Raw genomic sequence first — 108,328 nt, forward strand, 5'->3', positions numbered from 1 at the left:
GCGACGTGTGCTGGGGCGCCGACGACGTCAGCGGGCTGCCCACGGTGGAGGCAGCCCGCCTGGTCGCGGTGGCCGAGGGCGGCCAGGTGCTCTGCACCGACCTGGTGCGCCGCCTGGCCCAGGGCCGCAGCCGGCACGAGTTCAAGGACCTGGGCCGGCTGCCCGGCAAGGGCCTGCGGGAGCCGATGCACACCTACGAGCTCCACTGGCAGAGCGCCGACAACCAGCACGCCGGCGGGCTGGCGCCCTGGCTGGACAGCGGGCACGTGCTGCCGTTCGTCGGCCGGGACGAGGAGCTGCGGGCGCTGGAGGAGGAGCTGGGGGCGGCCGAGTTCGGCAGCGGGCTGGTGATCCTGCAAGGTGATCCGGGGGTCGGCAAGACGCGGCTGGCCTCGGTCGTGGCGCGGCGGGCGCTCAAGCGGCAGTTCACCGTGCTGGCGGGGCGGTGCACCGATCCGGCGCGGCAGGCGTACGAGCCGATCGCCGGGGCGGTCGAGCGGCTGGCCCGCACCTCGCCGGCGCTGTTGTTGCGGGCCGGCGTCGACCAGCAGTGCGGGCAGCTCGTCCGGCTGGCGCCCTCGCTGGCCGCTCCCCCGCTGTCGCTGGCCGTGCCGCCCGCCACCGAGCCGGTCTCCGAGCGCTACCACCTGATGGCCGCGGCCCGTACGCTCATCGAGCGCCTGGCCACCGTACGGCCGGTGCTGCTGGTGATCGACGACCTGCAGTGGGCGACGCTGGAGTCGCTGCAGATGCTGCACTCCCTGATGTGGGACGCCGACTCGCTGCCGCTGCTGATCCTGGCCACCTCGCGCCCGGTGCCCGTCGAGTCGGCGATGCCCGAGCTGCACAAGCTGACCGCCGACGGCCGCCTGGTGCAGGTCTCCTCCTTCGGCATGGACGAGGTCAGCCGGGCCCTGTCGGAGGTGCGCAGCGACGGCGACCCGGAGCTGCTGTACCGGATCACCGGCGGGAACGCGTTCCTGGTCACCGAGGTGGCCAGGGAGCTGGCCGCGGGCGCCGACCTCGACGCGCTGACCGTCCCCGACTCGGTCACCCGCATGGTCCGGGCGCGCCTGGCGCAGCTCCATCCCGACGCCCGCGACCTGGTCAGCCTGCTGGCCGTGGGCGAGCGCATGGAGTCGGCCGCGCTGCGCCTGGGCCTCGGCCTGGACGAGGCGCGCTTCGTGGCCGCCGTCGAGGAGGCCATGGGCGCGGGCCTGGTGACCATGGCCGACGGCGGCCAGTGCCAGTTCTCCCACGAGCTGACCCGCACCGCCCTGTACGCCACGCTGTCGGCCCCCCGCGCCGGGCTGCTGCACGGCCGGGTCGCCGACGCCCTGTGCCAGGCCGACCCGCAGGCCATGGAGTCGCGCCCGTACGTCGTGGCCACCCATCTGCTGGCCGCCGCCGAGCACGGCCGCGACCCGCGCCGGACGGCCGAGGCCGCCGAGGCGGGCGTGCAGGCGGCCCGCCACGCGCTGGCCGGGCTGGCCCACCGCGAGGCGGTCACCTGGTACCAGCGGGTGCTCGGCCTGCTGGCGGACTTCCCCGGCGCCTCCCCCGAACGGCGCGCCGAGCTGCTGATGGACTGCGGCCGGGCGATGTGGCTGGCCGGGCACCCCGAGGCGAGGGAGACCCTGCACCAGGCCGCCGAGCTGGCCAGGGAGTGCGGGCGCGACGACCTGATCGTGGTGGCCGCGCTCGGCGGCGACCGCGGCTTCTCCAGCATCTCCGCCGCCCCCGACCAGCGCCGTATCGCGCTGCTGACCGAGGCGCGCAAGCTGGTCGACTCGACCGACCTCAGCACCCGCGCGCTGCTGGCCGCCCTGCTCGCCTCCGAGCTGATCTGGGCGCCCGACGGCGAGCGCCGCTTCGCGCTGAGCGACGAGGCGGTCGCGCTGGCCCGCAAGTCGGGCGACCCGCGCACGCTGGCCAGCGTGCTCGGCATGCGCAGCCTGACGATCATCCCGGCCGACCCGCTGCACCAGCGCCACCGCGACGGCGACGAGATGCTGGAGGCGGCCCGCCGCACGGGCGACGACCTGGCGCTGTTCCACGCCTACGTCCAGCGCACCCCGCCGGTGCTGGACAGCGGTGACACAGCGCGCGCGGCGACGCTGCTCGACCAGGCCGACGAGCTGGCCCGCCGGCTGGCCCAGCCGCAGCTCAACTGGCTGATCGGCTACTCCAGGGCGGGCCTGACGCTCATGCAGGGCGACCTGGCCCAGGCCGAGACCGAGGCGCTGTCGGCCATGCGGCTCGGCACCGAGATCGGCCGCCGCCTGGAGGCCGTGGCCATCTACTCCGAGCAGATCTCCGAGATCCGCCGTCTGCAGGGGCGGCTGTGGGAGCTGCGCGACCGGCTGCGCCGCGCCGCCCAGGCGCCCCGCGTCGACCCGGTGCACGCCGTGCTGCGCTACCTGTGCGAGATGGGCGACGAGGAGGCCGGGCCGCTGCTCGACCGCATCCTGGCCGACCGCGGCGGCGTGCCGCCGCGCAACATGGCCCACCGGCCCGCCCTGGACAACCTGGCCGTGGCCGCCGCGCATCTGCGCCGTCCCGAGCTGGCCGAACGGCTGTACGCGTCGCTGGCCGCCGACGGCGAGACGTTCGGCCACGGCACGGTCGCCCACCACTGCGGCCACCACTACCTGGCCCACCTGTGCGTGACGATGGGCGACCCGGCGCGGGCGAGCGAGCACTTCGAGGCCGCCGCCGAGGTGCACGAACGCAGCGGGGTGCCGCTCATGCTGGCCGAGTCGCTGCTCGACTGGGCCGACCTGCTCGACACCGCCGACGTCGGCGGCCCCCGGCCGGCCGCGCTGCGCGAGTGGTGCGCCTCCCTGCTGCCGGGCCGCGGCGCCCTCCTGCTCGACCGCCGGCTGCCCGCGCACCCCGTTTAACCTGCGGTGACATCGGGCAACCCGGCACGGGGGGCGCGATGAAGAGGTACGGGGTGCACGGATGGCCGGGGGATTTCCACCGATCGGGGCGTACGCGTTCCTGTCGGACTGTCACACGGCGGCACTGGTCGCGCCCGGCGGGGCGGTGGAGTGGATGTGCGCGCCGCGCTTCGACGGCCCGAGCGTGTTCGCGCGCATCCTCGACCGGCGGCTCGGCGGGGCGTGGGAGTTCGACGTGGCGGGCGCGCGGGTCGAGGGGCGCGGCTACGTCGATGAGACGCTGGTGCTGCGTACCCGCTGGGTCGGCCGCGACTGCGAGGTCGTGGTGCACGACTTCTTCGCCACGTCGCCGCCGGGGACGGGCGGCAGCGGCGTGGTGCCCGTCCGGCTGCTGGTGCGGTGGGCCAGGTGTGAGCGGGGGCGGGCGGTCGTGCGCTCGCGGGTGCTGGCCAGGCCCGACTACGCCACCCGCGAGGCCCGCTGGACGCCGCGCGACGGCGTGCTGGCCGAGGAGTCCGGCCTGCTGCTGACCGGCATGAACGGGCAGCTCGACGGGCAGATCGACGGGCAGATCGACGGGCCGGCGGCACGGCCGCTGGCCGAGACCACGCTCGGCGAGGGCGAGTCGTGGGCGGTCGCGCTCGACTACGCGGGTCAGGGGCACGCGCCCGTCAGCGACCCCGAGCGGTTGCTGGCGGACACCGTGCGGTCGTGGCGTTCGTGGTCGTCGCGCTCGGCCTACGACGGGGTGGGGGCGCGGCAGGTGCGGCACAGCGCGGTCGTGCTGCGCGGGCTGCTGTTCGACGAGAGCGGCGGGCTGCTCGCGGCGCCCACGACGTCGCTGCCGGAGTGGCTCGGCGGGCAGCGCAACTGGGACTACCGCTACGTGTGGCACCGCGACGCCGCGCTCATGGTGCTCGCGCTGCTGCGGCTCGGCCATCGTGAGGAGGCGGGCCGCTACCTGACGTTCCTGCTCGGCCAGTGCGCGATCCACGAGGGGGACCTGCCGCCGGTGTTCGGCGTCGGCGGCGGGCCGGTCGCCGGCGAGACCGTCCTCGGCCACCTGGAGGGGTACGCGGGCTCGCGTCCGGTGCGGATCGGCAACGGCGCCGCCGGTCAGCACCAGCTCGACGGCTACGGCCACGTCCTGGACGCGGCCATGGCCTACCACGGCGTGACCGGCGAGCTGAGCGGCGGCCCGGCGCTGTGGCGGCTGGTGGAGCGGGCCCGCGAGCGGTGGCGGGAGCCGGACGCCGGCATCTGGGAGGTGCGCGACGGCGAACGCCACTGGACCTACTCCAAGCTGTACGCCTGGGTCTGCTTCGACCGCGCGGTCCGGCTGGCCGAGGCCACCGGCGAGCACGGCCTGCCCCTGGCGGAGTGGCGGGCCGAGCGCGAGGCCGTCCGCGCCGAGCTGCTCGAGCGCGGCTACAACGCCGACGTCGGCGCCTTCACCCAGTCCTACGGCTCCGACCAGGCCGACGGCTCGCTGCTGCGGCTGCCGCTGCTCGGCTTCCTGGACGGCGACGACCCCCGCGTGCTCGGCACCCTCGACCACATCCAGGCCCGCCTGGGCGAGGGCGGCGCCCTCGTGCACCGCTACGACCCCGAGACCACCCGCGACGGCGTGGACGGGCCGGAGGGGGCGTTCCTGATGTGCTCGTTCGAGATGGTCTCGGCGCTGGTGCTGGCCGGGCGGACGGCCGAGGCGCGCGACCGGTTCGAGACGCTGTGCGCGCGGGCCGAGCCGCTCGGGCTGTTCGCCGAGGAGATGACCGGCGACGGGCACATGGCGGGGAACTATCCGCAGGCGTTCACGCATCTGGCGCTGATCGAGGCGGCGCTCAACCTCGACGCCTCCGGCACCGTCGACGCCCTGCACGACTGGGCCGAGCACGGCGGCTGACCCGGGGGCTCCCGGGCCCCCGGGAGCCTTGCCGAGGGCGGCTGCTAGGGTGCGGCGGGTGAGCGGTCGCGCGGTACTCGTCACGGGAGCGTCCAGGGGCATCGGAAGGGCGGTGGCGATGGCGTTCGCCGCCCAGGGTGACCGGGTCGCGGTCCACCATCGCGACTCCGCGCTGGCGGCCGGGCGCGTGCTCGGCGAGCTGGCGGGCGCGGGGCACGTCGTCGTCCAGGCCGATCTGGCCGACCCCGAGGGCGTGCGGCGCATGGCCGACGAGGCGGCCGGGGCGCTGGGCGGGCTCGACGTCCTGGTCAACAACGCGGGCGTCTACCATCTCCACCCCATCACCACGACGTCGTACGAGGAGTGGCAGGCCGCCTGGCGCCAGGCGTTCGAGGTGAACCTGCTGGGCCCGGCCAACCTCGCCTGGTGCGCCCTGCGCCACATGCGCGCCGGCGGCCGCATCGTGAACGTCAGCTCCCGCGGCGCCTTCCGCGGCGAGCCCGACGCCCCCGGCTACGGGGCGAGCAAGGCGGGCCTGAACGCCATGAGCCAGTCGCTGGCCGTGGCCCTCGCCCCGCACGGCATCGCGGTCGCCTCCGTGGCCCCCGGCTTCGTGGCGACGGACATGACCACCGAACACCTCAAGCCGCCCGCGGGGGACGCGATCCGCGCGCAGAGCCCGTTCGGCCGGGTCGGGGAGGCGGACGAGATCGCCGCCGCCGTGCTCTACCTGGCCTCCCCGGCGGCCGAATGGGCCAGCGGCACCGTCCTCGACCTCAACGGCGCCTCCTACCTCCGCTGACGCCCGGCAAATGCCGCGAAACGCCTCATCTTTCGGCCTGGCCGGGTAGTTTGCCGCACGGACATTCCCGAAGACCGAGAGGACGACCGGTTCGATGAAAACGCGCAAGCACATCGCACGGCTCATCGTCGGCGCGGGCACCCTGGCGGCCGTGCTCGCCGTGCACAGCGGGGTGGCCCACGCCGCCGGGCCGTACCCGTACGCGGGGGCGGACGACGTCGGCCGCCGGCTGACGGTGTGCGCGGACGACCTGATGGTCCGCGACTTCGTCGGCACCCTCCACCGGGGCCAGAGCTTCACCGTCAAGGGCTTCGACGGCGCCTACAAGGAATGGGTGTACGGCTTCGCCTACGGCAACGTCAACGCCAACGGCTGGGTCGAGAACGGCTGGTTCTGCGACGCCTGACGGCACCCCCGTACACCACGGCCCGTGACCAGGAAAGCCCCGGTCACGGGCTTTTTTCGGCGCCGGCGGGTACCGCGCGGTAGCGCGCCACTACATCCGTCGTCGTAGACGCGGCCGGCATTTGATCCCGCTGGGGTAGCGGCAGATGAGTCCGCCGGTGGGACGCCACGGAGCCCCGGCCGGACGACGATTACCAGACATGAGAACCCGAGTCAGGTACCTCCATGGCGCCGCGTTGCTGGCGACCGGGCTGCTCGCGGGCGCGTTCGGATACGGTGCGGCCAACGTGGTGCCCACGTTCGGCGCCGTGCCGCTGGACGTGCGCCTGACCTTCCACACCACGATGATGAAGGTCAACGAGCCGGTCATGCAGAGCGCGATGGCCCTGGCCATCCTGACCACCTTCGGGCTGGCGCTCGCCGGCCGCGACCTGCCGCGCCGCCTGGCTTCCGGCGCCGGCGCGCTGGCGGTGGCCGCGCTGCTGATCACCGTGTTCGGCAACGTCCCGCTGCACGCCCGGTTCCGCGAGTGGGCCGCCGGCTCCGTGCCGGCCGGCCACGCGGAGGTCTTCCAGCGGTGGGAGCTGTTCCACACCCTGCGCACCCTGACCGCGCTGGCCGCCTTCGTGCTGGTCGTCGTCGCCGCGGTCGCCGCCCGTCCCTCGACCTCGTCCCGTTAGGAGAACCGTCATGTTCCTGCGTATCGCGCTCGCCGCGCAGACCGTCGCCCTGCTGCTGCAGGCCGTCACCGCCGGGCTGCTGCTCAGCTCGCCGGGCGGCCGGGCCGCCCACAGCGCCACGGCGCTGGCCGTCGCCGCCACCGTGCTGCTGTACCTGGTCGCCGCGGTGCTGACCAAGCAGCGGGCGGCCATCCTGGCCGCCGTGGGCATGCTGGTGGCGACGCTGGTCCAGATGGCGCTGGGCATGGCGCACGTGAAGGGCGTGCACGTGCCGCTCGGCGTGCTGATGTTCGGCGGCAGCATGGTGCAGACCGCGCGGGTCTGGTCCGCCGGCCGCCTCCGGGCGACGTCGGCATGACCGGCATGACCAGGCGGCAGGCGCTGCGGCTGCTCGGCGTGGGCGCGGCGCTGGGCGTCTCGGGCTGCTCGCTGCTGACCCGCACCCCGCTGCCCCAGCTCCTGACCAGCGGCGCGCCGCTGCCCACGCCGTACGCGGTGCCGCTCCCGCGGCCCACGGTGGCCGAACCGGCCAGGACGGACGCGGGCGCCGACTACTACGAACTCCTCCAGCGCCCGGCCGAGGTGGAGATCCTGCCGGGCCTGCGCACCCCCGTCTGGGGGTACGACGGGCAGTTCCCCGGCCCCACCATCCGGGCGCGCTCCGGCCGCCGGACCGTCGTGCGCGTCGGCAACCGCCTGCCCGCCCCGACGGTCACCCACCTGCACGGCGGGCACACCCCGCCGGAGTCCGACGGCTTCCCCACCGACCTGGTCCAGCCGGGCGCGCACCGCGACTACGTCTTCCCGCTGGAGCAGCGCGCGGCCACGCTGTGGTACCACGACCACCGCATGGACTTCACCGGGCCGCAGGTCTGGCGCGGGCTGGCCGGCTTCTTCATCGTCGACGACGACGAGCAGGACCGGCTGCCGCTCCCGTCGGGCGAGCGGGACGTGCCGCTGCTGATCTGCGACCGCTCCTTCCAGGCCGACGGGACGATGCCCTACCCGGCCAGGCCTGACGGCCCCGGCGCCCGCGAGGCGTTCATGGGCGGCGTGATGGGGGACGTCATCCTGGTCAACGGCGCGCCCTGGCCGCAGCTCGGCGTGGACCGCGCCCGCCACCGGCTGCGGCTGCTCAACGCCTCCAACGCCCGCACGTACGAGCTGGCCCTGTCGCCCGGCGGCACCCTGACCCAGATCGGCAGCGACGGCGGCCTGCTGGCGGCGCCGCGTCCCCTCCAGCGGATACGGCTGGCGCCCGGAGAGCGCGCGGACGTGATCGTGGACTTCGCCGCCTACCGGGTCGGCGACCACGTCGAGCTGCGCAACCTGCTCGGGGAAGGGCCGCAGGCCCGGGTGATGCGGTTCACCGTCGAGCGTGACGCCCGCGACGACTCGGCGATCCCCAAGGTGCTGTCCACCGTCGAACGCCTCGACCCGGCGTCGGCCGCGGTGACCCGGGACTTCGAGTTCAGCAGCGGCGACCTGCACGGCCACACCGGTTGGCTGATCAACGGCAAGCCCTTCGACGTGCGCCGCGTCGATGCCCGGCCCAAGCTCGGCCAGGTCGAGATCTGGCGGGTGACCAGCGACGTCGCCCACCCCGTGCACCTTCACCTGGCGCCCTTCCAGGTGCTCTCGGTCGGCGGCGAACGGCCGGACGGCCCGCCGGAGTGGAAGGACACCGTCGAGCTGCGGGAGGCGCAGACCGTGGAGATCATCACCCGTTTCACCGGCTACCGAGGGCGGTACGTCCTGCACTGCCACAACCTCGAACACGAGGACATGGCCATGATGAGCACCTTCGAGGTGGTCTGATCCCGGGCCGCCCCGATCGGGCTAGCGGGGGTTGCGGGCGCGCCAGGCGACGTAGTCGGCGACCGCCCCGGCCAGGTCGAAGGCCGGCTCGAAGCCGATGTCGCGGGTGAGCCGGGCGATGTCGAGGCAGGGGTCGTCCCCGTCGGCGCCGGACCGTCCGGGCAGGAGGTCGGGCCGGGAGCCGGGGACGGCCGCCCGTACGGCGTCGGCGAGGCCGCGGTTGGTGAACGGCCGGCCGCTGGAGACGTTGTAGACGGTGTGCGGCAGGGCTCGCGCGGTCATCAGCAGGGCGATCGCGCGCCCGGCGTCGGGCGCGTAGCAGGTGTCACCGCCGTCGCCGGCGTGCAGCGGCGGCGGCCGCTCGCCCCTGAGCGCCGCGCCGACGTACGGCGGGATGTGGTTGAACGGCGACTCCGGGTCCATCAGCGGCCCCCAGACGCTGCCGATCCGCAGCACGACCGGCTGGACCCCGCTGCCCAGGAGGCCGTTCGTGGTCAGGGGCTCGGCGGCCTTCTTGAGGGCGACGATCGGGTGCGGCAGGTCCGCGGCGGGCAGCGCCAGCTCCTCGTGCCACCGGGTCTCCGGCCGCCCGGCGTAGACGCCGAGGCTGCTCGCGACGGCGAACCTGCGCACGCCCCTGGCGCGGGCCACCTCCAGCGCGTTGAGCAGGCCGGTCGTGTCCGCGCGGAAGAAGCCCACCGGGTCCTCGCCCGGGATGCCGCCGGCCAGGTGGACGATGTCGCCGACGTCGTGGCGGGCGGCCAGGGCCAGGAAGGCGTCCCGGTCGGTGACGTCGAGCGGCTCCACGGTGACCCGGCCGGCCAGGAACGAGGGGACCTCGGCCCGGCGGTGCGCGGTGACGACGACCCGGCGTCCGAGGTCGGCGAGCGCGCGGGCGGTGTGCGCGCCGATCATGCCCAGCCCCCCGGTGACGAGGATCATCGGGCCACCTCGTAGCGCAGGTGGGTCACACCCGGCGCGGGGACGGCCTCGACCAGGCGCAAGCGTACGTGCTCAGGAAGCTCACGGAAGAACGGCCGGCCGCCGCCGAGCAGGACGGGCACCTGCTGCAGGACCACCTCGTCGACGAGGCCCGCCCGCAGCGCCTCGGTGACCACGCCGCCGCCCATGAGGCCGACGTCCTTGCCGCCGGCGGCCTCGCGGGCGGCGGCGATCGCGTCGTGGATGCCGGTGGTGACCAGCGTCTGGCGGTCGGTGATCTCCGGCGCCGGGCGGTGGCTGAGGACGACCAGCCGGGCGCCCGGGTGCGGGCTGCCGCCGCCGAAGTGGTCGGAGTCGTCGTAGGTGTGGCGTCCGGCGACGATCGCGCCGACGCGGGCGGCCAGGGCGTCGAAGACCCGGGCGCTGGGCCCGCTCAGCTTGAACCCGCCGAAGACCTGGCTGGGGGTGTCGCCGTCGAAGTACCAGTCGAACAGCATGGACGCGTCGCCGAGGCCGCGCCCGGCGCCGGGGTCGCGGCCGGTGATGAAGCCGTCGACCGACACCGCGTGGGCGCTGATGACCTTGCTCATGGGAGTGTTCCCTTCCGGAGTCGCCGGACTTCGAGACCCTTTTCCCCGGGGGGATCCGAAGGGATCACGAAGTCGCCGTCGCCGGAAAGTCTCCGCCGCGCCGCCGTCCGACCGGCAGATGCGGAAGTGGACGATCGGCGATGACGAACGTCATCGCCGATCGGGCGCACAGCCCCGCCCGCGCGGTCACTCCCCCGCCAGCACCTCCGCGCCGAACTTCACGAAATAGGCGGCGGTCTCGGCGTCGGCCGGGTAGTACGACTCGATCGAGATCTCCTCCAGCGTGATGTCCATCGGGGTGCCGAACGTGGTGGTGGTCGAGAACAGCCGCAGTTCGACGTCGCCGAACCGGAAGATCATCGGGACGGTGACCTCCGACTCGGCCGGCCGGCCCGCCTCCTCGAAGCCCGGCGCGAGCAGCTCCTCGTAGATCGCGTTGAGCTCGGCGTCGGGGGCGATGGCCAGCTGGCGCGAGATCCGGGCCCGCAGCACCGCGCGCACCTCGGGCAGGTTGACGATCCGGGGAGCGAGCCCGCGGTTCTCCAGCCCCAGCCGCACGATGTTGACCGGCGGACGCAGCAGGTCGGGCGCGACGTCCACGAGGAACGCGTCGATGGCGCGGTTGGACAGCACGATGTTCCACCGGCGGTCGAGGACCACCGCCGGGTACGGCTCGTGGGCGCGCAGCACCCGCGCGATCGCGTCCCCGGCCGTCGACAGCGCGTCCCCGGTGAGCGGACGTTCGGCGTACCGGGGGGCGAAGCCGGCGGCGAGCAGCAGCCGGTTGCGCTCCCGCAGCGGTACGTCGAGCTGGCCGGCCAGCCGCAGGATCATGTCGGCGCTCGGATGGGACTTACCGGTCTCCACCAGGCTCACGTGCCGGGCCGAGACGTCGGCGGCGAGCGCGAGATCGAGCTGGCTGAGCCGCCGGCGGTGCCGCCATTGCCGCAACATGTCCCCGACAGTCCGCATGGCCGCCGAGACTACTGGACGTCCGCCATGAAATCCCCTTTCATCGACATCCTTCGCGGGGCTGGCAAGAGTGTTCCCATGACGACCGACAACAAGGCCATCGTCCAGCGCGCGCTGACGGAACTGATCGGGACGGGCGACGTCGACGCGCTCGCGCCCCTGCTGAGCGACGGCTTCCGCCACCACCGGCCCGGTTCGGCGGCCTCGACCAAGACCGAATGGCTCGGCGCCGTGCGTGCCGCGCTCGTCCCGCTGGCCGGCATGCGCGTGGAGATCGACCACGTGCTGGCCGACGGCGACCACGTCGTGATGCACTCGCGCCGCCAGGCGCCGGACGGCGGCCCGGAGATCGTGGTCGTGGACATCTGGCGCCTGGACGGCGGCCGCATCGCCGAGGCGTGGGAGATCATCGAGCCGGTGTCCCAGGCCGCCGCCAACCTGACCTGGTGGGATCCGCCCGTCCGCTGACGTGCGCCTCGTACCGGCCGGTCAGCCGGTACGGCGGAGGGTGCGGCGCACGGCCAGGCCACCGAGAGCGGCGGACAGGAGCGCCAGGATCCCCGCCTCGGTCCACTGGAAGCGCCAGAACCGGGACGCCGAATGGTGGTACACCGCGTACCGGTAACCCTTGCCGAACAGGCACGCCTGCCACGCGTCGGCGTTCTTGCTGCTCTGCCCCACGTCGACCCGGCGCGGGCAGCCGCTGCCGGTCGGCTCGGCGACCTCCCTCCCGGACGGCTCCACCCAGGCGGCGCTCACCAGCCGGGCGTCGGGGTCGTCCAGCACCACGGTGCCGGACAGCTCGGCGCGCGCCGGCTCGGCGTAGAGGTCGCTCAGCTGGAACAGCGTGAACATCGTCACCGTCACCCCCGCCACGACCAGCGCCATCGCGGGCAGCGTACGGCGGAACAGGGTGCCGGCGGCGGTGCCGAGCGCGAACGCGTACAACCACCACGCCGCCGGCTCCACCCCGACCATGTTGAACACGCCGATGTTGCCGAACGTGGAGTCGACCCCCTCCCTGAACACCGGCCGCCACAGGCTCACCATGATCGACAGCAGCAGGCCGCCCGCCACGACCGCGCCGCCCAGGATCGACAGTTTGACCGCCAGCCACCGCCACACGGGCACGGCCTGGGTCCAGGCCAGGCGGTGGGTGCCGCGCTCGTACTCGCGGCCGAGCAGGGGCGCGCCCCAGAACGCCCCGATCAGCGCCGGCGCCACCAGGGGCATCCAGCCGAACACCGAGTACACCGCCTCGTAGCGCTGCCCGAGCGCCACCGCCAGCTCTCCGCAGGCCACGGCGGGCCCCGGGCAACCGGGCGGGGCGTGCTCGGCCACGTACCAGCCGGCCTCCACCGCCGAGCCCAGCAGCAGCAGCCCCAGCAAGGCCAGGAAGCCCGCCGTCACGAGGATCTGCGCCCGGTGCTGGCGCCACGTCACCCAGATCACGCGCCCACCTCCGTCGGGTGCGGCAGCGCCGCCGACTCGGGGCTGCGCAGGTAGCCCATGACGAGCTCGTCCAGCCCTGGGCGCCGCGCCTGCCAGCGCGGATCGAGCGGCGGCCCGCCTCTCACCAGCAGGCCGGCCTGTCTGCCGCTACGGCTCGCGGCCACCACCCGCATCCCCGCCGTCGACGCCTCCTGCGGCCCGGTGAGCACGAGATGCCCCTCCAGCAGTTCCTCGATGTCCCCGCTGACCTGCAGCCGGCCCCCGTTCAGCACGATCAGCCAGTCGCAGGTGTCCTCCAGGTCGGAGACGACGTGCGAGGACAGCAGCACGGTCAGCGCCCGTTCGGCGGCCTCGGCCATGATCGAGCGCATCACGTCGTGGCGGGCCAGGGGGTCGAGGTTGGCCAGCGGTTCGTCCAGCACGAGCAGGTCGGGCCGGCTCGCCAGCGCCAGGGTGACCGCCACCTGCGCCTACTGCCCGCCCGACAGCCCGCTCACCTTGCGCCGCAGCGGGACGCCCAGCCGGGTGAGCCGGTCGGCGGCGGCCGCGTCGTCCCAGCGGGTGTTCATGCGGCGGCCGAAGGCGAGCATCTCGGCGACGGTGAAGCTCTCGTACAGCGGCTTGTCCTGCGCCACGAACGCCGCCTCGCCCGCCACGCGGACGCTCCCCGCCGCGGGCCGCAGCAGGCCGACGGCCGCGTGCATGAGCGTGGTCTTGCCCGCGCCGTTGGGCCCGACGAGCGCCGCCACGCGCCCTGCGGGCACGGCCAGCGAAAGGTCACGCAACACCCAGGTACGGCGATGACGCACCCCCAGCCCGGTCACCTCCAACGCGGAACTCATGCCACCCCCTCCTTCGCGGTGTCGGCCAGGACCACGGTGAACAACGCCCGCAGGTCCTCCTGATCGAGCCCCACCGAACGGGCCTCCCGCACCCATGCCTCCAGACCGCGTCGCAACCTCGTGTGCTCGGCGAGCGTCGCACCCGCGACGCCCTGCCGGACGAACGTGCCCATCCCCGGCCGCCCCTCGACCAGCCCTTCGCGCTCCAGCTCCCGGTACGCCTTGAGCACGGTGTTGGGGTTGATGGCCAGGCTCTCGACCACCTCGCGGGCCGTCGGCAACTGGTCGCCGGGCCGCAACGTGCCCAGCCGGAGCGCCTGTCTGACCTGGTGAACGAGCTGAAGGTAGCGCGAGACCCCCGAGCCGCGGTCCAGGTTGAACTCGATCAACGGACCACCCTTTCACTAATTGAATAGCGAAAGGGTGGTGGCCGGAGACGCTCGTTGTCAACCTCACCCTCTTCGCTTCGGTAGGGGCATAAAGCCTGGAACACCTAGCCCCTGAGGGTGTATAGGTAGGATGTAACCCGCTGATAACCCCAAGCTGGAAGGGCGTCGTCATGCCGAAGATCAACGTGTACCTCCCCGACGAGCTGGCGGAGGCGGTCAAGGCCGCCGGCGTCCCGGTGTCGGCGATCTGCCAGCGCGCGCTGGAGCAGGCGGTGCGCAGGATCACCGCCATCCGCCAGACCGCCCTCGGCGAACTGGACGCCGGTGACCTGGCCGAACGGCTGCCGCGCTTCACCGACCGCGCCCGCACGGTCGTCAGGCTGGCCATCGACCGGGCGCGCGCCGACGCGGCGCCGACCGTCGGCACCGGGCACCTGCTGGCCGGGATGCTGGCCGAGGGGCAGAACCTGGCGCTGCACGTGCTCAGAGCGGTCGACATCGACCCCGCCCAGATCCAGCGCGACCTGGACCGGCAGGCGGCCGGCGAGGAAGGCGGGGCCGGCGGCGACTCGGTGGTCCACTTCAGCGACCCCGCCGCCGGCGCCCTCGAACTGACGGTCACCGAGGCGACCGCGATGGGACACAACTACGTCGGCTGCGAACACCTGCTCCTGGGACTGATCACCGAGCCCGACGGCACCGCCGGACAGGTCCTACGGGCGCTGGGCGCCGAAGCCCGCCTGGCACGCCGGGCCGTGACCGCGGCCCTGGCCGGCTACGTGCACCTGCGCGCCCAGACGTCGACCGCCGGCGACCCGGCCCAGGCGCTGGCCGTGGCGGTGCAGCAGCAGTTGCAACCGCTCATCGAGCGCATCGAACGGCTGGAGCAGAACCTGGGCTCCGCGTCCGGGCCCCGGTGACCAGGGCCGTGGACACGCCGATCCGCCGCCGGCGAGCCCCGTTACGCCTGGCCCGCACGCTGATCAGCTCCGTGGCCATCGCCGTCTTCTGGCTCCTGATCCTGCTGCCCCTCCTCCTCGACAGCCGGTGAAGCGGGCGCGCTAGTCCTGGAGCCGCATGAGCTGCCACTGCGCGAACGAACTGACCTCCTCGTCCCCCACCCTGGCGGCCAGGCGCAGCAGCGCCGGGTCGTCCTCGGCCATGCGCGTCGCGATCGCCGCGGCGAACAGGCGGGCCACGGGGTCGTCGCCCTCCAGCGCGGCGACGACCTCACCCGGGTCGGGGTCCTCGGTGTCGGAGGCGACCAGCCCGGCCGTGAGCCGGCCGACCTCGGGGTCGGCCAGCCGGGACAGCCCCGCCATGAGCTGTTCGGTCGAGGCCATCGCCAGGAGGTGCAGGACCTTCCACCGGATGCCGGTGTCGGAGGTCCGGCTCAGGGCGAGGGTCTGGGCGATGACGTCGGCGTGCCGCTCGTCCGCGGCGAGCAGCACGAACTCGACGGCGAAGAACCGCACCTGAGGCCGCGGATGGGCCAGCAGGCCGGGGACCTCGTCCAGCAGCGGCTCGGCCGGCTCGCCCAGCTCCGACAGCAGCCAGGCGCCGGTCTGCACGGCGTCGTCGTCGCCGCTGCGCAGCAGGACGCGCAGGTTCTCGACGGGATAGCCGTCGAACAGCTCGTTGAGCAGGTCGTTGGCGGCCTGGCCGCGGGCCTCGTCGTCGGCGGGGCGGGCGAGGATGCGCGCCATCAGGTCGTCGCCCGTCTGTGTCTGCATCTCGCGTTATTTCCCCTCGTTGGCCTTGCGCTCAAGGTCGTTCAGGAGCTTCTGCTCCTGCTCCAGCCGGGCGGCGTGCCCGGAGTCCTTGCCGAGCCGGGCCTCGTTCATCTTCCGCGTGAGGATGCTGTCCTTGACCTCGGCCGCCGCCTGCCTGGCCTGCTCCGGTGTCATCTTGCTGACGTCGTTGCTGTTGGGCAACCTGCCGTGCATGCGCTGCGCGGCGTTGTCGAAGCTCGCCGAGGCGTTCGGGTCGTAGCCGCCGCCCTTGCCGCCCTTGCCACCGCCGCCGCCCCCGCCGCGCCTGCGCCGGATCTGGAGCATGCCGTCGCGGGCGTGCGGCCGCTTCTCCATCTCCTTCATGATGCGGCGCATGGTGTCGGTCACCCGGCCGCTCAGCACCGGCGCCAGGCCCCTGGCGGTGCCCTCGGCGCCTTCGAGCGCCACCTTGCCCACGGCGTGGCGGGTCATCTGCATGCGCGCGAGGGCGAGCATGCCGCCCGCGGCGCCGCCGAACAGCAGCGCCTGGGTGGCGGCGGTCAGTCCGTACGCGGCCTGCGTGCCCACGGCCAGCTTGACCGCGCTGACCACGTTCGCGGTGCCGTCGAGGACGGCCGGCGCGACCTTCGCCGCGGAGGCGGCCTGGGAGATGTGGCCGCCGCCGTCGCCGACCTGGTTCCAGTGGCTCGCCAGGTACGTGGCCGAGTCGCCCTGGTAGGACTGCCGCGCGTTGCGGACCGACTCGTCGGCCGCGGTGCCCTGAGCCGACGACGCGGCGAGGACGACCCGCCAGTCGTTCGCCTCGAGGCGCCACTCGTCCTCGTTGTCGTTCGGCCAGGGGAAACCGATGAGGTTGAGGAAGCCCGCCACGTGCGGGTCGAGTGTCACCGCCATGCGGGGCCCCCGAAGCTCTCGACGGTGGCGCTCTCCGCCGCCTGGGTGTTCCTCGACACCATGCGCAGCCCTTCGCCGGTCTCGGCGATCTGGCCGCCGATCCCCGTCAGCGCGTCGAGCGAGGTCTGCAGGCATTCGTTGTAGGTGGCGATGATGGTGGCGAACAGCCCCTCGCCGCCGAAGGTCCGGGCGCCGCTCCCCCGCTGCCGCAGCCGCATGACCGCGGCGTCGTAGCTCGCCCCATGGCCGGTGACGTACGCGCCGTCACGACCCACCGCCCCCGTGGCGATCTCAAATCCCGTCATGCCCAGAAAGCATATCCAGTCAATTCCGGCACAGATGTTTACCTCTACACTGAACTTTCCCGTGACTGACTGTCGGAGGTCGACATGCGTTCACCTGCGCCGGAGGACGACGCCGAGTACCTGCACCAGTACGTCGCCCAGAGCCGCCGCGCGATCCGGGCGCTGCACGACGCCAGGGCGTCCATCGGCCGGGTGGAGGGCCGCGCGGAGAGCGACGACGGGCTGGTCGAGGCGTTCGCCGACGGCCACGGCGTCCCCACCCGCCTGCGCATCGACCCGCGCGCGCTGCGCCTGGACGAGGCCGCCCTCGGCAGGAAGACCGCCGAGGTGCTGCGGGCCGCACAGGACGACGCCGGGCGGCGGGCACGGGAGATCGCCGACGGCGTGCGGGACGCCACCGCCGCCGTGCCGGCACCGCTGGACGAGACCTTCGTACGCGCGCGGGTCGAGCAGGCGATCAACGACCTTTACTAGGAGGCGAAGCGTGTTCGGGCCGCAGATCGACCCCGCCAACATCAGCGAACGCGAGCTGGACGAGGCCGCCCGTCAAGGCGAGCGCATGCTGGCCTGGCTGGAGTCGGCACACGACGAGTTGCGGGCCGTCACCGGCACCGGCGAGGGCCCGTCGGGCCACGTGCGGGTGACCGTCGATGCCGACGGGCGCGTCCTCGACGTCCGCTACGGCCCGCGCGCCCTGCGGCTGGGCGGCCAGGACCTGGCCGAGGAGACGCTCGCGGCGGTACGGGCGGCGGCCGCCGACGTCCGGCGGCGCACCCACGACCTCATGCGCGAGGCCGTCCCCGGCTACGACCCGGACCGGACGCAGGCCGAGCTGGAACGGCTGCTCGGCGCCGAGTGGGCGTGAACCAGGCACGGGATGCGACCCGGCGTCATGATCGAGGCATGGGAGGACGAGCACGGCGCCGGCACGGCGACGCCCCGCGTCGCCCCAGCCGTACGGCCGTGCTGCTCTCCGGCGGCACCATGCTGTGCAGCATCGCCTCCAACTTCGGCCAGGCGCCCGAGCGCGCCCATCACATCGCCGCCGCCTCTTACCGCTAGGACCGAGACCATCAACGCGCCCGTCCCTGTCGAAAGGTCACGGTGAGGCGGTCCGGCCGCCGGCGCGTGAGCGCCAGAGCAGCCACACGAAGTACGGCGTGCCGAGCAGTGCGGTGACCAGCCCGGCCGGCACCTGGGCGGGCGCGATGACGGTACGCCCCAGCGTGTCGGCCAGGCTGACCAGCATCGCCCCGAGCACCGCCGCGGCGGGCAGGAGCCGCACGTGCCTGCCGCCGACGAGCGCGCGGGCGGCGTGCGGGGCGACGAGCCCGACGAACCCCACCACGCCGACGGCCGAGACCGCGGTGGACGTGAGCAGCACGGCGCCGCCCAGCGCGAGCAGCCGCACGGGCTCCAGCGGCACCCCGAGCACCCGGGGCGTGTCCTCGTCGAGCGCGAGCAGGTCGAGGTCGCGCCGCAGCCACAGAGCGAGCGGGAGGAAGAGCGCGAGCGCCACGGCCACCGGCAGGAGCTGGGCCGGAACCCGCCCGTAGGTGGAGCCGGAGAGCCAGGTGAGCGCCTTGGCGGTGTTCCACGGGTCGGACTTGACGATGATCAGCACGGTGACCGCGTTGAACAGCGCGTGCGCGCCGATGCCCATGAGCACGAGCCGGTCGGAGCTGAGCCCGCCACGCCAGGCCAGCAGGTGGACCAGGGCGAAGGCGGCGAGCGCGCCGAGCCCGGCCGCGCCGGACACCGCGGCGATCCCGGCCATGGGCACGAGGGTGAGCGTCGCGACGGCCGCCGCGCCGGCGCCCGCGGTGATGCCGAGCACGCCCGGCTCGGCCAGCGGGTTGCGGGAGACGGCCTGGAAGGCCGCGCCGGAGACGGCGAGCGCCGCACCGGCCAGGACCGCCGCGGCGACGCGCGGCCAGCGCTGGTCGAGCACGTACGTCAGGGCCCTGCCGGTCCTGCCCCGCAGCCAGTTGGCGACGTCGCCGAGCAGCAACCAGGTGTCGCCGCCGAGCAGGCCCAGCACGACGGCGACGATCAGCAGCGCCGTACCGGACAGCAGGATCACGGCGAAGGCGGCGCGGCCGGGGTCGGCGGTGCGGACGGTCGGCGGCCGCCGGGTCGGCCCGGCGTCGCGGTGCCGGCGGGCCAGCCACATGAGCACGCCCGCGCCCAGCATCGCGGTCACCACGCCCGGCGGCACGTCCACGCCGGCCTGCGCGCCCAGCACGAATCGCAGCGCGATGTCGGCGGCGAGCAGGACGACCACGCCGGCCAGCGCCGAGAGCGGCACCAGGACGCGGTGCCGGCCCAGCTCGGGCAGCCGCCGGGCCAGCAGGCGGACGACGACCGGCGCGCACAGGCCGACGAAGCCGATGGGCCCGGCCACGGTCACCGCGGCGGCCGAGAGCATGACGGCGAGCACGACGACGGTCAGCCGCAACCGCCGGACGTCGACGCCCAGCACCGAGGCGGTGTCGTCGCCCAGGCCGAGGATGTCGAGGCGGGAGCCGAGGGCCACGGCCGCCCCGATCGCCACCACGATGACCGGGGCCATCTGGCTGACGCCGCCGAGGTCGCTCTGCACGAGCGAGCCGCTCCCCCAGGCGAACAGGCCGGTGTTCTCCTCCTGGAAGAGGATCATGAGCAGGGTGGTCGTCGACTGCAGGGCCAGCGCGGTCGCGGAGCCGGCGAGGATCAGCCGGGTGGTGCCGGTCCTGCCGCCCGCCGACAGGGCGAGCACCAGGGCGGCGGCGGCCAGGCCGCCGAGGAAGGACAGGCCGCCGGACAGGAAGGCCGGCAGGCTCAGGCCGAAGGTGGCGGCCAGCACGACCGCCAGGTAGGCGCCGTTGCTGACGGCGAGGGTGTCGGGCGAGGCCAGCGGGTTGCGTGCGACCGACTGCAGCAGCGCGCCCGCCGCGCCGAGCGCGACGCCGACGCTGACCGCCGCCAGCAGCCGCGGCAGCCGGGAGGCGACCAGGACGTTCATCGCCTGCTCGTCGAGCGCGAAGAGGTCGGTGTCGGAGGTGCCCTGCGTCAGGTGGAGCGCGGCGAGCGCCGCGATGACGGCCAGGGTCACGAGGAAGGCCCCCGCGACGCCGAGCCTGCGCAGCGGCGTCGCGGGGGCCTCGACTGCGGTGATCACCCGGCGTAGGCCTTCACCAGGGCGTCGGCGTACTGCCGGCACGACAGGGGGCCGCCGAAGGTCCAGATGCCGTCGGGCAGTTTGGTGATCTGGTTCTGCCTGACGAAGCTCAGCGACTTCCACAGGGAGTTGCCCGCCAGGTCGGCGAAGACGTCGACGCCGTCGGAGGCGTTGTAGAAGAAGCGCAGGTTCTCGTCCTTGACCGCGGTCATGCCCTCGACGTCGGTGCTGCCGAGGCCCCACTGCTCGTCGACCTCGCCGGTCCAGGCGTTGGTGAGGCCGAGCCGCTCGGCCACGTCGGAGACCAGGGCGCCCTTGCCGAACGGGCGAATGGAGATCTTGCTGCCGTCCTTCCAGCCGTCGGCCATCATGAACTTCTGCCCGGCCGAGCCGGAGGCGGCGATCCTGGCCTTGCCGTCGGCCATCGCGGCGTCGAAGTCGGCCATCACCTTGGTCGCCTGCTCCGTCCTGCCGACGGCGGTGGCGAGCATGGTGAGGTCGGCGCGCATGCGGGTGAGGTTCGCGGCGGCGTCGCTGCCCTTGGCGACGATGACCGGGGCGATCTTCTCCAACTGGCCGATGAGGCCGGCGTCGTCGGACTCCATGACGACGAGGTCCGGCTGGAGGGCGGCGATGGAGTCGACGCTGGGCTCCTGGCGGGTGCCGACGTCCTTGACCGAGGGGTCGAGCGGGGCCGCGGTGACCCAGGTGCCGTATCCCTTGACGTCGGCCGCTCCGACCGGCTGGACCCCGAGTGCGACCAGCATCTCGACCTCACCCCATTCCAGGCCGACGACGCGGGTCGCGGGCCGGTCGAGGGTGACCTGCCTGCCGCGGGCGTCGGTCACGCTGATCGGGGCCGCGGCACCTGACGGCGCCTGGGTCGCGGGAGCCACGGGGGGCTCGGTGGTGCCGCAGGCGGTCAGCAGCAGCATGGCGGCCATGACCGCCGGGAGGGAACGCATGGGATCTTTCAGCCTTTCATCGCCAGGTGGCGGCCCAGCGGCCTGGTGCGGACCAGTCCGGTGAGGGAATCGATCGTGGCCTCGACGCGGATGCCGTAGGCCTCGGTGAGCAGGTCCTCGGTGAGCACCTCGGGCGGCGCGCCGTCGGCGCGGACCCGGCCGCCCTGGAGCAGCACGACCCGGTCCGCGATCTCGGCGGCCTGGTTCAGGTCGTGCAGGACGACGCCGACGGCCACACCGTGCCGGTCGGCCAGGTCGCGCACGAGTTCGAGCAGCTCGACCTGGTAGCGCAGGTCGAGGAAGGTGGTGGGCTCGTCGAGCAGCAGCACGCCGGCGTCCTGGGCGAGGCAGGTGGCCAGCCACACGCGCTGCATCTCGCCGCCGGACAGCTCGTCGACGGCGCGTCCGGCCATGGCGCGCACGCCGGTCAGCTCCATGGCGTGCTCGATCGCCGCCTCGCCGCCGGGGTCGCCCGCCCGCCAGCGGCCGCGGTGGGGGTGGCGGCCGTAGCCGACCACGTCCTTGACGCGTACGCCGGTCGGGGTGGGACGGCTCTGCGCCAGCAGCGTCACCCGGCGGGCGAAGTCGCGGGCGGACAGGGCCAGGGCGTCGGCGCCGCCGGCCAGCCGTACCTCGCCGGAGTCGGGGCGGTGCAGCCGGGCCAGGGCGCGCAGCAGGGTGGACTTGCCGCTGCCGTTCGGGCCGACCAGGGCGGTGACGGCGCCGGTGGCCAGGCTGATGCAGGCGCCGTCGACGACGGGGCGGCCCGCGTAGCCCAGGCACAGGTCGGTGCCGGTGAGCGCGGGGCCGGAGCAGCCCGGGAGCAGGGGGTCGGTCATGGCGGGCTCACGCGTCCTCGGAGCGGCCCTGGCGCCAGTAGCCCATGAAGGCCACGGCCTTGCGGTCCATGCCGCGTTCCGAGACCAGGTGGCGGCGCAGCCGCTTGATCACGGCCGCCTCGCCGGCCAGCCAGGCGTAGCAGGGGCCGTCGCCGTTCTCGGGGATCTCCCAGAGGATCTCGGCGTCGACGTCGATCTCCTCGGGCTCGGCGCCTGCCGCGCCCGCGGGAAGGAGCCTGGCGGCGGCCTCCGCGACGGCGGGCTCCAGGCGGGCGCCCCACGGAGCGTCGCCGCGGGCGAGCCAGGTGACCTTCACCCCCGACTCGCCGACGGCCGGGAGGAAGTCCTCCTCGTGCGGCACCTCCAGCAGGGCCTCGCCGGTGACATGGGCGGGCAGGCGCTCCAGGATGCCGACGATCGCCGGGACGGCGGTCTCGTCACCGGCGAGCAGCACGGTGCCGAAGCCGGCGGGCGGCCGGAACTCCAGGCCGCCGTGGAAGCCGTCGTAGCGGCCGTTCGGGCCGAAGATCGCCGCCTGGGAGCCGGGCTCGGCGGTGGCGATCCAGCGGGCGGCCGGCCCGGCGGGCCCGGCGGAGTCGTCGTGCAGGACGACGTCGATGTCGACCTCGGCGGCCTCGGGGCGGACCGCCCGGACGGTGTAGGTGCGCAGCGGGTTGCGCTGGTCGCCCTGGGCGTACCACTGCTTGAACCAGTCGGCGCCGCGCGGGAAGCGCGTCACGCCCGCGCCGGGGGTCGGCAGGACCAGCTTGACGCGCTGGTCGTACCCGTTGTCGGCGAACTCGTGCAGGTCATCCCCGGTGAAGGTCACGCGGAGGAACGACGGACTCAGCCGCCGTACGCCTCGAACCTGGACGTCGAAGGCACGAAAAGGGTCAACCACCACGGAGCTCCTTAGTTAGGTTAGGCTAACCTACATTGAAACCTCCGATCGGAAAACCCGCCGACAGGAGCCGACGCCTTTACAACGTAGATCACGTCCAGGTCGGAAAATTCTCGGCCGGAGTTGTCGGATCCGGGCCGCGTCGTTCGTAGCCAGGGTGAACAGTCGCCCCCGAGGGGCTGTCACGACCAGCTGTCACGACCGAGGGAGACGCCGACCGATGCAGCACCACCCGCAGGCCAGGATCCACCGCATGTTCGAGCTCGTCGAGCCGATCGCCACCGCCACCTTCTCCGAGGTGGCCAACGAGGCGTTCCTGGCCGTCGGCATGCGCAACTACTGGGACGGATACTTCGCCGGCCGGGCCGCACCGCTGGGCCTGGCACCGGCCGAGGTGGTCCACGCGGTGTTCTACAACTTCGCCGACGGCGAGGTGGCACGCCACATCCCCTGGGTGTGGGGAAAGATCACCCCGCAGGAGGCGATCACCGTGCGCGAGCAGGGCAGCGCCGCCGCCCTGCGGCAGATGATCGGGGAACTGGCCGACTCCCCCGGTCTGGTGCGGGCCGCCGACCTCGCCACCCGAGCGGCGGTCAGCGCGCCGGCCGAGGGCCGGCCACTGTACGCCGGGCTGCGGGCGCTCGACGTGCCCGAGGAGCCGGTCGCCAGGCTCTGGCACGCGGCGACGCTGCTGCGGGAGCACCGCGGGGACGGCCACAACGCCGCCCTGCTCGCCCATGGCATCGGCGGCACCGAGGCCCACGTCCTCATGGCCCTCTCCCTCGGGATGCGGGCGGAGGAGTTCGGCCGGATCCACCACCTGCCCAAAGCGCGGCTGACCGCCGTCGTCGACGGGATGCGCGCCCGCGGCCTCGTGGACACCGCCGGCGGGTTCACCGACGCCGGCCGGGAGACCAAGCAGCGGATCGAGGCGCTGACCGACGAGCTGGCCGCCCCGGCGTACGACGTGCTCAACGCGGACGAGCTCGACGAGCTGGCCGCGAAGCTCGAACCGATCGCCGCCGCGGCATCGGCCTCCGACAACTGAAAGGACCGGGCCATGGCGAGCACTGCCGACTACCGGACGACCGTGCGGGTGAAAGCCTCTCCTGACGCCCTCTTCGACGCACTCACCACCACTGCGGGGCTCGCGGCGTGGTGGAACCCGGCGACCGGGTCCGGCACGACCGGCGGCGAGCTGCGGTTCCTCATGAACGCCCCCGAGCCGCTCGTGATCCGCGTCGAGGAGGCGACCCGGCCGACGTCGGTGCGATGGACCGTCGTCGACTGCCCCTTCCTGCCCGACTGGATCGGCACGAGGCCCGCGTTCACCATCACCCCGGTCGGCGGCGGCACCTCCGAGCTCGTCTTCCACCACCAGGGCCTGAGCGGGGACCTGGAGTGCTTCGGCATGTGCAGCCGCAGCTGGCAGCACTACATGACGAGTCTGCGCGACCATCTGGAGGCCGGCGGTGGAAGCCCGTTCGGCAGCCCCGCGGACCGTGCCCGCCGGCGAGCACAGGCAGCCGGCCCGGCCTCAGGGGTTCTGGAAGGACACCTCCGGGTTGGCGGCGGACGGGCCGTTCAGCAGGGGCTGCCGCTCGCCACGGAGGTGCCGGCCGAAGAAGGCGCCGACGTACCCCGTGGTGATCTCGCCCGACCGCTTGCCCGACAGGGGCGCGGCGGGGTCGACGATCCCGACCTGCGCGCCCAGGATGGGCAGGTCGATGAAGGTGAAGTGGCCGGAGTCGGCGACGGTCAGCCAGCGCTTCCAGCCGTCCAGGCGCGGCCAGTCCCGCGCCCAGGTGGTGTCGGCGGAGCCGGGTGAGTGCTGGGCCTTGGTGCCGAGCATGAGGAACGGCCGCCCGCCGAGGCCGGAGGCCGCGACCGGGGCGAAGAACGAGCCGTCCATGTTCACCCCGGCGCGGACCCGCCGGTCGGCGGCCATGACGCTGGCCGCGGCGTTGCCGCCGAGCGAGTGGCCCGCGGCGCCGATCCGGCGCGGGTCGATCATCTGCCAGTGCTTCCAGGCGGGCGCGGACCGTACGGGGCGGGTCAGCCGGTCGATCACGAAGGACAGGTCGGCTGCCCGGTTGACCGCGGCCTTGGCCATCAGCGCCTTCTCCGCCTCGTCGGAGGGGGCGCTCTCCACCGTCTCGCAGGCGACGCAGGTCAGGGTACGGCCGCCGGGGAAGGTCGTGCCGAACGACTCGTAGGCGTGATCGACGAGGGCGACGACGTAGCCCTTGGAGGCGAGGTCCTCCGCGAGCGTGGTGAGGGTGGCCCGGTTCAGGGTGAACCCCGGCGAGAGCACCACCAAGGGGTGCCTGCCGCCGACGGGACGGGCGTTCAGGTGCGCGTTCGTACTGACGTCGGCGAGTTGCCCGGGCTTGAAGACGGTGTCGAGCTTCTGCCCCCTGAGGAGCAGCCGGGCCTCGTCGACGGTCATGTACGGCGCGGCGCTCCCGCCGGTGCGGGCCGGGAAGTACACCGACACCATCAGCTCGCGTGCGGCCGCGGGCATCCACGGGTCGCGGCGGCCGGCGTCGACGAGGTGCAGGGTGTCGCGCCCCACTTCGTACCGGCCGGTGGGCTGCGGGATCGCGACGCGTACGTCGGAGGTGCCCGCGGTGGAGGCGGCGGCGGGCGACGACGCCGCGACGGCCGCCGGGAGGGCCAGTGCCAGGGCGAGGAGGAGGGGGGCGGGGTTACGGCGAGTTCTGATCATGTACAGAACTGTAGAAATGACGCCACCACCCCCCACATGCCCGAAAGACAGGCTCGGACCCTTACTTTTGACAGGGGTCAGGGCTGAGGAGGCCGGTCAGCGAGCTTGGAGCGGGCCGTGCGCCTCGATCGAGAGGTCCTGCCAGTCGGCCCAGGTCCTGAGCCGGTCGGCGTAGGCCTGCTGGATCAGCGGGTGGAAGCCCTTGCCGAACAGCACCCGAACCGGCGGGTTGGCGGAGTCGACGAGCTTCAGAAGCGCCTGCGCCGCGGCGGCCGGGTCTCCTGCGGGCATCTTGCCCGCCATCGCGCCCAGGCGCCGGCGGAGACCGTCGTAGGCCGGGTCGGTCCTGGCCATGTGGCCGTTGGCGAGCGGGTCGGGGTTGTTGCCGTTCCGGGTGGCGAAGCCGCCGGGCTCGATGATGGTCACCTTGACGCCGAACTCGGCGACCTCGCCGGCGAGCGCCTCGTTCAGGCCCTCCAGGGCCCACTTGGAGGCGTGATAGGCGCCGCCGAGCGGCATGGCGATGACCCCGGCGGCCGAGGACAGCTGGACGATGTGCCCCGAGCGCTGCTCGCGCAGGTACGGCAGTGCGGCCTGGACCACCCACACCGCGCCGAACAGGTTGGTCTCCAGCTGGTCGCGCAGGTCCTGCTCGGTCAGCTCCTCGACCGCACCGACCTGGGCGTAGCCGGCGTTGTTCACGATGACGTCGAGCCGGCCGAAGTGCTCCTTGGCACGCCGCACGCTCGCGAAGACGGCGGCCCTGTCGGTCACGTCCATCTCCAGCGGGAGCACCGCGTCGCCGTAGGCGTCGGCCAGTTCCTCCAGGCCTGCGGTGCTCCGGGCGGTGGCGGCGACCCGGTCACCGCGCGACAGGGCGGCCTCCACGAAGTTGCGGCCCAGGCCGCGGGACGAGCCGGTGACGAACCAGACCTTCTGCATGCTGTGCTCCTTTCAGCTGTTACACCCCCTGGACGAGACAGCCCCGCACGGATGTGAGCCAGCGCGAGTGTGACCTGCGACACTTGTCGCCTTTGTCCAGCCATGGTGATACCAATGGTCGGCGTGACCCGCACCGAGGAGTTCCAGGCGCTACGGCCGCTGCTGTTCGCGATCGCCTACCGGATCCTGGGCAGTGTGAGCGAGGCCGAGGACGCCGTCCAGGAGACCTGGCTGCGCTACGAGGGCTCCGCGACCCGGCCCGAGTCGCCCAAGGCCTTCCTGTCGGCGACGGTCACCCGGATCTCGATCGACGTGCTGCGCTCGGCCCGCGTGCGGCGCGAGGCCTACGTCGGGCCGTGGTTCCCCGAACCGCTGCTGACCGACCCCTACCAGGACCCGGAGCGGTCGGCGGAGCTGGCCGACTCGGTGTCGATGGCGGCGCTGATCCTGCTGGAGCGGCTCAGCCCGCTCGAACGTGCGGTCTTCGTGCTGCGCGAGGTGTTCACCTTCAGCTACCGGGAGATCGCCGCCGCCGTGGAGCGGTCGGAGGCGGCCTGCCGCCAGCTCGCGGTGCAGGCGCGCCGCCACATGGACGCGGGCCGGCCCCGCTTCCAGGCCGATCGCCGGTCACGGGACCAACTCGCCGGGCGGTTCTTCGGCGCGCTCAAGGAGGGGGACGTCGAAGGGCTGCGGGAACTGCTGGCCGCCGATGTCCGGCTGGTCAACGACGGCGGCGGCAAGATCGGAAGTACCCTGCCCGTCCTCGGCGTGGCGAAGGTGGCCCGAGTGCTGTCCATCGCCGTCGCGCCGTTCGCCCGGATCGGCGCGGTGCTGGAGGCGCACGAGGTGAACGGCCAGCCGGGCGCGATCATCCGCGACCGCGCCGGCCGGATCGTCAGCATCTGGTCGCTCGACATCATGGACGGACGCCTCCACACCATCCGCTCGATCGTCAATCCCGACAAACTCCGGCACCTCGGCCCCCTCGCCGACGCCCACGCGGTCATCCGCGAGAAGAAGCAGCACGCCCCCGGCGCACGCCGCCGCGCCCATTGATCGAACGTGCGCCGAACAGGGCTGATGACCGCCTCACGGTCCTGGGCCGATCAGCCGACGGCGTAGGCGCGGATGACGGTCTGCTTGACGGTCGTTCCCGACGTGTCGGTGGCCACGGCCCTACAGTGCGTTCAGGTCGATGGTCTCGGCCATCGCGTTCAGGCCCGCGTCGTTCGGGTGGAGCCAGTCGCCCTCTTGGCCCTCGCGGACGTTGAACTCCGGGCGCAGCCGGTCGGGGTCGTCCGGGGCGACGAGGGCGCGTTCGAAGTCGGCCACGGCGTCGTACTCGCCGGCCGTCCTGATCCAGGCGTTGACCTGGTCGCGGACCTGCTCCAGACCGTACGGCTCAGGCGTACCGTCGGGGTAGAGCCACGGGTTGCCCTTGAACGGCATGATGGTGCCGCCGACGACGCGGATCCCCCGGGCGTGGGCGCGCCGGATCAACTCGCGGTGCCCCGCGATGATCTGATCGGCGGTGACGTCGGGGTCACGATAGGTGATGTCATTGATGCCCTCCATCACGATCACCGTTCGCACGCCCGGCTTGTCCAGCACGTCCCGCTGGAAGCGGGCGAGGGCGCGTTCGCCGAAGAGCGGGTGGTCGTAGAGGACCCGGTTGCCGGAGATCCCGCTGTTCAGGACGGTCAGCCGGGCGCCGGAGGCGACGAGGCGCTCGGCGAGCTGGTCGGGGTAGCGGTTGTCGGCGTCCGGGGTGGAGCCGGTGCCGTCGGTGACCGAGTCGCCGAAGGTCACCACCGCGCCGCGGGCTGAGGCGCCGAGCACGTCGACGCCGCTGAGGAAGTACCACGACTGGGTGGTGTCGGTGAAGGCGGTGCCGCGCGGGTCGAACCGGTGGTCGCCGGACGCCCGGTAGCTGGTGGCCGAGGAGACGTCGTGGAAGGTGGCGGGTCCGGTCGCGCCATGGAAGTAGAGGGTGACGGCCAGCCGGTCGAGCGCCTGCACCTGGAGCGGGATCGGGTCGCTGACCAGCTCCTGACCGGCCTTGACCACGGCGTCCGCGCGCCGGGAGAAGGTGACGGCGCGCAGCGTGCCAGGACGTACGGCGGCGCCGGTCGCGGCCTTGGCGATCGTCGCCCCGTTCACGGTGAGCGGCGCGGTGCCGTACCGGTTGGAGATGGTGACGCGGAGCGCGGCACCCGGCCCGGTGACGCGGAGCACCTGACGGACAGAGTGGCGTTCGAAGCCCTGCTCCGACCAGTTGGACGACCACGGCAGCCCGCCGGGCGAGGGCTGCTGGACGGCCGCCGCCCAGGCGCCCGTCCAGCGGGGCTGCGTCGTACCGCCTTGGGCGGGGACGGCGGGGACGGCGGGGACGGCGGTGAAGGCGAGGGTGAGCGCGGCCAGGGTCTTGGCGAACAGCATGAGTGGCGGATCCTTGGGTCAGAAGTCGACGGCGTGGTCGGCGGCCCACTGCGCGTAGGTGCGGGCGGGGTGGCCGGTGATCCGCTCGACGGTGTCGTTGACGTCGGCGGGCTTGCCGACGCGGGCCGCCATCAGCTCGAACAGCGCGCCGAGGAAGGCCGGATCCATGAAGGCGCTCATCTGCTCCAGCACCGGCGCGGGGTCGAGGTCTTCGACGGTGAGCGGGCGGCCGAGCGCCTGGCCGAGGATGGCGACCTGGTCGGCCTGGGTGAGCGACTCCGGCCCGGTCAGGTGGTAGGTCTGCCCGGCGTGGCCGGGGCGGGTCAGCGTCGCGGCCGCGACGTCGGCGACGTCCCATTCGTGGATGGCGCTGAAGGCGGCCTCGGTGTACGGCGCGCGGATCACGTCGCCGCCGGAGAGCTGCATCGCGAAGGTCAGCGAGTTGATCGCCGGGAAGAGCAGCCGCAGGATCGTCCACTCCAGGCCGGACTCGCGTATGGCCCGCTCCACGTCGCCGTGGTACTGGGCGATCACATCCGGCTGCGCGCCTGCGCCGTCGACCACCGCGCCCGAGGACAGGAAGACGATCCGGCTCACCCCGGCGTCGCGGGCGGCGGCCAGCAGCGGCGCCGGGTCCATGCCGTACGGCAGGACCAGCAGGAGGGCGCTCACCCCGTCGAGCGCGGCTGGGAGGGTTTGGGGCTCGGTCAGATCGGCCTGGGCCAGTTCGACGCCCTGCGGCAGGGCGGCGCGTTCGGGCGTGCGGGTCAGAGCGCGGACGGGGTGGCCCGCCGCGTGCAACACTTCGACGGCTTGTCGGCCGAAGTGGGCGGTGGCGCCGGTTATGAGGTACATCGAGGTCTCCTCGTGTCAGAACGGAATGCTGTGTTCCGACGCTGTAAGGCGGCGCAGAGCGCGTCGACCTCCTCGTCGGTGTTGTAGTAGTGCACCGACGCCCGCACCACGGCGGCCAGGCCACGCTCGCCCAGGTCGTAGCGGGCGGACGTGACCGCGGACACGCTGGTGTTGATCCCGGCCGCGCTCAGGCGGCGGTGCACGTCGGCAGCGGACTCGCCGTCGACGGTGAAGGTGACGATCCCGCACAGCCGCTGCCCCCGGTCCTGGACGGTCACCCGAGGCAGCTCCCCCAGCCGCCGCCGCAGCCGGGCCGCCAACGCGGTGACGCGCTCCGCGATCGCCTCGACGCCCCAGCTCAGGGCGTAGTCCACCGCGACGCCGAGGCCGATCTTGGCCGCGTAGTTGGCCTCCCAGTTCTCGAACCTGCGCGCGCCTGAACGGATCTCGTAGGTGTCCTGGCCGGTCCAGGTGGCAGCGTGCAGGTCGAGGAAGGGCGGTTCCAAGGTGTCGGCGAGCCGCTTGGAGACGTAGAGGAAACCCGTGCCGCGCGGCCCGCGCAGGAACTTGCGGCCGGTGGCCGACAGCAGGTCGCAGCCGAGCTGCCGCACATCGACCGGGAGTTGCCCGACGGACTGACAGGCGTCGAGCAGGAACGGTACGCCCGCGGCGCGGGTCAGCCGGCCGATCTCGGCCGCGGGGTTGACCAGTCCGCTCTGGGTCGGGACGTGGGTGACGGCCACGAGCTTGACGTCGGCGGCGAGCCGCCGCTCCAGGTCGCGTACCGACAACTGGCCGTGCTCGTCGTCGTCGACCACCTCGACCCGAGCGCCGGTACGGCTCGCGACCTGCAGGAAGGCGATCACGTTGCTGGCGTATTCGGCGCGGGAGGTCAGGATCCTGTCCCCCGGTCCGAAGCGCAGCGCGTAGAAGGCCATGTCCCAGGCGCGGGTGGCGTTCTCGACCACGGCGATCTCGTCCGGCAGGCAGCCGATCAGCCGGGCGATCGCCTCGTAGACCGCGTTCACCTGCGGAGCCGCGACGGCGGCGGCTTCGTATCCCCCGAGCCGCCCCTCCAGCCGCAGGTGTCCGATGACGGCGTCGAGCACCGGGGCCGGAGCGAGCGCCGCACCGGCGTTGTTGAGGTGCACCACCTCGGCGCATCCCGGGGTGTCGAGGCGGGCACGTGCCACATCCAGGAGGCTCACGGCAGTCGAGGTCCCGCCTCGCGCTGGGCGGCGAGCCAGTTCTCCACCTCGTCGGCCCGGCTGGGCAGCGCGCCGGACAGGTTGACCGCGCCTTCCGCGGTGACCAGGATGTCGTCCTCCACCCGGATCCCGATCCCGCGGAGCTCGGCGGGAACCAGATCGTCCTCCGGCTGGAAGTACAGTCCGGGCTCGACGGTCAGCACGTTGCCCGCGCCGAGCTCGCCCCCGCGATAGCGCTCGGGCCGGGCGTTGGCGCAATCGTGCACGTCGGTGCCCAGCATGTGGCCGAACCCGTGCAGCGTCCACCGCCAGTAGTGCATCGACGCCGGGTCCATCGCCTCGTCGGCGCTCACCTTGAGCACCCCGAGCTCGACCAGGCCCTCGGCGAGCGCCCGCATGCAGGTCAGATGGACGTCGGCGAACTTCACCCCCGGTTTGACCGCTGCGATACCGGCCTGCTGGGCGGCGTGGACGATGTCGTAGACCTCGCGCTGGAGCGGGGTGAAGACACCGGAGACCGGCAGGGTGCGGGTGATGTCGGCGGTGTAGAGCTGATGGCCTTCCACTCCCATGTCCATGAGCAGCAACTCGCCGGGCGCGGTGAAGCCGTCGTTGCGCTTCCAGCACAGGATCGTGGCGTGCGCTCCGGCGCAGACGATCGAGCCGTAACCGACGTCGTTGCCGTCGTGCCGGGCGCGCAGCCCGAAGACGCCTTCGATCAGCCGCTCGGACACGCCCCGGTCGGCGGGCAGCACCCGGGCGACGTCCTCGAACCCCCGGATGGTGGCGTCGACCGCCTCCTGGAGCCGGCGGATCTCCCACTCGTCCTTGACGAGCTTGAGTTCGGCGATCGCCGCCGAGAGCGCCCGGTCACGGACGTCGTCGGCGGGCACGGCCGCGTCGACCCTGGCGTCGAGCCCGCGCAGCACCCGGGTGCGCCCTGGCACGCATCGCGCCAGGGCGGCGTCGAGGCCGGCCAGCGGGGCGGTGTCGACACCGAGCTCGGTCGTCTTCTCATCGAGCGTACGGCGGCGCCCGGCCCACAGCTCGCCGGCCCGGTCGCGGAAGAACTCGTCCGTCTCCCGCGAGGAGCGCTGGTGGGTGTAGAGCAGGGCGTCACCGCCCGGTCGCAGGACCAGCACACCGTCGGGGTCGTGGTCGCCGGTGAGGTAGGAGAAGTCGCTTCCCGGGCGGAAGCGGTAGAGGGTGGCATTGGCGCGGATCTTGGCAGGTCCGGTGGGGATGACCAGCGTCTCCCCGGGGAAAGCGCGCGACAGCTCGGCGCGGCGGCGCGCGTGGTGCGGCACGCCCGGTAGGGGACGCACGTCCAGCGGCTGGTCGAGCCAGGCCGCGCGCATGAACTCCAGGAGCCTGGGCTGGAAGTCGGGGTCGTGGGCGGCCTTGGTCATCACCGGCTCCCGGTCCACTCGACGTGGAGTTCCTCGTGAGCGGCGAAGCGCAGGAGATGCCTGGTGACGACGTCCTGGACGCCGCCCAGCGCGTCGAGGTCCGCGGCCTCGACGACCAGGACGAGCACCCCCTGACTCGACCGCAGAGAGCAGGCGCCGGAGCGGAAGGTGATCGTCGCGCACCCCGGGCCGGTGTGCTCGGCGGCGGCCTTGTGGCCCAGATGGGAGACGAGCTGTTTGGCGTACCGCTCGGGGCGGTCGGTCGCGACGTGTGCCGTGGCCAGAAGCATGCACCCTCCAAGTGTTTAGATATGTCGACGCTTTAGGCGCTCGGCAGTCTGCCAACGTCTCGCGCGATTTGTCAAAAGCGTCGAGAGTCCTCGACACTTGACCCCATGACCGATGAGCAGCTCCTCTCTCTGCGCTCATCCGCGCAGTACAAGGCGCTCGGGCACCCGATGCGCCACCGCATGGTGAACCTGCTGCGCCAGCGCCCGGCCACCCTCAGCGAGCTGACCACCGCGCTCGACTCCACCAAGGGCACGGTCGGCTACCACGTGCGGGTCCTGCGCGAGGCCGGGCTCGTCCGCCTCGCGAGCACCCGCCAGGTGCGCGGCGGCACCGAGCAGCGCTTCGAACTCGTCAACCGCGGCTTCCAGCTCGACGAGGAGACCGGCGCCAGATTCCTGCACGACGCGGCCCTGGCCGAGATGTCACCCGTACGACCGGGCGACCCCGGCCACACCGTGCTGCACCACGTCTGGCTCACCCCGGAAGAGGCCCGCACGCTGGCAGGACGGATCGAAGACTACGAACACGGTCAGCGCCTCGCCCCCGAACACGGCACCGAGGCGTACGGACTGCTCCTCAGCCTCTACCGCGCCGACATCCCCCGCCTGCCACCGGAAGGTCGCCCCACGTGACAACACGTCGACCGGCCAACGGGGCGACAAGCTGCCGCCGTTCCTCAGCCGCGCGCCGGATCGGGACCGTTGGCGGGGGCTGCGTTCATGAACCATGGGCGGGACGACGGACGGCGTCGGACAGCCGGCGGGCTTCCCGTCGGCGCGCCGCCGGTTCACAGGTCGTCTACGCGAGCGAACGCCAGTTCGGCGGCCGAGCAGGGCATCGGTGAGGTCGACCGGAAGCCCCAGGGGTGTCCCCTTACGTGCCATAGAAGGCACGGATGCCGATGCTGCCGTCGTTCTGCTTGACCAGCGTGAGACCGTCCATGGTCATGACCTGCGGCGGGGCCGCCTGGGCGGATGCGACTCCAGGGCCGGCGCCAAGGTGAGGGTAGGTGGTGGCCAGGACGCGCGTCGGGGACGGCCATCCAAGTCCCTGACGCTCGCACAAGCCGAAGCCGCGCTCACGGCTGCCGAGCAAGCCAAGCCGCGGCTGTCGGCGTACGTGGCGCGGCACAGCTTCGTGTCACTGCTGTCCGCAGACGGTTGAGTTGGGTTGGGGTGCCGTCCCGCCCGCACCCTCAGCAGCGGGACGGCACGTGCCATGTCCGGATGTGGACAAGATCAGGGGCAACCAACCGGACGCCTGCCGCGTCTCACTGGTTCCGACGTCTCAGGAGTCGCCTCATGGCCTATCCGCCCCAGCCGCCCCAGGACCCGTACGGGCAGCCCTACGGCCCTTCAGGGCCGCAGTACCCGCAGGCGTACGGGCAGCAGGGGCCACCCCAGTACCTGCCTCAGCCGTACAGCCAGCCCTACCAGGTGCAGCCCCACATGCAGCCGTACCAGCAGGCATCGCAGGCGCCCCAGTTCGGGCCGGTGCAGTGGGTCACGGTGCGCGAGCGCGGATTCAACCCCACGGCGTTCGTCATCCACCTACTGCTGTGGCTGCTCGTCCACTGGTGGCTCGCCGGCTGCACCCTCGGCATCTGGCTGATCGCTGCAATTCCGCTCACGTTCATCGGCTGGAACGTCACCCGGACGTATCCCGTGCAGAACGTCTCCCAACCGCCCTACCCGCACTGAGGTTCGATCAGGGACTCTGTATCCACCCCGGGCCTGCAACTCGGCCAGGGCGTCGGTGACGCGTCGAAGACGTATTCGACGAGCGCTTCCCATGTCCGCTCAGCGCGTTGCCGCCGCGCCAGGAGGTGACCTGCTCTGCAGGGTGAGCTGGGGAGTTTCACGACGGGGGGCCTTTGAAACCGGCGGAGCGGACGCCTCTCAACGCCCACCGGCCTGACGACCGTCCGTACGGGGGCGATAGGCGGGCGAGGCACCCGCCGTAAACCGGGACGCACAAGGCGTGAAAGACGCGAGAGTGGGGCGCCGCGTCATGAGGCGAGGAGATCGAAGTGGAAGCCGAGCACAAGCAGCATCACCGCAGTCCAGCGGATGACGCGCTCCCAGGATCGGCTCTCCAGCCCCCTGGCCAAGACTTGCGTCAGCACCCTTGCGATCTGAGGAGTGATGGCCAGCGCCACAACCCCGACGACATTTGCCAGCACCACAGTGATTCTGTCCGCGGTGGGCCCGAGGTGGAGATTGCCGCTCACAAAAGCAGCGATGGCGACAAGTAGCCCCAACGCCGACACCCAGAGGCCGAGCCTCTGAAGCGTCAGCGACCGAAGGGGATCGAACCGCTTGAACCTGTCGGCGAACTGCCTGATGCGGTCGGGTCCGATGATGTCCAGGACGACGGTCATCCCGGCGAAGAAGGAGACGACTTTGCCGATGCGGCCGAGCGCCAGGATCGAAGCCCCATAGAGGGTGTGCTGGTTCACCTGGACGTTGTCGAACCACATCCCCCATGCCTGGAAGAGCCCGAGATCCGCCATGACCGGAGCGTAGAAGAGGCTGGATGGTCTGCCTAGCCGTATTGACCCGCAGGGTTGTCGACGCACAGCGTGTACGGCGCGTCCGCACCGCCCACCTGGAACAACACCCGGGCCTCCCGGTCCGAGATCTTGACGGTGTTCTGGTAGGCGTGGGTCCTGGACCCGGTGCCGACCTCGGGGTAGCCGTCCACGATCGCGGCGGGCTTCGCACCCGCAGGGACCTGGGCGCACAGCCGCCCGCCTGTCGCCTCGATCGGCGTGATCTTGGACGCCCACCAGCCCTTGACCCCGTTGTCCAGCGAGCCGTTCACCACGGCGTCGCCGGCGGGCCCAGCGGCGTACGCGAGAGTGGCCGCCGCGGCCATCGCCACGAAGGCACCCAAACCGCCAGACCGTCTCGGCCTGGCGCTCCGGTCGACGCCACCGGAACGTCAGTGCCGCCGGGCGCAGCGTGAGTCATCGAGTGCTCCGGAAGCTCCGCGCCCAACGGCGGAGTTCGGTGGCCGCCTCGTCGCGAGTGAGGGAACCGCGTTCTAGGTGAACCTCTTGCAGGTGCCGGATCGCGGCCCCCACCGTCGGGGAGGGCGGGAGGCCGAGGATCCGCATCACCGTTCTGCCGTCGAGCACGACCGGGACATCGTCGCGCCTGGCGTACCTGTCACGTTCGGCGGCGGCGCGGGCGTCGGCCTCCTCCCTGGCGCGGCATGCGGCCTCCCACGCGTCGTAGCCGGGGGCGTCCAGGGCGTCCAGGGCCGCCCGGCGCCACCCCTCCATGTCGCGTTCCCGCCCGAGGCCGACCGCGTCGAAGAGGTCCGCCGCGCCTGCTCTGACCACTCCGAGGTGCGCGAGCACGGCGTTGATCGGCCAGTCGTCGCGCGGCGGTCCGGCCTGGATCGAGGCGTGCTCGGGCCCCCACCTGCGACGGCCGTTCTCCCACAGGGCGGCGGCCTGGCTGCCGCTGCCACCCCAGAAGTCCGCTTCCACGTAAGCGACATGGCCGCCTCGGGACCAGTCCTTCAGTCTCCCGGCGAGCCCCGGGGACATGAGCGTGAACGGCCCGCTCTCCTGCCGCGCACCGGCCGGCTCGTCGCAGATCTCGTCGATCACCGGCAGTAGCCCCAGGCGCTGTCCGAGAGGCGCCACCACAGCCCGTGGCACTTCGCCCACCAGGGAGCGGAGACGGTCGAACTCACCGACGACACCGTGGAGCACGTACGACATGCCCGCACCCTAGATCACCAGCTTCATGATCCACATCGCGCACGCCGCCGTGGCCGGCCCGTCTAGGGTGGGCGCATGGCCGAACGGCGTCCCTTGATCGCGCGCAGGCTGCGGCCGGGACACTGGGTCGCCGTCGACGTGTTCGCGGCCGTTGCCCTGGCCGCCGGGTTCTCGGTGCCGGCAGTGCTGGCGCCCGAGTCCGCCCGGGTGTCGCCCTGTGTGGCCGTGCCGGTGATCGCGCTGGCCTGCCTGCCGCCGGCGGTGCGGCGTCGGTGGCCGGTGCCGGTGTGCGCGGTGGTCATGGTGGCGGCGGTGTTCGCGCCGTTCGCCGGGTGGCAGGAGGCGTTCGTGCCCTTGGCGGTCGCGCTGCACGCGGTGGCGCTGCTGGCGGCGCGCCGGACGGCGGTGGCGGCGCTGGTGGCCGCGCTGGCGGTGACCGCCGCCGGTGCCGCGGTCGGCTCCGCCTCCTGGACGCAGGCGGCCTCGGCGTGCGGATTCGCCTGGCTGCTGCTCGGTCTGGCATGGACGATCGGGCTTGCCGTACGGGAGCAGCGCACGTACGCCGCCCAGGCCGTCGCACGGTCGGCGCAGGCCGCGGCGACGGCGGAACGGCTGCGGGTGGCTCGTGAGGTGCACGACGTCGTCGCCCACAGCATGGGCCTGATCTCCATGCGGGCCGGCATCGCCAACCACGTCGCCGCCACGCATCCCGAGGAGGCGGGTGAAGCGTTGTCGATCATCGAGGAGACCAGCCGGAAGGCGCTCACGGACTTGCGCGGCCTTCTGGGCCTGCTCCGCGACGCCCCGGCAGAGCGGGACGGCGCGCCGTACCTGGCGGACACGCTGGGCGAGCTGGTCGCGGCGATCCCGGACGGTGACGTGCGGGTGGAGCTCGACGTCGAGCCCGGCCTCGCGCTCGGCGGCGAGGCGGCCCTGGTCGTCCATCGCCTCGTGCAGGAGTCGCTGACCAACGTGCTCAGACACGCCGGCCCGGCCCGGTGCCGGGTGGCCGTCGCCACCCGGGCACGGCGCGAACTGGTGGTCGAGGTCGTCGACGACGGTCGCGGGGGTGTGCCACGTGCGGGAGGTCACGGGCTGGCCGGGCTGGAAGAACGGGTGATCCTGTACGGCGGGACGTTCTCGGCCGGACCGGAGCCCGGCGGCGGCTTCGCCGTCCGCGCAGGACTGCCCTTGCCAGGCGGTTCCGGGGAGGCAGGCGGTTTCGGGGAGGCAGGCGGTTTCGGGGAGGACGGCGGTTTCGGGGAGGACGGCAGGTGAGCACGTTCACGGTGCTGATCGCCGAGGACCAGGCGTTGCTGCGCGCGGGCCTGCGCAGGCTGATCGACACCGCCCCCGGCCTGGCGACCGTCGGCGAGGCCGGGACCGGGCAGCAGGCCGTGGAACTGGCCCGCGACCTGCGGCCCGACCTGGTGCTCATGGACGTCCGCATGCCCGGCCTCGACGGGATCAAGGCCACCCAGCTGATCAAGGCCGACCCGGCGACCGCCGGGACGCGGGTGGTGATGCTGACCACGTTCGATCTCGACGAGTACGTTTATGGGGCGTTGCGCGCCGGAGCCAGCGGGTTCCTGCTGAAGGACACCGGGCCCGGCGACCTGCTGGAGGCGCTGCGCATCGTCGGGGAAGGGCAGGCGCTGCTGGCCCCGTCGGTCACCACGCGGCTGATCGCGGAGTTCGCCCGGCGCGAGCCCGCCGCGACCCCGGCCCGGCTGGCGGCGGGGCTGACCCAGGTGTCCGGCCGGGAGCGGGAGGTGCTGGTGCTGGTGGCCCGGGGGCTGACCAACCCGCAGATCGCCGAGCGGCTCGGCATCGGGCAGGCGACGGTCAAGACCCATGTCCGCAGCCTGCTGGCCAAGCTCGCCGCGCACGACCGGGCACAGCTCGTCATCGCCGCCTACGAGGGCGGCGTGGTCACGGCCGGCGGGCAGGCGCCGTCAGCGGCGGTAGGAGACCTCGGGGAAGGCGGCTGACGGGCCCCGCAGCAACGCCTGCGGACGGCCGCGCAACGTCTGCTCGAAGAAGGCCGGCGGGTAGGCGCGCTGGAAGGCCAGCGCCCGCTCGGCCGGGATCGTGCCGACGACCTCCGCCAGCTGCTCCTTCCCCAGCCCCAGCGCCCCGGCCGACATGGGGATGAGCAGGACGTCGTCGCCGAAGGAGTTGTGCGCCGCCCCCTTGAGCGTCACGTTGAGCCGCCATCCCCGCAACCCGTCCCAGAAGGCACGCAGCGTCGGATTGGTGGCCATGCCGCCCTTCCCGTCGGTGTCGACCACCATGTAAGGCCGGTCGAGGCCGGACTGCGCCACCTTGCCGAAGACGGCGCCGTCCAGGCCGAGCCCGGCCTTGATCCGCGGGTCGGCGTACATGGCGGAGGAGGTGGCCGCGCCGCCCAGCGAATGCCCGAACATCCCGATCCGCGCGAGGTCGAAGAGCGGCTTCCCGGCACGTCCGGGCACCTTCTCCGCCAGCAGGGACAGGCTGTCCAGGACGAACCGCACGTCGGCCACCCGAACCTCGACCGCCTTGGCGAAATCGGTCACCTCGGGACCCGACTCCACCCGGCCGCCGGGGAACTCCACCACCGCCGCGTCATAGGGGTGATCCACGGTGACCACCGCGTATCCCCGGCTGGCCAGCTCCTCGGCGACGCCGGTCCCGTACGCGCGCGAGGCGTTGGCGCCCGGCGAGTACAGGACGACCGGCAGTTCGCCCAGGCTCGTGTCGACGGGCGCGCCCTCGTGGCCGTCCGTCCTGTCCAGCAGCACCGAGCCCGGCTCCAGGTCGTTCATCTTCAGGTACCGGTCCGCCGCCGCCCTCGGCATCCAGGGGGCGACCGGGTGGGCCTGCACGTCCCGGGCCGGGTACCACAGGCTGACCATCAGCTCCCGCTTCCTGCCGGAGCCGTTCCAGGGATCCGGGCGGGACTGATCCACCAGGTGGACCGAGACGGTACCCACCGGATGCGGGCCCGTCGGCTTCGGAACGGTCAGGCGCTGCGGCGGGGCGGAGCCGCATCCGGCCAGCGCGAGAGCCAGGGCGGTGATGACGAGTGCACGTTTCACCCCATTCACGCTGCCAACCGCGTACGCCCGCCGCCTCTGACGTGCGGAGGACCTCCGACTCAACCCAGGAAGGTAGAGCTCGCTGGAGATCGTCCTCAGGAATGACACCCACGAACGAACCACACCCGCTCTCCGAAGGTCTGCTGTGGTCATGGCGTGCCGGCGCGAGCGCATGGACCAGGTTGTCCGCTGGGACGCTCGGCGCCCCTCCACTGGCCCCGCCATCCCTCAGACATGAGAGAAGGGGTTCCGGATGATTTCCGAAACCCCTTCACCTGGGTCCTACGAATGGGCGATACCGGGATCGAACGATGTAAGTCGATCCTCGAATGGCAAGATCCGTCAGTTCCTCTGTCAGGAACCAAGGTGCTGCAATTCCTGACAGGACGACGAGGCCCGCTTCGCTGGCCACAGCCGCCACGAGCATGCAGTTGTCGGAACCCCTCGCAGGGGCGAAGAGGATCGCGGTCGTAGCCATCTGAAGGACGGACGCAGCTCAAGCCCTTGTGCGATGGGTTCGACGCGGTGCAGGGCGCAGGGCGGGGTTCATGCGACGCCGGTCTGGGCGCGGACCATCCGCGCGTACCACCCGTGGCGGTCGCCGAGCAGGTCGAGGCGATCTCCGTGTTCCGCCACCCGACCGCCGTCCAGGGCCACGACGGTGTCGAAGGACTCCAGGACGCCGAACCTGTGGGTGATCATCACCGTCGTCCGTCCCGCCCGCTCGGCCAGGATCGCCTCGACGACCTCCAGCTCGGTCATCGGGTCGAGGGCGGAGGTGGCCTCGTCGAGCACCAGCACCGACGCGTCGGCCAGGAGCGCGCGAGCCAGGGCGATGCGCTGTCGTTCGCCGCCGGACAGCAGGGCTCCCCGCTCTCCCACCAGCGAGTCGTAGCCGTCCGGAAGTGCCGTGATCCGCTCGTGGACGCGGGTGAGCCGGCAGGCCCGCACGAGATCGTCCGCAGTGGCGTCGGGGGCGGCGTACCGGAGGTTCTCGGCGATCGACCCCTGGAAGAGGAAGGGCTCCTGGGTGGCGATGCAGACGCGTCCGGGCGACGGACGGGCGATCTCCGCCCCGTCGATCAGGACCGACCCCTCGGTGGGCGGGTGCAGGCCGGCCAGCAGGTGGCCGAGTGTCGTCTTGCCCGAGCCGCTCGGGCCGACGACCAGCGTGGTGGATCCGGCCGGCAGGGTGAGATCCACACCGTCCAGCGCCGGACGGTCCCCCTCCCCTCCGGCGTACCGGAACATGACCTTTTGGACGGCGAGCGCGCCGGGCCCGGAGACGGGGTCTGGGCGTGGCTCAGGCCCGCGCTCCATCTCGGGCTCGGGCCGCATGTCGAGGTAGTCGAAGACCCGCTCGAAGGCTCCCTGGGCGGAGCGGAACTCGGTGGAGATGTGCAGAAGTTGCCAGAGGGGCTGGTAGAGCCTGGCCTGCAGCACGGTGAAGGCGACCAGAGTGCCCGGGGTGATCCCGTCGGACAGGCCCGCCGCCACGAACACCAGGTACGGGGTCAGCACGAAGAAGACGTGTCCCGCGCTCAGCACTCCTTGGGCCACCAGCCCGGACCGTACCCCGAGCCGGATCAGCCGCCGGCTCTCCGCGGCGAATCCGCCGGCCTCGTCCGCGCTTCTGCCGTGGACCCTGGCCAGGATGACGGCGCCCAGGCACAGCCGCTCCGCCACGATGGCCGACAGTTGTGCGCGGGAGCGCTGGCTGACCTCCGACAGGTTCTTGAGCGCTCGCCCGGAGCGGGAGGCCACCCAGACGACGACGGGCGCGAGGATCAGGGCGGCGCCCGCGAGCTGCGGTGACAGTGCCACCATCGCGCCGGTGGCGGCCACGAATCCGAGCACGCCGGACAACGTGCTGGGCAGGGTGTCCTTGACGGCGTTCTCGATCTGGACGGTGTCGTTGGCCAGCCGCGCCTGGATCTCGCCGCCTGGTGTCGCGGCGAAGAAGGCCAGCGGCATGCGCTGGAGACGGCCGAACAGCTCCACGCGCAGCGCGTGCACCACTTGTTGCGCGACGCGGGCCGACACCCACGTCTGGCCGAGGTCCACCACGCCCACCGCGCAGGCGGTGGCCGCCGCCAGTCCGGCGATCAGCGCGAGCAGCGGCAGGTCCGGACCGCCCTCGCCGAACAGCGCCCGGTCGAAGACCAGCTGGGTCAACAACGGAACGGCGGCGTTCAATGCGGAGTAGGCCACGACGAGCAGGACGACGAAGCAGATGGCGAGCCGGTGCGGCATGAACAGCCGCACGACCCTGCGCCAGATCCCGGGGGCGGGAGGCTGCTCCGAATCGAAGCGGGAACGATCGTGCACGGGCCGGGCCTGTCCTTGTCTCTTGACCGAACGCTGTCGACCAGACGTCTGGATCGAACAGGGCCCCGCCCGCCCGGGTCCGGGCGGGCGGGTTCGGCTGTCAGTTGTCGGTGCAGCCGAAGTGCTTGATGCAGTGGGTCAGCCGGAGCGCCTCGTTGGCGCCGGGCTCGAGCTCCTGGAGCGCCTGCAGGTCCTCGACGTCGAAGGACATGGTCGTCACCTCCTTGTGAATGCCGGGGCCGCCTGTGGTGCGGCCGTCTGTCATCGCCGTCCCGCTGCGGGAGCGGCGAGCCTGGAGGCCTCCTCCGGCATCCACAACCGGGCGGACCGGTCGCGCAGTCGCAGGAGGAAGGCGACGATTCCCGCCGTACCGGCGAGAAAGGTCGGCGGGAAATCTCCGTGGGGTCCGGGGACGAGCAGGCGGCCGCGATGATCGGCCGCACGCAGCTCCAGACATCCGGCCAGATCTCGCGCCCACCGCCGGTAGCGGTCGTCGCCGGTGAAATCGGCCATGTCGAGCAGGAATTCACCGTCGCCGGGCAGTCCGTGGCACGGCACCGGCCCTGACTGCCATCGAGTACGGTGCACGGCCGCCGCGGCCTTGCGCGCCAGGTCCAACGCGGGCGAGTCGCCGGTGGCACGCCAGTACCTCAGGAGGAAGGAGCCGATCCCGGAGGAGCCGCTGCACCAGTACGGCCGGCGCGGGCGCACCGTGGACAGGTCGCCGCGCTGCGTCGGCCACCAGACGGTGTCGCCGTCCACGTCGGCGTGTTCGTGGAGGGCGCGGGCGATCTCGTGGACGGTCGCCGTCCAGTCAGGCCGGTGCAGGGCCCGGCCCGCGTGGAGCAGCGCGGTCCCGATGCCGGCGATGCCGTGCGCGAAACCGAAGTGGTTGGCCCCGGCCAGCCCCGAGTCGAACGTCTGCGGCGTCGGCCACTGCGGGTGGCCATTACCGTACGACCGTGCCTGATGCAGGTTCTGGAAGGCCTCCGCGGCCCGGTCCCGAAGCGCGGGATCTCCCGAGGCCAGGGCGATGTGCAGGAGCGCCATGCCGCATCCGGCCAGTCCGTGCGTCACGTCGGAGCTGGGGTGGTCGGTCGGCAGCCGCCGCGCTGTCCGCACCGCGAACCGGGCCAGCTCGGCGTCGCCCATGGCCGTCGCCGCGTCGTACAGCGCCCACACCGCGCCGGAGCGCCCGAAGTGCAGGCCGGGTGGCCAGACGTCCTCGGCCGCCAGCCGCCGCCTCAACCAGCGGGCGAGTTCGGCAGTCGCCGGGGCGTGCGGTTCGGCCCGCGTCAGGACGCCGAGAATTCCGGCCGCGCCACCGTTGACCGAGCACGGATCGGCTTCGACGCCGTCGGCGGTGTCGGGCCACGGCGAGGGGGCGTCCTCGCTCGTGTCCATCGTCTCCACCAGGTGCGCGATCCCGTCGTCGATCAGGCGGCCGATCCGCTGCGGCGGCTGGGAGCGGTGGTGGGGGGCGGCCCGCTCCGGGGCGGGAGAGGTGAGGAAGCGAACGCAGCTGTCCAGCGACCAGCGGCGCTCCGGTTCCGTCGCCAGCAGGCCCTCCACCAGCGGTCGCAGCAGGGCGAGCGTGGGGTTGGCCGCTGCCACCGCCGCCACCCTGGCCGCCTGGTCGGGGCCCGGCGGGTCCAGATGGGCCCCGACCGCCAGGAAGTACGCCATGGCGCCGAGGCTGTAGAGGTCGGCGGCTGCGTGCGGGGCGGGCCGGAACTCCCCCGTGTGGCCCGCCAGCTCCGGGGCGAGGTAGCCCGGGGTCCCGCCCACCATGACGGTGGCGCCCGGCACGGCCGCGTGTTCCAGGTCGATGAGCCGTAGTTCGCCGCCGGGCGAGATCATCACGTTGTTCGGCGACAGGTCGCCGAACACGTAGCCTCGGCCGTGCAGCGTCTTCAGCGACGCGATCAGGCGACTGACGATGGGCAGGACCTGCGCCGGCGCGCCGCCGAAGCCGTCCTCGCCCAGGAGGCCGGCATTCTCGTCCGACCAGCGCTGCAGCGTGATCCCCGGCACGAACTCCTCGACGAGGAAGGTGTGGCCGCCCTGCTCGAAGAAGTCCACCACGGCCGGTGTGATCCCGGTCGTGGCGAGGGCCTCCAGGCAGGAACGTTCGGCCGCGATCCGATCCCGCGCGTCGCGGCCGCTCAGATCGGCGCACGCGTGCGGACGCCCCTCCTTGACGACGACCTCGTGGCCGGTGGCGGTGTCCTCGGCGAGGTAGACGCCGCCCCGGTTCGCATGCCGTACGGCCTTACGGACGATGAACCGGTCATTGAGCATCACCGCAGACGCCCGCGGGCGCCGGCTCGCCACCGGAACCTCGAACGGGCAGATCGCGAACGGTGGCGGGGAGAAACTCGGCCGCCGTTCGTCGGAAACGAGCCGGCCCTCCGGAGAACGCAGCCGAATCTCGTAGAACCCGTCGTTGCCGAGCACACGATGCCCGCTGAAGGCGCCGTAGCGGTAGTGGACGATCCCGCCTGCCCGGTACGGACGATCGGAAAGAATCACCGGGCCGGGAAGTCCCCGGGTGACGTCATCGAGCAAGGCGCCCAGGCGTACCGACTCGGCGTCGTCGAGGGGATAAGCGGTGATGAACTTCCCGGCCTGCGCCCGGCTGCAGTGCGGTTCGAGGAATTTCCAATAATCGCTCAGCCGGGCGGGGAACTTGAAGGCGCAACGGGCCTCGGTGAGCACTCGCGAGACGCGGGCGAGCGCCACCGGGGCGGAGAGCATCGTCGCGGAGACATGCAGCTTCCATCCCTGGTCGGGCATCGGGTAGGCGTCGGGAGTGACCTTGCACCACAGGTCGTCCTCGGCGATCGACCACTCCCGTGCGCCCGCGCGCCCGAGTTCGGCGGTCACGATGTCGCGCAGAATGGCCGAGTCTTCCGAATGCGTGCCCACGTAACCCGCTTCCGCTGTCGCCGCTCTCCTGCGAACCGAGAGTCGCCAAGTGCTCTTGCAGATGAATGGGAAATGAATTGAATGCGAGGTGAAAGCTGGTTTCCCGGCCGAAGGAGAGCGCGCCCCGCTTTACCGGTCGCATTTATTTGCCTTTTTGTTTCGTCCGTTGAATGGCCCCCCAAGCGGTTCACGGGGTTCCGGGGCAACCTGGCGCCAGGACCAGTGAGCCGGCGCGGGCTCGGCGGTCCTCGCCGAGACGCGGGCGACGACGGACCGCAGCAAGCAAATGACATACGGCCACATCTAGCGACACCCAAAGAACGGGCTCATCACTCCTGGATCCTGGATCCAGGTCCCGTACTCTTCGACATCGCATCCGACACGGGCATCGACCTCGGCGATCGTGATCGTTGGAGCGTTGAGCGCGGCGTCCAGGGACACGTCGTCCACGGCGAGCGTGGCGTCAAGGACGGCGCGGCGCTTGGCGATCACCTGCCGGGAGCCGGTCGGCTCAGTCGACGATCGCGCCGCCGGACAAGTTGGCGATCGCCCCCGTCATGGCACCGGCTGCCGGCGCGTCGACGACAGCGTGGGGACGGATGCCGATGACCCGGACATTGCCGGGTGCCGGCTCAGCGGCCAGAACCCGCGAGAACGCCTCCTTGTCGGCCGCGCTCACGGCGTGCCCCCAGGATGCCGCCCCCAGTCAACCTGGCCGAACTGCTCACCACATCGATCCCGCCCCCGAACGACGAGCCGGATGACGAACGCGACGACGACTGGCGGGACCGACATGACGCCGAGGAGGCCGACAGGCGCACCCGGTCGAGGCAGCCCGTCACCCGTCCTGGACGCAGTGAACAGCACACAGGCGAGACAGGCCAAGTCGTCGCAAAGGGCACCGCCTTCGTCTGCCAGGGCGTGCGCGAGGGTGGTTTCGTAGCGCGTGTTCATCCACGTCGCTCTCCAACGACAACGGATCGCAATCGTCCGCGTCCGTCCGCGCGTCTGCGCGTGTAAATGGCGTGACGGACGCGGACGGACGGCCGCACGGACGATCACAATCCGTAATCAACGAAGAGATCTCGATTAGGGAGAGGAGGGATGCCATATGCAGGCATACACGGTCGAACAAGTCGCGGAGATGCTCAGCGTCGGGCGCGACAAGGTCTATTTCCTTCTCCGCACCGGCCAGCTCAAGAGCATCAAGATCGGCAAACTCCGCCGGATCACTGATCAGCAACTCACCGACTTCGTCTCTTCCCTCGAAGCGACAGACGAGGTGTAGAACAGCGTGCTACGAAGTCCTACAAGACGGGTACACCCGGACAGCGCCTCTTGATAACTGCATGACACGAAAGGAAGCCGTCTATGACGAGCGACCGAACGACCCTGCCCCCCGTACGGGTGGACACGGAACTGAAGGACCGTCTCCGCAGGTACGCCGAGTCGCAGGAGCGAGATGTGTCGTGGGTGATCAGGAAGGCGATCGAGGAGTACCTCAACCGTCACGAGAAGGGGTGATCCATTGGCCAAGATCCTGATCGGCCAGTACGAAGCGACCATCTACCCCGAGGGGGGCGGCTACACAGGAGCCATCTCCCTCGGGTTCGGCCCGGACGGCAGACGCCAGCGCCTCAAGCGGAAGGGCCGGACCAAGACCGCGGTCAAGGACAAGCTGATCAAAGCGGTCAAGGACCTTGAGGCAGGCGTCAGCGCATCGGAGACCTACACCGTTCGCGAGGCCGTCGAAGACTGGCTCACCAAGGGACTGAAACGAGCCATCCGGCAAGCCCAGGCGCGCGACATGGTGATCGGAAACGTCGCCGAGCTCGTCATCACCCCCAAGGGCACGGACGGACGACCAAGCAAAGCACTCACCCGGCAACAAGCCGAAGCAGTGCTCAAAGCCGCCGAATCGTCCGAACTCAACGCCTACGTGGTGCTCAGCCTCACCACGGGCATCCGCACCGAAGAGGCCCGAGCACTCCGATGGAATCACGTCGTCGCCTGGACACCGAGCCTCAAGCAGTGGCAACCAGTCACCGAGGCAGGGTCCAAGCACAAGAAGTTCGCCATCTACGTCTGGCGGACCGTCCGGGAAGGAGCAGACACCAAGACCCGCAAGTCACGCCGCACGCTGGAGCTGCCGAAGCCGGCGGCCCAAGTGCTCAGACAGCACCACACCCGCCAAGCCGCCCACAAGCTCAAGGCCGGCGAGGCATGGGAGGACCACGATCTGGTGTCCTGCACGAACGCCGGCACCAAGCCCGAGGCGTCGAACGTGCGGCGCACCTTCCGCGAGATCACCAAGCAGGCCGGGCCCGGAACGACATGGAGCCCACGAGAGTTGCGTCACTCGTTCGTCTCGATCACGAGCGACCAAGGCGTACCGACCGAGACGATCGCCGACCTCGCCGGACACGCGGGCACCAGCGTCACCAAGGCGGTCTACCACCACCAGCTCAGACCAGTGATCACCAAGGGTACCCAGACGATGAACACCATCTTCGGTGAGAAGCCGACGGGTTGAGCATCCGAGTGGGATGGCTCCCCGATTGGCTCCCGTCGACCCCCAGACATGAGAGAAGGGGCTTCGGATGATCTCCGAAACCCCTTCACCTACACCTTACGAGTGGGCGATACTGGGATCGAACCAGTGACCTCTTCGGTGTGAACGAAGCGCTCTCCCGCTGAGCTAATCGCCCGCCCTGTCGGCGCCTTGCGGTGCTGACGGGGAAAACCATACCGCACTCTCGGGGTGGTGGCGAAACGGAGCGGTCGCGGGGCGATCTTCGGGAGCTCCGGGCGCGAGGGATTCGAGCGAAAGGCGGCGGTTGCCCATCGGCGTGGTGGGTCGGTGTCATACCATCGACGTGTCCCGGAAGACACCGATCGCGATCTTTTCGGTAGAAACGTTCTTGGTCGAGCCCGTCGGGGCAGGCTCTACAACAGCAAAACCCTCGCAAATACGACCCGATTGATGCCGTTTAGCCAGGTAGATGCCTAAATGTCCAGCTGTGATGTGCGTTACAGAAGGCCCCTGAGGCGGAATCTTTCCTACAGGTTTCTTCGTTCCGCGTCATAGCTCAGGACGAAGTCCGTCAGAGCAGTGAAAGCCCCGAAGAGGGGACCTACGACGAAAAGGTTTGGCTGACGATGAACAGCACCACCGTCTCCGCCGAGCTTGGCCTTCGGCTAGTGGTCCCCGACCGTACTACCGTCCCCCTGCTCGCCGGACTGAGCTACACAGCCGACGATCCGTATGCCATCCGCATGGCCTTCCACGTAGGGAACGACGAGCCGGTCGAGTGGATCTTTGCTCGTGAACTGCTGACCGTAGGCATCGTGCGGCGGGTCGGCGACGGCGACGTGCAGGTATGGCCCGCACGCGCCGATGGCGAGCGCACCCTGCACATCAGCCTCACCTCGCCGTTCGGGCAGGCGCTCTTCGAAGTGCCGCTGGCCCCCCTCACGGAGTTCCTCCACCGGACGTACGAGAAGGTGCCCGCGGGGCGCGAGACCGACTTCATGGACCTGGACGCCGAGCTCACCAACATGCTCTGGCCGTCCTGAACCGTCACACCCGAGGCCCCGGCGTCCACCCCGACGCCGGGGCCTCGGCATGCGCGGTGTCAGGACGGGAGCGTGGTCGCGGCCTGGCGCATGCGTTCGATCTCGATGCTCTGGCCGGAGTAGACGTCCCTGGCCAGCAGGCGCATGCGGTAGTCGCGGCCGCCGGCCAGCTCCTCCCCCGCCATCTTCACCGCGCCCTGGTGGTGCCGGGTCATCAGGCGCAGGAACATCTGGTCGAACGCGGCCCCCTTGGCCGCCCGCAGGGCATTCAGCTGCTGCTCGGTGGCCATGCCGTAGCCGGCCGCCGCGCCGTGGTCGTGGCCGGCGGGGGCCGGGCGGCCGAGTTCGGCGAGCCAGACGGTCATGGACCTGATCTCGGGGGTCTGGGCGGCGGTGATCGAGCGGGCGAGCGCGCGGATGACCAGGGTGGTCGTACGGGCCTCGACCAGGGAGGTCATCTCCAGCGCCTGCCGGTGGTGCGGGATCATCGCCTCGGCGAAGCGTACGTCGGCGGCGAGGGTGGGGGCCGGGCTCGGGCCGACGCGTTCCCCGGGGGTCGCCGTCCGGGCGGGGGCTCCGGGGCTGGCGGGCACCAGGACGGGGGCGTCCGTCCCGACGGCCGGGATGTCCGGGGCAGGCGGCTGAGAACAGGCCGAAAGCGCAAATGTCATCACAACTGTGATGGAGATCGTACGCGGCCACCAACGTGCTGGCATAGCTTCCATAGTGAGCCACGAGAGATAAAGGGGACGCGTGTTGATCTTCGCCAAGTTGCGCGGAGCGGTGTTGTGCGCGGCGTTGTTGCTGGCTTCGGCGTGCGCGGCGGAACCGCCGTCGGCCGGTGATCCGGGGCCGGCCTCCTCGCAGGAGAGCGGCACGGCGTCAGGCACGGCGTCCGGCACGGCGTCGGGCACGGGCGAGGTGCTGACCAGCGCCAACGTCAAGCACGTGGCGAACGTCCCGCGCTCCGGCCCGTTCGCCGGGGACGACAACTTCAACACCGATCTGGCCTTCCAGGGCGATTACGTGTTCGTCGGGAACTTCGCCGGGTTCACGATCTACGACATCAGCGACCCGGCCAAGCCGAAGACGGTGAGCCAGGTGTCCTGCCCGGCGCAGCAGAACGACGTCAGCGTGCACGGCGACCTGCTGATCCTGTCGATCGACGAGCCGCGCGACGGCGAGGGCTGCGACTCCGGTGAGAACTCCCGCGACTGGGAGGGCCTGCGCCTGTTCGACATCAGCGACAAGAAGAGCCCCCGCTACGTCGGCGCGGTGCGCACGGACTGCGGCTCCCACACGCACACCATGGTGCCCACGGACGACAAGCTCTACGTCTACGTCTCCTCCCCCGGCCCCGAGCCGGACTCGCGGACGTGCCCGGCGCCGCACCAGAACATCCAGATCGTGGAGATCCCGCTCGACGACCCCAGGTCCGCCAAGGTCGTGGCGCAGCCGAACATCTTCCCCCAGCAGCAGAACACCCAGATGTTCGCGGGCTGCCACGACATCACCGCCTACCCGGAGAAGAAGCTCGCCGCGGCGGCCTGCTTCGGCGACGGCGTGCTGCTCGACATCTCCGACCCGGTCAGTCCACGGGTGATCCAGCAGATCCGCGACACCGAGAACTTCCAGATCTGGCACTCGGCGACGTTCAACAACGACGCGACGAAGGTCGTCTTCGGGGACGAGCTGGGCGGCGGCAGCCAGGCCACCTGCGACGCCGGCACGCCGCGCACCAAGGGCGCCGACGCCGTGTACGACCTGGTGAACGGCAAGCTGGAACGCCGCGGCTACTTCAAGATCCCGCGGAACCAGGAGAAGGACGAGAACTGTGTGGCCCACAACGGCTCGCTGATCCCGGTGAAGGGCAGGGACGTCATGGTGCAGTCGTGGTACCAGGGCGGGGTGTCGATCTGGGACTTCACCGACTCGGCCGCGCCGAAGGAGATCGGCTTCTTCGAGCGGCGTCCGTACCCGGAGGGCGGCATCGCCGGCTCGTGGTCGGCCTACTACTACAACGGCTACATCTACTCCAGCGACATGCGCGAGGGCCTGGACGTGCTGCGCATCGACGACCCGATCACGGATCCGGCCAAGCAGGTGAAGATGGCCGACTTCAACGTACAGACGCAGAAGTCGTACTGACGGATGAAGGGACAGGGCCCCGGAGGCGGGGCCCTGTCGAGGGCGGGTCAGGGGTTGAGGTCGGCGGCGGCGCGCTCGGCGAAGATGCGCATGGCCTTGGCGGTGATCGGGCCGGGGGCGGTGGGCAGCTCGGTCCGGTCGACCAGCCTGATCGGCTGGATGTCGCGGGTGGTGGAGGTGAGGAACGCCTCCTCGGCCTCGTACAGGGCCTGCAGCGGGACGTCGGCCTCCTCGCCGCCGCACCATTCGAGCACCAGCGCGCGGGTGACGCCGGCCAGGCAGCCGGAGGCGAGCGTGGGGGTGATCAGGCGGCCGTCGCGCACGATGAAGATGTTGGAGCCGGTGCCCTCGCACAGGTCGCCCGCGAGGTTGCCGAAGATCGCCTCCCCGGCGCCCTGGTTCTTGGCGTGCAGCAGGGCCTTGGCGTTGTCGCCGTAGGAGGTGCTCTTGACGCCGGACAGCGCGCCGCGCTCGTTGCGCGGCCAGGGGACGACGGCCACGTTGGCGGTCTCGGGGAAGGGCTTCTGCTCGTCGACGATGACGATCGAGGTGGTGCCCTGGTTGCCCCGGTCGGAGCCGAGCGGGCCCGGACCGCTGGTGTAGGTGATGCGGATACGGCCGAGCGACCAGGCGGGCGCGGCCGCCAGGAGCTTGCCGACGCCTTCGGCGATGGCCTCGACGTCGGGCTCGGGCAGGTCCATGCGCTGGGCCGAGAGGGTGAGCCGGTCGAGGTGCCGGGTGAGCGCGAACGACTCGCCGTCGACGATCTTGATCGTCTCGAAGACGCCGTCGCCGACCATGAGCCCGTGGTCGAACACGGAGACGGTGGCCTGCGCGGGGTCGATCAGTTCCCCGTTGACCCAGACAGGGATGTTCATCGGTTTCCTCCTGAGGATGCCAGTGAGATGAGCCTGGATGCCTTCAGCTCGGTCTCGGACCATTCACGCGCGGGGTCGCTGCCCCACGTGATGCCCGCGCCGGTGCCGAAGCGGATCTCGCCTGCTGAGATCCAGAATGTTCTGATGCCCACGGCCAGCGCCGCCCTGCCCCGGTCGGCGTCGACCCAGCCCACGGCACCACAGTAGGGCCCCCGGGGGACCGGTTCGAGCTCATTGATGATGCGCAGAGCGGACGACTTGGGCGCGCCCGTGACAGACCCGGGCGGGAATGTGGCGGCGAACAGCTCCGGCCAGCCCGCTCCGGGCGCGAGCCTGGCCCGCACGGTGGAGACGAGATGGACGAGACCCGGATGCTCCTCGACCGCGCACAGGGAGGGCACCTCGACCGAGCCGACCGCCGCGACCCGGCCCAGGTCGTTGCGGACCAGGTCGACGATCATGACGTTCTCGGCGTAGTCCTTCTCCAGCAGGTCGGCGGCGGTGACGCCGGTGCCCTTGATGGGGCCGGACTCCACGACGTCGCCCTCGCGCGACAGGTAGAGCTCCGGCGAGGCCGACACCACGCTCAGCCCCGGCACGTCGACGACGGCGGCGTACGGAGCCGGGTTGCCCTCGGCCAGCCGCGCGGCCAGCGCCAGCGGGTCGGCGCCGGGCGGGACGGGGGCGGACAGGACGCGGCAGAGGTTGGCCTGGTAGACCTCGCCCCGCTCGATGTGGTCGCGGATCGCGCGCACGCCGCGTTCGTAGGCGGCGCGGTCGAGCGAGGTACGCCACTGGTCCGGACGTGGACCGTGCCAATGGCCCCTGGGCGAGGGCAGCGCGGACGGGCGCACGCGGTCGAAGCGGGCGCAGGTCGCCTTGCCCTCGTAGTCGACGACGACGGCCCACCAGCCCTCGCCGTCGAGGGCGGCAAGGTCGGTCGTCACGTCGCGGAGTCCGGTGGCGAGATGACCGTTTAAGTGGGCGAAACCGTCGTACACATCTCCCATTGTCCCAGCATCTCGACCAGTTCCAGCGCGGAGGGCAGGGGAACCTCGGGAAGGGCCGCGTACACCGTACGGACGGGGGTGGCCTCGCGCAGCGGCTTGAGCACCAGGTTCGGCGGCACCGCCCGCGCGGCCAGCTCGGGCACCAGCGTCACGCCGAACCCGGCGGCGACGAACCCGAACTTGCCCGACCATTCGGCCACCCGCAGCCCGCCGCGCGGCGTGAACCCGGCGGCGGCGCACGCGGCCACCAGCGGCGTCGGCTGCCCGCGCGGCGCGGCCTCGATCCAGCTCTCCTCCGCCAGGTCGCGCAGGTCCACGTCGGGCTCGGCGGCCAGCGGGTGGCCGGCGGGCAGCGCGACGAGCAGCCGGTCCTGGCAGAGCCGGACGAGCCGGGCGTCCTCGGCGGGCAGCCCGGCCGGGTAGTCGCTGATCACGGCCACGTCGAGCGCCCCGGCGTGCAGGCGTTCCATGAGCCGCGAGGTCAGCGCCTCCGTCATGCGCAGCTCGACGCCGGGGTGCGCGGCCAGGAACCGCTTCAGCGTGGACGGCATGAGGTCGACGTTGGCGGTGGCGAACGCACCCACGCGCAGCGTGCCGCCGCGCCCGGCGTGGATGGCGGCCAGTTCCTCGCCGGCGCGGGCCAGCCGGTCGAGCACGGCGACGGCGTGCCGGTGCAGGGCCGTGCCGGCGGGGGTCAGGCGCACGCCGCGCGGCAGGCGTTCGAACAGGGGGCCGCCGCCGGCCCGTTCCAGCGCGGCGATGCGCCGGGAGACCGCCGACTGGGTGTAGCCGAGCAGCTCGGCGGCGGCGGTGAAGGAACCGCTCCTGGCCACCTCGTCGAAGAGGCGGAGGGCTTGGAGGTCGAAGGCATTCGTCTCGTGCATGGCTGCCATGCAATCTAGTCGGTGGTGGAATACCTCGCATCCCTGTTGACTGTTCCCGTGATTGCATTTCTCGGACAGGGACGCATGGGCGTCCCCATGGCTCGGCGACTCGTGGAGGCCGGGCACAAGGTGACGACGTGGCGGCGTGGGACCGGTGTGACGGCCGCCGAGGCGGTGGACGGCGCCGAGCTGGTGATCAGCATGCTCAGCGATCCGGGGGCGGTGCGCGAGGTGCTGACGGCCGCGCTGCCCGGTCTGCGGCCCGGCGCGACGGTGGTGGAGATGTCCACGATCGGCCCGGAGGCGGTCCGCGCGCTGCGCGAGCTGCTGCCCGCGTCGGTCGCGCTGGTGGACGCGCCGGTGCTGGGCAGCGTGGGCCCGGCGGCGGACGGCTCGCTGGTGGTGCTGGCCGGCGGGGACGTGTCCGGCTGCCGCCAGGTGCTGTCGGTCTTCGGCGGCGTGCGCGAGACCGGGCCGCTGGGCTCCGGCGCGGCGATGAAGATCGCCGTCATGAGCGCGATCGTGCCCGCGCAGGTGCTGGTCGCCGAGACGCTGGCGTACGGGGCGGCGCACGGCGTGGACCGGGACGCGCTGCTCGACGTGCTGGCCGGCACGCCGCTCGGCCAGGTCGCCGAACGGCTGCGCACGCCCGCCACCGAGACCCGGTACTCGCTCGGCCTGGCCGCCAAGGACCTGGAGCTGGCGGCCTGGGAGGGCGCGTCGATGGCCACGGCCGCCCGGCGACGCCTGCAGGAGGCGCGGGCGGCCGGGCTGGGCGAGCGCGACCTGACGGCGGTGGCCGAGCACGTCGGCGGCGGCCCGGCCGCGCGCGCGGTGCCGCTGAACCTGTCCACGATCCCGGCCACGAACGGCGCGTACTCGCACGCCGTCCGGGTCGGCGACATGCTCTACGTCTCCGGCCAGGCCGCCTTCGACGAGCAGGGGCACGTGGTCGCCCCCGGCTCGCTGAAGGACCAGGCCGAGCACATCTTCGCGGTCACCACGCGCATCCTGGCCGACCAGGGCGCGAGCTGGCAGGACGTCGCCTTCATCCGCACCTACCTGACGGACATGGACGACATCCTCCAGCTCAGGGACGTGCGCAACCGGTACGTCACCGGCACTCCCCCGGCCAGCACGACCGTCGAGGTGTCGAAGCTGTTCCGGCCGGGGCTGGTGATGGAGATGGACCTGATCGTCGCCCTCCCCCGCTGAGCGGGACGGGCTAGTCCAGCGGCCCGGTGACCGACTCCGCCGCGGCCACGACGCCGCCCTCGGCCACCAGCCGCACGGCGGACTCGATCTCCGGCGCGAGGAAGCGGTCGGGGCCCGGTGCGGGCACGTTCTCGCGCAGCGCCCTGACCACGGCCGCGGTCGCCGGCGCGGGCTCCAGGGGGGCGCGCAGGTCGAGCGCGCGGGCCGCGGTGAGCACCTCGACGGCCAGCACCCGCGTCAGCCCGTCGACCGACCTGCGCAGCTTGCGCGCCGCCGACCAGCCCATGGAGACGTGGTCCTCCTGCATGGCCGAGCTGGGGATCGAGTCGACGCTGGCGGGCACGGCCAGCCGCTTCAGCTCCGAGACGATCGCGGCCTGGGTGTACTGGGCGATCATGTGGCCGGAGTCGACGCCGGGGTCGTCGGCCAGGAACGCGGGCAGGCCGTGGTTGCGGGCCACGTCGAGGAAGCGGTCGGTGCGGCGCTCGGACATCGAGGCCAGGTCGGCGGCCACGACGGCGAGGAAGTCGAGCACGTAGCCCACGGGCGCGCCGTGGAAGTTGCCGTTGGACTCCACCCGGCCGTCGTCGAGCACGGCCGGGTTGTCCACGGCGCTGGCCAGCTCCCAGCCGGCCACGGTGGCGGCGTGCGCGATCGTGTCACGGGCGGCGCCGGCCACCTGCGGGGCGCAGCGCAGCGAGTACGCGTCCTGGACGCGGGTGCACGCCTGCGGGTCGCGGTGGCTGGCCATGACGCCGGAGCCGGCCAGGATCCTGGTCATGTTGGCGGCGGACCTGGCCAGGCCGGGATGCGGGCGCAGGGCCTGGAGCTCCGGCATGAAGACGCGGTCGGTGCCGAGCAGCGCCTCCACGCTCATCGCCGCGCTGATGTCGGCGGTCCTGACCAGCTTGGTGAGGTCGGAGATGGCCAGGATGAGCATGCCGAGCATGCCGTCCGTGCCGTTGATCAGGGCCAGGCCCTCCTTGGCGGCCAGCTCGACCGGCTCGATGCCGGCCTGCTTGAGCGCCTCCCCGGCCGGCTGGAGCTCCCCCGCGGCGTCGCGGACGACGCCCTCGCCCATCAGCGTCAGCGCCACGTGGGCCAGCGGCGCGAGGTCGCCGGAGCAGCCGAGGCTGCCGTACTCGTGCACGACCGGCGTGATGCCGGCGGTGAGCAGCGCGGCCAGGGTCTTGGCGGTGCCCGGCCTGATGCCGGTGTGGCCGGTGGCCAGCGTGTGCAGGCGCAGCAGCATGAGCGCGCGCACCACCTCGGTCTCCACCTCGGGGCCGCTGCCCGCCGCGTGCGAGCGCACCAGCGACCGCTGGAGCTGGGCGCGCAGCGCGGGGTCGATGTGCCGGGTGGCCAGGGCGCCGAACCCGGTGGAGACGCCGTAGGCGGGCACGGGGCTCTCGGCAAGTTCGTCCACCCGCTGGCGGGCGGCCGCCATGGCGGCCACCGCGTCGTCGGTGAGCTGGACGGCGGCGCCGTGGCGGGCCACCTTGATGACGTCGTCGAAGCTCAGGGGCTCCGGGCCGACGTTCACGACTCCGTTGTCGCGCATGATCGTCTCTCTCGCTTAGGTAACCGGCGTACCCGATGTTAGCTCCTTACTCGGGAAGATCGCCGCCAGCCCCTCCCTGCCCTCGTCGGTGAGGACCACCGCGCGCGGCACCGATCCCCGCCGGTACCAGCCGCGTTCCAGCAGGACGTCGGTGATCGCGGCGCCCAGAGCGCCGCCGAGATGCGACCGGCGTTCGGTCCAGTCGAGGCATTCCGGGGCGAAGCGCCGCCTGGCCCTGCGGGCGCCCTCGACGTCCACGCCCAGGCCCGTCAGCAGCCGTTCGCCGTCGGAGGTGAGGTCCTGGCGGTCGTAGAAGCCGCCGCCCCTGAGCCGGTCGAGCAGGGCGACGCCGGCGCGTCCGGCCAGATGGTCGTAGCAGGTGCGGGCCTCCTCCAGCAGGCGCGCCTGCCGGGACTGCCGCAGGGAGCGCACCGGCGGGCGGGCGCTCACCCTGGCCAGGGTCTCCAGCACCTCGGCGATCTCGTGCCCGGCCAGCCGGTAGTAGCGGTGGCGGCCCTGCCGGACGACGTCGACCAGGCTTCCGTCGAGCAGCCGGGCCAGATGGGCGCTGGCGGTCGCGGCGCTCACCCCGGCGACCCTGGCCAGCTCGCCGGCGGCCAGGGCGCGGCCGCCGAGCAGCGCCGTGAGCATGGCGGCCCTGGTGGGGTCGGCGATGAGTGCGGCGACGGGCGCGATGTCGGCGTCACGGGCGATGTGCTCCATGCCCACGACGCTAACGCACCGACATTTCGCCCAGGAACGAAGTGTCAGCCGCTCCCCAGGGCCTTCCTGATGATCTCCCGGGCCCGGTCCATCAGCGCGAGGGGCGTGCCGATCAGCACGTTCTTCGTCGCCGACTCCACGCCGGGACGCGGCCGCAGCGGCCCGACCGCCTCGGCCGCCCGCACCGCCGCCGCCATGGCCCGGCGTTCCACGACGGAGGTGCTGTTGCGGAGCTGGGCGAACTCGTAGCGCTCCTCGCTGCGGGCGTGCATGGTGACCGCCGTGCGCAGCTCGGCCAGCTTCTCCCAGAACGCCGGGTCGTCCACGCCCGCCCGGTCGATCTCGACGAGCAGGCGCTTGGCCCGGTTCTCCTCGGCCAGCCGGTCGGCCACCACGCCGGGGCCGCCGTCCACCTTCCGGCGCGCGTAGGGGTGGACGATCTCCTCCTCGGCGGTCTCGTGCACGGCCAGCAGGCGGATCAGCCGCTCGAACGCCTCCTCCACCCGTTCCGGCGGCGCCTGCTCCACCTCGTCGAACAGGTCCCTGATCTGGCCGTGCTGGGCCATCAGCACGTCGATGACATCGTGTTCAGCCACGTCCAGCGGCCTACCCGGGCGCCGGTCGGGCACGCGCCTCCTTACCGAACGCGGATCGTTCGGCGACGCAACGCGGAGGTTGCCCCACCAGGCCGCGGGTAGGCGCAGCGACATGGCCTTCGACCCACTTCAGGAGCGGGGCATCCCGCTGGACGAGCAGCTGCGCGACTGGCGGGAGCTCAACGTCTCGCCCATCGATCCCGACCACGCCGACCCGTACACCCGCTGCCGGATCATCACGATGAACGGCATCGAGACCGAGGCGATCCTGTTCAGCCACCAGCTCGCCCGCCACTGCACCGACCTGGAGCTGAAGCGGCAGCTCGCCCGGGTGCGCTACATCGAGGCGCAGCAGCAGAAGGCGGTCAACTGGCTGCTGCCCGGCGTCTCGTCGGTGCTGGAGACCACCATCGCCTACGAGCAGGTCGCGGTGGACCTGACGGCGTGGGTGGCGCGCATGGAGCCGGACCCGTACCTGACGCAGGCGTACCAGTTCGGGGTGCTGGAGGACTTCGACCACCTCTACCGGTACGCCAACCTCTACGAGATGATCGAGCACCGCAAGGCCGAGAAGATCGTGGACGGGGTCACCGAGGTCATGCCGGGGCGGCCGACGTACCTGCACCACCGGGACCCGGTCGACAACGTGCGCGAGCCGTACGACCGGCACCGCACCGAGCCGCTGTCGAAACTGCACGCCCTGACCGTCATGGCGGCCGAGCAGCAGACCATGAACTTCTACATGAACGTCGGGCCGCTGGCCATGGAGCCGATCGCCCGGCAGCTCTACCAGGAGATCGCCCTGGTGGAGGAGGAGCACGTCACCCACTACGAGTCGCTGGTCGACCCGGGCGAGAGCTGGTGGGAGATGCTGCTCAACCACGAGTACAACGAGTGCTACCTCTACCACTCGTTCATGGAGACCGAGTCCGACCCCAGGGTGAAGGCCGTCTGGGAGCTGCACCTGAACATGGAGATCGAGCACCTGCGGCTGGCCTGCGAGCTGTTCAAGCGGTTCGACGGACGTGATCCCGACCAGGTGCTGGCTCCCGAGCTGCCGCCGCCGGTGACGTTCGAGCCGAACAAGGCGTACCTGCGGGAGCTGCTGGCCACCCAGATCGACTGCACCACGCTGGGCACCGGGTACGTCCAGGAGGCCCACGAGCGCTTCACGCGCATGCAGGAGGCGGTCATGGGCGGGGAGAAGCCGCCGTCGGAGCGGGTCATCGACGACAACCGGGCGGTGTCGGGCCAGGAGTACCGCCTGGAGACGGAGGGGCCGCATCCGGCGGGCATGCAACTGGGCCGCTGACGGGGCCACTGACCGGGCGCCTGACCGGGCGCCCGCCTCGCGTCCTGCCCCGGGTCCCGCCTCGGGGCGGTGGACGCGACCGGGCCGTACCCGGGGCGACCTGCGCGGAAGCGTTCCGGTTTGGGGACTCGGCGAGGATTCGCTAGAGTTCTCTCGTCGCCCGGCACGAGCGGGGCGCACGCGGAAGTGGCTCAGTGGTAGAGCATCACCTTGCCAAGGTGAGGGTCGCGGGTTCGAATCCCGTCTTCCGCTCGGAGCTTCCGGCTCGGTGGCGTGGCCGAGAGGCGAGGCAGCGGCCTGCAAAGCCGTCCACACGGGTTCAAATCCCGTCGCCACCTCTACGAAGGACGATTAGCTCAGCGGGAGAGCGCTTCCCTGACACGGAAGAGGTCACTGGTTCAATCCCAGTATCGTCCACCATCTCTCAACAGCCAGGTCGGCGGGTCGCCGGCCTGGCTGTCGCTTTTGGCGGCCCTTTCCCGGCGTGGCGGGCCTGGCGCTTGTAGCAAGCGTTTGGTTCGATCAGGGGCATGGACGTTCAGGAGATCGCCGACCGCCTGGAGATCACCGACCTGCTGGCCCGTTACTCGCGGGCCGTCGACTCCGGCGAGTGGGACCTGCTCGACGAGGTGTTCAGCCCCGAGGCGGTCATCGACTACCGGTCCGCGGGCGGGATCAGGGGCGGGCTGGCGGAGGTCAAGAGCTGGCTCGCCGAGGTGCTGCCGCACTGGCCGGGACGCCTGCACCTGATCGGCGCCGCGCGGATCGTCCTCACCGGGGACGAGGCGCGGGTCAGCGCGCCGTTCACCGACACCCTCGCCCCCACCCGCGACATGGCCGCGGCCGACATCCAGGGGTTCCTGCACGGCGGCGGCTGGTACCACCACCGCATGCGCCGCACCTCCGGCGGCTGGCGCAGCCAGGAACTGGTGGAGGAACAGAGCTGGCGAACAGCCCGGTGACCCCGCGTCCGGGACGCCCCCTTCCGGACGGCTTCCTGACCCGGCCGCTTCCTGACCGGCCTGCCTCCCGGCCCGGCCGCTTCCCGACGGGGCCGTTCCCCCGCCCAGTTGCGTCCCGACGTGGCCGCTTCCCGAGCGGGCGGCTTCCTGGCCTGGCCGCTTCCTGGCCAGGCGGACTCAGTGTGGTTGTTTGGCGTGGGTCGTGGTGAAGGTGAGGAGTTTGATGGCGGTCTGCTGGGGGTCCTCCAGGATGGGGGTGTGGCCGAGGCCGGGCAGGAGCTCGATCTCTGCCCCCGGCACGACGCGGTAGTCGGACGCGGACGAGGAGCGCCATCGGCGGTCGTCCGCGCCGAAGATCACCAGCAGCGGCTTGCCCAGGGGCGCCAGCCGGTCAGGGAGCGGCCGTTCGTGCAGGTAGTCGCGGGTGCCCTGCATGGTCGCGGCGAGCGTGTGGAGGGTCATGCACCGCACCTCGTCCAGCAGCTCGTCCGGAGGCTGGTAGCCGGGACGGCTGAAACCCGGGCTCGCGAACAGGCGGATCTGCTCGTCGGTCGGCGGCCACTGCGAAGGGGCGAACGCGGCCGACGCCGGGGCGATGAAGGCGTCCAGGCCGGGGCCGGTGTTGATCAGGACGAGCGCCGTCACCAGGCCGGGACGCTGTTCGGCCAGGGCTGTGGCGACCGCGCCGCCACTCGAGTGGCCCGCGACCACGGCCTGCCGCACGCCGAGCCGGTCCAGCGCCTCGCCGACCCTGCGCGCCTGGTCGGGGGTGGTGTAGCCGCGGTCGTCCGGTTTGGCGGAGCGGCCGTGGCCGAGCAGGTCGATCCGGACGACGCGATGGGAGCCCGTGAGCAGGGGGACCAACTGGTCCCAGGAGCGGGCCGAGGACGCCGAACCGTGGATGAGGAGGAGGGCGGGGGCGTCGCGGGGGCCGTCCTGGCAGACGTGGAGGTCGCCGTCGTCCAGGGAGAGCATCGTGCTCTCGGTGGTGTCGCCGTGGGAACTGGTCATGAGGCCACTGTGGCGGCCGTCCCGCGCCGGAGGATTGGACGAATGTTCCCTCGGGCACGGGCTGCTGCCGGGGCTATACGTTCGCTGCCATCGAGAACCAGATGTATCCGGCAGCGAACAGGAGCAGGCACACCGCACCGATCGCCGCGCCGGCCGACGCCGCGAAGATCCGTACGGGCGTGGGCCGCCGTGCCGTGAACGCATAGCCGAGGGCGACGCCGACGCCGGGGAACGCCGCGGCTGCGATGCCGCATTTGGCCAGGAGTTCTGTGGACATCCAGTCCAACTGCCAGATGCTCCATGCCACCAGCCCGTAGCCGGCGAGGACTGCTGCGCAGAGCACGGTCAGCCCGAGAGTGCCGTACTTGCGAGTGCTGGGATCAAGGGGGGACGTCACGAGATGGCGGCCGAGGCGGATGGCGGCCGAGGCCGGTTGGAGGTAGCAGGCCCACATGGGACGTGGCAGGCGCACATGCGCCCGACCGGGAGAAGGGCAGGTCAGAGGGGGTGGCGTGGGTGGGAGGGGTGGATACGCGTCAGGAGGTGGGGAGGGGGCAGCGGGTGGCGTCCGTGGCGTAGGACAGGAGGAGGTCGCGGGCCGTGTCCGTGTCGAACGGCTGCACCGCGTCCAGCAGGTGCAGCCCCAGCCCGTCCTCCAGCGCCACCAGGTTCCGGGCGATCGTCATGGCGTCCCGGGTCAGCCTGAAGACGCCGGTCGCCGAGCCCGCCTCCAGGATCGCGGCGTACAGGGCCACCTGCCGCTCGTACAGCCTGATGTGCTGGGCCGCGTACGCCGGGTCGCGCCGGGCGTGCGCCCCCAGCTCGTACAGCAGCACGCACAGCTCGTCGCCCGGACCGGCGGGCAGGCCGCTGCCGATGGTGATGACCAGGCGCCGCCGCAGGTCGGGCTCGCGCGCGGCGGCGGCCTCGCGGGCGGCGCAGAACCGGTCGACCGCCTCGCGCTGCACCTCCTGCAGCAGGCCGGCCATGCTCGGGAAGTAGTACAGCACCGACCCCGCCGACATGCCGGCGACCTCGGCGACGTCGCGCAGCCGCAGGTCGAGGATGCCGCGTTCGAGCACCGCGCGGCGGGCGGCGGAGACGAGTTCGGCCCGCTTCTCCCGGGCCCGGCTGGGTCGCGCCATGGCCGCGATTCTTCATAGATGCTTCAAAAAACGCAAGCCGTCCTTGACGAACGCCGCCGATAGTTCTTTGATACTCGCTCAAGGAACCCCCCAAGGAGGCGTCGTGGCAACAACGGCCGCCCATCCACACCTGCACCGGGGACTCAAGCTCCTCGGCACCCTCCTCCTCACCCTGTCCGCCATCACCCCCGCGTCCTCGGTCTTCATCATCGCCCCCGGCGTGATCTCCCAGGCCGGCAGCGGCGCGATCATCAGCTACCTGGCCGGCGCCGTCGTGGGCGTGTTCATGGCCTTCGTCTACGCCGAGCTGGGCTCGGCGTTCCCGCTCACCGGCGGCGAGTACGCCATCACCGCCCGGACGCTCGGCCGGCTGCCCGGGTTCGTGGTGCTCGGGCTGATCCTCATCACGCAGCTGCTCATCATCGCCGTCATCGCGCTGGGCGTGGGCGCGTACCTGTCGGTCGTCCTCCCGGGGCTGGACGGGCCTCTGGTGGCGGCCGTGACGTGCCTGCTCACCACCGTCGTGGCGGTCTTCGACATCAAGCTGAACGCCTGGGTGACCGGGGTGTTCCTGGCCATCGAGATGATCGCGCTGGTGGTCGTGGCGGCGCTCGGCCTGTTCAGCCCGGAGCGGTCGCCGGTCGAGCTGATCACCCATCCCGTGGTCGCGGGGGACGGCGGCGCGCTGGTGCCCGCCTCGCTGGGCCTGATCGGCGCGGCGACCGCGGTGGCGATCTTCTCCTACAACGGGTACGGCTCGGCGGTCTACTTCGGCGAGGAGGTGCACGACGCGCCGAAGAGCATCGCGAGGACCGTGCTGTGGGCGCTGGGCGTCACGGTGGCGGCCGAGCTGGTGCCGGTGACGGCGGTGCTGGTGGGCGCGCCGTCGCTGGAGGGCCTGTTCGGCGCGGAGAACATGATGCAGTACTTCGTCACCGCCCGCGCCGGGTCCGTGGTCAACACGGTGATCTCCCTGGCCGTCGCGCTGGCCATCCTCAACGCCGTGCTGGCCATCATCCTCATCACCTCGCGCATGTTGTTCAGCACCGGACGGGACCGCGCCTGGCCCGCGCCGGTCAGCCGCCTGCTGTCGTCCATCCACGCCCGGTACGGCTCGCCGTGGGTGGCCACGGTGCTGACCGGCGTGGTCAGCGCGGCCTGCTGCTTCATCGACGAGCGCTTCCTGCTGGTGGTGACCGGCACCTCGATCGTGGCCGTGTACGCGGCGCTGTGCCTGGGCGCGATCGCCGGGCGGCGCAACGGCACGACCGGCCACGCGGCGTACCGGATGCCGTGGTTCCCGCTCGCGCCGGTGCTGGCGCTGGCCGCCCTGGCGTACGTGATCTACCTCAACGCGCTGGACCCGGCGATCGGCCGGCCCAGCCTGTACGTCACCGCCGGGATCGCGGTGTTGTCGGCGGCGTACTATCTGGGGGTGCTGCGGCGGCGCGGCGGGTGGGATCTGGCTGAACCATGAGAGTGATCATCTTCGGGGCGACCGGCATGGTCGGGCGCGGCGTGCTCAGGGAGTGCCTGCTCGACGAGCGCGTCACTGCCGTGCTGACGGTCGGCCGGTCGCCCACGGGGACGGTCCATCCCAAGCTTCGCGAGCTGCTCCATTCCGACCTGTCGGACCTGTCGGCCGTCGAGGGCGAGCTGTCCGGCTACGACGCGTGCTTCTTCTGCCTCGGGGTGTCCGCGGCGGGCATGAGCGAGCAGGACTACCGGCGGGTCACCTACGACTACACGCTGGCGGCCGGCACCACGCTGGCCCGGCTCAGCCCGTCCTCGACCTTCGTCTACGTCTCGGGCGCCGGCACCGACGAGCACGGCCGCGCGATGTGGGCCAGGGTGAAGGGCGCGACGGAGAACGCGCTGCTCGCGCTGCCGTTCCACGCCTACATGTTCCGCCCCGGCTACATCCAGCCGATGCACGGCGTGACCTCGCGCACCCGCTGGTACCGGCTGGCCTACGTCGTGGCCGCGCCGCTCTACCCGCTGCTGCGGCGGCTGTTCCCGGCGGCGGTGACGACGACCGAGCGCATCGGCCAGGCGATGATCACCGTGGCCGAGCGCGGCGCGCCCGAACGGATCCTCGGCCCGGCGGCCATCAACGCCTTGTGACAGCGGCCCGTGGCACCGGCCGCACGGCCCGCGGCATCAGCGGCACGGCCAGCAGCGAGGCGAGCGCGGCCAGCCCCCACACCGCCTCCCACGAGGCGAGGGCGAGCACCACCGGGACGAGCAGCGGGGTCAGGAAGCCCGAGGCGAAGCAGGCGGTGCCCTCCAGGCCGAGCGCGGTGCCCGCCCTGGCCGCGCCCGCCATGGCGGCGATCTCGGTGTAGGCGATGCCGTGCCAGGAGTTGGCCAGCAGGCCGCCGATCGCAAGGGCGGCGACGGTGAGCGGGGTGGGCGCCGAGGTGAGCACCGCGGCGGCGGCCATCACGACCCCGGACAGCGTCCCGATGGCGCGGATCCAGGTACGCCGACCGCCGCGGCGGTCGGTGCGCCTGCCGGTCCAGATGCGCGCGGCGCCGCCGCCCAGCTGGGCGACGAGCACGGTGAGGGCGGCCAGGCCGGCGCCGGCCCCCTTGACGTCGTGCAGGAAGATCGCGGTGAAGGACAGCACGGCGAACTGCGGCACGGTGAGCAGCCCGCTGGCCAGCGCCACCCGCCACACGTCCCAGCGGCGCAGCGGGGAGGGGCCGGGTTGCGGGGCGGCGGCCGCGGCGGCGGGCGCCGGCTCGTGCAGCCAGCGCCAGGTGGCCGCCGCCGCCAGCAGGCAGAACACCGCCGGTACGGCGTAGACGGCGCGGAACCCGTACCGCTCGGCGAGCCAGGGCAGCAGGGCGACCCCGACCGCGCCCCCGACGGGGATGGCCGTCTGGCGGACGCTCATGGCCAGCCCCCGCTCGCCGTCGGCGAACCAGGTCATGACGGCCCGCCCGGAGGCGCCGTTCACGCTGCCGCCCAGCGCCCCGGCGGCCAGCAGGCACGCCGCCAGCAGGGCCACCCCGGCGTGCTCGGCCGGCGTGACGGCGGCGGCCATCACCGCCAGCAGCGCGCCCGTGGCGGTCAGCCCGGCGAGCAGCACGCGGCGGTCGCCCCACCGGTCGGTGAGCATGCCCCACGCGATGTCGGAGGCGGCCACGCCCAGCCCCAGGCAGGACAGGACGAGGCCGAGCGAGCCCAGCGACAGGTGGTAGCCCGAGCGCATGGAGACCGCGGTCAACGGGATGCCGGAGAACATGGCCGAGAAGCTGGCCTGGGCGCCGACGCCCACGGAGAGCACGACCCATCGGTGCCGCGCGCCGAACCGCCGCGTCCCGCCGCGGACGGTGATGAGTGTCGCCACAATGCCCCCAAGTAACCGGCTTCAGTGGTTAGCAACCCTGGCAGCGCCGAAAGTAACTTGTCAATGCGGTTACGATCGGAGTCGTGGACTTCACTTTCGTCAGCGGCAACCTCGGCCTCGACCTCGCCGGCACCATCGGCCACCGCCGGGGCGCGCGCATCGACCTGCTGGCCACCCCCGCCGACCTGGCCCGCTGGACGGTCGCCGCCGGCCTCCTCGACGAACCGCCCGAGACCGGCGACGACGACCTGGCACGGGCGACGGCCCTGCGCGAGGCGGTCTACCGGCTGGCCACGGCCGCCCGCGACGGCAGCTCGTACGGACAGGCCGACCGCGACCTGCTCAACGAGACCGCCCGGCGCCCGCCCGCGGACGTCGTGCTCGAAGAGCGCGGCCTGCGGCGCGGCGGCGGCCTGCCCGGCGCGCTGTCCACGACCGCGCGCGCGGCGATCGAGCTGCTCGGCGGCCCGCAGGCGGAGCTGGTCCGCGAGTGCGAGGCCGCCCCCTGCACCCGTCTGTACGTCGACGCCTCCCACCGCCGCACCCGCCGCTGGTGCGACATGCGCGGCTGCGGCAACCGCGCCAAGGCGGCGGCCTTCCGCGCCCGCGCGGGCGCCTGACCGGGATGATGGAATAACGGCGGAGGCCGGGACGCTACGGTACCTGTCAAAGATTCAACAGTCATGGATGGTGACTAAAGTGCAGTTCGGAATCTTCAGCGTGGGCGACGTGACCACCGACCCCACCACCGGCAGGACCCCGACCGAGCACGAGCGGATCAAGGCGATGGTGGCGATCGCGCTCAAGGCCGAGGAGGTCGGCCTCGACGTGTTCGCGACGGGTGAGCACCACAACCCGCCGTTCGTGCCGTCCTCGCCGACCACCATGCTCGGCTACATCGCGGCCAGGACCGAGCGGCTGATCCTGTCCACCGCCACGACGTTGATCACGACCAACGACCCGGTCAAGATCGCCGAGGACTTCGCCATGCTCCAGCACCTGGCCGACGGCCGGGTGGACGTCATGCTGGGCCGGGGCAACACCGGGCCGGTCTACCCGTGGTTCGGGCAGGACATCCGCCAGGGCATCCCGCTGGCCGTGGAGAACTACGCGCTGCTGCACCAGCTCTGGCGCGAGGACGTCGTCGACTGGGAGGGCCGCTTCCGCACCCCGCTGCAGGGGTTCACCAGCACGCCGCGCCCGCTCGACGGGGTGCCGCCGTTCGTGTGGCACGGCTCGATCCGCAGCCCGGAGATCGCCGAGCAGGCCGCCTACTACGGTGACGGCTTCTTCGCCAACAACATCTTCTGGCCCAAGGAGCACTTCATCCGCCTGATCAACCTCTACCGCCGCCGGTACGCCCACTACGGGCACGGCACGCCCGAGCAGGCGATCGTCGGCCTGGGCGGCCAGGTGTTCATGCGCAAGAACTCCCAGGACGCGGTCCGCGAGTTCCGCCCCTACTTCGACAACGCCCCCGTGTACGGCCACGGGCCGTCGCTGGAGGAGTTCACCGCCGAGACCCCGCTCACCGTGGGCAGCCCCCAGCAGGTCATCGACCGGACGCTGGAGTTCCGCGAGTTCTTCGGCGACTACCAGCGCCAGCTGTTCCTCATGGACCACGCCGGCCTGCCGCTGAAGACCGTGCTGGAGCAGCTCGACATCCTGGGCGAGGAGGTCGTGCCGGTGCTGCGCAAGGAGATGGCCAAGGACCGCCCGGCCGCCGTCCCGGACGCGCCGACGCACGCCTCGCTGCTCCAGGCCCGTACGTCCCAGGCCGTCGAGGTCTGACCCCTCCAGGGAAGGAGATCCCCCCATGAAGCTCGTCGTCGTCACGGCCGGCCTGACCCAGCCCTCCTCCAGCCGCCTGCTCGCCGACCGGCTGGCCGAGGCCACCCGGCGGCGGCTGGACGGCGCGGCCGAGGTGCGCGTGGTCGAGCTGCGCGACCTGGCCGTGGACATCGCCAACAACCTGGTGACCGGCTTCCCCGGCACCCGGTTGCGCGAGGTGGTCGAGGCCGTGACGGAGGCCGACGGGCTCATCGCGGTCACGCCGACCTTCAGCGGCTCCTACAGCGGGCTGTTCAAGTCGTTCTTCGACGTCCTGGACAACACGGCCCTGGCGGGCACGCCCGTGCTGATCGCCGCCACGGGCGGCACCGCCCGCCACTCGCTCGTGCTGGAGCACGCGCTGCGCCCGCTGTTCGCCTACCTGCGGGCCGTGGTCGTGCCGACCGCCGTCTACGCCGCCTCCGAGGACTGGGGCGGCGGCGGTGACTCCTTCACCGACGGGCTCGGCGAGCGCATCGACCGGGCCGCCGGGGAGCTGGCCGGCCTGCTGGCGGGCCGCGCTCTCCGCCCCGCCGCGGCGCAGGACGGAGGCGGGGCCGCTGCCGAGGACGAGGTCGTCCCGTTCGCGGAGCAGCTCGCGGCTTTGCGCCCACTGCGCTAGTTTGCAGCGGTGCTGACCGCTACGTGCCTCTCACTGTCCCTTGCCTTGACCTGCATTTCCCCCGCAGACCTCAACAACCCACACAAGAAGGACATCGCCATGCAGCTGGTGTCCAGCGCGGAGAACTCCTCGCTGGACTGGAAGGCCCAGTACGGCTACATCGAGGACATCAAGGATGAACGCGGCTACACCGCGGGCATCATCGGCTTCTGCTCCGGCACCGGCGACATGCTGGAGCTGGTCGAGCTCTACACCCGGCGCAAGCCCTCGAACGTGCTGGCCAAGTACCTGCCCGCGCTGCGCAAGGTCAACGGCACCGACTCCCACAAGGGCCTCGGCAGGCCGTTCGTCAAGGACTGGAAGAAGGCCGCCGCCGACCCCGTCTTCCGGCGGGCCCAGGACCACGAGCGCGACCGCGTCTACTTCGACCCGGCCGTCCGCCGGGCCAAAAAGGACGGCCTGCGGGCGCTCGGCCAGTTCGCCTACTACGACGCCATGGTCATGCACGGCCCCGGCTCCGACAAGCTCAGCTTCGGCGGCATCAGGAAGGCCGCGCTGGCCAAGGCCGCCTCCCCCGCCCGCGGCGGCGACGAGGTCGCCTACCTCAACGCGTTCCTCGACGCCAGGAAGGCGGCGATGAAGGCCGAGGACGCCCACGACGACACCACCCGGGTCGACACCATGCAGCGCGTCTTCCTCAGGAAGGGCAACCTCGACCTCAGGCCGCCGCTGACCTGGAAGGTGTACGGCGACAAGTACACGATCAAGCACTGATCCGGCGATCAGGGTAGGTTGATGCACAAGCCGAACAAACGGGGTTAATCATGTCCAACGGTGCCCGTCATGGTCTGGGAGTGGTCGCGGGCCTGATCCTTCCGCCGCTGATCGCCGCCTGCCTCATGTACGGCATCGGCGAGCTCGGCCTGACCATGGCCACGCGGTTCAGGGTCTCCTGGCTTGGACTCGCCGTGATCGCGGCGGCGGGGGCCGGTCTCGCGTTCCTGGCCGGCTCGCGTCTGTCACCGATCGCCTCGCTCCTCGGCGGCCTGGCCTACACCGCGCTCGGCCTGGTGCCCGCGGTGGAGCTGGGCGCCGGCTTCCGCGTCATCCCCGACGGGCTGGTCACCGGCAGCCTGGGTGCGGGCCTGCAGACCACCATCTACACGGGGGTCATGCTGTTCCTCGGCGTGGCGCTGCTGGTCGTGTCCGCCTTCCCGTCGCGCTGGCGGTCGCCGGCGCGGCCGTCGGCCTACACCTCCGACTACGGCGCGTCGGGGTCGCCGTACCTGCCGCAGGGCATGCCGCACGACGTCACCAGGCCGATGCACCGCGAGTGAGCCCGGCCGGGCCTGGCAGAATGCGGCCATGCGCGACTCGAAGATCGTCGACTTCCTGGCCGAGCTGGCCGACAAGGTGCCCGCCCCCGGCGGCGGGGCCACCGCCGCCCTGCACGCGGCCCAGTCCGCGGCCCTGCTCGGCATGGTGGCCCGCTACACCACCGGCGAGCGGTACGCCGAACACGCCGAGACCGTCGCCGCAGTGATCGAGGAGACCGACGCCCTCCGTGCGCGGACGCTGCGGCTGGCCGAGGAGGACGCGGCCGCCTTCACCGCGGTCTCCGACGCCTACCGGCTGCCCAAGGGCGAGGAGCGCAGCGTCTCCATCGCCCGTGCCCTGGCCGGCGCGGCCGAGCCCCCGGCCCTGGTGGTGGCGGCCGCCACGCGGCTGGTCGAGCTCTGCGAGCTGCTGCTGCCGATCGGCAACCGCAACGTCGTCACCGACGTCGCCGCCGCCGCCGAGGCCGCCCGCGCCGCGCTCACCACCGCCCGGGTGAACGTCGAGGTCAACCTGCGGGGCATCAAGGACGAGCAGGTCCGCGAGGAGCTGACGGCCCGCCTGACGGGCGTCGAGGCGGCCCTCGCCACGGCCGACCGGATCACCGCCGGGGTACGCGAGGAGATCGCCCGATGAGGACGCTGACCGGCCGCGACCTGGCCACCGCGATCAAGGCCCAGACGCAGGCCGAGGCCGCCGCCGGGCCGCAGCCCAGGCTGGCCGTCGTGGTGGCCACGGCCGACGAGGCCAGCCTGTGGTACGTGCGCTCGATCGCCAAGGCCGCCGCGGGCGTCGGCGTCGCCTGCGACATCGTCGACCTCGGCGCCGACGCCGACCCCGGCAGGATCCACGAGACGCTGGCCGGGCTCAGCGCCGACGACGCCGTCCACGGGGTCATGCTCCAGACGCCGCTGCCCGCCGGGGCCTCGGCGCAGGAGCTGGCCGCCGCCATCGACCCGCGCAAGGACGTCGACGGCGCGAACCCGCTCTCGCTCGGCCGCCTGGCCGCCGGGCGGCCCGCGTTCCCGCCCGCCACGGCGGCGGCCGTCATGGCCCTGCTCGACCACTACGAGGTGCCGCTCGAAGGGCGGCGGGCGGTGGTCGTCGGCCGCTCGACCGTGGTCGGCAAACCGCTGGCCCATCTGCTGCTCGACCGGCACGCCACGGTCACCGTCTGCCATTCGCGCACCCGCGACCTGGCCTCCGTCACCGCCGGGGCCGAGGTGCTGGTGGCCGCCGTCGGCCGTGCCGGGCTGATCGGCGCCGCGCACGTCGCGCCGGGGGCGGTGTTGATCGACGTGGGCACCAACCCGACCGACGATGGCGGGCTCACCGGCGACGTCGACTTCGCGGCGGTCTCCGAGGTGGCCGGCGCGCTGACCCCGGTGCCCGGCGGCGTCGGCCCGGTGACGACCGCGCTGCTGCTGCGCCACACCGCCCGCGCGGCGAACCTGCCCTGAGCCCGACATCCGAGAGTGGAGACCATCGATGGGTGACGTCCTGATCGTGCAGAACAGCAGGAGCGGCGGCCCGAGCCGGCTCGGCGACTGGCTGGAGGAGGCCGGGTTGCGGCTCGACGTGGTGCTCGCGCACGAGGGCGCCCCGCTGCCCGACCGGCTGGACCGGCACGACGCCATGATCATGCTCGGCGGCGGCTACCTGCCCTCCGAGGACGACCGGGCCCCGTGGCTGGCCGGCGCCCGCAGGCTGGTGGGCCAGGCGCTGGCGGACGGCGTGCCGCTGCTCGGCATCTGCCTGGGCGGCCAGATGCTGGCCGAGGTGGCCGGCGGCGAGGTGACCGGCGACACCGGCGCGCCGGAGAACGGCAGCCTGCCGGTCACGATCCGCCCCGAGGCGGCCGGCGACCCGCTGTTCCAGGGCCTGCCGCCGGTGGTGCCCGCGATCGAGCACCACAAGGACGCCGTCACCCGGCTGCCCGCCGGCGCGGTGTGGCTGGCCGAGACGCGCGCCTGCCCCTACCAGGCGTTCCGGGTGGGCGAGCGGGCGTGGGGGGTGCAGTTCCATCCCGAGGTGCTGCCCACGCGCGTGCGCGAGTGGACGCCCGACGGCTTCGACCCCGAGGAGGTCTACGCGGGCGCGGTGGCCGACGAGCCGGTCTCCACACCGGTCTGGCGCGAGGTGGCGATGCGCTTCGCCAAGATCGTCAGCGCCTGACTCCCGCCGTCGCGGCTGCTGATCATGTGACAGGATCCGGACGATCTTCCCCTGCCCGGGGGCGCACGAGAGCCGCCGCCGGGAGTTAGCGTCCGGCCCATGAAGATCAAGATTTTCGCCACCATGGTCGCCGCGGCCGCCGCCGTCTCGCTCGCTCCGTCCGCGGCCAGTGCCGAGCCCCTTCCGTCCAACTGCCACTCCGGGATCGGTTACCGGTCCGCCTATTCCTGGGCGTACTGCACCGGCGGGTCGGGTTACGTGCGGGCCATCGCGACCTGCTCCAACGGTTCCTCCACCGCCAAGTCCTACGGCTCCTGGGTGTGGGTCGGCTCGCAGTCGGAAGCGCACTGCTCCTGGGGGTACTCCACGGCTGTGGCGGGCTCCTACGACATCAAGGCCTACTGACCGACCGCCCACCGCCCGGCTGCGCCCGCCGGGCCGGGCGGTGGGCGGCGCCAGGGACGAATGGCCCTAACGTGGATGGGATGCGGGTAGACAGACTTCATCCCTGGCCGGCCGACGCGGCCGAGGCCGAGGCCGTCCAGGACCGGTTGCGTGGCCGCGTCGAGCTCGCCGGGCCCACGGCCTTCCCCCTGGTGGCCGGCCTCGACGTGCACTACCACGGCGACGACGAGGTGACGGCGGCGGTGGTCGTCCTGGACGCGGCGACCCTGGAACCGGTCGAGCGGGCGGTGGCCCACGGCAGGGCCGTCTTCCCGTACGTGCCCGGCCTGTTCGCCTTCCGCGAGCTGCCCACCCTGGTGGAGGCGCTCGAACGCCTCGCCGTCACCCCCGACCTGCTGGTCTGCGACGGCCACGGCCTGGCCCACCCGCGCGGTTTCGGCCTGGCCTGCCATCTCGGCGTGCTGACCGGCCTGCCCGCGCTCGGCGTGGCCAAGACGCCGTTCGTGGGCGAGCACGAGCCGCCCGGCCGGGAACGCGGGGACTGGACGCCGATCGTCCACGAGGGCGTCACGGTGGGCAGGGCGCTGCGCACGCGGCGGGACACGAAACCGGTCTACGTCTCCCAGGGCCACCGCATCGGCCTGGACACCGCCACGTCCCAGACCCTGCTGCTCACGCCGCGCTACCGCCTCCCCGAGCCGGTGCGCCAGGCCGACCACCTGGCCCGCCACCCCGGCGGGACCTGACCGCCCCCTCAGCCGGTCCCGCCGGGAAGATCAACGCAGGGACGGTCAGCGCCGCCAGGCCCAGACGACGAGCCACACGCTGAGCCCGAAGAGCGTCATGCCCAGCGGCACGTGCGCGGCCACCGCCCCCGACCCGCCGAGCATCGACTGCAGGAACCCGAGCAGCAGCACCCCCAGGCTGACCAGCGCGGGCCAGCCCGCCCCGCGCCCCGGCCGCCACAGCAGCACGGCCACGACGAGCTGGAGCAGGCCGAGCAGGTGGACGGCGCCCGCCCCGGCCCCGTGCAGGCCCGCGCCGGCCCCGCTCATGAGCTGCCCCGCCGTGACGGCCTGCAGCAGCACCGACAACATGCTGAGCGTGGCGAGGGCCTTGAACGCGGTCAGATACCCGCTCCCCTTGACGACCTGGGTGACCACTGGACTCTCCTTCGACCTCGGGTGGACGCCCCCAGGATCGCGCCGCCGCCGGGGCCGGGCATCCGCCGCCCGTCGTCATCGTCGCTACGCCCAGCGTCGTACGCTCACGCCGGGTCGTGCGCCCCCGAGGAGGCCAGCGGGGGCAGGATCGCCTGGGCGTCCGCGCCGCCGAACCAGAGCCCGATCACGAACGCGGCCGTCGCCTCCAGCTGGACGGCCCGGTCGAGGCCGCCGCCGTCCAGCGGGGTGCAGCCCAGGTCGCGGACCAGGCCCCGGACCAGGTCGAGCGCCCGGGCGTCGTCGCCGCACAGGGGCACCGCCAGCGGGCGTCCGCCGAACACGGGCGGCGTCATCCGCCACACGTCCACGTGGCACAGGTTGAACGCCTTCACCACGTGCCCGCCCGTGAGGTCGGCGATCCGGCGGGCGAGCGGACGCGTGACGTCGTACCTGTCGGGAGCGGCGGCGTTCGTCACGTCGATGATCGGCTTGCCGCGCAGGGCCGGGCCGGCGGCGGCCAGCACGTCGCCCAGCCCCGCCTCCCGGACGCCCACCATCACGACCTCCCCGGACGCGGCCGCCTCCGCCCAGCTCCCCGGCCGCGCACCCGGGCGGCCGGCCTGGGCGTTCATGCTCTCCGCGCGGGCACGGACACGCTCGGGGTCGCGTCCGCTGACCGTCACCTCGTGCCCGGCCCTGATCCACTGCGTGCCGAGCGCGTCGGCCATGCCGCCGGCGCCCAGGATCCCGATCTTCATGTCGTCCTCCGTGAGGTGAAAGGGCTTTACTAGGACATGGACTCTAGAAATCCCGTCATGCACCGATCGGTGCCTATCGGAGGCGTTACGTGTTCCTCGCCGACTGCCAGGCCAGACTGGCCTTCGACCTGATCGCCAACACCTGGAACGCGGTCGTCGTCTGGTCGCTGCGCCACGGCCCGTGCCGTCCAGGGGAGCTGCGCGCGCAGATCGGCGGGATCAGCCCCAAGGTGCTCACCGAGACGCTGCGCCGCCTGGAGTTCAACGGGCTGGTCACCCGCCGGGCCTACGCCGAGGCCCCGCCCCGCGTCGAGTACGCGCTGACCGACCTGGGCCGCTCCCTGCTGGGCCCGATCGAGGCGTTCGGCGTGTGGGCCCACGACCACGCCGAGGACGTCATGGACGCCCAGGACCGGTGGACGGGGGCGGACTCCCCCGCTTCATGAGGATTCTTTAACGCTGCGTTACTGAGTAATTACTCTGGGTAGCAAGTCGGTGGTTGTTCCCACCATCCCCAGGAGGTACTCATGCCTGACGTCCAACGCCGCCGCGCCGCCGTCATCGGGGGCGCGCTGACCGCCGCGACCCTCGCCGCGGCCCTCTTCGCGGCGCCCGCCCACGCCGTCGTCGATCCCGCCACCGCCGTCCCGTGCGCGGCCGAGGCTGCCGCGGGCCTGGCCGCCCTGGTGGACCCGGCGGCCCCCCAGGCGCCGGCCGAGATCCCCGCGGCGGGCTGCCTGCATCCCTGACCCGCCGGCCATCGCGCGGGCGGTGCGGCGAGCCACGTCGCACCCCCGCCACCGGCCCTCCCCCTCCGACAGCTCCGACAGCTCCGACAGCGCAATCCCCGTGCCCGACCAGCAGCAGTCGAGGAGTCCCCATTGAAGTTCCGAATCCTGACCAGCGCAGCGGTCCTCGCTCTGGCGGCGGCGGCCGCCGTTCCCCCAATCGCCCTCGGGTCAGGGGGCCGAAACGATCCGGGGAACATCAATGTCCAGGCCATCGTCGACCGGGTCAACATCTTCACGTCGTAGTGAGGCCACCACAGTTGACCGTGGCCGAGTCCGAGTCCGCTCCCCGGCCGCGGAGCACGCTGGAGCACATCGGCTACGTCATGTTCCTCAGCCGGTGGATACAGGCGCCGCTCTACCTCGGGCTGATCGTGGCCCAGATCGTCTACGTGTGGCGGTTCATGGTCGAACTCGCCCACCTGGTCGAACTCGGGTTCGGCGGCAACCCGCCGGAGACCACCATCATGCTGATCGTCCTCGGGCTCGTCGACGTCGTGATGGTCTCGAACCTGCTGATCATGGTCATCATCGGCGGCTACGAGACCTTCGTCTCGCGGCTGCGCATCGACGGCCATCCCGATCAGCCGGAGTGGTTGTCCCATGTCAACGCAAACGTCCTCAAAGTCAAGCTGGCCATGGCGATCATCGGGATCTCGGGGGTGCACCTCCTGCAGATCTTCATCAACGCCGCCCGGCCGGCCATCACCGACAGGGAACTCGTATGGAAAACACTGATCCATCTCACCTTCGTGGTCTCGGCGCTGGCACTGGCCGTGATGGATCGGATCATGGCGGGCGGGCGGCACGTCCAGCAGGCGCACCGGGACCAGCAGCCCGGCGGCGTCGCGCAGGAGCGGGTCGCCGCCGCCTAGCGATCGGGCTGCTGGCCGGCGCGGGTCTGCTGGCCGGCGCGGCGCCGGTGTACGCCTCGGCCGCAGCGCCCGCCCAGGGGCCGCGTCCGCTCATCGGCGACGTGGTCGTCTTCAACGACGAGATCGTCGAGCCGGTGTCGCTCCCGGTGAGCACCTGCGGCGGCCTGCTGCCGGTGCTGAGCGGCGCCCCCGCCGGATGCGAGGGCACGTCCCGGGTGTCGGACGACGACGCCTGAGATCCCCGGCGCCCGCCCGCGGGGGCGGGCGGGCGCCGGACCCCGGCCGGGTCAGCCGTAGAGGCGTTCGAGGACCTCGGCCACGCCGTCGTCGTCGTTGGAGGACGTACGGTGCCCGGCCGCGGCCAGCACCAGCGGGTGCGCGTTGGCCATCGCGTAACCGGCCCCGGCGAAGGCCAGCACGGCCAGGTCGTTGGGCATGTCGCCGAACGCCACCACCTCGGCGGGCTCGACCCCGCGCGCCTGGCACAGCTCGGCCAGCATGCCCGCCTTGGTCACGCCCAGGGCGCTGACCTCCAGGAGCCCCGGTACCCCGGAGTGGGTGACCTCGGCCAGCTCCCCCACGGCCGCCGCCGCGACGGCCGACATCTCGTCGACGGTGTGCGCGGGCGAGAGCACCAGCAGCTTGACGATCGGCTCGCCGGCCTCGCACGCCGAGACCACCTCCCGGTAGTGCCGCACGTCGTGCGCGACCCTCCTGGTGTAGCCGGACTCGGTGAGCACGCCCGTGCCGGTCTCGACGGCGAACGCCGCCCCGGGCAGGGCCGCGGCCAGGCTGTCGGCGACCTTCCTGGCGGCCTGCGGCTCGATCGTGCGGCTGGCGACGATCTCCGCGGCGGCCAGGTCGTACAGCAGGGCGCCGTTGCTGCAGATCGCCAGGCCGGTCAGGCCCGCCTGTCCGGCGATGGCGTGGATGGAGCGCGGCGGGCGGGCGGTGACGAAGACGACCTCCGCTCCGGCGGAGCGGGCCAGGCCCAGGGCCCGCCGGGTGCGCGGGGAGACGACGCCGTCGGAGGTCAGGAGGGTGCCGTCGAGATCGGTGGCCACGATGCGGGGCGGGGTCGCGGAGGTCACGCCCCCTACCGTAGATCCTGGCCGGAAGAGGCTCAGGAGTAGGGTGCCCTCGTGTCCTCCAACTCGGGGCGTTTCGCCCGGTCCGGGCCGCGTCCGGACGACCGGGTCGCCTCCGTCTTCCGTTTCGCGTCGGAGCTGGTCGCCTGGGTCGCGGCGCCGTGGGCGCTGCTTCCCGGGTCGGTGTGGCAGGCCGTGTTGTCGGTCGTGGTGCTGATCGGGCTGCCGTCGGTGTTCGCCACGCCCGGCGACAAGCGGGGCGTGCTGGTCGCCGTGCCCGGGTTCGTGACCGTCGGGCTGGTCGCCCTCCAGCTCGTGGTGGCGGTGGCGGCGGCGTGGGTGGCCTGGCACGCGGCCGTGGCGGCGGCGGTCACGGTGCTGGCGGTGGTCACGGTGGTGCTGGAACTGCCGCGCTGGCGCTGGCTGCTGACGGGCTGAGCGGCCGCGCGGCCGGAGCTGTCAGAGGCGCATCTCGGCGGGGAGGCGGGTGGCGGCGTTGAGGAGCTCCAGGCCGAGCAGGTCGCCCGAGGCGCTGTAGTCGAGGACGACGTCCTCCGAGACGGTCTGCCGTACCGCCTCACCTGGCACTATTTCGTGCTTCATCGCGATGTAGGCGATGTCTTGTCCTTTGTCCCAGGTGACGTACACGGTCCGGGTGAGCTGGCGGTCCGGCGGGGCGTCGTCCGGCTGCAGCAGGCCCTCCTTGGCCTCGTGCGAGCCGGCCAGCGCCGCCCGGACCATGGCCAGCGCCACCTCGACCGCCTCCAGGGAGTCGCGCCCGGTCGCCCGGCGCTCGTGCTCCCACCCGGCCAGCCCGTCGACCCGGTACGGGCACGCCCACTCCCCCGCCTCCTCGTACGGCATGCCGACGGCGACGGTCACCTCGCGCGGCGGGACGGTCTCCAGCACCAGCACCCGCTGGGCGATCTCGTACATGCCGCATGATCTACCCAGGCGCCCGCTTCCGGAAGACCCGCGCCGCGAGCCATATCATCCGGGGCCGATGCGTTCCGGGTTCCGGCGGCGGCGGGTTAGTGTGCGTTAGGGTCGCAAGGGGGCCTAGATGAACGAGTCGTTCGGCACACGCCTGCGTGCCAGGCTGGACAAATTCGGCCCGCTCTGTGTGGGCATCGATCCGAGCCCGGCGTTGCTCGACGCCTGGGGCCTCGACGACTCACCGGGCGGCCTCGAGCGCTTCAGCCGCACGGTGGCCGACACGATCAGCGACGTGGCCGCCGTGGTCAAGCCGCAGTCGGCCTTCTTCGAGCGCTGGGGCAGCCGTGGCGTCGCCGTCCTGGAACGCACCATCGCCGACCTGCGCGAGGCCGGCACGCTGGTGCTGCTCGACGCCAAGCGCGGCGACGTCGACACCACGATGGCCGCCTACGCCGAGGCCTACCTCGACCGGGGCAGCCCGCTGGCCGCCGACGCGGTGACGCTCAGCCCCTACCTGGGGTTCGGCTCGCTGGAGGTGGCGATCACCTCGGCGGTGGCCAACGACGCCGGCGTCTTCGTGCTGGCCCGCACCTCCAACCCGGCGGCGGCCGGGCTGCAGCAGCGGGTGGCCGACCTGGTGATCGCCGGGGCCGCCGCGGCCAACGCGGGCCACGAGCCGTTCGGGCCGGTGGGAGTGGTCATGGGGGCCACGCTGCCCGCGCTCGACCACTCCCTGGCCGACCTCAACGGCCCGATCCTGGCGCCGGGGCTCGGCGCGCAGGGCGCCTCACCCGCCGACGTGGCCCGGCTGTTCGCCCCGGTACGCGGCTCCGTCGTGCCGTCGGTCTCCCGGGCCGTGCTGGCCGACCCGCGACGGCTGCGGTCGAGGACCCTGCAGTACCGGGACGAGTGCGTCATGTACCTGACGTACTGAGCCGGTCGACGGCGGCCAGCACCGCCCGTACCGACGCGGTGAGCACGGAGGTGTCCTGACCGGCGCCCCAGCCGGTCACGCCGCCGGCCGCTCCACCGACCCGGGCCTCCACGTACGCGACGGCGCTGCTGCCCGTCCCCGGGTCCACGGCGTGCTCGGCGTAGTGCAGGACGTCGACCTCGACGCCGTCCCCGGCCAGCGCGGCGGTCAGCGCGGACAGCGGCCCGTTGCCGGTGCCGCGCAGCACCCGCCCCGAGTCGAGGACGCCCTCGAACTCGTGCGTCCCCGGCGCGGTCTCGGCCGTGCGCCAGGAGGCGAACCCGGCGCGCTCGCCGGGCGCGATGTAGGTGGCGTGGAAGAGCGCCCACAACTCGTCGGCGGTGATCTCCTCGCCGCTGTCGTCGGTGGCCCGCTGCACCGCCGCGGAGAAGTCGATCTGCAGGCGGCGCGGCAGGTCGAGGCCGTGGCGGGCGCCCAGCAGGTACGCGATGCCGCCCTTGCCCGACTGGCTGTTGACCCGGATGACCGCCTGGTAGTCGCGCCCCACGTCGGCCGGGTCGATGGGCAGGTACGGCACCTCCCACGGCGCCCGCTCCGGCGGCACGCCCAGCTCGGCGGCCCGCGCGGCGTGGTGGGCCAGGCCCTTGCCGATGGCGTCCTGGTGGGTGCCGGAGAAGGCGGTGTAGACCAGATCGCCGGCGTAGGGGTGGCGGTCGTGCACGGGCAGGCGGTTGCAGTGCTCGACGACGCGCCGGATCTCGTCGATGCCGGAGAAGTCGATCATCGGGTCCACGCCCTGGGAGTGCAGGTTGAGCGCGAGGGTCACCAGGTCGACGTTGCCGGTGCGCTCGCCGTTGCCGAACAGGCAGCCCTCCACCCGCTGCGCCCCGGCGAGCACGGCCAGCTCGGCGCAGGCCACGCCGGTGCCGCGGTCGTTGTGCGGGTGCACCGACAGGATCACCGAGTCGCGGCGGTCGAGGTGGCGGTGCATGTACTCGATCTGGTCGGCGTACACGTTGGGGGTGGACATCTCGACGGTCGCCGGCAGGTTGTGGATCACCGGGCGGTCCGGGGAGGCGTCCCAGAGGGCGGTCAGGTCGTTGCAGACCTCCAGCACGTAGTCGGGCTCGGTGAGGTTGAACACCTCGGGCGAGAACTCGAAGCGCACCGGGAGCCCGTCGGCCAGCCGGGCGACCTGGCCGGCCGCGTCCAGGATGAGCTTGCGCAGGGTGTCGCGGTCGTGGCCGAGCACCACGTTCCGCCAGGTGGGCGCGGTCGCGGTGTAGAGGTGCACGACCACGTCGGGCAGGCCGCGGATCGACTCGAAGGTGCGCTCGATCAGGTCCTGCCGGGCGGCCGTGAAGGCCACCACGGTCACGTCCTCGGGCACCGCGCCGGGCTCGGCCAGCTCCCTGAGGAAGTCGAAGTCGAGCCTGCTGGCCGACGGGTAGCCGACCTCGATCTCCTTGAAGCCCATGCGCACCTGGAGGTCGAACAGGCGGCGCTTGCGCGCCGGGTCCATCGGCTCGGCCAGCGCCTGGTTTCCGTCGCGCAGGTCGACCGGCACCCAGAGGGGGGCGGCGGTGATGCGGCGCGTGGGCCAGGCGCGCTCGCCGGTCAGGGGCACCTCGACCCGCTCGTGGGCGGGCCGGTAGCGGTGGGAGGGCATCGCGCTGGGGCGTTGCCGGTTCCATTCGTACACGTCTTCGTTCCTTCTTCGGCGGTCGGACGACCGGCAGCACCTCGCACGCCGCGGCGGGGTGCCGGTCCGGTCAGGCCCCGCCGCGGCGGCCGAGAAGAAGGAGACCGTACGACGACATGGCGGCTACACTAACCACAACACAGGTCCTCAGACAACCTGAGAGGTACGCATGCCGCTCGGCGCCCTCCGCCGCAGTCCCCTGGTCGACCAGGCCGTCCAGCACCTGCGCGAGCAGATCACCGAGGGCCACTGGCCGGTCGGCACCCGCCTGCCCGGCGAGAACGCGCTGGCCAAGACGCTCGGGGTGGGCCGGTCCACGGTCCGCGAGGCGCTGCGGGCGCTGGCCGGGGCGGGGCTGGTGCGGGCGCGTCAGGGCTCGGGCGTGTTCGTCATCGCCGCGGAGCCGGCCGAGGACTGGCCCGCGCGGCTGCGGCGGGCCGCGATCACCGACGTGTACGAGGTCCGCATGGTCGTCGAGACCCAGGCGGCCAGGCTGGCGGCGGCCCGGCGTACCGACGAGGACGTGGCGGCGATGGAGGCCGCGCTCCGGGCCCGCGAGCGGGCGGCGGGCGAGGACGACGCGGCGTTCGTCGACGCCGACATCGCGCTGCACGCGGCGGTCGTGGCGGCGGCGGGAAACCCGGTGCTCACGGATCTGTTCGCCGAGTTCGCGCCGGCGTTGCGGGAGGGGCTGATCGACATGGTGGAGCTGCTGGAGCTGCGCGAGCACGACCGCAACCCGGGGCACGACGCGCACGCCGCGCTGGTGGCGGCGGTCCGCGACGGCGACGCGGCGGCGGCCGGCGACCTGCTGCAGGCCGAGCTGGAGCAGACCCTCGCCCGGCTGCACACGAAACCCGGCGCCCTGTGACCGCCGGGAGCCGGTCGCGGCGGGTGGGTCAGGCGGGCAGATCAGGCGGTGGGGCCGGCGTCGGGGCGGATGACGTCCTCGCCTTCGTCGTCCTCCTCGGGCGGCTCCTCCGGGGTGGGCTCCTCCTGCTCGTCGGGCGGGTCCGCGGACAGCGGGCGGCGGGTCCTGGGCGATCCCGAGGCGGACCGCTCGGCGACCACGTCGCTCTCCCCGTCCACGCCTCCCACCGCCGCGGGCAGGTCGTCGGGCTTCTGGCTCATGGCCCCCACCTGCCCGTGACGGCGTCCCCTGACGCCCGGCCGGACGTCAAGGGACGGGCTAGGACAGCTCCCGCAGCGCGTCCTCGATCTCGGCCCTGACCGGCATCGAGGTGCTGGCGCCCGCCCGCTGCACCGACAGCGCCGCCGCCACCGAGGCGAAGCGCAGCGCCTCGGCCGGCGCCAGGCCCTCGGCCCGCGCGACCGCCAGCGCGCCGACGAACGTGTCACCGGCGGCCGTGGTGTCCACGGCCTTCACCTCGATCGCGGGCACCCGCAGCCGCTCCCCCGAGCGCGAGCCGTAGAGCGCGCCCCGCGAGCCCAGCGTGATGACGGCCTCCTCGACGCGTTCGAGAAGCGCGTCGAGGGCGGCGTCGGGGTCGGCCTGGCCGGTGATGTCGGCGGCCTCGTGCTCGTTCGGGACGATCATGGTGACCGCGTCGAGCAGCTCGTCGGGCAGCGGCTGCGCGGGCGCCGGGGTCAGGACGGCGGGCACCCCGGAGACCCGGGCCGCCTCCGCGGCGGCCACGACCGCCTCCATGGGCAGTTCGAGCTGGAGCAGCAGGGCCCGCGACCCGGCGATCGTGGCCAGGTCGCCGCCGGACGGCCCGGTCACGGTGCCGTTCGCGCCGGGCACGACGATGATCGAGTTGCCGCCGGCGTCGTCGACCACGATGTGCGCGATGCCGCTGGGGCCGGGCACCTGGCGCAGCCCGCGGACGTCCACGCCGGCCTCGGCCAGGGTGGAGCGCATCTCGGCCCCGAAGGCGTCGTCGCCGACCGCGCCCAGGAAGGCCACCTGCGCCCCGGCGCGAGCCGCGGCGATGGCCTGGTTGGCGCCCTTGCCGCCGGGCACGGTCCGGAACCGGTGACCGGTGACCGTCTCGCCCCGTTTAGGGGCTTGGGAGACGTACGCGACGAGGTCCATGTTGGCGCTGCCGAAAACCGAGATCATGAGGCCATCATCTCCTGAGTACGTCTCGCCAGTTCGCCGAGCCCCACCCCGTCGAAGCCGGTCAGGCTGCTGGCCAGGCTGTCGCGCATGAGCCAGCGGTCCGGCACGCCGCCGTTCAGCGCGCCCGCCACGGACCCCGCCGTGGCCCCGGCCGAGTCGGTGTCCCAGCCGCCGGCGACCGCGCCCGCGATCGTGGCGGTGAAGTCGCCCGCGCCGTGGATCAGCGTGGCGGCGACCAGCGCGGCGTTGTTGATCGTGTGCACCCAGTGCAGCGTGCCATGCCGCTGGTGCAGCAGGTCGATGACACGCTCGAAGTCCGGCTCGCGGGCGGCGTCGGCGACGGCCAGGCCGACCGCCTCGTGCAGGCGGGAGCCGCGCGGCACGACCGACAGGCCCGCCTCGACGGCCTCCCGCGCGGAGCCGGCGACCAGGGAGGCGGCGCACATGGCCGCGACGAACATCGCGCCGTAGATCCCGTTGGCCGTGTGGGTCAGCCGGGCGTCGCGCCAGGCCAGCTCGGCGGCCGTGGCGGGGTCGCCGGGGTTGGCCCAGCCGTAGACGTCCGTCCTGATGAAGGCGCCGATCCACTCGCGGAACGGGTTGCGGCGGGTGGCCGTCTCCGGCGGCTCGAAGCCGTCGAGCAGGTTGCGGTAGGCGACCCGCTCGGCGGTGAACGTGCGGCCGGCCGGCAGCTCGTCCAGCCACAGCTTGGCGACGTCCTCGGTGGTGAAGCCGCGGCCGTGGCGCTCCAGGACGGACAGCGCCAGCAGCGGGTAGTTGAGGTCGTCGTCCTCGGGGATGCCGTCGATGTTCTCGGCCAGGGAGTTGACCGCGCTGCGCCGGTTCCACGGCCACCTGCGCGCGATCTCCTCCGGCAGGCCCTCGGCGGTGAACCAGCCGGTGAGGGGCCAGTTGCCGGTGGCCTCGGCGATCTGCCTGATGCCCGCGCGCGGGATCTTCTCCACCGGCTTGCCCAGCACGCAGCCGGCCGCCCGTCCCTGCCAGGCGCCCAGCAGCCGTACCGGGTCCGCCTTCGCCGCGGTCCCGGCCGAGGGCCAGTCGGGGCAGGCGGCGACGATGGCGTCCAGCTCGGAGGGCTCATCCAGCGGCGACGGGATCGCGGCCAGCTCGTCCAGCAGGCTCTCGGCCAGGGGACGCAGCCGGGCGGCGGCGGCCTCGGAGGCGCCGGCGCGCGGCGGGGCGTCGTGACCTCCCGCCGCGTGCCACCTTCCGGCCAGCTCGCGCACCCGCGGCAGGTCGCCCCTGCCGTCCTCGCCGGCCTGGCGCAGCTCGTGGCCGACCAGGTCCTCCGGCTGGACCCAGGTGAGCCTGATCATCGAGCGTCCAGCTCGGCGAAGGCGGCCTCGTGGGCGCGCCGCCGCGCCAGGTCGTCGGCGTGCACCCGGCGCGCCACCTCGGCGATGGCCAGGCCGGGCGCGACCAGGTCGGTACGGCTGGCCGCCCCCACCTGCTCCACCCACTGCGCGGGCACCGCGGACAGCCCCCCGAGGGCGCCCGCGATCGCTCCGCCCATGGAGGCGATCGAGTCGGCGTCGCGGCCGTAGTTCACGCCGCCGAGCACGGTGTCGCGGAAGTCGCCCTTGGCCGCGACCAGGAACCCCAGCGCCAGCGGCAGCTCCTCGATGCTGTGCACCCGGCTCGGCCGGCGCGCGCCGAGCCCCTGGTCGCGGTAGGTGTCGGCGACCGTGTCGAAGGGCCGTACGGCGGCGCGCAGCACCTCGAAGGAGCCGTCCCAGTGGCCGACGCCGGCCGCGGCCTCGCAGACCGCCTCGATGGCGGCGCGGGTGCCGTCCTTGGCCAGGCGCAGGCAGGCGGCGACCACGGAGTCGACCGTGGCGCCCGGCCGCATGGCCTCGGCGACGGCGGCGGCCATCACGCCGGCCGCCTCGCGTCCGTAGCTGGACTGGTGGGCCCCGGCCAGGTCGACGGCCTCGGCGTAGGCGGCGTCGGGGTCGGCGGCGTTGACGATGCCGACGGGCGCGACGTACATGGCCGCGCCGCAGTTGACGATGTTACCGACGCCGGCCTCGCGCGGGTCGACGTGCCCGTAGTGCAGGCGGGCCACGATCCACTTCTCGGCCAGGAAGATCCGCTGCAGCGGCAGCGCCTCGGCCTCCAGCTCGGGGATCCACCGCCGCTCGCCCATCAGCTCCGGCACGAGGTGGTCGGCCATGGAGTACGCCCCCAGGTGCCCGCCGGCCTTCTCGTACACGCGGATCAGGGCGTGCGTCATCAGGGTGTCGTCGGTGATGTGCCCGTCGCCCTTGTGGTACGGCGCGATCGGCCGGGCGTTGCGCCAGTCCTCGTTGTACGGCGGCACGATGCCCTCGACGCGGCCCCCGTACCGCTCCACGATCTGTTCGGGAGTCCAGCCCTCGGTGGCGCCGCCCAGCGCGTCACCGACCGCCGCCCCCGCCACGCAGCCAGTGGCCCTGTCCTCAAGCGGCGTCATGCGATTCCCTTCGTCAGTTCGATCAGATCCTTGCCCGCCAGCTCCGGCAGGCAGCAGCCCGCCAGTGTGCGGGCCGGCGCGAGCCACCCCTCCGGGATCGCGCCGTACCCACTGGCGGCCCCCGCCAGCGCGCCGGTCAGCGCCGGCGCCGAGTCGGCGAGCGCCGACAGGCAGGCGGCGGCCGGGACGGCGCGGGCCAGGTCGCCCCCCGCCGCCTCGGCCAGCGCCAGGGCGACGGGCACCGTCTGGGCGGCGCCCACGCCGTAGCTGTAGACGTGGTCGAGCAGCGCGGCGTCCAGCGCGGGCACCGCGCCGAACGGGTCGCCGGCCTTCCGCGCCGCGGCCAGCGCCACCCGGGCGTTGTGCCCGATGGCGGTGTCGGCGGGCAGGACGGCGAGCGCCGCCTCCACGGCCTGGCCCACCGAGCCCGAGGCGACCGCCGCGGCCACGGCGGCGGCCATCGCCTGGGCGCCGAGCAGGCCGTCGCCCGCGTTGGTCACCTGGGCGTCCTCGGTCGGGTCCTTCCCCAGCGCCCCGAACGCGACCGCCCGGACGGCGGCGGCGTCGTCGAAGTGGTGGGGGTTGTCGTGCCCGGAGGCCGGCGGCTCGACGCCCCTGGCCAGGTTGTCCAGCGCGGTGGCCACCGAGATGCGCGCCCGGACGCCGGTCAGCTCCCGGAACGCCGCGGCCCGCGGCCGGTCGATCGTCAGCAGCGTCCAGGCCAGCCATTCGGCGTCGTCGGACGGCCCGACGGCCAGCGGCGCGATCGGCTGGTTGAGCGCGAACGGCACCGGCAGCGTGGTGACGCGGTGCTCCTCGGCGAAGGCGTCCAGCTCGCGGTGCAGGCGCCGGCTCCAGGGCGCGTGCAGGGCGGCGCGGTGCCTGGCCGCGGGCCAGCCGGCGGCGTCGCCCACGGCGAGCCCGATGAAGGCCCCCCTGATTCTGTCCCCCGACATGATGATCTACAGTCCTTCCGCCAGTTCGTCGGCGACGTCCAGCACGTGTCTTCCGGCCACGACGGGCAGGCATTTCCCGCTCACCGGGCCGATCCGGGCGGCCCATCGTCCGGGCACGCCCTGTTCTCCCTGGATGGCGCCGGCGACCGCGCCGGCGATGGCGCCGATCGTGTCGGCGTCCCGGCCCAGGCTGACCCCGAACGTCACCGTCGCCTCCACCTCGCCGCCGCCCGCCAGGACGGCGCCCAGCGCCAGCGCGACGGCCTCGGGCGCGAGGTCGGTCCAGGGGTAGTGCCGGACCACGACGGCCTCGTGCAGCGCCTCGACCAGGTCAGGCTCGGCCGGCGTGCCCTTGGCGGCCACGTCGCGCGCCCGGACGACGGCACGGGCCGTCCAGGAGTCGGCGGGGATCACCGACAGGGCGGCCTCCACGGCCTCGGCGGGCGTGCCGCCCGCCATGGCGGCGGCCACCGCCCCGGCGACCGCGCGGCCGCCGAGTATGCCCTCGCCCGACCCGCTGACCAGCCCGTCCTGCTCGATGAGGCGGGCGGCCTCGGCCGGGTCGCCGGGGCAGAAGATCCCGTACGGCGCCGCCCGCATGGCCAGCCCGTCGGACCAGCCGTGCTGATGGACGCGCCCGGTCAGCGGCGGCTCCAGCCCCCGGCGGAGCGCTTCGATCGTGCCCAGCTCGGAGAAGCCGGCACCGCGCATCGGCCCGGTCACCGACGGGATGATCTCCTGCCGGTACGCCCGCGCGACGTCGGCCGCGGTCAGGGCGTGCCCGTGCCGGACGAGCAGCGAGGCGGCGAAGATGGCGTACTCGGTGTCGTCGGTGCCGCCGCCCTCGATCTCGGTGAGCCGGCCCCACCGCCGCCGGATCTCCGACGGCGACAGGTTCTCGGCGGGGGCGCCGAGGGCGTCGCCGGCCGCCAGGCCGAGCAGACACCCCCGGGCCCTCAGGCGATGAGTCACTGCTGGTACCGCTCCAAGACCTGGTTGCCGTCCTCGACGAGCCGCTTGGCCGCGTCGTCGATGGTGATCTTATTGGCGAAGTACTCCTGGAGGACCGGCGTGGCGACCTTGCTCTTCCACTCGTCGAAGCCGTTCACCTTCAGGAACGGGGCCACGACCAGGTTCTTGGCGGAGGCGGTGGCGACGTCCCAGCCGTTGTCCTGGGTGGTCATCGCCGGGTCGGCGGCGGCCGTCTGCGAGGTCGGCAGCAGCCAGTCGCCCTTGGCGAGCTTGGCCTGGTTGGCGCCGTTGAGGAAGAACGAGATGAACTTCATGGCCTCGTCCTGGTGCTTGCTGTCCTGGGCGATCGACAGCGTCTGGGAGACCGCGCCCTGCTGGGCGCTGGTGCCCTTCGGCGCGGGCAGCGTCACCCAGTCGAAGTCGTCCGGGGCCTGCTCGGCGACCTGCTGGCGCAGGTAGACGCCGGCCGGCAGCAGCGCGAACTTGCCCTTGTAGAAGGCGGGCAGCGGGTCGGCGGTGCCCTGGCCGAGCGCGGCCGGGTCGGCGGACTTGTCCTTGTAGAGCTGGTCGTGGATGCGCTGCAGCACCTCGCGCTCCTCCGGCCCGACCTTGACCGTGGTCTTGCCCTCGGCGGTCTGGAAGAACGTGCCGCCGAAGTTGAGCGCCAGGTTGAGCGTCTTGTTGACCGGCGACTTCATCGGCCAGGCCACGCCGAACGTGCCGCCCTTGGTCATCTTCTTGGCGGCCTCGGAGAACTCGTCCCAGGTCCACGGGTTGTCCGCGGTGGGGACGCGCACCTTGGAGGCGTCCAGGAGCTTCTTGTTGGCGATGATGACCTGCGACTCCTGCAGGAACGGCACGCCGTAGATCCCCTGCTCGCCCTTGCCGCCGTTGAAGGTGACGGTGTCCCAGGCGGACTGCGGGATGTCGCCCTTGAGCTCGGCGGGCAGCTTGCTCGTCAGGTCGAGCAGGTAGCCGTCGGAGGCGAACCCGGCCAGCGCCGGCGAGTCGTTGTGGATCACGTCGGGCGCGGTGCCGCCGGCGAACTGGGTGACGAGCTGGTCGTTGACGTTGTCCCAGCTGCCCTGCACGTAGGTGACCTGGGTCTTGGGGTTGGCCTTGTTCCACTCGTCGACGATCTGCTTGTTGGCCGCGACGGACTCCTTCTGCCAGGCCAGGCTGAGGAAGTTGAGCTTCACCGGCTCGCCGGACGAGGCGGCCTCTCCACCGCCCCCTCCTCCGCTGCTGCCACACGCGGCGGCGAACGCGACGACGGCCGCCGCCGCCAATGCGGACTTGATTCGCATATGAGCCTCCTACTAGCCCTTCACGGCGCCGGCCATCAGGCCGGACTTCAGTCGCCGCTGAATGATTGCGAAGAAGATCAGGCTCGGGATCGTCGCCATGAGCGACGCCGCGGCCAGCGGGCCGAGCCTGGCCACCCCCTCGGGGCCGGTGAACCGCACCAGCGTGAGCGGGAGTGTCATCACGTCGGGGTCCTGGAGGATCACGAGCGCGAACAGGAACTCGTTCCACGACGAGATGAAAGAGAACAGCAGCGTGGCCACCACGCCGGGCGCGAGCAGCGGCGCCACCACGCTGGCGATCGAGCGCAGCCGGGTCGCGCCGTCGACGGCCGCGGCCTCCTCCAGCTCGCGCGGCACGGCCCGCACGTAGCCCTGGAGCATCCACAGCGCGAACGGCAGCGTGAACGTCACGTGCACGACGACGAGCCCCGGCAGGGTGTTCACCAGCTCCAGATCCCGCAGGATCATGAAGAGCGGGATGATGATCAGGATGAACGGGAAGACCTGGCTGACCAGCACCCACCCGATCGCGACCTTGTTGAGCAGGCTGCGGTAGCGGGCCATGGCGTACGAGGCCGGCAGCGAGATCAGCACGGTGATCACGCTGCTGAACAGCGCCACCACCAGGCTGCGGCCGGCCGCGCCGATCAGGTCCTGCTCGCCGAAGGCGTCGGAGAAGTTGGACAGGGTCGGCTCGCGCGGGATCCACGTCGGGTCGGCGAGCGCCATCTCCTGCGGCGTCTTCAGCGCCGTCGACAGCAGCCAGAACAGCGGGAACGCCAGGAAGACGATGTAGGCGACCAGCGCGAGGTACTGCGGGGCGCGTCTCATCGGGTCTCCCTCATCTGGCGCCACAGGTACAGGCCGAGCACCGTGAGCACGACGATCGCCATGGCCAGGCCGAGCATCGAGGCGTATCCGGCCATCCGGTAGCGGAACGCCTCCTCGTAGGCGAACAACATCGGCAGCCGGGTCTGGCCGCCGGGCCCGCCCTGGGTGAGCACGTAGACCAGGCCGAACTGGTTGATGTTCCAGACGAAGTCGAGCGAGGTGATCGACACGATCACCGGCCGCAGCTGCGGGAGCGTGATGCTCCAGAACCGCCGCCAGCGGCCGGCGCCGTCGACCTCGCCGGCCTCGTAGAGCTCCTTCGGGATGCCCTGGAGTCCGGCGAGCAGGACCACGGTGGTCTGCGGCATGCCGGTCCAGACGCCCACCACGATGATCGCGGGCAGCGCGAGCGAGAAGTCGGCCAGCCAGTTGACGTGCGTGCCGAGCAGGCTGTTCAGGATGCCCGCGTCGGGGTGGTAGACGAGCTTCCACATCAGGCCGATGACCACCGGCGGCATCGCCCACGGCACCACCGCGAGCACCCGGGCCAGGGTCCTGAAGCGCAGGTTCTGGTTGAGCAGCACCGCCAGGCCGAGCGCGGCCAGGAACTGCAGCACGGTCACCGAGACCGACCAGATCGCGCCGATCCGGAAGGAGGCCCAGAAGTCGTCGTCGGTGAGCAGCCGGCCGAAGTTCTCCAGGCCGACGAAGCTGGTCTCGTGGACGCGCGTGTTGCGGGCGTCGGTGAAGGCCAGGCCGATGCCGTACAGCAGCGGGCCGACGCTGAACAGCGCGACGGGCACCAGCGCGGGCAGCATGAGCAGCCACATCTCGCGGTTCCCGCGCGACTTGGGACGCCGCCGGGAAGGCGGGCGCCGGGGCGGTGCCGCCGTCGTCACGGTCGCGGTCACGTCCTGCCTCCCTCATGTCCGTAGGTCTCGCCCGCCGTCGAGGCCCGCACCACCAGGCGCGGCGGAACGGTGATCACGCGCGGCGCGGCGTCGTCGCCGTTCAGCCGGTCGAGCAGCAGCTCGGCGGCGGCCTTGCCGCGTTCGGCCGAGCCGAGCGAGACGCTCGACAGCGACGGCCAGGACGCGGCGGCCAGGTCGGTGTCGTCCATGCCGACCACCGCCACGTCCTCGGGCACCCGGCGGCCCGCGGCGCGCAGCACGTCGAGGGCGCCGAGCGCGATCAGGTCGTTGGCGCACATCAGCGCGTCGACGTCGGGCGCCCGGTCCAGCAGCTCGGCCACCGCGCGGCCCCCTTGCGCGCGGTAGAAGTCGCCGATCTGGACCAGGTCGTCGTCGTAGGGCAGGCCGAGCTGCTGGAGCGCCTCGCGGTAGGCCGCGCCGCGCGAGGCGCCGGGCCAGGTGTCGGGCGGGCCGTTGACCAGCGCGATCCGCCGGCGGCCGAGCGCGTGCAGGTGGTCGACGGCGAGCTTGACGCCGGTGCGCGAGTCGGCCCGTACGTTGTCCACCGGCGTGCCCTCCGGCACCGTGCCGATGATCACGACGGGCGCCCTGGCCGCGGCCAGCATCTCCAGGTGGGCGTCGGTGACCCGGAGCGGGCTCATGATCAGCCCGTCCACGTACCGCTCGCCCAGGCTGTGCAGCACGTCGATCTCGTCGGCCACGACGGCGTCGGTCGAGTGCAGGACGAGCCGGTAGCCGGCCGCCTTGAGCACCGGCTGGATCTGGCGCAGCATCGCCAGGTAGGCGGGGTTGCCGACGTCGGCCATGGCGAAGGCGACCTGGTGGGTGCGCCGGGACTTGAGCGACCTGGCCACGGCGTTGCGCACGTAGCCCAGCTCGTCGGCGGCGGCCATCACCTTGCGCACGGTCTCCTGCCTGGTCGGCAGGCCGTTGAGGACCCGCGAGACGGAGGCGATCGAGACACCGGCGCGCTCGGCGATCGTGGTGATCGTGGGTCCGTCGGCCAAGGCTGTCCTTCCGAGAAGGTGAACGTTTACGGGAAAGTTTCTGTAAACGTTTACCGTGTTTCGCACATGAAACCGGGCCCCAACTTCGGGGTCAAGTCACGATCACATAACACCAGGTCAGCGGGCATATGGGGGAAAGAGGAGCGCCCGCTCCCCCGAGCTCGGGGAAGCGGGCGCGCCAGAACACGTCAGAACGCTTCAGGCCGCGGACGGCCACCGCGGGCCGCGGGCCGTCCACGCCCGGCGGCCACACGGAACGTCCGGCGGCTAGGCGGGACGTTCGGCGGGGACGGGCGCGGGCGGCGACTGCCGGGTGAGCAGGCGGATCCCCGGGGCGCCGCTGAGCGCGACGACGGCGGCCAGGACGGCCGGGATGATCAGGGCGACCGGCAGCGACTCGGTGGCCTCGGCCACGTACCCGAGGACCGCCGGGCCGAGCAGCAGCCCGCTGTAGCCGAAGGCCGTCACCATGGCCAGGGCGCGGCCGACCGGGCCGCCCGCCGCGCCGACCGCGCTGAACAGCACCGGCACGACCGTGGCCAGCCCCACGCCGGCCAGCGCCCAGCCGGTCCACGCGCACACCACGCGCAGCGGCCCGCCGAGCGCCGGGGCGGCGAGCACCAGGACGTACCCGAGGGTGGCGAAGCCGCCGGCGAGCTGGATCGTGCGCACCGAGCCGAGCCTGGCCCTGATCGGGTCGCCGAGCAGGCGGACGGTCGTCATCGCGACCGAGAAGATCGTGTAGGCCAGCGGCGCGTCGGCCGGGTCGGTGTGCAGCACCCAGCGGGCGTGCAGGGCGGCCCAGTCGATGGCGGCGCCCTCGCTCAGGTGCCCGGCGAAGGCCGCCACCCCGAGCAGCGCGATCAGCGCCCACTTCAGCGTGCCGCCGCCCTCGCCGCCGTCCGCCTCCTCGCCGGCCTGCCGGGAGGCGTCGGGCAGGAGCAGGCGGCAGGCCAGCAGGTACAGGAACGGGACGACGACCGCCCCCGCCACCAGCAGCGCCTGCGGGTCGATCGACGCCCGCAGCGCGAGGGACGTCAGCACGCCCCCGGCCGCCCCGCCCAGGCTCCACGTGCCGTGGAAGGCCGAGATGATGGGCCGGCCGTAGACCCGCTCGACCTCGACGGAGTGGGCGTTGATGGCGACCTCGATCACCCCCAGCCCCATCCCGAACGCCAGCGCCAGCGCCATCAGCGGCCCGTACGAGGGGGCCAGCGCGGGCCCGAGGAGCAGCACGGCCGACAGCGGCCCGCCGATCCAGCACACCTGCCGGCTCGACCACCTGTCCACCAGCCGCCCGGCCACCAGCATCGACACCAGGGCGCCGCCGGAGATCAGCAACAGGACGGTGCCCAGCCTGGCGGCGCCGAGGCCGAGGCGGTCGTTCAACGAGGGCAGGCCCGCCGCCCACAGACCCATCACGAATCCGCTGAGGGAGAAGAGACCGAAGACTCCGACACGTGCCCGTCTGGCATCAATGAGGCTTTTGTTCACGCCTAGAGCATAAGCTGGGAGTTGTGAAAAGTGCTACGACGAGCGGCGAACTTCGCGCGCACAACCGGGTCCGGCTGCTGCGCGCGGTGCACGACTGCGCGGCGACCCGTACCAGGTCGCAGCTCACCCGCGACCTCAACCTGGCCAGGGGCACGGCGTCGGTGCTGGTCGCCGGCCTGGCCGAGGACGCCCTGCTGCACGAGGAGCCCGCCGCCGGGCACACCAGGGGACGGCCCACGCAGGTGCCCGGCCCCCACCCGCTGGGCCCGCTGGCGCTGGCCGCCGACGTGCGCGAGGACGCCTGGGAGCTGGCGGCGTGCGAGCTGGGCGGACGGACGAGCGTGCTGGAGGTCCAGCCGCACGACGGCACCCCGGAAGGCGCCCTGGCCTCGCTCGGCCAGGCGGTGGCCGACCACCTGTCGCGGCGGGTGGTCGGCCTCGGCGTGGCCCTCGCCGGCCCGGTCCGGCACGACGGGCTGGTGGACATCGCCCACCTGGGCTGGCGGTCGGTGGACGTGCCCCGGCTGCTGGGCCTCGCATGGCGGCCGGCCGGCCCGGACCCCGTCCTGGTGGGCAACGACACGGGCCTGGCCGCGCTGGCCGAGGCCAGGCGGGGACGGCTGCGCGGCGTGCGGGTGGGCCTGCACCTGCACGTGGACTTCGACCTCGGCGGCGTCCTCGTCGTGGACGGCCGGCCGCTGGACGGCGCGAGCGGCCCCGGCGCCGAGTTCGGCCACATGCCGCTGGGCGGCGGCGACCGGCCGTGCGCGTGCGGCGCGACCGGCTGCTGGGGCCAGGAGGTGGGCGCGAACGCGCTGCTGCGCCACGTGGGCCTGGCCCACGGCGGCGGCCGGGGCCGCGCGCAGGCGGAGGAGGTGCTGGCCGGCAGCCGGGAGGCGGTCGAGGCCGGGGCCCGCGCGCTCGGCCTGGGCATCGCCGCCCTGGTCAACGCGCACGACCCCGAGGTCGTCACGCTCTCCGGGCACGGCGTCGCGCTGCTGGAGCGCGCGGGAGAGGCCCTGATGGACTCCTGCCGGCCCGCGCTGATGGCCATCCGCCGGGAGCGCCCGCCCCGGATCGAGGCCGCCGCGCTGGGCTGGCGCGCCGCCCTGGTGGGGGCCATGGAGTCGGTCTTCGACGCCTTCCTGACCCCCGAAGGGCTGGAGAGATGGCGTGAAACCGGCCCCGACCAGGGCGCCGACACGCCCGGATCACGAAATGTGACGCATTCCACCCTCAAGGGGAAAATCTTGCAATAACTTCCGGCCACCCGAGCGCCGACCAGGCGATCTTGCGCCCCCCTCCCCCGGCGCTGTACGGATGGAAGGGCCCGGCGCGCTCACGATCATCGACGGGGGTGGGAACGCGTGGATCTCGAACTCGCGCTCCGCATGACCGAGGCCGCTCTGAAGCAGGCCGTCCGGGAGGGCGCGCTGGTCTCGGTGGCGGTCGTGGACGCGGGCGGACATCTGGTGTCTTTCCAGCGTATGGCGGGTGCGGAGATCGCCGGGCCGGTGCTCGCGCCGGGCAAGGCGTACACGTCGGTGGCCCTTCGCGCGGCCACCGCGGACCTGGCTCCGCTGGTGGCGCCGGGCGGGGAGCTCTTCGGTCTGACTGGTGACAGATTCGTCTGTTTCGGGGGCGGTATCCCCCTCTGGGCGGACAACGGCGAAGTGGAACGAGTGGCCGGCGGCGTGGGGGTCAGCGGCGGCACGATCAGCCAGGACGTGGCGTGCGCCGAAGCGGCCGCCCTGGTGTGGCGGACTCGTTGAGCGGGCGCTTTCCGCAACACGAACCGCTGGTATCCGCCATGATTAGCCACTGCACCACGGGAAACAGTTTCCCGAACCCAACTCCCCGAGGAGAGAACGAGATGGCACTTCCCACTCTCACCCCCGAGCAGCGTCAGGCGGCTCTGGCGAAGGCGGCCGAGGCCCGCGCGGCCCGCACGGCCCTGCTCGCCAAGGTCAAGGCGGGCGAGCTGACCTTCGCCCAGCTCCTGGAGCGCGACGACGACATCGCCAAGAAGATCAAGGTGTCCCAGGCCCTGCGCGCCGTCAAGGGCGTCGGCCCGGCCAAGGCCACCGCGCTGATGGAGGAGGCCGGCGTCGACGAGAAGCGCCGTCTCGGCGGCCTGGGCGCCCAGCAGCGCAAGAAGCTGGTCGACGCGCTCGGCTAGGACCGGGCGGCCGGGTCCGCGCGCCACGTCGCGCGGACCGGCCGGCGACCCCTCGTAGGGCCAGGAGGGGCCGGAGAGCGGCGCACGCTCCACGGCGGGCCCGGCCGAGGGGTCAACCTCAGGCAGTCGACCTCAGGGGAGGTCAGGACCTCAGGTACGCCAGCACGGCGAGCACGCGGCGATGCTGGTCGCTGTCCTCGGCGTAGAGGCCCAGCTTGTTGAAGATGCTCCTGATGTGCTTCTCCACGGCGCCGTCGCTGATGACGAGCTGCCGCCCGATGGCCGGGTTGGACTTGCCCTCGGCCATCAGCCCGAGCACCTCGCGCTCGCGCGGCGTGAGCTGCGCCAGCGGGTCGTCCTTGCGTCTGCGGACCATCAACTGGGACACCACCTGCGGATCGAACACGGTGCCTCCCGCCGCCACCCGCCGCAGGCCCTCCAGGAACTCGTCGACGTCGACGACCCGGTCCTTCAGCAGGTAGCCCACCGCGCCACGGGCGTCGGCGAGCAGGTCGTCGGCGTAGGAGACCTCGACGTACTGCGACAGGATGAGCACCGGGGCGCCGGACACCCGGCGCCGGGCCTCGACCGCCGCCCGCAGCCCCTCGTCGGTGAACGACGGCGGCATGCGCACGTCGACCACCGACACGTCGGGTCTGTGCTCGACGATCGCCTCCACGAGGGCGTCGCCGTCCCCCACGGTGGCGACCACCTCGCAGCCGAACTCCTCCAGCAGCCTGACCAGGCCCTCCCTGATCAGAACCGCGTCATCGGCCACGACTACGCGCACGGCACCTCCGCCACGATCACCGTCGGCCCGCCGTCCGGCGACCTGACGGTGAGCTCCCCGTCGACGGCCCGGAGCCGGTCGGCCAGACCGGCCAGGCCGTGTCCCTTGGCGACGTGTGCGCCGCCCACACCATCATCCCCGATCGTGAGCATGAGGACGTCACCGATGCGGAGGAGCTGAACCGTGCAGATGGTCGCGCGGCTGTGTTTGGCCACGTTGGTCAGGGTTTCCGCGCAGACGAAGTAGATCGCGTTCTCGGTCGCCGCCTGGAAGCGGCCCACGATCTGCACGTCGAGGTCGACCGGCACCGTGCAGCGGCCGGCGAGGGCGGCCAGCGCGGGCGCGAGGCCGCGGTCGGACAGGATGGGCGGCGCGATGCCGCGCGACAGGGCCCGCAGCTCGTCGAGCGTCTCGCGGGTGGCGCTGATCGCCGAGCTGATGGTGGCCGAGGCGGCCTCCGGGTCCTTGGCGAGCTGCCGCTGCGCCCTGGACAGCTCCATGGCCAGGGAGACCAGGCGCTGCTGCGGGCCGTCGTGGATGTCGCGCTCCAGCTTGCGCAGCGCGTTGGCCTCGGCCGACACGGCCGCCGCCCGGCCCTCGGCCAGGTCGTCGATGCGCTCCTGCAACTCGGCGACGCCGGTCAGCAGCGCCCGGCCGAGCCCGGCCCTGACCAGCGCGGCCCCGCGCACCATGAACGGCATGACGAACGTGAAGACCAGGCCGAGCGAGACGTAGAAGATCGTGTTCACCAGGTAGCCGGAGCCCAGCCCGAGCAGCTCGGGCAGCTCCGCGTTGCCGGGGATGCGCGAGGTGATCAGGCCGTAGAGCGGGTAGGTCAGCCCGAGGATCGGGATCGCCCAGAACACCACGGTCAGCACGAACGCCAGAACGGCGAACGGGAAGTTCAGGATGCCGTGCAGCAGGTCGAGCCACGACTGGCCGTTGGTCAGCGGGTTGACGATGCGCCGGAAACGGCCCGCCCCCTCGGGCGCCGGACGGTAGCGCGGCCGCACCGGCGGGCGCTTGAGCACGTCGGACAGCCAGCCGCGCTCGGCGTCGGCGAAGCCCCTCGCGACCAGGAGCGTGCCGGCCAGCAGCGGCACGCCGATCCACACGACCGCGGTGCCCACGCCCGCGGCGAAGCCGGCGATCATGGTCACGAAGCCGATGACGGCCGTCGGGAATCCGACCAGCGTGTAGCGGGTGTCGAGAAGGACACGCCTCATCAGGGAGCGCATGCCATGAAGGCTAAGTCCCCCGGCGGAGCGGTACGAGCAGGTACGCAGGCGTCCGGGGGTAGGGCTGGCCCTACCCCCGGGGGTGGTGCGATCTTGACCTGAAGACGGCGGCACGCGGCAATGTGCTCAGGCGTCCGGGACGGAAGCCTTGAGTCATCCGCTCCCCGCTCGAAACGAGGCTCCCCCATGACCGTCCTGCTCGATCGTCCCGCCCCGGTACGGGCGCCGCGCGCGACGGCCAGGGACCCGTTCATCGACCTGCTGCGCGTGGTGGGCATGGCGCTCATCGTGCTTCAGCACTGGACGATCCCCGTCCTGTCCTACGAGGGCGGCCGGCTGACCACGGGCAACGCGCTGTCCACGCCGGGGGTGTGGGTGGTGACGTGGCTCAGCCAGGTCATGCCGCTGGTCTTCTTCGCCGGCGGGGCGGCCAACGCGATCAGCCGCGGCCGGTCGGCGAAGAGCGACCAGGAGTGGCTGGCCGGGCGGTTGCGCAGGCTCGCCTGGCCGTTGCTGCCGCTGGCGGCGGTGTGGATCCCGCTGCCCCACGTGCTGCTCACGCTGGGGGTGCCGGAGCAGCCGCTGGCGGTGGGCGCCAAGCTGACCGGGCAGTTGCTGTGGTTCCTGGCCGTGTACCTGATCGCGGTCACGGTCACGCCGTACGCGCTGCGCCTGCACCGCAGGTTCGGCGTGCTGGTCCCCGTCGCGCTGGCGGCCGGGGCGGCGCTGACGGACGTCGTGCGCTTCTCGACCGGCCTGGAGGCGGCCGGTTACCTGAACATCGTCTTCGTGTGGCTGGCCGTGCACCAGATCGGCTTCTTCTACGCCGAGGGCCGGGTGCGGCTGCCCGGGTTGCTGGCGGCCGGCGGGTTCGGCGTGGCGGCGCTGCTGGTGGGGTTCGGCCCCTACCCCGGCAGCATGATCGGCCTGCCCGGCGCCGAGGTGTCCAACATGGCCCCGCCCACGCTGGCCATCATGGCCGTCGGCGTCGGCCAGATCGGCCTGGCCGTGCTGCTGCGCCCCTGGCTGGTCCGGCTGCCCCTGCGCCGCGTCCTGGACTGGGCCGGCCCGCGGATCATGACGGTCTACCTGTGGCACATGCCCGCGCTGTTCGCCGTGACCGGCGTGGTCGTGGTCCTGCTGGGCGTGGAGACGCCGGAGCCGGGCAGCCTGTTCTGGTTCGCCGGGTGGCCGGTGTGGTTCGGGATGTTGTGCCTGGTCATGTGGGGGCTGGTGCGGGCGTTCGCGAGGTTCGAGACGCCGCCGTCGCTGCCGTACGGGACCGCCGGCCGCGGGGTCATGCTGGTGGCCGCGGGGCTGGTCGGGGCCGGGATCCTGACGCTGACCGTGGGCGGCTTCGTGCCGGGCGGCGGCCCGTTCCTGGCGGTGCTCGCGGTGCTCGGCGGCCTGCTGCTGACGGCGCCGAAGGCCCGCGTGTAACACCGGCGAAACGCGCCCCGGCCACAATCGGGCGGCATGACGACGATCCGCGACCTGACCGAGGCCGACGTGCCCGCCGTGACCGCCATCTACGCCCACTACGTGACCGGCGGCGTGGCCACGTTCGACGAGACGCCGCCGGGAGCCGACGAGTGGCGGGTCAAGGCGGCGGCGCTGGCGGCGGCGGGGCTGCCGTTCCTGGTGGCCGAGGACGACGGCGCGGTCGCCGGCGCCGTCACCGGCTACGCCTACCTCAGCCAGTACCGGCCCAAGCCCGCCTACCGGCACAGCCTGGAGGTCTCGATCTACCTCGCGCCCGGCTCCACCGGCCGCGGGCTCGGCCGCCTGCTGCTGGGCGAGCTGATCAGGCGGACGTCGGCGACCGGCGCGCGCACCCTGATCGCGGTGATCGCCGACGGCGGCGACCCCGCCTCGCTGCGGCTGCACGCCGCCTTCGGGTTCCAGGAGGCGGGACGGCTGAGGAACGTGGGGTTCAAGCACGGCCGCTGGATCGACACCGTGCTGCTCCAACTCGACCTCCATTAGGGGCGGCGGGTTCGACCACACGGCAATCTTCGGCAGGATAGAGACGTGAGCCTTCTCGTTGACCGCCTGCCGGAAGACATCGACGCCGATCCCGACGTCATATTCGACGCGTTCGTCGCCTGGAACGCCGAACGGGGGCTCACGCTCTATCCCGCCCAGGAGGAGGCCCTCATCGAGGTCGTCTCCGGCAGCAACCTGATCCTCGCCACGCCGACCGGCTCGGGCAAGTCGCTGGTCGCCGCCGGGGCCCACTTCGCCGCGCTGACCAGAGACGTCCGCACGTTCTACACCGCGCCGATCAAGGCGCTGGTGTCGGAGAAGTTCTTCGACCTGTGCGCCGTCTTCGGCACCGCCAACGTCGGCATGATGACCGGCGACGCCAGCGTCAACCCGGGCGCGCCCATCATCTGCTGCACGGCCGAGATCCTGGCCAACGTGGCCCTGCGCGACGGCGCGGCGGCCGACATCGGCCAGGTCGTGATGGACGAGTTCCACTTCTACGCCGAGCCCGACCGCGGGTGGGCCTGGCAGGTGCCGCTGCTGGAGCTGCCCGACGTGCAGTTCGTGCTGATGTCGGCCACGCTCGGCGACGTGGCGATGTTCGAGCGCGACCTGACCAGGCGCACCGGGCGGCCCACGGCGGTGGTCAAGCACGCCGAGCGGCCGGTGCCGCTGGTGTACTCCTACCGGATGACGCCGCTGCACGAGACGCTGGAGGAGATGCTCACCACCGGGCAGGCCCCCGTCTACGTCGTGCACTTCACGCAGGCCGCGGCCATGGAGCGGGCCCAGGCGCTCATGTCGATCAACATGGCGACCAAGGCCGAGAAGGAGGCCATCGCCACGATGATCGGCGGCTTCCGGTTCACCACCCGGTTCGGCCGGGCGCTGTCGCGGCTGGTCAAGCACGGCATCGGCGTCCACCACGCCGGGATGCTGCCGAAATACCGGCGGCTGGTGGAGCGGCTCGCCCAGGCCGGGCTGCTGAAGGTCATCTGCGGCACCGACACGCTCGGCGTCGGCGTCAACGTGCCCATCCGCACGGTCCTGTTCACCGCCCTGTCCAAGTACGACGGCAACAAGGTCCGCCGGCTGCGCGCCCGCGAGTTCCACCAGATCGCCGGGCGGGCCGGCCGCGCGGGCTTCGACACCATCGGCTACGTCGCCTGCCAGGCCCCCGAGCACGACATCGAGAACGCCAAGGCGCTGGCCAAGATCGGCGACGACCCCAAGCGGCGGCGCGGCTACGCGCGCAAGAAGCCGCCGGAGGGGTTCGTCGGCTGGAGCGAGGAGACGTTCGAGAAGTTGCAGCAGGCCGAGCCCGAGCCGCTCAACTCCCGCTTCAAGGTGAGCAACGCGATGCTGCTGGCCGTGATCAACCGGCCGGGCGACTGCTTCCAGGCGATGAGACACCTGCTCACCGACAACCACGAAGACCGCAAGTGGCAGCGGCGGCACATCAGCCAGGCCATCGCCATCTACCGGTCGCTGCTGGCCGGCGGCATCGTCGAGCAGTTCGCCGAGCCCGACGAGCAGGGCCGGCGGGCCCGGCTGACCATCGAGCTGCAGGAGGACTTCGCGCTCAACCAGGCGCTGTCCACGTTCGCGCTGGCCGCCTTCGACCTGCTCGACCGCGAGTCGCCCTCGTACGCGCTCGACATGGTCTCGATCGTCGAGTCCATCCTCGACGACCCCCGCCAGATCCTGTCGGCCCAGCTGAAGAAGGCGCGCGGCGAGGCGGTCGCCCAGATGAAGGCCGACGGCCTCGAGTACGAGGAGCGCATGGAGCAGCTCGCCGAGGTCATGTACCCGATGCCGCTCGACGGCCTGCTGCTCGGCGCGTACGAGACCTACCGGCGCGGCCACCCGTGGGTGGGCGACTACACGGTCAGCCCGAAGTCGGTGGTGCGCGACATGTTCGAGCGCGCGATGACGTTCGGCGAGTACATCCAGTTCTACGAGCTGGCCCGCTCCGAGGGCACGGTGCTGCGCTACCTGGCCGACGCCTACCGCACGCTGTCGCGCACGGTCCCCGAGCACCTGAAGACCGAGGACCTGGTCGACCTCATCGAGTGGCTGGGCGAGCTGGTCCGCCAGGTCGACTCCTCGCTGATCGACGAGTGGGAGAAGCTGACCAACCCCGAGGAGGCGCTGGAGCGCCAGGCGCAGCTGGAGACCAAGGTGCGGCCGGTCACGGCCAACCCGCGGGCCTTCCGGGTGCTGGTGCGCAACGCCATGTTCCGGCTGGTCGAGCTGTGCGCCATCGAGAAGGAGGACGAGCTGGAGGAGCTGGCCCCCGACGTCGACTGGGGCGCGGCGCTCGACGCGTACTACGCCGACCACGAGGAGATCTTCACCGACGCCGACGCGCGCGGGCCCGCGCTGCTGCGGATCGAGGAGGAGAGCGGCCTGTGGCGGGTGCGCCAGACGATCAAGGACCCGGCCGGCGACGGCGACTGGGGCATCGACGCCCAGGTCGACCTGGCCGCCTCCGACGAGGAGGGCCGGGCCGTGCTGCACGTGGTCGGGCTCAACCGGCTCTGAGCGGCTACAGAAAGAGAACAAGCCGTGTGCCGGAACGGACTGGCAAGGGCGTTCCGGCACCGGCTTGTCGCTTCATTGTCGGACGGCGAAGTTAGGCGTCGGGTCATGGCGATGTCTCAAGATCGAGACATTCAGCACTCCGCCAGCGTGCAGATCTTGGTGAGCATCGTGCCCGCGTCCTTCCGCTGCCGGCTGAAGTCGGCCTTGGCGGGCTTGCCCCACTCGCCGCCGGCCGTGTAGACGATCAGGGCGTTGGCGCGGCGGGTCACGACGGCCCGCTCGCCGCCGACGGCCGGCTTGCCGTGGTCGTAGGCCTGGCCGGTGACCAGCAGGCCCTCGTCGCCGAGTGCGATCTTGACCGCGCCGTACCGGTAGCGTGCGGTGCCGCAGGCCCGTACGGCCGCCCTGAGGTCGCCGACCGCCTTGCCGGCCGCCTGCGGCGAGGAGTAGAGGATCACCTGCTCGGACTTGGAGTAGTCGGGCACCGACGTGTAGACGATCGTCCTGGCCGCCGTGCGCCCGGCCTGGCCCAGCCCGGCCTTCTGGCACGGGTTCACGACGAGCTGGGCGTTCTTCTTGCCCGACACCGTCCAGCTGTGCTCCGGATTGGGGTCCTTCTTGGCGGCGGCCTTCTCGTACAGCAGGAAGTTGCCCGGGATGGCCAGGCCGACGGCGACGAACAGTGCTGCGATCATGGGACAAAATGGTAGGGGTGAGCGACGAAGACCTCAGACGCGTGCTCGGGCTGCTCTGCCAGGACGACACCCTGCGCGCACTCGCGTCCCTGGTGCTCGGTGACACCGGCGACCTGCCCCCCAAGGCGCTCGACCGCCTGGCCAGCGGCGGCCTGGCCGAACGCGACGACGACGGCAAGTGGCGGGCGCGGCCGGAGCGCTTCCGCGAGCTGCTGCGGGAGCGGGCCGAGCCCCCCGCGGAGCTGAGCGCCGAGGAGCGGGTGCTGCGCACGTTCCTGGTCGAGGGCCGGCTGACCACCATGGGCATGCGCCGCGACAAGCGGCTGATCGTGCTGCGCTACATCTCGCGCGTGTTCGAGCCGGGCGTGCGCTACCCCGAGGCCGACGTCAACGTGGCCCTGCGGGCCTTCCACGACGACTTCGCGGCGCTGCGCCGCTATCTGGTGGACGAGGGGCTGCTGTCCAGGGAGGGCAACGTCTACTGGCGCAGCGGCGGGCCGGTCGAGGTGTGAGGCGGGTCAGGGGGCTGACGGGGGTCAGGGGCGGCGCAGGCGGGCGCGGTAGTCGCGGGGCGGCAGGCCGTACTCGCGCCTGAAGGCGCGGCTGAAGTGGAACGGGCTGACGAAGCCCGAGGCGGCGGCCACCTGGCCGACGTCCAGGTCGGTCACCTCCAGCAGGCTCGCGGCGTGCCGCACCCGCGCCCGGCGCACGGCGCCCATCGGGGTCTGGCCGGTCTCGGCCGCGAACAGGTGCGCGAACCTGGACGGCGACAGCGCCACCGCGCGGGCCAGCGAGGCGACCGAGTGCTGGGCCTCGGGCTCGGCGGCGATGAGGTCGAGCGCCTGGCGCACCCGCTCGTCCCCGCCCTCGGCCCCGGAGGCGAGGACGGCCCCCGCCGAGGCCGTGGCCAGCACCAGCACCTCCTCCACCGCCCCGAGCACCAGCTCCCGGGCGGGACTCGACATGACGACCGCCGGCGCGGGCGGCGGCGTGGTGGACGGCGGCCCGGCGGGTGTGGTGTGGCCGGGCATCCAGCGGGCGTCCTGGAGTGCGCGGTCGAAGGCCCGGTCGGCGCGGTCGCGCACCCCGGCGGGCACGCCCTCGACCAGGTGGCAGCCGGGGGCCAGGGCGTACGGCGCGAGCCAGGCCGTCCAGGACGGGCGCGGCTGGAAGTGCACCCACCAGAACCGCCATCTCCCCGCCCCCGGCGCGACCCGGTAGCGCTGCGCCGAGCCCGGCCCGAGCACCGCCAGGTCCCCCTCCCGCACGGTGAACGCCGCCCCCGCCTGCTCGACCCGCCCCTCCCCCGCCTGGGTCCACAGCAGCAGCCAGCTCGGCGAACCGTGGGGGCGGCGGGTGCCGTACCCGGCCGGCTTGTCGTAGTGGCCGACGATCATCAGCTCGGCAGCAGGAACAGACAGGTTCTCAGCGGTCACGGTCATACCGTCCCACGAGCCGGATGCCTACGGTGAAGGGCATGAGGCTGAACGACTTCCACGACCGGGGGTACGTGCTCGTCCCCGCGCTGCTGGCTCCCGAGGAGGTGGCCGAGCTGCGCGAGGAGTTCATGGCCCTGCACGCCGCCGGCCCGATACCCGGGCATTTCTCCCCCGTCCCCCAGGATCCGGGCGCGCCCTACGACGTCCTGCGCGACTACCCCCGGATCATGCACCCCCACCAGGTGAACGACGTCGCCCTGCGCTACCTGCTCGACGCCCGCTTCGCCGCGATCCTGCGCGAGCTGCTGGGCGAGGAGCCGATAGCAGCCCAGAGCATGTTCTACTTCAAGCCGCCGGGCGCCCGCGGGCAGGCGCTGCACCAGGACAACTTCTACCTGCGGGCCGAGCCGGGCACGTGCGTGGCCGCCTGGGTGGCGCTCGACCGCGTCGACCGCGCCAACGGCGGACTCGAAGTGGTCCCCGGCACCCACCTGATGGACCTGTTCTGTCCGGAGGAGGCCGACCAGGACCTCTCCTTCACCCGCGAGTACGTCCCGCCGCCCCCGGGGCTGGAGCGGGTGCCCGTGGACATGCAGCCCGGCGACGTGCTCTTCTTCAACGGCAGCCTGGTGCACGGGTCGGAGCCGAACAGCACGGCCGACCGGTTCAGGCGCAGCTTCATCTGCCACTACACCGGCCGCTCGGCCGAGCGCATCTCGTCCTGGTACGAGACGCTGACGATGGACGGCGAGCGCGTGCTCCTGGAGCCGTCGACCGGCGGCGGCCCCTGCGGCACCGAAGCCACCGGCCCCCACTGACCGCGGCCCGTCAGCCGCCGGATATGTCCGACTCCGCCTCGTCCGGGACCACGCAGTCCCACGGGTCGTCGAGCCACCCGTCAGGCAGTTGCACCTTCTGACGCTCGCCCGACTTCCCCCGGGGCGTGTCGGTGTTCGGCGGCCACGGCTGGTCGTGGTCGAGCTTGGCCAGCCCCTCCCGGAGCCCGTCGAGCGACTCGGCCGTGGCCAGCTCCCGCCGCAGCGCGCTCCCGACCTCGAACCCCTTGAGGTACCACCCGACGTGCTTGCGGAAGTCCGCGATCGCGTACCGCTCGGTGTCGAAGCACTCGGTGAGGCCGGCCGCGTGACGCTCCATCGTCCCGGCCACCTCGCCGAGCGTCGGCCTGACCCGCTCGGGGCTGCCGTTGAACGCGTTCTCCAGGTCCTTGAACAGCCACGGACGCCCGAGGCAGCCGCGCCCGACCACGACGCCGTCGCAGCCGGTGCGCGCCACCATCCGCACCGCGTCGTCGGCGGACCAGATGTCGCCGTTGCCCAGCACCGGGATCTCGGGCACGGCCTCCTTCAGGCGCGCGATCGCCGCCCAGTCGGCCACGCCGCCGTAGTGCTGCTTCGCCGTGCGGGCGTGCAGGGCGATCGCCGCGACGCCCTCCTCGACCGCGATGCGGCCGGCGTCGAGGTAGGTCAGGTGGTCGTCGTCGATGCCCTTGCGCATCTTCATCGTCACCGGCAGCGCCCCCGCGTTCGCCACCGCCGCCCGCAGGATCCGCCGCAGCAGGTTCCTCTTGTACGGCAGCGCCGACCCGCCCCCGCGCCTGGTCACCTTGGGCACCGGGCAGCCGAAGTTGAGATCGACGTGGTCGGCGAGGTCCTCCTCGGCGATCATCCGGACCGCCCGCCCGACGATGTCGGGGTCGACGCCGTAGAGCTGCAGGCTCCTGGGCCGCTCCGACTCGGCGAACCTGATCATCCTGAGCGTCTTGGGATTGCGCTCGACCAGCGCCCGCGTCGTGATCATCTCGCACACGAACAGCCCGGCGCCCTGTTCCCGGCACAACACCCGGAACGGCGCGTTCGTGATGCCCGCCATGGGCGCCAGCACCACGGGCGGCCATGCCCCAATCGGCCCAATCTTCACTCCGTCAGTTGTAGCGCAGCTCAGGCCGGAAGCGGTATTCGCCTATAGGCTGTGGACCGGCATCACCAGGGAGGGATCGATGCTTCTTCGCGTGCGCGTGGCGCTGCCCGACCGTCCGGGGTCTCTGGCCCAGGTCACCAAGGCCCTGGGCACGGCGGGGGCCGACATCACCCAGGTCACCGTCCTCGACCGGGGGGCCGGCTCGGCGGTCGACGACATCACCGTCTTCTGCCCCGAGGGCACCTCGCGGGAGGTGCTGGTCAAGAGCCTGGAGAGCGTCGACGACGTCCGCGTGGAAGGCGTCTGGACCACCCGCGAGACCGCCGGCACCTACCCCGAGCTGGAGATACTCAAGTACATCACCACGGCGGGCGACCGCGGGCTGACCACGCTCGTCGACTCGCTGCCCGTGCTGTTCAGCGCCGACTGGGCCGCCACGGCCGCCGACCACGGCGTGGTCTACGCGAGCTGGCGCGCCCCGCAGGGCCTGACCGTCCCCAGCCCCGCCCCGCCACGCCCGGCGGCCCTCACGCTGGACGGCGGCGTGCACGCCATCCACGCCCCGCTCCCGCCGCTCGCCCTCACCCTGCTGCTGGCCCGCTCCGAGGGGCCGGCCTTCCACCGCATCGAGGTCCACCGGCTCACCCGGATCCTGGAGATCTTCCTGAGCCTGCCGGCCACCGAACGCGGCGTCGCCCGCCGGCTCCGCAAGTAGCGGGAAGCATCTGGTCGGAAAAGGCGCTAGAGTTAGGCACGCAACAGCGCGGAAGTGGCTCAGTGGTAGAGCATCACCTTGCCAAGGTGAGGGTCGCGGGTTCGAATCCCGTCTTCCGCTCGGAGTGGTTCGACTCGGTGGAGTGGCCGAGAGGCGAGGCAGCGGCCTGCAAAGCCGTCCACACGGGTTCAAATCCCGTCTCCACCTCCAAGGACGATTAGCTCAGCGGGAGAGCGCTTCCCTGACACGGAAGAGGTCACTGGTTCAATCCCAGTATCGTCCACCACACTCCAAGGCCAGACCCGGGACATCGGGGTCTGGCCTTTCGGCTGTCCGGGCCCCGGCCGCCCTCGATGACGGGCCGGTTCACGGACGAGCCCGCCCCTGCGCTTCCCGGACAGAGCGGTGGCGCGCCGCTCAGATGGTGGCGGGATCCGGCCTGCCGGCCAACGGACGGAAGTTCGCGGCGCTCGGCACGTCCTGATCGGGGCGGCCGGGGACTCCGTATCTTTCGTGACCAGTAACGTGATCTTGAGAGGATCCGCTGGAGGAAACGTTGGGCCGTCGTGAGCAGCCGTTGGACCCGACCTCCGGGCCCGTCGCCCGATTCGCGTACGAGCTGCGCAAGTTACGGCAGGAGGCCGGCGGGCTCACGTACCGGGCGATGGCGGCCCGCGCCCACTACTCCGCCGCCACCCTCGCCCAGGCCGCCGCCGGTGACCGGCTGCCCTCGCTGCCCGTCGCCCTGGCCTACGTCCAGGCCTGCGGCGGGGACGTCGAGACCTGGCGGCGGCGCTGGGCGGAGGCCGACCGGGAAGCCCTCGCCCAGGCGGCCGCCGAGGACGACTCCCCCGCCCCGTACCTCGGGCTGGCCCGGTTCGAGACCAGCGACCAGGACCGCTTCTTCGGGCGCGGGGCGCTGGTGGAGCGGCTGGCGGCGCTGGTCGGCGAGCACCGGCTGGTCCTGCTCGTCGGGCCGTCCGGCAGCGGCAAGTCCTCCCTCCTGCGCGCGGGGCTGGTGCCCCGGCTGCTGCGGGCCGGCGGCGGCCGGCCGCCCGTGGTCCGCGTGGTCACGCCCGGTCCCGAGCCGCGGCCGGAGGAGGCCCGCGTGCGGGCGGACGTGCTCGTCGTCGACCAGTTCGAGGAGGTCTTCGCGCTGTGCGCCGACCCGGCGCGGCGGGCCGCCTTCATCGACGCGCTGCTGGCCGCCGCGCGGGCCGGGAAGGGGCCGCGGGTCGTGCTGGCCGTACGGGCCGACTTCTTCGGGCAGTGCGCCGGGCACCGCGGGCTGGCCGAGGCGGCCAGGGACGCGACGTTGCTGATGAGCCCGATGAGCGCGGCCGAGCTGCGGGCCGCGATCGTCCGGCCGGCGGCCGGGGCCGGACTGGTCGTGGAGCGCGAGCTCACCGCCATGATCGTCGGGGAGGTGGCGGGCGAGCCCGGCGCGCTGCCGCTGATGTCGCACGCGTTGCTGGAGACCTGGCGGCGGCGGCGCGGCCGGGTGCTGACGGTGGCGAGCTACGCGGCCGCGGGCGGTCTGCGCAGCGCCATCGCGCGCACGTCCGAGGAACTGTACGCCGGTCTGTCCCCCGCGCGGCGGGAGCGCCTGCGCCACCTGATGCTCCGCCTGGTCACCCCCGGCCAGGACGGCCAGGACACCCGCCGCCCGGTCGAGCGCGCCGAACTGCTCACCGGGGAGCCGGACGATGAGACCGGCGTGCTGCTGGAGCGGCTGGCCGAGGCGCGGCTGGTCACCCTCGACGAGGGACGCGTCGACCTGGCGCACGAGGCGCTCCTCACCGCCTGGCCCCGGCTGCACGGCTGGATCGAGGAGGACCGCGAACGCCTGCGCGTGCACCGCCGCCTGACCGAGGCGGCCGGCACCTGGACGGACCACGACCGCGACCCTGGCGGCCTGTACCGGGGGGTGGCGCTGGCCGTCGCCGACGAGCACCTCGGACGGACCGACGGCCTCACGCCGCTGGAACGCGACTTCCTCACGGCGAGCCTCACCGCCCGCGACGGCGAACGACGACGGCGCAGGCGGCGCACGACGGCCACCGCGGTGCTGCTCGTGCTCACCCTGACCGCGGCGCTGCTGGCCTGGCAGCAGAGCAGGACCGGTGAGCAGCGGCAGCGCGAGGCCGAGGCCCGCCGCACGGCCGGCGTGGCGGCGAGCCTGCGCGACTCCGACCCGCGCGCCTCGATGCGGCTGGCCCTGGCCGCCTGGCGGCTGGCGGACCTGCCGGAGACCCGTTCCGCCCTGCTGACCGCGGCCGCCCAGCAGCCCCAGGACGTCTTCACCGACCCCGCCGGCGGCAACCGGACCAGGCGGCACCTCAGCGCCGACGGGCGGACCCTGCTCAGCGTCGGCGCCGACCAGGTCACGTCCTGGGACCTGGACGCCCGCCGCGCGACGGGCTCCATGCCCGGCCCCGGCGCGGCGCTGGACCAGCTGGGCGCCGGGCGAGGCGACGCGTGGACCCTGCCCATGCGCCTGACGGACGGCGAGGTGGGCCTGTGGGACCTGCGGACCGGCAGCCGGGCCCCGGCCGCCCTCGGCCGCGCGCCGGACGGGTACGAGGCCGGCCCGGACGGGCACACCGTCATCGGCTACGACGCCGGGCGGGACACGTACCGGGTCCGGGTGTGGGACACGCGGACCCGGCGCGAGCTGCTGACGATCGTGTTCCCCCGCCGGGCGCCCGCCGAGCCGGCGGAGATCACCTGGGAGTTCGGGACGGCGTACCTGCGCAGCTCGGCCGACCGGCGCGACTGGGCGGACCCGTCGTTCCCGGACGCGACGCTCGGCCCGGACGGCCGCCTGCTGGCGCTGTGCGTGCCCGGCGAGCCGTTGCAGCTGTGGGACGTCGCGGCGGCCCGCAGGATCGGCACGCCGTGGGCGCCCGTCCTCACCCGTGAGCAGTGCCAGTACGAGCGGGTGCGCTTCACCCCCGACGGCGGGCGCCTGGCGGTGGTCACGAAGGAGAAGGTGCGCATGTGGGAGCTCGCGTCGGGGAAGGAGCTGCCGGGCGTCGTCCGCCGCGACGTCAAGGAGGTGTCCTTCAGCGCCGACGGCGCCTTCCTGGCCGCCTCCGACGGCGCCGCGATCCTCCTGTGGCGCCTGGCCGCTCCCGAATCGCCGGTCTTCCGGCATCCCCTGTCGGGTGAGCAGGCGGTGGACCTGCGGGTGGACCCGGCGGCGAACCGGATCCGCTACCTCGCCGGGTCCGGCTCCACGTGGCCCGCGACCGTGCGCACCCTCGGCCTGGGCGAGGCGGCGAGCCCCGGATGGCGGGAGGAGGCGGCCGCCGCGGCGGCCT

General features: G+C 72.6%; 117 protein-coding genes, 7 tRNA genes and 1 pseudogene (2 of these 125 cut by a window edge). 63 read left to right on the forward strand and 62 right to left on the reverse strand.

Features of this window, described 5'->3' with window-relative positions; genetic code table 11:
* From ABZ459_RS00260 to ABZ459_RS00290, 7 genes are all read left to right on the forward strand, one after another.
* Window positions 1-2,903 carry the 3' portion of an AAA family ATPase gene (locus ABZ459_RS00260; protein ID WP_357964148.1) on the forward strand. The gene continues 316 nt to the left of window position 1, outside the view, so the window shows 2,903 of its 3,219 coding nt (coding positions 317-3,219); the start codon falls outside the window, past its left edge; the stop codon is at window positions 2,901-2,903.
* Between the two features lie 61 nt (window positions 2,904-2,964).
* Window positions 2,965-4,809, forward strand: a complete 1,845-nt coding sequence (locus tag ABZ459_RS00265) for a glycoside hydrolase family 15 protein (RefSeq protein ID WP_357964150.1) — start codon at window positions 2,965-2,967, stop codon at window positions 4,807-4,809.
* A 58-nt stretch (window positions 4,810-4,867) separates the two neighbouring features.
* Window positions 4,868-5,611 (forward strand): SDR family oxidoreductase, encoded by a 744-nt coding sequence (locus ABZ459_RS00270; protein WP_357964152.1) that lies wholly within the window; start codon window positions 4,868-4,870, stop codon window positions 5,609-5,611.
* A gap of 94 nt (window positions 5,612-5,705) precedes the next feature.
* Window positions 5,706-6,017 carry a hypothetical protein gene (locus ABZ459_RS00275; protein ID WP_357964154.1) on the forward strand — a complete coding sequence of 104 codons (312 nt, stop codon included), beginning with the start codon at window positions 5,706-5,708 and terminating at the stop codon, window positions 6,015-6,017.
* A gap of 199 nt (window positions 6,018-6,216) precedes the next feature.
* Window positions 6,217-6,696, forward strand: coding sequence for an anthrone oxygenase family protein (locus tag ABZ459_RS00280; protein WP_357964155.1), 480 nt, complete (start codon window positions 6,217-6,219; stop codon window positions 6,694-6,696).
* Window positions 6,697-6,706: 10 nt separating this feature from the next.
* Entirely contained in the window at window positions 6,707-7,054 is a 348-nt protein-coding gene (locus ABZ459_RS00285) for a hypothetical protein (RefSeq protein ID WP_357964157.1), read from the forward strand.
* A 5-nt stretch (window positions 7,055-7,059) separates the two neighbouring features.
* Window positions 7,060-8,514: a multicopper oxidase family protein gene (locus tag ABZ459_RS00290; protein WP_357964158.1), complete on the forward strand. Its 1,455-nt coding sequence runs from the start codon at window positions 7,060-7,062 to the stop codon at window positions 8,512-8,514.
* A 21-nt stretch (window positions 8,515-8,535) separates the two neighbouring features.
* Here the strand turns inward: ABZ459_RS00290 and ABZ459_RS00295 are convergent, their stop codons facing one another.
* The 3 genes from ABZ459_RS00295 to ABZ459_RS00305 all read right to left on the reverse strand — a co-directional run bounded on the left by ABZ459_RS00295 (window position 8,536) and on the right by ABZ459_RS00305 (window position 11,018).
* Window positions 8,536-9,456, reverse strand: coding sequence for an NAD(P)-dependent oxidoreductase (locus ABZ459_RS00295; protein WP_357964159.1), 921 nt, complete (start codon window positions 9,454-9,456; stop codon window positions 8,536-8,538).
* Window positions 9,453-10,046, reverse strand: coding sequence for a dihydrofolate reductase family protein (locus tag ABZ459_RS00300; RefSeq protein ID WP_357964161.1), 594 nt, complete (start codon window positions 10,044-10,046; stop codon window positions 9,453-9,455). Before ABZ459_RS00300 ends, ABZ459_RS00295 begins: the two co-directional genes overlap by 4 nt.
* A 186-nt stretch (window positions 10,047-10,232) precedes the next feature.
* Window positions 10,233-11,018, reverse strand: a complete 786-nt coding sequence (locus ABZ459_RS00305; RefSeq protein ID WP_357964163.1) for a helix-turn-helix transcriptional regulator — start codon at window positions 11,016-11,018, stop codon at window positions 10,233-10,235.
* Window positions 11,019-11,096: 78 nt separating this feature from the next.
* Between ABZ459_RS00305 and ABZ459_RS00310 the strand changes: the two genes are divergently transcribed.
* Entirely contained in the window at window positions 11,097-11,486 is a 390-nt protein-coding gene (locus tag ABZ459_RS00310) for a nuclear transport factor 2 family protein (RefSeq protein WP_357964165.1), read from the forward strand.
* A gap of 21 nt (window positions 11,487-11,507) precedes the next feature.
* Here ABZ459_RS00310 and ABZ459_RS00315 read toward each other — a convergent pair whose 3' ends face one another.
* The 4 genes from ABZ459_RS00315 to ABZ459_RS00330 are packed head-to-tail and all read right to left on the reverse strand — an operon-like array spanning window position 11,508 to window position 13,701.
* Window positions 11,508-12,470: a hypothetical protein gene (locus tag ABZ459_RS00315; RefSeq protein ID WP_357964167.1), complete on the reverse strand. Its 963-nt coding sequence runs from the start codon at window positions 12,468-12,470 to the stop codon at window positions 11,508-11,510.
* Entirely contained in the window at window positions 12,467-12,934 is a 468-nt protein-coding gene (locus tag ABZ459_RS00320; protein WP_357964169.1) for a hypothetical protein, read from the reverse strand. The genes ABZ459_RS00315 and ABZ459_RS00320 overlap by 4 nt, the downstream gene beginning before the upstream one ends.
* A 6-nt stretch (window positions 12,935-12,940) precedes the next feature.
* Window positions 12,941-13,312, reverse strand: coding sequence for an ABC transporter ATP-binding protein (locus tag ABZ459_RS00325; protein ID WP_357964171.1), 372 nt, complete (start codon window positions 13,310-13,312; stop codon window positions 12,941-12,943).
* On the reverse strand, window positions 13,309-13,701 hold the full coding sequence (locus tag ABZ459_RS00330) for a GntR family transcriptional regulator (protein ID WP_357964173.1): 393 nt from the start codon (window positions 13,699-13,701) through the stop codon (window positions 13,309-13,311). Before ABZ459_RS00330 ends, ABZ459_RS00325 begins: the two co-directional genes overlap by 4 nt.
* A gap of 170 nt (window positions 13,702-13,871) precedes the next feature.
* On the opposite strand from ABZ459_RS00330, the gene ABZ459_RS00335 reads away from it, so the two are divergent.
* Together ABZ459_RS00335 and ABZ459_RS00340 are read left to right on the forward strand one after the other, a co-directional pair.
* A complete protein-coding gene (locus ABZ459_RS00335; RefSeq protein ID WP_357964174.1) occupies window positions 13,872-14,621 on the forward strand; it encodes a Clp protease N-terminal domain-containing protein in 750 nt (249 codons plus the stop codon).
* Window positions 14,622-14,629: 8 nt separating this feature from the next.
* A complete protein-coding gene (locus ABZ459_RS00340; RefSeq protein ID WP_357964175.1) occupies window positions 14,630-14,752 on the forward strand; it encodes a hypothetical protein in 123 nt (40 codons plus the stop codon).
* 10 nt (window positions 14,753-14,762) lie between these two features.
* Here the strand turns inward: ABZ459_RS00340 and ABZ459_RS00345 are convergent, their stop codons facing one another.
* Genes ABZ459_RS00345 through ABZ459_RS00355 form a run of 3 tightly spaced genes read right to left on the reverse strand, consistent with a single transcriptional unit; the run spans window position 14,763 to window position 16,633 of the window.
* A complete protein-coding gene (locus ABZ459_RS00345; RefSeq protein ID WP_357964177.1) occupies window positions 14,763-15,434 on the reverse strand; it encodes a hypothetical protein in 672 nt (223 codons plus the stop codon).
* A 6-nt stretch (window positions 15,435-15,440) separates the two neighbouring features.
* Window positions 15,441-16,328: a hypothetical protein gene (locus ABZ459_RS00350; RefSeq protein WP_357964179.1), complete on the reverse strand. Its 888-nt coding sequence runs from the start codon at window positions 16,326-16,328 to the stop codon at window positions 15,441-15,443.
* Window positions 16,319-16,633: a hypothetical protein gene (locus tag ABZ459_RS00355; protein ID WP_357964180.1), complete on the reverse strand. Its 315-nt coding sequence runs from the start codon at window positions 16,631-16,633 to the stop codon at window positions 16,319-16,321. The genes ABZ459_RS00350 and ABZ459_RS00355 overlap by 10 nt, the downstream gene beginning before the upstream one ends.
* Window positions 16,634-16,717: 84 nt before the next feature.
* Between ABZ459_RS00355 and ABZ459_RS00360 the strand changes: the two genes are divergently transcribed.
* From ABZ459_RS00360 to ABZ459_RS00370, 3 genes are read left to right on the forward strand one after another with little or no spacing between them, the layout of a single operon-like run.
* Window positions 16,718-17,107 carry a YbaB/EbfC family nucleoid-associated protein gene (locus ABZ459_RS00360; protein WP_357964182.1) on the forward strand — a complete coding sequence of 130 codons (390 nt, stop codon included), beginning with the start codon at window positions 16,718-16,720 and terminating at the stop codon, window positions 17,105-17,107.
* A 10-nt stretch (window positions 17,108-17,117) separates the two neighbouring features.
* Entirely contained in the window at window positions 17,118-17,498 is a 381-nt protein-coding gene (locus ABZ459_RS00365; protein ID WP_357964184.1) for a YbaB/EbfC family nucleoid-associated protein, read from the forward strand.
* A gap of 38 nt (window positions 17,499-17,536) precedes the next feature.
* Entirely contained in the window at window positions 17,537-17,695 is a 159-nt protein-coding gene (locus tag ABZ459_RS00370) for a hypothetical protein (RefSeq protein WP_357964185.1), read from the forward strand.
* Window positions 17,696-17,732: 37 nt separating this feature from the next.
* Here ABZ459_RS00370 and ABZ459_RS00375 read toward each other — a convergent pair whose 3' ends face one another.
* From ABZ459_RS00375 to ABZ459_RS00390, 4 genes are read right to left on the reverse strand one after another with little or no spacing between them, the layout of a single operon-like run.
* Window positions 17,733-19,793: an iron ABC transporter permease gene (locus tag ABZ459_RS00375; protein WP_357964187.1), complete on the reverse strand. Its 2,061-nt coding sequence runs from the start codon at window positions 19,791-19,793 to the stop codon at window positions 17,733-17,735.
* The gene (locus tag ABZ459_RS00380) at window positions 19,790-20,758 is read right to left on the reverse strand and encodes an iron-siderophore ABC transporter substrate-binding protein (protein WP_357964189.1); all 969 of its coding nucleotides are present in this window, start codon (window positions 20,756-20,758) and stop codon (window positions 19,790-19,792) included. Before ABZ459_RS00380 ends, ABZ459_RS00375 begins: the two co-directional genes overlap by 4 nt.
* 8 nt (window positions 20,759-20,766) lie before the next feature.
* Window positions 20,767-21,597, reverse strand: coding sequence for an ABC transporter ATP-binding protein (locus tag ABZ459_RS00385; protein ID WP_357964191.1), 831 nt, complete (start codon window positions 21,595-21,597; stop codon window positions 20,767-20,769).
* A gap of 7 nt (window positions 21,598-21,604) precedes the next feature.
* A complete protein-coding gene (locus tag ABZ459_RS00390; RefSeq protein ID WP_357964192.1) occupies window positions 21,605-22,501 on the reverse strand; it encodes a siderophore-interacting protein in 897 nt (298 codons plus the stop codon).
* Between the two features lie 217 nt (window positions 22,502-22,718).
* On the opposite strand from ABZ459_RS00390, the gene ABZ459_RS00395 reads away from it, so the two are divergent.
* Together ABZ459_RS00395 and ABZ459_RS00400 are read left to right on the forward strand one after the other, a co-directional pair.
* Window positions 22,719-23,546 carry a helix-turn-helix domain-containing protein gene (locus ABZ459_RS00395; protein WP_357964194.1) on the forward strand — a complete coding sequence of 276 codons (828 nt, stop codon included), beginning with the start codon at window positions 22,719-22,721 and terminating at the stop codon, window positions 23,544-23,546.
* Between the two features lie 12 nt (window positions 23,547-23,558).
* Window positions 23,559-23,903, forward strand: a pseudogene (locus ABZ459_RS00400) (SRPBCC domain-containing protein); the annotation flags it as partial.
* A 132-nt stretch (window positions 23,904-24,035) separates the two neighbouring features.
* Here the strand turns inward: ABZ459_RS00400 and ABZ459_RS00405 are convergent.
* A complete protein-coding gene (locus ABZ459_RS00405) occupies window positions 24,036-25,226 on the reverse strand; it encodes an alpha/beta hydrolase (protein ID WP_357964195.1) in 1,191 nt (396 codons plus the stop codon).
* A 96-nt stretch (window positions 25,227-25,322) separates the two neighbouring features.
* Window positions 25,323-26,168, reverse strand: a complete 846-nt coding sequence (locus ABZ459_RS00410; protein ID WP_357964197.1) for an SDR family NAD(P)-dependent oxidoreductase — start codon at window positions 26,166-26,168, stop codon at window positions 25,323-25,325.
* A 123-nt stretch (window positions 26,169-26,291) separates the two neighbouring features.
* Here ABZ459_RS00410 and ABZ459_RS00415 point away from each other — a divergent pair, with 123 nt between their 5' ends.
* Window positions 26,292-27,224: an RNA polymerase sigma-70 factor gene (locus tag ABZ459_RS00415; RefSeq protein ID WP_357965832.1), complete on the forward strand. Its 933-nt coding sequence runs from the start codon at window positions 26,292-26,294 to the stop codon at window positions 27,222-27,224.
* A 120-nt stretch (window positions 27,225-27,344) separates the two neighbouring features.
* On the opposite strand, the gene ABZ459_RS00420 is transcribed toward ABZ459_RS00415, so the two are convergent.
* Genes ABZ459_RS00420 through ABZ459_RS00440 form a run of 5 tightly spaced genes read right to left on the reverse strand, consistent with a single transcriptional unit; the run spans window position 27,345 to window position 32,369 of the window.
* Window positions 27,345-28,607 carry an SGNH/GDSL hydrolase family protein gene (locus ABZ459_RS00420; RefSeq protein WP_357964199.1) on the reverse strand — a complete coding sequence of 421 codons (1,263 nt, stop codon included), beginning with the start codon at window positions 28,605-28,607 and terminating at the stop codon, window positions 27,345-27,347.
* An 18-nt stretch (window positions 28,608-28,625) separates the two neighbouring features.
* Window positions 28,626-29,462 (reverse strand): NAD(P)H-binding protein, encoded by an 837-nt coding sequence (locus ABZ459_RS00425; RefSeq protein ID WP_357964201.1) that lies wholly within the window; start codon window positions 29,460-29,462, stop codon window positions 28,626-28,628.
* Complete coding sequence (locus tag ABZ459_RS00430) at window positions 29,450-30,655, reverse strand: aminotransferase class V-fold PLP-dependent enzyme (RefSeq protein ID WP_357964202.1); 1,206 nt, start codon at window positions 30,653-30,655, stop codon at window positions 29,450-29,452. The genes ABZ459_RS00425 and ABZ459_RS00430 overlap by 13 nt, the downstream gene beginning before the upstream one ends.
* 11 nt (window positions 30,656-30,666) lie before the next feature.
* Window positions 30,667-32,079: an aminopeptidase P family protein gene (locus tag ABZ459_RS00435; RefSeq protein WP_357964204.1), complete on the reverse strand. Its 1,413-nt coding sequence runs from the start codon at window positions 32,077-32,079 to the stop codon at window positions 30,667-30,669.
* A complete protein-coding gene (locus ABZ459_RS00440; protein ID WP_357964205.1) occupies window positions 32,079-32,369 on the reverse strand; it encodes a DUF2218 domain-containing protein in 291 nt (96 codons plus the stop codon). Before ABZ459_RS00440 ends, ABZ459_RS00435 begins: the two co-directional genes overlap by 1 nt.
* A gap of 105 nt (window positions 32,370-32,474) precedes the next feature.
* Between ABZ459_RS00440 and ABZ459_RS00445 the strand changes: the two genes are divergently transcribed.
* Window positions 32,475-33,002, forward strand: coding sequence for a helix-turn-helix domain-containing protein (locus ABZ459_RS00445; protein WP_357964207.1), 528 nt, complete (start codon window positions 32,475-32,477; stop codon window positions 33,000-33,002).
* Between the two features lie 669 nt (window positions 33,003-33,671).
* Entirely contained in the window at window positions 33,672-34,070 is a 399-nt protein-coding gene (locus tag ABZ459_RS00450; protein ID WP_357964209.1) for a hypothetical protein, read from the forward strand.
* A gap of 308 nt (window positions 34,071-34,378) precedes the next feature.
* Here ABZ459_RS00450 and ABZ459_RS00455 read toward each other — a convergent pair whose 3' ends face one another.
* The 3 genes from ABZ459_RS00455 to ABZ459_RS00465 all read right to left on the reverse strand — a co-directional run bounded on the left by ABZ459_RS00455 (window position 34,379) and on the right by ABZ459_RS00465 (window position 36,103).
* A complete protein-coding gene (locus tag ABZ459_RS00455) occupies window positions 34,379-34,882 on the reverse strand; it encodes a hypothetical protein (protein ID WP_357964210.1) in 504 nt (167 codons plus the stop codon).
* A gap of 32 nt (window positions 34,883-34,914) precedes the next feature.
* A complete protein-coding gene (locus tag ABZ459_RS00460) occupies window positions 34,915-35,265 on the reverse strand; it encodes a hypothetical protein (protein WP_357964212.1) in 351 nt (116 codons plus the stop codon).
* A 73-nt stretch (window positions 35,266-35,338) separates the two neighbouring features.
* Window positions 35,339-36,103 carry a hypothetical protein gene (locus ABZ459_RS00465; protein WP_357964214.1) on the reverse strand — a complete coding sequence of 255 codons (765 nt, stop codon included), beginning with the start codon at window positions 36,101-36,103 and terminating at the stop codon, window positions 35,339-35,341.
* Between the two features lie 75 nt (window positions 36,104-36,178).
* Here ABZ459_RS00465 and ABZ459_RS00470 point away from each other — a divergent pair, with 75 nt between their 5' ends.
* Together ABZ459_RS00470 and ABZ459_RS00475 are read left to right on the forward strand one after the other, a co-directional pair.
* A complete protein-coding gene (locus tag ABZ459_RS00470; protein WP_357964216.1) occupies window positions 36,179-37,381 on the forward strand; it encodes a histidine kinase in 1,203 nt (400 codons plus the stop codon).
* Window positions 37,378-38,094, forward strand: a complete 717-nt coding sequence (locus ABZ459_RS00475; protein ID WP_357964218.1) for a response regulator transcription factor — start codon at window positions 37,378-37,380, stop codon at window positions 38,092-38,094. Before ABZ459_RS00470 ends, ABZ459_RS00475 begins: the two co-directional genes overlap by 4 nt.
* Here ABZ459_RS00475 and ABZ459_RS00480 read toward each other — a convergent pair.
* From ABZ459_RS00480 to ABZ459_RS00500, 5 genes are all read right to left on the reverse strand, one after another.
* Entirely contained in the window at window positions 38,059-39,183 is a 1,125-nt protein-coding gene (locus ABZ459_RS00480; protein ID WP_357964219.1) for a lipase, read from the reverse strand. The two genes, ABZ459_RS00475 and ABZ459_RS00480, sit on opposite strands and share 36 nt — an antisense overlap.
* A gap of 546 nt (window positions 39,184-39,729) precedes the next feature.
* A complete protein-coding gene (locus tag ABZ459_RS00485; protein ID WP_357964220.1) occupies window positions 39,730-41,511 on the reverse strand; it encodes an ABC transporter ATP-binding protein in 1,782 nt (593 codons plus the stop codon).
* A gap of 261 nt (window positions 41,512-41,772) precedes the next feature.
* On the reverse strand, window positions 41,773-44,439 hold the full coding sequence (lanL, locus tag ABZ459_RS00490) for a class IV lanthionine synthetase LanL (RefSeq protein ID WP_357964221.1): 2,667 nt from the start codon (window positions 44,437-44,439) through the stop codon (window positions 41,773-41,775).
* 303 nt (window positions 44,440-44,742) lie between these two features.
* Window positions 44,743-44,931, reverse strand: coding sequence for a hypothetical protein (locus tag ABZ459_RS00495; protein WP_357964222.1), 189 nt, complete (start codon window positions 44,929-44,931; stop codon window positions 44,743-44,745).
* 19 nt (window positions 44,932-44,950) lie between these two features.
* Window positions 44,951-45,118 (reverse strand): hypothetical protein, encoded by a 168-nt coding sequence (locus ABZ459_RS00500; protein ID WP_357964224.1) that lies wholly within the window; start codon window positions 45,116-45,118, stop codon window positions 44,951-44,953.
* Between the two features lie 432 nt (window positions 45,119-45,550).
* Between ABZ459_RS00500 and ABZ459_RS00505 the strand changes: the two genes are divergently transcribed.
* The 3 genes from ABZ459_RS00505 (at window position 45,551) to ABZ459_RS00515 (ending at window position 46,972) form a co-directional block, all read left to right on the forward strand.
* Complete coding sequence (locus ABZ459_RS00505) at window positions 45,551-45,727, forward strand: helix-turn-helix domain-containing protein (RefSeq protein WP_357964225.1); 177 nt, start codon at window positions 45,551-45,553, stop codon at window positions 45,725-45,727.
* An 83-nt stretch (window positions 45,728-45,810) separates the two neighbouring features.
* Complete coding sequence (locus ABZ459_RS00510) at window positions 45,811-45,963, forward strand: ribbon-helix-helix domain-containing protein (protein ID WP_347624618.1); 153 nt, start codon at window positions 45,811-45,813, stop codon at window positions 45,961-45,963.
* A 4-nt stretch (window positions 45,964-45,967) separates the two neighbouring features.
* Window positions 45,968-46,972 (forward strand): site-specific integrase, encoded by a 1,005-nt coding sequence (locus ABZ459_RS00515; RefSeq protein WP_357964227.1) that lies wholly within the window; start codon window positions 45,968-45,970, stop codon window positions 46,970-46,972.
* A 103-nt stretch (window positions 46,973-47,075) separates the two neighbouring features.
* Here the strand turns inward: ABZ459_RS00515 and ABZ459_RS00520 are convergent.
* Window positions 47,076-47,147: transfer RNA gene (locus ABZ459_RS00520), tRNA-Val, on the reverse strand.
* A 451-nt stretch (window positions 47,148-47,598) separates the two neighbouring features.
* Between ABZ459_RS00520 and ABZ459_RS00525 the strand changes: the two genes are divergently transcribed.
* Complete coding sequence (locus ABZ459_RS00525) at window positions 47,599-48,015, forward strand: SsgA family sporulation/cell division regulator (protein ID WP_020547189.1); 417 nt, start codon at window positions 47,599-47,601, stop codon at window positions 48,013-48,015.
* Window positions 48,016-48,074: 59 nt separating this feature from the next.
* On the opposite strand, the gene ABZ459_RS00530 is transcribed toward ABZ459_RS00525, so the two are convergent.
* The gene (locus ABZ459_RS00530) at window positions 48,075-48,686 is read right to left on the reverse strand and encodes a DUF305 domain-containing protein (protein WP_357964229.1); all 612 of its coding nucleotides are present in this window, start codon (window positions 48,684-48,686) and stop codon (window positions 48,075-48,077) included.
* An 82-nt stretch (window positions 48,687-48,768) separates the two neighbouring features.
* On the opposite strand from ABZ459_RS00530, the gene ABZ459_RS00535 reads away from it, so the two are divergent.
* On the forward strand, window positions 48,769-50,163 hold the full coding sequence (locus ABZ459_RS00535) for a hypothetical protein (RefSeq protein WP_357964231.1): 1,395 nt from the start codon (window positions 48,769-48,771) through the stop codon (window positions 50,161-50,163).
* Window positions 50,164-50,210: 47 nt separating this feature from the next.
* On the opposite strand, the gene ABZ459_RS00540 is transcribed toward ABZ459_RS00535, so the two are convergent.
* Genes ABZ459_RS00540 through ABZ459_RS00550 form a run of 3 tightly spaced genes read right to left on the reverse strand, consistent with a single transcriptional unit; the run spans window position 50,211 to window position 52,935 of the window.
* Window positions 50,211-51,041, reverse strand: coding sequence for an aminotransferase class IV (locus tag ABZ459_RS00540; protein ID WP_357964233.1), 831 nt, complete (start codon window positions 51,039-51,041; stop codon window positions 50,211-50,213).
* Window positions 51,038-51,988 (reverse strand): chorismate-binding protein, encoded by a 951-nt coding sequence (locus ABZ459_RS00545; protein ID WP_357964235.1) that lies wholly within the window; start codon window positions 51,986-51,988, stop codon window positions 51,038-51,040. The genes ABZ459_RS00540 and ABZ459_RS00545 overlap by 4 nt, the downstream gene beginning before the upstream one ends.
* Before the next feature lie 29 nt (window positions 51,989-52,017).
* Window positions 52,018-52,935, reverse strand: coding sequence for a LysR family transcriptional regulator (locus ABZ459_RS00550; RefSeq protein WP_357964237.1), 918 nt, complete (start codon window positions 52,933-52,935; stop codon window positions 52,018-52,020).
* Window positions 52,936-52,992: 57 nt separating this feature from the next.
* Between ABZ459_RS00550 and ABZ459_RS00555 the strand changes: the two genes are divergently transcribed.
* On the forward strand, window positions 52,993-54,150 hold the full coding sequence (locus ABZ459_RS00555; protein ID WP_357964239.1) for a Rid family hydrolase: 1,158 nt from the start codon (window positions 52,993-52,995) through the stop codon (window positions 54,148-54,150).
* A 10-nt stretch (window positions 54,151-54,160) separates the two neighbouring features.
* On the opposite strand, the gene hutH is transcribed toward ABZ459_RS00555, so the two are convergent.
* From hutH to ABZ459_RS00570, 3 genes are read right to left on the reverse strand one after another with little or no spacing between them, the layout of a single operon-like run.
* Window positions 54,161-55,711 carry a histidine ammonia-lyase gene (hutH, locus tag ABZ459_RS00560; RefSeq protein WP_357964240.1) on the reverse strand — a complete coding sequence of 517 codons (1,551 nt, stop codon included), beginning with the start codon at window positions 55,709-55,711 and terminating at the stop codon, window positions 54,161-54,163.
* A 15-nt stretch (window positions 55,712-55,726) separates the two neighbouring features.
* Complete coding sequence (locus tag ABZ459_RS00565; protein WP_357964242.1) at window positions 55,727-56,434, reverse strand: helix-turn-helix transcriptional regulator; 708 nt, start codon at window positions 56,432-56,434, stop codon at window positions 55,727-55,729.
* Window positions 56,435-56,478: 44 nt separating this feature from the next.
* Window positions 56,479-57,030 (reverse strand): hemerythrin domain-containing protein, encoded by a 552-nt coding sequence (locus ABZ459_RS00570; RefSeq protein WP_352331522.1) that lies wholly within the window; start codon window positions 57,028-57,030, stop codon window positions 56,479-56,481.
* Window positions 57,031-57,142: 112 nt separating this feature from the next.
* Here ABZ459_RS00570 and ABZ459_RS00575 point away from each other — a divergent pair, with 112 nt between their 5' ends.
* From ABZ459_RS00575 to ABZ459_RS00595, 5 genes are all read left to right on the forward strand, one after another.
* Window positions 57,143-58,342: a hypothetical protein gene (locus ABZ459_RS00575; protein ID WP_357964244.1), complete on the forward strand. Its 1,200-nt coding sequence runs from the start codon at window positions 57,143-57,145 to the stop codon at window positions 58,340-58,342.
* A gap of 180 nt (window positions 58,343-58,522) precedes the next feature.
* Window positions 58,523-58,594: transfer RNA gene (locus tag ABZ459_RS00580), tRNA-Gly, on the forward strand.
* A gap of 15 nt (window positions 58,595-58,609) precedes the next feature.
* A tRNA-Cys gene (locus ABZ459_RS00585) sits at window positions 58,610-58,680 on the forward strand.
* Between the two features lie 7 nt (window positions 58,681-58,687).
* Window positions 58,688-58,762, forward strand: a tRNA-Val gene (locus ABZ459_RS00590).
* A gap of 110 nt (window positions 58,763-58,872) precedes the next feature.
* Window positions 58,873-59,304 (forward strand): nuclear transport factor 2 family protein, encoded by a 432-nt coding sequence (locus ABZ459_RS00595; RefSeq protein WP_357964246.1) that lies wholly within the window; start codon window positions 58,873-58,875, stop codon window positions 59,302-59,304.
* A gap of 177 nt (window positions 59,305-59,481) precedes the next feature.
* Here the strand turns inward: ABZ459_RS00595 and ABZ459_RS00600 are convergent, their stop codons facing one another.
* The 3 genes from ABZ459_RS00600 to ABZ459_RS00610 form a co-directional block, all read right to left on the reverse strand.
* Complete coding sequence (locus tag ABZ459_RS00600) at window positions 59,482-60,315, reverse strand: alpha/beta hydrolase (RefSeq protein ID WP_357964248.1); 834 nt, start codon at window positions 60,313-60,315, stop codon at window positions 59,482-59,484.
* A gap of 73 nt (window positions 60,316-60,388) precedes the next feature.
* Window positions 60,389-60,769, reverse strand: coding sequence for a hypothetical protein (locus tag ABZ459_RS00605; RefSeq protein ID WP_357964250.1), 381 nt, complete (start codon window positions 60,767-60,769; stop codon window positions 60,389-60,391).
* Window positions 60,770-60,851: 82 nt separating this feature from the next.
* A complete protein-coding gene (locus tag ABZ459_RS00610) occupies window positions 60,852-61,460 on the reverse strand; it encodes a TetR/AcrR family transcriptional regulator (RefSeq protein ID WP_357964252.1) in 609 nt (202 codons plus the stop codon).
* Window positions 61,461-61,563: 103 nt separating this feature from the next.
* Between ABZ459_RS00610 and ABZ459_RS00615 the strand changes: the two genes are divergently transcribed.
* Both ABZ459_RS00615 and ABZ459_RS00620 read left to right on the forward strand, forming a co-directional pair.
* On the forward strand, window positions 61,564-62,937 hold the full coding sequence (locus tag ABZ459_RS00615) for an APC family permease (protein WP_357964254.1): 1,374 nt from the start codon (window positions 61,564-61,566) through the stop codon (window positions 62,935-62,937).
* Complete coding sequence (locus ABZ459_RS00620; protein WP_357964255.1) at window positions 62,934-63,584, forward strand: NAD-dependent epimerase/dehydratase family protein; 651 nt, start codon at window positions 62,934-62,936, stop codon at window positions 63,582-63,584. Before ABZ459_RS00615 ends, ABZ459_RS00620 begins: the two co-directional genes overlap by 4 nt.
* Here the strand turns inward: ABZ459_RS00620 and ABZ459_RS00625 are convergent.
* On the reverse strand, window positions 63,571-64,815 hold the full coding sequence (locus ABZ459_RS00625; protein ID WP_357964256.1) for an MFS transporter: 1,245 nt from the start codon (window positions 64,813-64,815) through the stop codon (window positions 63,571-63,573). The genes ABZ459_RS00620 and ABZ459_RS00625 overlap by 14 nt on opposite strands.
* 83 nt (window positions 64,816-64,898) lie before the next feature.
* Between ABZ459_RS00625 and ABZ459_RS00630 the strand changes: the two genes are divergently transcribed.
* From ABZ459_RS00630 to ABZ459_RS00675, 10 genes are all read left to right on the forward strand, one after another.
* Window positions 64,899-65,435 carry a CGNR zinc finger domain-containing protein gene (locus ABZ459_RS00630; RefSeq protein ID WP_357964258.1) on the forward strand — a complete coding sequence of 179 codons (537 nt, stop codon included), beginning with the start codon at window positions 64,899-64,901 and terminating at the stop codon, window positions 65,433-65,435.
* 79 nt (window positions 65,436-65,514) lie between these two features.
* The gene (locus ABZ459_RS00635; protein WP_357964260.1) at window positions 65,515-66,606 is read left to right on the forward strand and encodes an LLM class flavin-dependent oxidoreductase; all 1,092 of its coding nucleotides are present in this window, start codon (window positions 65,515-65,517) and stop codon (window positions 66,604-66,606) included.
* A gap of 25 nt (window positions 66,607-66,631) precedes the next feature.
* Window positions 66,632-67,267, forward strand: a complete 636-nt coding sequence (locus ABZ459_RS00640; RefSeq protein ID WP_357964262.1) for an FMN reductase — start codon at window positions 66,632-66,634, stop codon at window positions 67,265-67,267.
* Between the two features lie 99 nt (window positions 67,268-67,366).
* Window positions 67,367-68,041 carry a chitosanase gene (locus ABZ459_RS00645; protein ID WP_357964264.1) on the forward strand — a complete coding sequence of 225 codons (675 nt, stop codon included), beginning with the start codon at window positions 67,367-67,369 and terminating at the stop codon, window positions 68,039-68,041.
* Between the two features lie 50 nt (window positions 68,042-68,091).
* Window positions 68,092-68,604, forward strand: coding sequence for a hypothetical protein (locus ABZ459_RS00650; protein WP_357964267.1), 513 nt, complete (start codon window positions 68,092-68,094; stop codon window positions 68,602-68,604).
* 28 nt (window positions 68,605-68,632) lie between these two features.
* Window positions 68,633-69,238: a cyclodeaminase/cyclohydrolase family protein gene (locus ABZ459_RS00655; RefSeq protein WP_357964269.1), complete on the forward strand. Its 606-nt coding sequence runs from the start codon at window positions 68,633-68,635 to the stop codon at window positions 69,236-69,238.
* A complete protein-coding gene (locus ABZ459_RS00660; protein WP_357964270.1) occupies window positions 69,235-70,062 on the forward strand; it encodes a bifunctional 5,10-methylenetetrahydrofolate dehydrogenase/5,10-methenyltetrahydrofolate cyclohydrolase in 828 nt (275 codons plus the stop codon). Before ABZ459_RS00655 ends, ABZ459_RS00660 begins: the two co-directional genes overlap by 4 nt.
* Before the next feature lie 28 nt (window positions 70,063-70,090).
* Entirely contained in the window at window positions 70,091-70,777 is a 687-nt protein-coding gene (locus ABZ459_RS00665) for a type 1 glutamine amidotransferase (RefSeq protein ID WP_357964272.1), read from the forward strand.
* 99 nt (window positions 70,778-70,876) lie between these two features.
* Complete coding sequence (locus ABZ459_RS00670; protein ID WP_357964274.1) at window positions 70,877-71,182, forward strand: hypothetical protein; 306 nt, start codon at window positions 70,877-70,879, stop codon at window positions 71,180-71,182.
* An 80-nt stretch (window positions 71,183-71,262) separates the two neighbouring features.
* Window positions 71,263-71,928 carry an endonuclease V gene (locus ABZ459_RS00675; RefSeq protein ID WP_357964275.1) on the forward strand — a complete coding sequence of 222 codons (666 nt, stop codon included), beginning with the start codon at window positions 71,263-71,265 and terminating at the stop codon, window positions 71,926-71,928.
* 45 nt (window positions 71,929-71,973) lie between these two features.
* On the opposite strand, the gene ABZ459_RS00680 is transcribed toward ABZ459_RS00675, so the two are convergent.
* Together ABZ459_RS00680 and ABZ459_RS00685 are read right to left on the reverse strand one after the other, a co-directional pair.
* Window positions 71,974-72,345 carry a hypothetical protein gene (locus ABZ459_RS00680; protein ID WP_357964277.1) on the reverse strand — a complete coding sequence of 124 codons (372 nt, stop codon included), beginning with the start codon at window positions 72,343-72,345 and terminating at the stop codon, window positions 71,974-71,976.
* A gap of 104 nt (window positions 72,346-72,449) precedes the next feature.
* On the reverse strand, window positions 72,450-73,103 hold the full coding sequence (locus tag ABZ459_RS00685; protein WP_357964278.1) for an NAD(P)-binding domain-containing protein: 654 nt from the start codon (window positions 73,101-73,103) through the stop codon (window positions 72,450-72,452).
* An 89-nt stretch (window positions 73,104-73,192) separates the two neighbouring features.
* Here ABZ459_RS00685 and ABZ459_RS00690 point away from each other — a divergent pair, with 89 nt between their 5' ends.
* The 4 genes from ABZ459_RS00690 (at window position 73,193) to ABZ459_RS00705 (ending at window position 75,002) form a co-directional block, all read left to right on the forward strand.
* Entirely contained in the window at window positions 73,193-73,549 is a 357-nt protein-coding gene (locus tag ABZ459_RS00690) for a helix-turn-helix domain-containing protein (RefSeq protein WP_357964280.1), read from the forward strand.
* An 81-nt stretch (window positions 73,550-73,630) separates the two neighbouring features.
* Window positions 73,631-73,852 carry a hypothetical protein gene (locus ABZ459_RS00695; protein ID WP_357964282.1) on the forward strand — a complete coding sequence of 74 codons (222 nt, stop codon included), beginning with the start codon at window positions 73,631-73,633 and terminating at the stop codon, window positions 73,850-73,852.
* Window positions 73,853-74,157: 305 nt separating this feature from the next.
* Window positions 74,158-74,766, forward strand: a complete 609-nt coding sequence (locus ABZ459_RS00700; RefSeq protein ID WP_357964284.1) for a TIGR00645 family protein — start codon at window positions 74,158-74,160, stop codon at window positions 74,764-74,766.
* A gap of 47 nt (window positions 74,767-74,813) precedes the next feature.
* On the forward strand, window positions 74,814-75,002 hold the full coding sequence (locus ABZ459_RS00705) for a hypothetical protein (protein ID WP_357964286.1): 189 nt from the start codon (window positions 74,814-74,816) through the stop codon (window positions 75,000-75,002).
* Window positions 75,003-75,053: 51 nt separating this feature from the next.
* Here the strand turns inward: ABZ459_RS00705 and ABZ459_RS00710 are convergent, their stop codons facing one another.
* The gene (locus ABZ459_RS00710; RefSeq protein WP_357964288.1) at window positions 75,054-75,857 is read right to left on the reverse strand and encodes a Cof-type HAD-IIB family hydrolase; all 804 of its coding nucleotides are present in this window, start codon (window positions 75,855-75,857) and stop codon (window positions 75,054-75,056) included.
* Window positions 75,858-75,908: 51 nt separating this feature from the next.
* On the opposite strand from ABZ459_RS00710, the gene ABZ459_RS00715 reads away from it, so the two are divergent.
* A complete protein-coding gene (locus ABZ459_RS00715) occupies window positions 75,909-76,292 on the forward strand; it encodes a hypothetical protein (protein ID WP_357964290.1) in 384 nt (127 codons plus the stop codon).
* Between the two features lie 21 nt (window positions 76,293-76,313).
* Here ABZ459_RS00715 and ABZ459_RS00720 read toward each other — a convergent pair whose 3' ends face one another.
* Entirely contained in the window at window positions 76,314-76,790 is a 477-nt protein-coding gene (locus tag ABZ459_RS00720) for a DUF2283 domain-containing protein (protein WP_357964292.1), read from the reverse strand.
* Between the two features lie 127 nt (window positions 76,791-76,917).
* Between ABZ459_RS00720 and pyrF the strand changes: the two genes are divergently transcribed.
* Window positions 76,918-77,724, forward strand: a complete 807-nt coding sequence (gene pyrF / locus ABZ459_RS00725; RefSeq protein WP_357964294.1) for an orotidine-5'-phosphate decarboxylase — start codon at window positions 76,918-76,920, stop codon at window positions 77,722-77,724.
* Here the strand turns inward: pyrF and leuA are convergent.
* The gene (gene leuA, locus ABZ459_RS00730; RefSeq protein WP_357965834.1) at window positions 77,705-79,393 is read right to left on the reverse strand and encodes a 2-isopropylmalate synthase; all 1,689 of its coding nucleotides are present in this window, start codon (window positions 79,391-79,393) and stop codon (window positions 77,705-77,707) included. The genes pyrF and leuA overlap by 20 nt on opposite strands.
* Before the next feature lie 202 nt (window positions 79,394-79,595).
* Here leuA and ABZ459_RS00735 point away from each other — a divergent pair, with 202 nt between their 5' ends.
* Entirely contained in the window at window positions 79,596-80,297 is a 702-nt protein-coding gene (locus ABZ459_RS00735; protein WP_357964295.1) for an FCD domain-containing protein, read from the forward strand.
* Between the two features lie 41 nt (window positions 80,298-80,338).
* Here ABZ459_RS00735 and ABZ459_RS00740 read toward each other — a convergent pair whose 3' ends face one another.
* The 11 genes from ABZ459_RS00740 to ABZ459_RS00790 form a co-directional block, all read right to left on the reverse strand.
* Entirely contained in the window at window positions 80,339-80,557 is a 219-nt protein-coding gene (locus tag ABZ459_RS00740; protein ID WP_357964297.1) for a hypothetical protein, read from the reverse strand.
* Window positions 80,558-80,615: 58 nt separating this feature from the next.
* A complete protein-coding gene (gene rbsK, locus ABZ459_RS00745; RefSeq protein WP_357964299.1) occupies window positions 80,616-81,509 on the reverse strand; it encodes a ribokinase in 894 nt (297 codons plus the stop codon).
* Window positions 81,506-82,846: an ADP-ribosylglycohydrolase family protein gene (locus tag ABZ459_RS00750; RefSeq protein ID WP_357964301.1), complete on the reverse strand. Its 1,341-nt coding sequence runs from the start codon at window positions 82,844-82,846 to the stop codon at window positions 81,506-81,508. The genes rbsK and ABZ459_RS00750 overlap by 4 nt, the downstream gene beginning before the upstream one ends.
* Window positions 82,843-83,982, reverse strand: a complete 1,140-nt coding sequence (locus ABZ459_RS00755) for an ADP-ribosylglycohydrolase family protein (protein WP_357964302.1) — start codon at window positions 83,980-83,982, stop codon at window positions 82,843-82,845. Before ABZ459_RS00755 ends, ABZ459_RS00750 begins: the two co-directional genes overlap by 4 nt.
* Window positions 83,979-84,938: an ADP-ribosylglycohydrolase family protein gene (locus ABZ459_RS00760; RefSeq protein ID WP_357964303.1), complete on the reverse strand. Its 960-nt coding sequence runs from the start codon at window positions 84,936-84,938 to the stop codon at window positions 83,979-83,981. Before ABZ459_RS00760 ends, ABZ459_RS00755 begins: the two co-directional genes overlap by 4 nt.
* Before the next feature lie 6 nt (window positions 84,939-84,944).
* Complete coding sequence (locus ABZ459_RS00765; protein ID WP_357964305.1) at window positions 84,945-85,910, reverse strand: ADP-ribosylglycohydrolase family protein; 966 nt, start codon at window positions 85,908-85,910, stop codon at window positions 84,945-84,947.
* Window positions 85,907-87,217, reverse strand: a complete 1,311-nt coding sequence (locus ABZ459_RS00770) for a sugar ABC transporter substrate-binding protein (RefSeq protein WP_357964306.1) — start codon at window positions 87,215-87,217, stop codon at window positions 85,907-85,909. Before ABZ459_RS00770 ends, ABZ459_RS00765 begins: the two co-directional genes overlap by 4 nt.
* Window positions 87,218-87,229: 12 nt before the next feature.
* On the reverse strand, window positions 87,230-88,048 hold the full coding sequence (locus ABZ459_RS00775) for a carbohydrate ABC transporter permease (protein WP_352328137.1): 819 nt from the start codon (window positions 88,046-88,048) through the stop codon (window positions 87,230-87,232).
* Entirely contained in the window at window positions 88,045-88,959 is a 915-nt protein-coding gene (locus ABZ459_RS00780; protein WP_357964307.1) for a sugar ABC transporter permease, read from the reverse strand. Before ABZ459_RS00780 ends, ABZ459_RS00775 begins: the two co-directional genes overlap by 4 nt.
* Entirely contained in the window at window positions 88,956-89,987 is a 1,032-nt protein-coding gene (locus ABZ459_RS00785; RefSeq protein ID WP_357964309.1) for a LacI family DNA-binding transcriptional regulator, read from the reverse strand. Before ABZ459_RS00785 ends, ABZ459_RS00780 begins: the two co-directional genes overlap by 4 nt.
* A gap of 267 nt (window positions 89,988-90,254) precedes the next feature.
* The gene (locus ABZ459_RS00790) at window positions 90,255-91,481 is read right to left on the reverse strand and encodes an MFS transporter (RefSeq protein ID WP_357964311.1); all 1,227 of its coding nucleotides are present in this window, start codon (window positions 91,479-91,481) and stop codon (window positions 90,255-90,257) included.
* A 23-nt stretch (window positions 91,482-91,504) separates the two neighbouring features.
* Between ABZ459_RS00790 and ABZ459_RS00795 the strand changes: the two genes are divergently transcribed.
* The 3 genes from ABZ459_RS00795 to mihF all read left to right on the forward strand — a co-directional run bounded on the left by ABZ459_RS00795 (window position 91,505) and on the right by mihF (window position 93,660).
* The gene (locus tag ABZ459_RS00795) at window positions 91,505-92,740 is read left to right on the forward strand and encodes an ROK family protein (RefSeq protein ID WP_357964312.1); all 1,236 of its coding nucleotides are present in this window, start codon (window positions 91,505-91,507) and stop codon (window positions 92,738-92,740) included.
* Between the two features lie 108 nt (window positions 92,741-92,848).
* The gene (locus ABZ459_RS00800) at window positions 92,849-93,253 is read left to right on the forward strand and encodes a heme-binding protein (protein WP_357964314.1); all 405 of its coding nucleotides are present in this window, start codon (window positions 92,849-92,851) and stop codon (window positions 93,251-93,253) included.
* 101 nt (window positions 93,254-93,354) lie between these two features.
* Window positions 93,355-93,660 carry an integration host factor, actinobacterial type gene (gene mihF, locus ABZ459_RS00805; protein WP_043641121.1) on the forward strand — a complete coding sequence of 102 codons (306 nt, stop codon included), beginning with the start codon at window positions 93,355-93,357 and terminating at the stop codon, window positions 93,658-93,660.
* A gap of 142 nt (window positions 93,661-93,802) precedes the next feature.
* Here mihF and ABZ459_RS00810 read toward each other — a convergent pair whose 3' ends face one another.
* Complete coding sequence (locus ABZ459_RS00810; RefSeq protein WP_357964316.1) at window positions 93,803-94,450, reverse strand: response regulator transcription factor; 648 nt, start codon at window positions 94,448-94,450, stop codon at window positions 93,803-93,805.
* The gene (locus tag ABZ459_RS00815) at window positions 94,441-95,688 is read right to left on the reverse strand and encodes a sensor domain-containing protein (RefSeq protein ID WP_357964317.1); all 1,248 of its coding nucleotides are present in this window, start codon (window positions 95,686-95,688) and stop codon (window positions 94,441-94,443) included. The genes ABZ459_RS00810 and ABZ459_RS00815 overlap by 10 nt, the downstream gene beginning before the upstream one ends.
* Window positions 95,689-95,874: 186 nt before the next feature.
* Here ABZ459_RS00815 and ABZ459_RS00820 point away from each other — a divergent pair, with 186 nt between their 5' ends.
* The 3 genes from ABZ459_RS00820 to ABZ459_RS00830 are packed head-to-tail and all read left to right on the forward strand — an operon-like array spanning window position 95,875 to window position 100,218.
* A complete protein-coding gene (locus ABZ459_RS00820; protein WP_357964319.1) occupies window positions 95,875-97,128 on the forward strand; it encodes an acyltransferase in 1,254 nt (417 codons plus the stop codon).
* A 36-nt stretch (window positions 97,129-97,164) separates the two neighbouring features.
* The gene (locus ABZ459_RS00825; protein ID WP_357964320.1) at window positions 97,165-97,674 is read left to right on the forward strand and encodes an N-acetyltransferase family protein; all 510 of its coding nucleotides are present in this window, start codon (window positions 97,165-97,167) and stop codon (window positions 97,672-97,674) included.
* Window positions 97,675-97,719: 45 nt separating this feature from the next.
* Entirely contained in the window at window positions 97,720-100,218 is a 2,499-nt protein-coding gene (locus tag ABZ459_RS00830) for a DUF3516 domain-containing protein (RefSeq protein ID WP_357964321.1), read from the forward strand.
* 131 nt (window positions 100,219-100,349) lie between these two features.
* Here ABZ459_RS00830 and ABZ459_RS00835 read toward each other — a convergent pair whose 3' ends face one another.
* Window positions 100,350-100,913, reverse strand: a complete 564-nt coding sequence (locus ABZ459_RS00835) for a hypothetical protein (RefSeq protein ID WP_357964323.1) — start codon at window positions 100,911-100,913, stop codon at window positions 100,350-100,352.
* Window positions 100,914-100,921: 8 nt separating this feature from the next.
* Between ABZ459_RS00835 and ABZ459_RS00840 the strand changes: the two genes are divergently transcribed.
* Window positions 100,922-101,425 carry a DUF2087 domain-containing protein gene (locus ABZ459_RS00840; protein WP_357964325.1) on the forward strand — a complete coding sequence of 168 codons (504 nt, stop codon included), beginning with the start codon at window positions 100,922-100,924 and terminating at the stop codon, window positions 101,423-101,425.
* Between the two features lie 24 nt (window positions 101,426-101,449).
* Here ABZ459_RS00840 and ABZ459_RS00845 read toward each other — a convergent pair whose 3' ends face one another.
* On the reverse strand, window positions 101,450-102,349 hold the full coding sequence (locus tag ABZ459_RS00845; protein ID WP_357964326.1) for a helix-turn-helix domain-containing protein: 900 nt from the start codon (window positions 102,347-102,349) through the stop codon (window positions 101,450-101,452).
* A gap of 41 nt (window positions 102,350-102,390) precedes the next feature.
* Between ABZ459_RS00845 and ABZ459_RS00850 the strand changes: the two genes are divergently transcribed.
* On the forward strand, window positions 102,391-103,170 hold the full coding sequence (locus tag ABZ459_RS00850) for a phytanoyl-CoA dioxygenase family protein (protein WP_357964328.1): 780 nt from the start codon (window positions 102,391-102,393) through the stop codon (window positions 103,168-103,170).
* 10 nt (window positions 103,171-103,180) lie between these two features.
* Here ABZ459_RS00850 and dusB read toward each other — a convergent pair whose 3' ends face one another.
* Entirely contained in the window at window positions 103,181-104,290 is a 1,110-nt protein-coding gene (gene dusB, locus ABZ459_RS00855) for a tRNA dihydrouridine synthase DusB (RefSeq protein ID WP_357964329.1), read from the reverse strand.
* 79 nt (window positions 104,291-104,369) lie between these two features.
* Here dusB and ABZ459_RS00860 point away from each other — a divergent pair, with 79 nt between their 5' ends.
* The 5 genes from ABZ459_RS00860 to ABZ459_RS00880 form a co-directional block, all read left to right on the forward strand.
* Window positions 104,370-105,005, forward strand: coding sequence for an ACT domain-containing protein (locus tag ABZ459_RS00860; protein WP_357964331.1), 636 nt, complete (start codon window positions 104,370-104,372; stop codon window positions 105,003-105,005).
* 48 nt (window positions 105,006-105,053) lie between these two features.
* Window positions 105,054-105,125: transfer RNA gene (locus ABZ459_RS00865), tRNA-Gly, on the forward strand.
* Between the two features lie 16 nt (window positions 105,126-105,141).
* Window positions 105,142-105,215, forward strand: a tRNA-Cys gene (locus ABZ459_RS00870).
* Window position 105,216: 1 nt separating this feature from the next.
* Window positions 105,217-105,291: transfer RNA gene (locus tag ABZ459_RS00875), tRNA-Val, on the forward strand.
* Window positions 105,292-105,582: 291 nt separating this feature from the next.
* Window positions 105,583-108,328 carry the 5' portion of a hypothetical protein gene (locus tag ABZ459_RS00880; RefSeq protein WP_357964333.1) on the forward strand. 1,052 nt of this gene lie beyond the right edge of the window, so the window shows 2,746 of its 3,798 coding nt (coding positions 1-2,746); the start codon lies at window positions 105,583-105,585; the stop codon falls past the right edge of the window.

The sequence above is a fragment of the Nonomuraea sp. NPDC005692 genome (genome assembly GCF_040631115.1).
Lineage (GTDB): Bacteria > Actinomycetota > Actinomycetes > Streptosporangiales > Streptosporangiaceae > Nonomuraea.

Bases quoted from the DNA above. Each gene is read 5' to 3' on its own strand.
- ABZ459_RS00650 (WP_357964267.1), top strand. From the start codon at position 68,092: ATGTCCAACGGTGCCCGTCATGGTCTGGGAGTGGTCGCGGGCCTGATC.
- ABZ459_RS00540 (WP_357964233.1), bottom strand. From the start codon at position 51,041: ATGAACATCCCTGTCTGGGTCAACGGGGAACTGATCGACCCCGCGCAG.
- ABZ459_RS00775 (WP_352328137.1), bottom strand. From the start codon at position 88,048: ATGAGACGCGCCCCGCAGTACCTCGCGCTGGTCGCCTACATCGTCTTC.
- ABZ459_RS00735 (WP_357964295.1), top strand. From the start codon at position 79,596: ATGCCGCTCGGCGCCCTCCGCCGCAGTCCCCTGGTCGACCAGGCCGTC.
- ABZ459_RS00425 (WP_357964201.1), bottom strand. From the start codon at position 29,462: ATGTACCTCATAACCGGCGCCACCGCCCACTTCGGCCGACAAGCCGTC.
- ABZ459_RS00760 (WP_357964303.1), bottom strand. From the start codon at position 84,938: ATGTCGGGGGACAGAATCAGGGGGGCCTTCATCGGGCTCGCCGTGGGC.
- ABZ459_RS00275 (WP_357964154.1), top strand. From the start codon at position 5,706: ATGAAAACGCGCAAGCACATCGCACGGCTCATCGTCGGCGCGGGCACC.
- ABZ459_RS00325 (WP_357964171.1), bottom strand. From the start codon at position 13,312: ATGAGTTCCGCGTTGGAGGTGACCGGGCTGGGGGTGCGTCATCGCCGT.
- ABZ459_RS00740 (WP_357964297.1), bottom strand. From the start codon at position 80,557: ATGAGCCAGAAGCCCGACGACCTGCCCGCGGCGGTGGGAGGCGTGGAC.
- ABZ459_RS00550 (WP_357964237.1), bottom strand. From the start codon at position 52,935: ATGCACGAGACGAATGCCTTCGACCTCCAAGCCCTCCGCCTCTTCGAC.
- ABZ459_RS00465 (WP_357964214.1), bottom strand. From the start codon at position 36,103: ATGTCGTACGTGCTCCACGGTGTCGTCGGTGAGTTCGACCGTCTCCGC.
- ABZ459_RS00820 (WP_357964319.1), top strand. From the start codon at position 95,875: ATGACCGTCCTGCTCGATCGTCCCGCCCCGGTACGGGCGCCGCGCGCG.
- ABZ459_RS00770 (WP_357964306.1), bottom strand. From the start codon at position 87,217: ATGCGAATCAAGTCCGCATTGGCGGCGGCGGCCGTCGTCGCGTTCGCC.
- ABZ459_RS00395 (WP_357964194.1), top strand. From the start codon at position 22,719: ATGCAGCACCACCCGCAGGCCAGGATCCACCGCATGTTCGAGCTCGTC.
- ABZ459_RS00305 (WP_357964163.1), bottom strand. From the start codon at position 11,018: ATGCGGACTGTCGGGGACATGTTGCGGCAATGGCGGCACCGCCGGCGG.
- ABZ459_RS00440 (WP_357964205.1), bottom strand. From the start codon at position 32,369: ATGCTTCTGGCCACGGCACACGTCGCGACCGACCGCCCCGAGCGGTAC.
- ABZ459_RS00420 (WP_357964199.1), bottom strand. From the start codon at position 28,607: ATGCTGTTCGCCAAGACCCTGGCCGCGCTCACCCTCGCCTTCACCGCC.
- ABZ459_RS00410 (WP_357964197.1), bottom strand. From the start codon at position 26,168: ATGCAGAAGGTCTGGTTCGTCACCGGCTCGTCCCGCGGCCTGGGCCGC.
- ABZ459_RS00600 (WP_357964248.1), bottom strand. From the start codon at position 60,315: ATGACCAGTTCCCACGGCGACACCACCGAGAGCACGATGCTCTCCCTG.
- ABZ459_RS00300 (WP_357964161.1), bottom strand. From the start codon at position 10,046: ATGAGCAAGGTCATCAGCGCCCACGCGGTGTCGGTCGACGGCTTCATC.
- ABZ459_RS00815 (WP_357964317.1), bottom strand. From the start codon at position 95,688: ATGCGCTCCCTGATGAGGCGTGTCCTTCTCGACACCCGCTACACGCTG.
- pyrF (WP_357964294.1), top strand. From the start codon at position 76,918: ATGAACGAGTCGTTCGGCACACGCCTGCGTGCCAGGCTGGACAAATTC.
- ABZ459_RS00280 (WP_357964155.1), top strand. From the start codon at position 6,217: ATGAGAACCCGAGTCAGGTACCTCCATGGCGCCGCGTTGCTGGCGACC.
- leuA (WP_357965834.1), bottom strand. From the start codon at position 79,393: ATGCCCTCCCACCGCTACCGGCCCGCCCACGAGCGGGTCGAGGTGCCC.
- ABZ459_RS00860 (WP_357964331.1), top strand. From the start codon at position 104,370: ATGCTTCTTCGCGTGCGCGTGGCGCTGCCCGACCGTCCGGGGTCTCTG.
- ABZ459_RS00695 (WP_357964282.1), top strand. From the start codon at position 73,631: ATGCCTGACGTCCAACGCCGCCGCGCCGCCGTCATCGGGGGCGCGCTG.
- ABZ459_RS00610 (WP_357964252.1), bottom strand. From the start codon at position 61,460: ATGGCGCGACCCAGCCGGGCCCGGGAGAAGCGGGCCGAACTCGTCTCC.
- ABZ459_RS00285 (WP_357964157.1), top strand. From the start codon at position 6,707: ATGTTCCTGCGTATCGCGCTCGCCGCGCAGACCGTCGCCCTGCTGCTG.
- ABZ459_RS00380 (WP_357964189.1), bottom strand. From the start codon at position 20,758: ATGCGTTCCCTCCCGGCGGTCATGGCCGCCATGCTGCTGCTGACCGCC.
- ABZ459_RS00605 (WP_357964250.1), bottom strand. From the start codon at position 60,769: ATGTGGGCCTGCTACCTCCAACCGGCCTCGGCCGCCATCCGCCTCGGC.
- ABZ459_RS00360 (WP_357964182.1), top strand. From the start codon at position 16,718: ATGCGTTCACCTGCGCCGGAGGACGACGCCGAGTACCTGCACCAGTAC.
- ABZ459_RS00670 (WP_357964274.1), top strand. From the start codon at position 70,877: ATGAAGATCAAGATTTTCGCCACCATGGTCGCCGCGGCCGCCGCCGTC.
- ABZ459_RS00455 (WP_357964210.1), bottom strand. From the start codon at position 34,882: ATGGCGGATCTCGGGCTCTTCCAGGCATGGGGGATGTGGTTCGACAAC.
- ABZ459_RS00720 (WP_357964292.1), bottom strand. From the start codon at position 76,790: ATGTACGAGATCGCCCAGCGGGTGCTGGTGCTGGAGACCGTCCCGCCG.
- ABZ459_RS00290 (WP_357964158.1), top strand. From the start codon at position 7,060: ATGACCAGGCGGCAGGCGCTGCGGCTGCTCGGCGTGGGCGCGGCGCTG.
- ABZ459_RS00655 (WP_357964269.1), top strand. From the start codon at position 68,633: ATGCGCGACTCGAAGATCGTCGACTTCCTGGCCGAGCTGGCCGACAAG.
- ABZ459_RS00350 (WP_357964179.1), bottom strand. From the start codon at position 16,328: ATGGCGGTGACACTCGACCCGCACGTGGCGGGCTTCCTCAACCTCATC.
- ABZ459_RS00660 (WP_357964270.1), top strand. From the start codon at position 69,235: ATGAGGACGCTGACCGGCCGCGACCTGGCCACCGCGATCAAGGCCCAG.
- ABZ459_RS00840 (WP_357964325.1), top strand. From the start codon at position 100,922: ATGGTAGGGGTGAGCGACGAAGACCTCAGACGCGTGCTCGGGCTGCTC.
- ABZ459_RS00640 (WP_357964262.1), top strand. From the start codon at position 66,632: ATGAAGCTCGTCGTCGTCACGGCCGGCCTGACCCAGCCCTCCTCCAGC.
- ABZ459_RS00850 (WP_357964328.1), top strand. From the start codon at position 102,391: ATGAGGCTGAACGACTTCCACGACCGGGGGTACGTGCTCGTCCCCGCG.
- ABZ459_RS00435 (WP_357964204.1), bottom strand. From the start codon at position 32,079: ATGACCAAGGCCGCCCACGACCCCGACTTCCAGCCCAGGCTCCTGGAG.
- ABZ459_RS00450 (WP_357964209.1), top strand. From the start codon at position 33,672: ATGGCCTATCCGCCCCAGCCGCCCCAGGACCCGTACGGGCAGCCCTAC.
- ABZ459_RS00645 (WP_357964264.1), top strand. From the start codon at position 67,367: ATGCAGCTGGTGTCCAGCGCGGAGAACTCCTCGCTGGACTGGAAGGCC.
- ABZ459_RS00665 (WP_357964272.1), top strand. From the start codon at position 70,091: ATGGGTGACGTCCTGATCGTGCAGAACAGCAGGAGCGGCGGCCCGAGC.
- ABZ459_RS00295 (WP_357964159.1), bottom strand. From the start codon at position 9,456: ATGATCCTCGTCACCGGGGGGCTGGGCATGATCGGCGCGCACACCGCC.
- ABZ459_RS00755 (WP_357964302.1), bottom strand. From the start codon at position 83,982: ATGACGCCGCTTGAGGACAGGGCCACTGGCTGCGTGGCGGGGGCGGCG.
- ABZ459_RS00265 (WP_357964150.1), top strand. From the start codon at position 2,965: ATGGCCGGGGGATTTCCACCGATCGGGGCGTACGCGTTCCTGTCGGAC.
- ABZ459_RS00595 (WP_357964246.1), top strand. From the start codon at position 58,873: ATGGACGTTCAGGAGATCGCCGACCGCCTGGAGATCACCGACCTGCTG.
- ABZ459_RS00445 (WP_357964207.1), top strand. From the start codon at position 32,475: ATGACCGATGAGCAGCTCCTCTCTCTGCGCTCATCCGCGCAGTACAAG.
- ABZ459_RS00385 (WP_357964191.1), bottom strand. From the start codon at position 21,597: ATGACCGACCCCCTGCTCCCGGGCTGCTCCGGCCCCGCGCTCACCGGC.
- ABZ459_RS00685 (WP_357964278.1), bottom strand. From the start codon at position 73,103: ATGAAGATCGGGATCCTGGGCGCCGGCGGCATGGCCGACGCGCTCGGC.
- ABZ459_RS00575 (WP_357964244.1), top strand. From the start codon at position 57,143: ATGGCCTTCGACCCACTTCAGGAGCGGGGCATCCCGCTGGACGAGCAG.
- ABZ459_RS00525 (WP_020547189.1), top strand. From the start codon at position 47,599: ATGAACAGCACCACCGTCTCCGCCGAGCTTGGCCTTCGGCTAGTGGTC.
- ABZ459_RS00530 (WP_357964229.1), bottom strand. From the start codon at position 48,686: ATGACATTTGCGCTTTCGGCCTGTTCTCAGCCGCCTGCCCCGGACATC.
- ABZ459_RS00335 (WP_357964174.1), top strand. From the start codon at position 13,872: ATGCCGAAGATCAACGTGTACCTCCCCGACGAGCTGGCGGAGGCGGTC.
- ABZ459_RS00355 (WP_357964180.1), bottom strand. From the start codon at position 16,633: ATGACGGGATTTGAGATCGCCACGGGGGCGGTGGGTCGTGACGGCGCG.
- ABZ459_RS00620 (WP_357964255.1), top strand. From the start codon at position 62,934: ATGAGAGTGATCATCTTCGGGGCGACCGGCATGGTCGGGCGCGGCGTG.
- ABZ459_RS00405 (WP_357964195.1), bottom strand. From the start codon at position 25,226: ATGATCAGAACTCGCCGTAACCCCGCCCCCCTCCTCCTCGCCCTGGCA.
- ABZ459_RS00835 (WP_357964323.1), bottom strand. From the start codon at position 100,913: ATGATCGCAGCACTGTTCGTCGCCGTCGGCCTGGCCATCCCGGGCAAC.
- mihF (WP_043641121.1), top strand. From the start codon at position 93,355: ATGGCACTTCCCACTCTCACCCCCGAGCAGCGTCAGGCGGCTCTGGCG.
- ABZ459_RS00510 (WP_347624618.1), top strand. From the start codon at position 45,811: ATGACGAGCGACCGAACGACCCTGCCCCCCGTACGGGTGGACACGGAA.
- ABZ459_RS00470 (WP_357964216.1), top strand. From the start codon at position 36,179: ATGGCCGAACGGCGTCCCTTGATCGCGCGCAGGCTGCGGCCGGGACAC.
- ABZ459_RS00345 (WP_357964177.1), bottom strand. From the start codon at position 15,434: ATGCAGACACAGACGGGCGACGACCTGATGGCGCGCATCCTCGCCCGC.
- ABZ459_RS00310 (WP_357964165.1), top strand. From the start codon at position 11,097: ATGACGACCGACAACAAGGCCATCGTCCAGCGCGCGCTGACGGAACTG.
- rbsK (WP_357964299.1), bottom strand. From the start codon at position 81,509: ATGATCTCGGTTTTCGGCAGCGCCAACATGGACCTCGTCGCGTACGTC.
- ABZ459_RS00370 (WP_357964185.1), top strand. From the start codon at position 17,537: ATGGGAGGACGAGCACGGCGCCGGCACGGCGACGCCCCGCGTCGCCCC.
- hutH (WP_357964240.1), bottom strand. From the start codon at position 55,711: ATGCGCGACAACGGAGTCGTGAACGTCGGCCCGGAGCCCCTGAGCTTC.
- ABZ459_RS00565 (WP_357964242.1), bottom strand. From the start codon at position 56,434: ATGGAGCACATCGCCCGTGACGCCGACATCGCGCCCGTCGCCGCACTC.
- ABZ459_RS00825 (WP_357964320.1), top strand. From the start codon at position 97,165: ATGACGACGATCCGCGACCTGACCGAGGCCGACGTGCCCGCCGTGACC.
- ABZ459_RS00505 (WP_357964225.1), top strand. From the start codon at position 45,551: ATGCAGGCATACACGGTCGAACAAGTCGCGGAGATGCTCAGCGTCGGG.
- ABZ459_RS00675 (WP_357964275.1), top strand. From the start codon at position 71,263: ATGCGGGTAGACAGACTTCATCCCTGGCCGGCCGACGCGGCCGAGGCC.
- ABZ459_RS00750 (WP_357964301.1), bottom strand. From the start codon at position 82,846: ATGATCAGGCTCACCTGGGTCCAGCCGGAGGACCTGGTCGGCCACGAG.